Origin of the sequence: Pseudoalteromonas sp. PPB1 (assembly GCF_015356275.1) — a bacterium.
In the GTDB taxonomy this organism is placed as follows: Bacteria; Pseudomonadota; Gammaproteobacteria; order Enterobacterales; family Alteromonadaceae; genus Pseudoalteromonas; species Pseudoalteromonas rubra_D.
In genome coordinates, this window is record NZ_JACEQV010000006.1 from 57672 (window position 1) to 172775 (window position 115104).

Genomic DNA, 115104 nt, shown 5'->3' on the forward strand with positions numbered 1-115104 from the left:
ACGGCGAACCTTACCTGAATTTTGCCAGCAATGATTATCTTGCCTTAGCCGATGAAATGTTTAGCCTGACGGCCCAGCCCGGCAGTCGCAGTTCGGCGCTGGTGACGGGGTTTCAATCAGTCCACTCGGCTTTTGAGGCACAGTTGTGTGATGCTTTTGGTTACGACAGGGCATTATTGTTCGCCAGTGGTTTTGCTGCGAATACCAGCGTGATTCAGGCGCTATTTAACGATCCGGCTGTAGGGCGTGAATCTGAGTTGTTTCAGGACAAGCTTAATCATGCTAGCTTGCTGGATGGCGCATTACACAGTCAGGCTAAGCTAACACGGTTCAATCACAACGATATCACCCATTTGCGTGCGCGGCTGGAAAAGTCTAAAGCAAAAAACAAACTGATCGTGACTGAAGGTGTATTTTCGATGGACGGCGATTGCGCGCCTTTGGTGGATATCGCTCAGCTTGCAAACACGCACAGTGCCTGGCTGATGGTTGACGATGCCCACGCACTGGGCGTGCTGGGTGATAACGGGCTTGGCAGTATTGACAGTGGTGTTAAGCCAGAGTTGTTGGTGATCACTTTTGGTAAAGCGATGGCTTGTCAGGGCGCTGCGGTGTTATGTAGTGAGCGCGTGCAGCAGTATTTATTGCAATTCAGCCGCGAATACATTTACTCCACGGCAATGTCACCAATGCTGACAGAAATTGCAATTAAGCAGTTTGCTAAGTTACGCAGTGCCAGCTCACAAAGAGCAGCATTAAAAGATAATATTGCCTATTTCACCCAAACAGCGGCGCAACTGGGTATTCCGGTTCTGCCATCGGCAACGGCCATACAGCCTGTCGTGCTTGGCTCGGCAGATAACGCACTCGCAGCCCAACAGCAATTGAAAGCGCAGGGAATATGGTTGACTGCCATCCGGCCACCGACAGTACCGCAAAATGCTGCCCGGTTACGTATCACCCTGACTGCGGCGCACACCTCAGCAGACATAGATACCTTGCTCAATGCACTTAAGGAGGCGATATGAGTGTTTCAGTAAAAGCACAGGTTGCCTCGCGTTTTTCGCGTGCATCTCAGGTTTACGTGCAGCATGCGAATGTCCAGCAACAGGCCGCAGAGATCTTACTTAAGAAAATCACTCAGCGATGTAACAGACTTTTAGACTTAGGCGCAGGTCCCATGCAGCATTACGACGCGTTAAGTCAGCGTTGTGCGCAATTAGTAGCATTGGATTTGAGTGCTGGTATGTTAGGGCAAGGTCCTGAAGATGCGCTTAAAATCTGTGCGGATATGGACAACTTACCGCTCGCGGATAACTGCGTTGATGCAATTTTTAGTAATTTTGCGATTCAGTGGAGTCAGGATCATGCCAGGTTATTTGCAGAGCTAAAACGGATTTTGAGGCCCGGGGGGAAAGCCTACCTGAGCATTGTAGCCGACGGCTCTTTGTGCGAAATACAGCAGGCCTGGCAAAGCGTAGACGCACACTGTCATGTTAATCGCTTTACTCCATTTGATGCGCTACTGGCGCATGCTGACGACGCCGGGCTTGTCATTGATGATGCTGAATTGATGTGCCTGAAAGAAACCTTTAGCACGGCTCAGGCGGCCTTTAAATCAGTAAAGGCGATTGGCGCCAACCAATTACAGCATGAAGGCCAGCGTCGCGGCTTGCTGGGAAAAGCACAATATCGTAAATTATTGGCTGGGTACCCGCTTACGAATGGCCGGGCTCAGTTGAGTTATCAGGTCGCCTTAATGGAGCTAACTAAGTTATGAGTGCATTCTTTATCACCGGTACAGACACTGAGGTGGGCAAAACCCACGTGTCTTCATTACTGCTTAAGTTATTGGCGCAAAGAGGCAAGAAAGCGCTCGGTTTTAAACCGCTTGCAGCAGGCGCTGAAGAAGCCTTTGGCCAGCTTGTGAACGAAGATGCGCTGAGTCTCATGGAAGCGGCTTCTGTGCACGGCAAATATGAGCAGATCAATCCATTTTGTTTCGAGCCACCTATTGCACCACATATCGCTGCGCAGCGTGCCGGGGTGACCATTAGCTGTGAGGCATTGAGTGAAAAATATCGTGAGTTAAGTACCTTAGGTGCAGAGTATACGCTTGTTGAAGGCGCCGGTGGCTGGGCGTTACCTATCAACGACACCCAATTCTTATACGACTGGATTAAACAGGAGCAATTGCCCGTGATCCTGGTTGTTGGGATGAAACTGGGTTGTCTGAACCATGCATTTTTGACCGAGCAAGCTATTAGTGCAGCCGGTTTGAACTGCGTAGGGTGGGTGGCCAATCAGGTTGATCCTGCCATGCAGGAATATGAAGCTAACCTGGAGACCTTAAAACAACGATTAAATGCACCTCTGCTTGGGGTAGCGCCGTACAGCGAAGGGACATCTAAATTGCAAATCCACAGTGCTTTGCTCGATTTATTGGGCCTTCAGCACAGCGCAAATGCGTGACCCACTTGCGTCAACAGCACCGTAGCGATAACTCGGTATTTTCTATACTGAGTTACGCGGGTCTGAGTCTGGCCCTGCTGTTACTACTGTTTGTTACTCCTCGAGAAGCACCCATTCAGGTTGTGCCTGTTATTCAAGGAAAGGCAATCAACCATTGCCATTACCGTTGTGCACATGACAGGGCGATTAAAGTGCAATTGTTAGCGAGTGGCCATCTATACTTCATGTATGAAAAGGTCAGCTATCCTCTGGCTGAGCGCCGCAAGCTTGGTGAATTAATAGATAAGTTACGCTTTGAGGACTCAACAGAAAGTGTTTGGTTGTATATATCACCAGACGCGACAGTTGAAGATGTCATTACGGCGTCAAACCTGTTCCGACAGCACTCTGTGAACCGGATCGTCATTGGCAAACTTGAAACAGGAGCATAAGCGCGTGATCAGTTGTAGCGACTACGACTATTTTGAGATTGTTTGCTTGTTTCACTATCCGGTGACTATCAATCTGCGTAGCGGTGAACAGCTCTCGGGCATGGCCCTGGACTTGTGCCGTGATACGCACAAGAATGAGTGTTTAAAGCTGAGTGTGGGGGACCAAGCCAGCCTAGTGCAACTGACCCAAATCACCAAATTGACAATCAATACCGCCAACCCACACTTTAGTGAAAAGCTTTTTAGCTAGCCTGTCGACTTTCCTGGCTAAATAGTAAAAACTGCTTGTTATGCTTTGTTTTATTTTTTAGGAGTACGGATGACATTCAGGTTTAATGTATTTGGCAAACGCATGTCAGTAAGCCGGGTTGAGGCGCAATGGCAGCTGTTTAATGATTCTGACACGGGCATGCGCGCCAGGGTATATGATGTCGTGATCCCACCCGAGCTGGATGAATCTGAACTGGCCCGATATCTCGACGATATTTATCACGAACGCTCTTCAGAAGCCCATCCCAGGGTGATATTGCTCGATTAGTGGGTAAGTCGCCATTTGGGGTGGTGACTAGCTGTACCCTCAAAGCGCAGACATGCCTACGATAGTCGCAGCTCAGATAGTGTCGACTTTGCAGATTTTTGACTATCTTTAATAGCAATAAGGATATCCAGTCATTAAGCAGTTGATTGGGTTCATTAAGTGAATACCGGAGACACCATGAATCTGCTTAAGCGCTTTTCTATTATTCAATTGTCTATTATTAGCTCAGCTGCCTTACTTATTTTTGTGCTTATTTTGCTTAGCAAAGTCGTCTATCAGTATTGGCAAGACATTGAGGCAACCTCAAAAGACATTGCTTACATAGGATTACTGGATGCAATGGAAAAGGTGGCGCATCATCACGCCGTTGAGCGGGGGCTCACGGCTGGCTTTTTGGGCAATCCTAGCGGGCAAACCCGACAAGCGGTTGCCGCGCAACGTATCAAAGCGGATGCTGCCGTTGCTGCGCTGGAAGGTTTGTACAATGGTGCATTTAAAGACGATGACAAAGTGCAAAAGTGGCTACCTAATTTGTTTACACTGCTGAGAGAAAAGAGCGCGTTGCGTCGTCAGGTGGATCAACAGCAGGGCAAAAATGCATTTAATTATTACAGCCATGTCAATCAACTTGCTCTGAATACCGCGATGCGCATGCAGGCTTATGTCACAAACCGGGAGCTGGCGTCCAATTTGTCCATCGCATTTTTGATGGCGCAGAGTAAAGAGCGCAAAGGACAATTACGGGGCAAAGTGAATGGGGTGCTGGCCAGGCAATCTGCTGATGACGCTGTGAAACGGGATCTTGCTTATTATCAGTTGCAACTTACTTTGTTAAAAGAGCAGCTTGAAACGGCGTTGTCCGGAGACACGCTGAGTGCCTATAAACAGCTGATGTCTGATAGCCGTGCTCAGGCGCTTGATAAGGTGATCACTGCCATTGCTAAGGGCGATAATATTGACTATTCACAACTACCGAATAGCGGGCAGTGGTTTTCGCAGGCGACCGGGCAAATTAAGGACGTTAAAGCTTTACTCGACAGCCAGTGGGCACATACGCGTGAAATCAGTGAGGCGTATAAAGCAGAACTGATCAGTCAAATGACCTGGTTGTTTGTGTTGTTCATGATTTTTATGCTTATCATCATAGTGATCAATACGCATTTGTTTACTTCTTTACGCAGTGAGCTGAATGAGCTAACTGGTATTTTGACTAAAGTTGCGAATAACGGTGATTTGACCTTAGATGTGAGGCTAAAAACCAGTGATGAGCTGGGTAAAATCTCCGAGTCGATTCACAATACGGTGTATGCCTTTAAGGATCTGCTGGTGGGGTTATCCAAGTCCATTAACGTAGGGACTAAGCTTGGTAATCAAATGGAAAAAGCTGCCAGTCATGTGACCGAAGATGCGCAGCGCACCCAGAGTCTTGCTACCAATATCGCAGCGGCCATTGAGCAAATGGCGGCAACCAGCGAAGACATCGCAAAAGCGGCGTCAGATACGTTAAACGCCAGTGATCAGCTCAATGATGAATCTAAAAAGTTACTTGAAGACAACCAGCGTAATCTGGATGCCATGCATGTACTGTCGCAGAATATGGAGCAGGTCAATGAAATGGCATTGAACATGGAGCAACAGGTGGAGGAGATCAACACTATCCTGGACTCTATCCGCAGTGTGGCCGATCAGACTAACCTGTTAGCGCTTAATGCGGCTATTGAGGCGGCCAGAGCAGGTGAACATGGTCGGGGCTTCGCGGTGGTTGCTGATGAAGTCAGGGGACTTGCCAATAACAGTAAAGGTTCATCTGAGCAGATCTCGACTTTACTCAGCAACCTGAATGACATTAGTCGCAATGTGGTGAATGCCATCAAAGAAAATACCGGGTTGGCCAGTAATATCATGAGTGAGGTGGAGCAAACCCGGCAGGTCTCCATGCAGGTGAGTGACCATAGTACTCATGTGGAGCAACTCACGACCTCAGTCGCAACGGCAGCGCAGCAGCAGTCTGTTGTTGCACAGGATATTTCCAGTAACACCACAGCAGTATTAGATGCAGCGAATGAGGAACTTAAGACCTCACAGGCATTAAAACGACTCTTTGATGACATGAAACTGAACAGTGATACACTACAGCGTACTATGGACAATTTTAAAATTGATTAAGCGCAGTATTCTCAACACGCTCTGCGCGGGACATCATGTGAGTGCAGGTTATGTGGAAAAAACTATGGCGCTGGGAATCAGGAAGACAAGACTCGGGCTACGATAAAATGCTGTTAGGCGGTGCAATCTGGCCCATTAAATTCGACTGTTACCTGATCCATTTCCCGGCGGGCAGTGAAATCAAACAACACGTGGATCAGGTCACCTCCGGTAAACATTACCGGCTCAATATTATCCTCAAACACGCCAAACAAGGCGGCGAATTCATCTGCCAGAATACCTTGCTGAACTGGTCAAGGGTTAAATTATTCAGACCTGATAAAGAACCTCATGCTGTAAGCAGAATCACTGAGGGAAGTCGCTACGTATTGAGTATTGGTTGGGTCAATACGTGACATAAAGCTTATTTTCTGGTGTTGTAGACGAAAAACAGGCGTGTAATAAAGCCTTCTAAAAAAATCTGTACCCTTAATGTCATTCATACGCATTACTTAGGCATGGTGAGCGTGTGAAATACAAAATATCTGTTGAGAATCTGAGGGGTGAGAAGTACAGGGTTCAATAGGTCCCAACTGACATACTATTTAGGGTGTTCAACTGATGAAAGTAATAGTCCTTCTTTTCTTATTGTTTGTTGCTTTTTTCTCTTCTGCTAAAAACAAAATTGCTAAATACCCCCGTGATATAAGTCCCGATTGCAGAGATGGCGTTGCAAAAATATACGACGAATGTTCGGATCAAAAGAACATCATTAAAATGGCCTTGCTGGAAGCAAACTCAACCAATAAAACGGTATTGCTAGTGTATGGCGCCGAGTGGTGTATCTGGTGCCATGTTTTTGATAAGTACATTGATGGTCAGCGTCGAAAATATGTTTATGAATGGCAATATGATAATGAGCCTCTGAAGTGGAAAATGTATGAAAGGGGTTCAAGAAATATAGACCGTAAGGCACTGGACCTGAATAAATATGTCTCAGACAACTTTGTTGTGGCCTATATAGAAGCCGATTATTCACCCAATGGAGCCGAAGCAATTGAAGGTATAGGGGTAAACTCTGAAGCGATACGAACCTTTCCGTTTTTCTTTTCCATTGATTCGACCGGACAATATGCCGGACATATGCAAGCCTATAACTCAATCAGTGGTCTTGAAAAACGTACGGATAGTGGCAGGGAATATCGAGGTTTTGACAGAGTCATCCTGTTAGGCGAGCTCAAAAAGCTCCGAAGTGCAGCAATGCTTAGTGACAGGCAGCTTCAACAATCTCTCAACCAACAGGGCTAAGCATTCTTATGAAATATCTAAAGGTCTGGGAGGGTATATTCAGCATGGCTCAGGTATTGAGCCAGGAAAACAAATCAAATAAGGATAGTTATGTATTTAATGTGGCTGTTGGCAATACATCTGGTGTTGTGTGTAATTATTGGTACGCGGGTTTGTCTGACCCCGACAATAACACTTAAGACTAAGTTAAAATTGCTGCTAATTGCGCTGCTCTTGCCTGTTTTTGGCTCTATTTTGAGTTTCGCGATAAGTCGCAAGATGGAGTTTGGAAACACCGACAGTGGCTGGTACTTTAGCGGCTCAACAGACTCCCCGGGTGATGGAGGTGGCGATGGAGGTGGTGCTGGAGGTGGTGCTGGAGGTGAATAGGCTCCTGGAAATGCACAGGGTCTTCCTATGCACAAAGGCGTGTAATCCAAGCATTATGTGCTTTGCGCAATGGGTAGCGCATAGGCAATAAAGATCATGTAAGATATATTCCGCCTCAGGGCTTATGTTTATCTAATCAAGGGAAGAACAATGAGAAAAAATCTAGGCCTTGTTATTATTTTAATCGCTGTACTACTGAGTACATTCCCTTCTTACGCCGATGAAGTCTATCGGCTCAGGTTGTTCTTTGGGCTGTCATTGCCAGATGGCGGCGGTGTCTCGCTGGAGCAATGGCAAGCGTTTCAAAATGACGAGATAGTGAAGACCTTTGATGGCTTTAATGTCGTGGACTCGGTGGGCTACTACAAAGGTAAGCCAGAGCGCTCGAAAGTCGTGACCGTGATTGTAGACGAACAGGGCGTTAAAAAGGCCAAAATACTGGCATCTCTGTATGCTAAAAAATTCAAACAGGATTCCGTGATGATAGTGAAAGTGCCGGTTGCTGAATGGAGCTTTATCGGGCCTGATTATGGCAGTACTTCCAAAAGCCAATAGCCTTTTATATTTTAAAAGCATATAAAATAGGTGAGGTTTCATTCCATGAATTCAGAAGTAATGATGAAGCTCTTACTGTTTTTAAGTTTTGTCCTACGGTCGACATTTTTTATGGTTCTTTGGGAAAATTAAAACCCGAGTGTTTTCCTAGCAGTGTTTGAGAGCATTAATGCGTAAATTAATTAGTCTTTTTGTGTTACTGAATGCTTTGACTTTGTGCGCGTCAGCACATGCAAACCCCTGTAAAACTGTCTCAGGTACGTTATCGGTTTGGAACGGACACCCTCCAAGCTTAAGGCTATCGGATACATCGGATGGTAATCTATATGGTGTTGAAGAAGCGGGAGAAGGGCCCAGGAAAGAAGCACTACCGCCGGGGCTTTATGAACGCTTTTTATCGGGTGAAAATCACGTTATAGGCACTTTTTGCTTGGAAATACTGGAAGATAAATATTCTCTTGTATATGACAGCTCTGAAATTAGGTTGGTGAGAATCCGTCTTTATTCAGAGTGAATAACCCCAGCTGACTGAAGCGAGACTTTCAATGTCAACATCGCGGGGTTGAGCAGGGGAAATTACCCTTGCTCCTTTTCTCTTGCCTGATAATTTGGCAGTAGTTCTTCTACAATCTTCTGTGCCGCAATGGTGTAGCGCACGCCGCTGAACATCACTGAGGTGTTTTCTTCAATACCGGTGATCCCGGTCAGTGTCCAGCCTTCGCCTTTTTCCGGGCACCATACTTTAGTGGTAGGGGGAATGACAATATACTCTTCGCTCATCTTAACGACTCCTGACGGCTGTTACTTAAGGTCCGATAGTTTATACTAATTCTGCGTAAAAGAGAGGGCTTTATTGAAAGCTTTTAGATGATGGAATCCCATGCATATTAAAACACCCAGATTACTGCTGAGGCCGGTGAATTATCGTGATGTACCAGCGCTGGTGGCGCTGTTAAATGACCCTCTGGTAAGTCAGTATAATGATTATGGAGCGCAACTGACACAGCAGGAAGTCAGAGCAATGTTACAGGCTGATTTAGATGACTTTTATGAGGGACATGGTGGGCGCTTTGCCATTGAGCATGAAGGCATGTTCATAGGGTCTATTGGATTATATGACTGTGACGTAAAGGCAAAGCATATTCACCTTGGCATCGAACTTGCGCCCAAATTTTGGCGTCAGGGGCTGGCCTCAGAGGCGCTCAGTGCAGCTTTAAACACGCTGGACAAGCTGGTACCTGGTTGCGAAGTTTCTCGGGTGGTTGGCAAGGTACATCAGGCAAATATCGCCTGTCAGCAGTTACTAGTCAGGAATGGGTTTCAGCGAATTAGCAGCGGATACGTATGTTTTTTTGAGCTTTATACTAGCCAGTTGCCTGTTGTATCAAGATCGAGAGCAGCCAGTTAAGCGTTATACGCTTGTACGTCGAGTGTAGTCACATTAAGTGATCTTTAGCTGGCACCTAGAGCAAAAGAAAATACCCGGCTATGATGCCGGGTATTTCAACTGTGTGTTAGTAATAGCGCGGCGCTTATTCCAGCCCTTTTTTGCTATAAAGTGTGACTTTATCCGAAACTAAAGTCACTTTAATGTGTTTGCTGTCGTTGCCCCAGGTGCAGTTGGTGTGCAGGGTTTTTTCTTCGCACTGATCTGCAGATCCCAGAATTTGTTCCAGCTCAGTTTTGTCCATACCCACTTCGATTTTATCGTAGTTTTCCATGCTTACTTTAGAGCAGGCGGCCAGGCCGAGGAGCAGAGTCAGGGTTAAAATTTTTTTCATAGTAGTTTCCGTCAGTGTCTGTATTTTCTGATTTGGAAGATGATCCCCATTTTGGGATGATCTAAATAATGAATGTCGCCGCTGTATACCCGGGTAAACTGAGACATTCTGGCGCTTTGCAGGTCGCCTTCATCACTTTTGTAATGATAGTCAAAGTTACTGGTAACATATAAATAATGCCGTATGTGGATTTTCATCCAACCCTGTAGCTGCCACAGGGTCGGATCTTGTTCCTTTTGCGCAACTTGTTTGGGTTCGCCGAGCAGGCTGATAAAGCCATCGTCCGGGGCACCTAAACGGGCCACATAGCTGGCGGGTTGCTCGAACTTTTGTCCGCCATAAACGAGTATGTTAGGGGCACGCTTTTTACTTTGGTCGGGAAAGCGCCAGCCGGTGTGCAGAATTGGTTCAAGCCCTTTCTTTTTTAACTTATTGAGCACGCTGTCAAACTTAAGCTGCTCTTGGTTGAGCAAGTAGATGCTTTGTTTATGGTCCTGCGGCTCTGCGTGGGGCGTAAGCGGCAGCTGTTGATACTGCGCCATATAGTCTACGCCATCGGCGCAGTGCCAGGATGCATCCTGCTGAACAAAGCGACTGGTAACCGGGCGCGGATCAAAGCGACTGTCACCATTGAGACAAGCCTGCTGGCCGGCACTGTTGTAGCCTTTAGTGAGTAGGTCCAGTGTTCGGTTTAAATCCAGCTCGGGATTTTCAATCGTAAAATCCTCTTGCAGTTGCTCGTTATCCTGCTGAGCGAAGGCGATCAGCTCAACTTCATACCAGCGTTTTGCGCTGGCTGAAGCCGAGGCCAGCAGCGCAGCGCTCAGTAATGTCAGGGAAAGGGCTGTCCTTATCATGCCACCGCCTTTTTCTGAAAGTCGTCAATCATTGCATTTACCAGTTTTAAACGTTCCTGACCATTTTTCTCTTCGATATTAAAGCGCAATTTGCTGGCACCTTCCATGCGGTACACAGTCGGGTTGCTTTGTATCAGAGCAATGATGAATGTCGGGTTAACCGTGGTACTGGCACTGAATTCAAAGTAGCCGCCTTTTTGGTTGGCTTCCACTTTGGTGATCCCCAGTTTAGCCGCTTTTGATTTCAAAAGTTGAATGCTAAAGAGGTTTTTCGCGGCATCCGGCAGTAATCCAAAGCGGTCAATCAGCTCGACCTTTAGCTCGTCCTGCGTGTCTTCATCATTGGCGCTGGCAATACGCTTGTACATGCTCAGGCGCATGTTTACATCATGGATATAGTCATCAGGCAGCAGTGCTGGGATTTTCAGGTCCACATCGCTTTGCTGTTGTAGCAGATTCTCCAGGGTCGGCTCTTTTCCGTCTTTAAGTGCTTGTACAGCCTGCTCAAGCATTTCCATGTAGAGGGTAAAGCCGACGGTTTGGATCTGACCGCTCTGTTCATCACCCAGTAGTTCACCCGCGCCCCGGATCTCCAAATCGTGAGTCGCCAAGGCAAAGCCGGCGCCGAGGTCTTCAAGTGATTCAATGGCCTGAAGTCGTTTTACGGCATCTTTGGTCAGCGTCTGGCTGTTGCGGGTCAGCAGGTAGGCATAAGCCTGATGGTGACTGCGACCAACCCGGCCACGTAACTGGTGCATCTGTGCCAGACCCAGCTTGTCTGCGCGGTCCATGATGATAGTATTAGCTGACGGGATATCGATACCGGTTTCTATGATGGTGGTACACACCAGCACATTGTGTTTCTGATGATAAAAGTCACTCATCAGCTGTTCGAGTTCTTTTTCGCGCATCTGGCCATGGGCGATGGCAATGCTGGCCTCAGGCACCAGTGCGGCAATGTCGGCTGCCGTTTTATCTATGGTTTCGACATTATTGTGTAAGAAGTACACCTGACCGCCGCGTTTAATTTCCCGCAGGATGGCTTCGCGGATCACCTCGTCGTTTCGCTCCTGCACGAAAGTCTTCACTGCCAGGCGTTTTGCGGGGGGTGTTGCAATGATTGACAGGTCACGCATGCCACTCATGGCCATATTCAGGGTTCGTGGAATAGGTGTTGCTGTGAGCGTGAGTATGTCTACGTCGGCGCGTAGCTGTTTGATCTTTTCTTTTTGTCTTACCCCGAAGCGGTGCTCTTCGTCGACAATCAATAAGCCCAGGTCTTTATACTTGATGCTCTGTTGCAGTAGCTTGTGGGTGCCGATCACAATATCAAGCTGGCCGTTTTCAAGCTTCTCGAGGGTGTCTTTTTGCTCTTTCGTGCTGTTAAAGCGGGATAATACACCGACCTCAATGGGCAAGGAGGCAAAGCGGTCGCGGAAGTTCTCATAGTGCTGCTGTGCCAGCAAAGTAGTGGGTACCAGCACGGCAACTTGTTTGTTGTCATTTATCGCTACAAAGGCCGCTCGCATGGCCACTTCCGTTTTACCAAAACCAACGTCACCACAAACCAGGCGGTCCATTGCCAATGGCGTTTGCATATCACCCAAGACGGCGTCAATGGCGTTACGTTGATCGTCAGTTTCTTCAAACGGGAAGGTATCACTGAATTCGCGATAGGCCTGGCCGTCGAGTTTGAATAAATGACCTGGCTTGCTTTGACGTTTAGCGTAGATGTCCAGCAGCTCTGCAGCAACATCTCGGACTTTTTCCGCGGCGCGGCGTTTGGCTTTTTCCCAGACGTCTGAGCCGAGTTTATGCAGCGGGGCTGAGGCTTCTTCTCCGCCGGAGTATCGGCTTAGCATGTGTAGTGCAGATACGGGCACATAGAGCTTGGCCTCATTGGCATAGATGATGGTCACAAACTCTGTGGCAACACCGGCGGCATCAATGGTTTGCAGGCCAAGGTATCGACCGACACCATGGTCCAGGTGGACAATAGGCTGGCCTTCTTTGAGCTCTGCCAGGTTGCGTATAAGTGCATCCTGGCCTTGATCGTATTTGTGTTTACGACGGCGGCGCTGTGAAACTTTAATACCCAGCAATTCTTGCTCAGTCAGAATACTTAAGGGCTTGTTTCCGTCGAGCATGACAGAGCGCTCGAGCGGACTGACAATCAGACCTACATCGTTGCGCGCACTGGCGAAATCAGCAAAATTATCGAACTCTTTGAGCTTCAGGCCACTTGGCTTGAGTAAGGTCATTAGAGATTCACGGCGACCATCCGATTCTACACTGAATAACACCCGGCCTTTATTCTTTTTCTGTACGGTAATGTAATCCAGCAGTGGCTTGTAGGGATCAGGCTGTTTGTGGTCAACACGGACATCAGTCACCAGGTGGGCGCTGAGATTGGTATGCCCGGCTTTGGTGCCCAGGCTAGCTTCACTCAGGCGAATTCTCGGGTAACGCGAAAACCCTTCAAACAGGGTTTCGACGTTCTGATAAAGGCGCCCTGGTTCCAGCAGTGGGCGCAATGGGTCAACCCGTCGGTTCTCATAGCGATTGTTGACGTCTAGCCAGAACTCGGAGGCTGCCTGTTCGATGTCACCCAGGTGCATAAACACGGCTTGTTCTGGCAGGTAATCAAAAATGGTTGCAATTTCTTCGTAAAATAGCGGTAGGTAATACTCAATACCGGCAGGCCAGTTGCCCCGGGTTACCTGCATATAAATGGAATCTTGTTCGCTACTCGCACCAAAGGTTTCCCGATATGCAATGCGAAAACGTTCAATGTCTTCGTCGTTGGTTGGGAATTCGTGTGCGGGTAATAAATCGATGGACTTTATTTGTTCGCTGGAGCGCTGCGTCTCAATATCAAAGAGTCGAATGCTGTCCAGTTCATCATCGAAAAAGTCGAGTCGGAATGGCGTGGTGCTGCCCATTGGGAACAGGTCGATAATAGAGCCTCTGACTGCAAATTCGCCGTGCTCCATCACCTGCTGTACGTTACGGTATCCGGCCTGAGCCAGCGTTTCTTTGAGCTTTTGTGCATCCAGAGAGTCGCCGACCTTGAACTGTAAGGCATTACCATAAATAAATTCAGGTGGTGCAGTCCGCAACATTAACGTGGACACAGGGAGTAATAATACGCCCTGATGCTGATGACGCAGGGAATTCAGGCTGGCAAGGCGCTGCGAAATGATATCCTGATGAGGTGAAAAGTGATCATAGGGTAAGGTTTCCCAGTCGGGGAAAACATGAACTTTGTCTTCACCCAGTAAGTAACCTAACTCAGTCTCAAGGCGTAATGCGCTTGGCGTGTCAGGTGTCACCACCACAACCAGTGCATCATGCTGCCTGACGCCTTCACTGATGGCAATGGACATACTGCTACCGACCAGCTGGCCCCAATGGATTTTATCCTTTTGTGATTTGACCCAGGGAAGTTTGTTCCACTGCGCTGTTGCCATTCATATACTCCTGTTACTGCATGTTGTTTTTATTGCACTTAATGTAATTCGACTCGCGCTTAGCGATAATAGAGCAAAGCGGCCTGACGTTAAGCCGAGGCCGCAATGGGATAGGGTTAATCCCGGTAAATTTTGCACAGATCCTGATAATGGTCGATACGACGATCTCTCAGGTATGGCCAAATTCGTCTGACGGACTCACTGCGGCTCTGATCAAGTTCAACCACCAAAAGTTGTTCTTCAGATTCGCTGCCATGTGCCAGTAGTTCGCCCTGTGGCCCCGCGACAAAGGAGTTACCCCAGAACTGGATACCTTCACTTTGGCCACTTGGGTCGGCTTCGTGGCCAACACGGTTAACACTTAAAACGGGCAGGCCATTTGATACGGCATGGGCGCGCTGTGCGATCATCCAGGCGTCGCGTTGACGAATTTGTTCGTCCTGCTCGTCGCGCGGATCCCAACCTATTGCTGTCGGGTAAATCAGCATATCAGCACCGGCCATGGCCATTAAGCGTGCGCCTTCCGGGAACCATTGATCCCAACATACCAATACACCCAGTTTACCTACTGAGGTTTGGATAGGCGTAAAGCCCATGTCGCCTGGTGTAAAATAGAATTTTTCATAAAAGCCCGGATCGTCAGGAATGTGCATTTTTCGATACTGACCGGCAATGCTGCCATCGGCTTCAAAGACAACAGCTGTATTGTGATATAAGCCGGTTGCGCGTTTTTCGAAAAGTGAAGCGACAATTACCAGGTTCAGTTCTTTGGCAAGCTGACAAAATACATCGGTACTTGGGCCCGGAATAGTCTCAGCCAGGTCAAACAGGTCAGTGTCTTCAGTCTGACAAAAATACAGGCTGCGGTGCAGCTCTTGTAATACCACGAGTTTCGCGCCCTGAGCCGCTGCATCGCGGATCCCGGCAATGGACTTATCCAGGTTGTTTTGTAAATCGGCGCTATTACTGTGCTGAACCAGTGCGACTTTCAACGTGTTGTTACTCATTAAAATTAGTCCTGTTTTAAAAATCCGGCGGGTAGCTGCATAGTGATACAGTGGAGGCTGCCAAACTGATGAATAATAGGCAGGCAGTCAATGCCAATGACGGTACGCTCCGGATGTGCGCTTTGCAATTGAGTCAGTGCGCGGGCGTCGTTGTCATCGCCGTAGAGCGGCATCAAAACGGTATCATTGATGATCAGATAATTTGCATAGGTGGCCGGCAAACGGTCGCCTTCATCATTGAATACGGCTTTAGGCCAGGGTAGGGCGACCAGGTTATATGGCTGGCCTTGCGGTGTACGGAATGACTTCAGTTGTGTCTCCATCGCGCTGAGGGCTTCATAATGCGCATCTTTTGGATCGTCGCAGCTGACGTACACCAGCGTATTATTAGGGGCAAAGCGGACCAGCGTATCAATGTGACTGTCGGTATCATCACCGGCCAGGAAGCCATGGTCTACCCAAAGGAACTGCTTGGCACCTAAAACCTCGCTCAGTTTTTGCTCTAGCTCGGTTTTAGTCAGGTGCGGATTACGATTTGGGTTAAGCAAGCACTCAGACGTGGTTAACAAAGTGCCTGCTTCGTCGATTTCAATCCCACCGCCTTCAAGCACCAGCTCTATAGCTTCATAATGGTTTTGGGGGTTAACCACCTGAGCGTGCAGGTGCGCATTAATCTGATTATCGAGCTCAGCTGCAAACTTATTACCCCAACCATTAAAGGTGAAGTTTTTTACAGAGAGTCGACCTGACGCATCCTGCGTAGTCAGTGGTCCATGATCACGGGCCCATGTATCGTTACAGGGTGCAACCACGAACACGATTTGTGTCATGTCGACATCGGCTGCTGTGAGTTTTTGTTCTATATGTGCTTTTAGCTCGGCATTGTGCGCTACGATGACGACCTTCTCAACTTGAGAGATCTGCTGACACAAAGCGATATAAACGGGTTCAACCTGGGGTAATATGTCTGCCCAGTCAGTATTTTGATGTGGCCAGGTAAGCATCACGGCATCTTGTGTTGCCCACTCGGGTAAAAGTGTAAAACTCATGGTGTAATCAATCAAAAATAGTAGACGACTAGTTTAGCACTGACAGCTTAGCTGTCAGCTATTTTGTTCATTTTCGTCAGGTGACTGACGCTTTTTTAACTGCCGAGTTTGGGCATGCAAGCTGGCGCGGACCAACAGTTCCTGATCATTATCGCGAATTTGAGTGAAGGCCAAGGTATAACGAAAGCCCGAATCAATCGCCTCTTTATCTATAACCTGGGCATAACAAAATATGGCGCTGGCTTCATGTTGCAAGAACACTTTGGTTCTGAAGTCCTGGCCAAGGTTATAGTCTTGCTCTAGTGTGGCTGTGATGCCACCACCACCATAGCTGTCACATCTGAGTAGCTCATCCTCAGGTTGTTCCGTGGCCAGAATATGACTCATGATCAGGTCGATTTTACGTGACTGGGCTTGCAGATACGCAGCCAAATCGCTGGCAACATCACCCAGGTTTCGCAATGGCCTCAGTGCATTTAGGTCCAGTTCATTAATTTCGTTTGCTAGCCTGAACAGAGGCGGAATGGCAGCTTCTAGTTGAGCCTGACTTTTGGGCACCATATTGGCGTCAACAGGGTACAGGTTAATCTGGTTGGATTCGGCAATCTGAAAATATTGCTCGAAAGTGTCTTTAAGGTCGCTATGCATATGCCGAAATGCTACTTATACTGTCTTTATATCCATATACTAGCGAGTTTTAACCTCACTCGCTAGTATTACTCAGTGGCAAGTTTACACCCTGAACTGTTCTAACATGTCTTCCTGCTTAGCAATTTTTTCTACCTGAGACTGCATTGTGTGGTCAACTGCTTTGGCTTCATCAAACACAGTGTCAGACAGGTTACGGATCTGCGAAGCATTATGATTAACTTCTTCCACTACGTGTTTCTGCTCGCTGATCATGTTGGCAATACTGACATTTAAATCGACGATGCTGGCAATAGACTGACGGATTGCATCCAGTGCCTCCCGAGTGTCATTGGCTTTGCTGACCGACTTTTCAACTATGGTCTGACTTTGATTCATAACTCCAACCGCACTTTGAGCGCCGCTTTGCAGCTGATCTATCATGGCTTTAATTTCGGTAGTTGCTTCTTGTGTACGTTGCGCCAGGGTTCTTACTTCATCGGCAACTACCGCAAACCCGCGACCAGATTCGCCGGCCCGTGCGGCTTCAATGGCGGCGTTAAGCGCCAACAGATTGGTTTGCTCGGCAATCCCATTGATGACAGATAATATCTGCTCTATGCCTGAGGACGATACTTCGAGTTCAGCGACAACATCAACAGCACGTTTGATCTGTACTGACAAATCCGTAATGGCGTCGGTTGATTCTGCAACTATGGTTTCACCATTGCTGGCGAGGTTATCGGTATTTTGAATCGCGTCGGCTGCCTGTTGTGCTGTGTTTGCAACTTGTTGTTCAGTGCTTGACATGTTCGCTGTTGCAGTTGTTAAGGTATTGAGCGCATTAAGCTGTTGCTCAATGGCCATGGTGGCCTGATTGGCACCGGTAGACGTTTGCCGGGCATCTTCTAATACTTCATGTCCAAGTTGCTGAATATCAGCAATGAGCGTTTGCAACCGGGAAGTAAAGCGATTGAAGTTTTCAGCCAGTGACGCAAATTCGGGCTCGTTAGATGCCTCAAGGCGAACTGTCAGATCAGCGTGACCCTGGGCAATGTTAGCCATGGCAACATTGATGTCTTCAAGGGGCTTAAGGAGGAAGTTAATGACCAAAGATAATACAACAACGGCTGCAATCACAGCGATGAGTGAAAACAAAGTGGCGTCCTGAGCCATAGTATCAACAGCAGCAAAGACTTTGTCTTTTTCGAGCGCGACCCCCACATACCAATCCAAACCTTCGACGTCCTTAAAGGTGATTAAATAGGTGCGGTTATTCATCATAACTTCTTGCACCGTTTGAGACACCTGGGTCCGGCCTAAAAATTGACTTGCTTGCTGACCGTTTAACTCGGTATCGGGGTGCGAAATAATGGTGCCATCTTTACTCACCATAAACGCAAAACCAGAGTCAAATAATTCGAACGAATTGATCATATTTCCGAGTTTGGCGAGACTGACATCAAAGAAAATCGCGCCATGGAAACGGCCGCCTTTTTTAACAGGTGTGCCGACAGATACCACAATTTCTTTGCTCACTGAATCGGCATAAGGTGCCGTCACAATTAATTGATTAGCTTGTTTAGCGCCTGCAAACCACGGACGCACCCGTGGATCCCAGGTTGGTCCAGGGTCCCATCCTGGATCGCTTGCAACATAGTTTCCGGTCGCGTCTTCACCATAGCCAATCAACAGAAATGTTTCTTTTAATTTGGGCTGTGAGATCAAGGGCAGGGCTTGTTTAAGTGAGTCGCTTTGTTCGACCAGTCCGGTGGTCAGTACTGCCAAATCAATAGCACCTTGCATCTGCGAGGTTACAGTGTTACTGATCCCCTGAATGATTTCTCCCACACTATCATTGACTTGTTGTTGTAAATTATCTTTCAGCAAAAAATACTGTTTAAGTGATAGTAATAACAGGGCCAGAAAGAGCACTGAGGCTGAAACGGCTATTACCTTAAATTTGAACTTCACAGGCATATCTCCTAACTGCTTCCCTTTATAAAGGTAAATCATTGAGGGAAACTTTCAATTATTTAGGCATTTAAATACAGTTTTTATTAGTTATAAGCGGATCTGCAACAGATCTGCCATGGTTAATTATCTCGGCCTATCGTGTTCTTATTTGTAGGTGATGGGTGTGGTTTATCGCTACTCTGAAGATTCACCCCACAACTCGTCGAGCTCTTCGTCAGAAATATCCAGATAATCCATGACATCGTCCTTGATCACTTGCCACTCCGGATTTTGTTCACTTACTGGGGTTGTTGCTAAATAGGATTTATGGCGGGCAATTTTTAAAATCGACAGCAGGTCATTACCAATGTTATCCAATTCCCCAGACGTGAGAATACCGTCTACATCATGTTGGTAGTAAATAACGTTAATCACGATCTTTGGCAGGCGCCATTGCTGAGCGAGCAACGCACCTATGGTGCCATGGCTGGTGTGGTACCGGGCAAACTCAAATTGACTGGCTTCGGTCCAGCCGTCTGTCTGTGCTTTATCCAGTACGTTTTGATAGTCATCAAAGTGCTGGCATAAAATGGGGATCCCAACGCCATGGAATAAACCAAGCATGTAGGCGTGATTTGCCAGTGCAGGCCGGTTAAGGCGGTTACAAATGAGAGAGGCATGTTGACCAATATCGGATTGCGTTTCCCAGAAATCGCTTAATGCAGCAGGTAAATCAACAGAGGACTTCAAAGCTACCGCTTTAACTAACGGAATAAGCCGTTTTAAACCCAGGATCATGACAGCTTGTTCAATGGAGTCAATTTCGCGGCTGCGACGAAAGGCAGCTGAATTCACTACCTGCAAAATAGCCGCACTGATCGCGACATCGCTTTGCAATATCTCTGAAATTTTGGTGATGTTTGGTTCCGGGAGCTTAGCTTCTTCTGAAAACTGCAACAGTGCTTGTGGTCTTGGTGGAATATTGACCGTTTTTAAAATGAGTTTTTCTTGCTGGGTGAGAGATATGGCCATGCAACGCTACCTTTACTACCTGACTATTATAAAAAGATAGACAATAAAAAGCGGTGCAGGCAACTCTCTTCGAGTCTGGCGTATAAAAAGCAAAAAGCCTCGCATGAGCGAAGCTTTGTAAACACCAAAGTGTTTAATTATACGTTGGCAAGCGCTGTACGTGCTTCAACGTATTCCATGTTAAAGCCTTCAGCAACTTCTTTACATGTGATCTGGCCTTTAATAACGTTCAGACCATTCAGGAAGTGCTCGTCAGACAATAGCGCCTCTTTATAGCCCTGGTTTGCAAGCTTGATGATGTAAGGCAGCGTTGCGTTGTTCAAAGCAAACGTAGAAGTGCGTGGTACTGCGCCTGGCATGTTTGCTACGCAGTAGTGAACAACATCGTCAACGATGTAAGTTGGCTCTGCGTGTGTTGTTGCTTTAGAAGTTGCGATACAACCACCCTGGTCGATAGCAACGTCAACGATTGCTGCACCAGGCTTCATTGCTTTGATGTGCTCAGCTGTAACTAGTTTAGGAGCAGCTGCGCCTGGGATTAGTACGCCACCGATCACTAGGTCTGCTTCAACAACGTGCTTCTCCAGCGCATCAACCGTTGAGTAGATAACTTTAGCCTGGCTGCCAAACTGTGCGTTTAGGCTACGCAGAACGTCAATGTTACGATCAAGGATTGTTACGTCAGCACCCATACCAACAGCCATTTGTGCTGCGTTACGGCCAACCATACCACCACCAATCACAACGACTTTCGCTGGTTCAACACCTGGTACGCCACCCAAAAGCATGCCGCGACCCAGGTTTGACTTTTCAAGTGCCTGCGCACCAGCCTGGATTGACATACGACCAGCAACTTCTGACATAGGTGCCAATAGTGGTAAACCACCACGGTTGTCAGTAACAGTTTCGTATGCGATACAGATTGCGCCGCTCTTAACCAGATCTTCTGTCTGAGGCAAATCAGGTGCAAGGTGCAAGTAAGTGAATAGAATTTGGTCTTCACGTAGCATTGCGCGCTCAACAGCCTGTGGCTCTTTTACTTTAACGATCATGTCAGCTTGTTCGAAAACCTGTGCCGCTGTGTCACGGATTTCAGCACCAACCTGAATGTAATCCTCGTCAGTGAAACCAATACCGATACCTGCATTTGTTTCAACTATTACCTGGTGGCCGTGATTAATCAGTTCACGAACACTCGCTGGAACCATACCAACACGGTATTCGTGGTTTTTTATCTCTTTAGGTACACCAATAATCATAACAATTCGCCTCAATTAAGAACGGGGTAAAAATTTTCGACCATTATAGATATGGTTTGCTAGTATGTCCTACCTTTTTTAGTATAATGAATAGTTGATAACACTGTATTAAGTAAATATTCAGGATATAAAACTGATCATGCATACTCAGTTAGACAGAACCGATAGAAAGATTTTAGTTGAACTGCAAAAAGACGGACGAATTTCTAATGTAGAATTGGCAAGACGAATAGGGCTAAGCGCTACGCCTTGTCTGGAGCGGGTAAAAAAACTCGAACGCGAAGGCTATATAAAAGGCTATAAGGCAGTTGTTGACCCGGTGAAACTGGGTCAGGGCTTGTTGGTATTCGTTGAGGTCACAGTTAATAAAAATTCGCCAGACGTGTTCGATCAGTTTAATCAGGCGGTCAAACAACATGATGAAATTATCGAATGTCATCTTGTGTCTGGTAACTTTGATTATCTGTTAAAAACTCGGGTGACGGATATGTCTGAGTATCGCGGCGTTTTGGGTGAGATACTTTTAAAACTCCCCAGTATTAGTGAAAGTCGTACCTATGTTGTAATGGAAGAAGTAAAAGGGGAGCAAGGTGAAGTGATAAAACCTTGTGCACCCTAGGGAAATTCTTGCTAAGGTGTGCAAAAAGTCATGTTAGAATTAACGAAACAGTATTTAGGTATTACATAATGCGCTTAAATGGTATTCAGCGCCTGCTGGAGACTGGCCTGATTGTCAGTACGGCGGCAGCGATATTTACGCTGTGCGCACTTATCAGCTTTGACCCGGCAGACCCCGCCTGGACGCAAACAGGCGAGTTTATCAAGGTTAACAACGTCACAGGTGCTGCTGGTGCCTGGGTTGCTGATATCTTATTACTCAGCTTTGGCTGGCTGGCATTTTTAGTGCCAGCTGTCATTCAGTTGTTTGGCTATCTGTTGTTCAAAAAACCACATAAGCTACTGCAGTTAGACTACACAACTTTGGGACTGAGACTGATAGGCGGCACGTTATTTATCACATCAGCCAGTGCTATCAGTAGCATCAATTTTGATGATATTTATAATTTTTCTTCCGGTGGGGTAGTGGGGGATGTGGTCGCCAGTGCCATGATGCCTGCATTTAACTTTACTGGAACCACAATCTTGTTATTGTGCTTTTTCTTTGCCGGTCTGACCCTGTTAACAGGGGTATCCTGGGTTGAATTTGTCGACTATATTGGCGAAAAAGTGGTTGCGTTCTGTAAATGGTGTTTCGACAAAATAAAACATCGTAGCGAACCCAAGTCGGCGGTCACGCTAAGTGATGGCAAAGAAGACAGCAAAGACGCTGGTCTGCCGAATAATGCTACGCTGGTCGAAAGTGCTGAGCGCAATCAAGCAGCTGTGCAAGTTGAAGCCGAAGCCAGTGAGCAGGTTATAGAAAATGTGGTTGAGGCCACAACCCCTGATCCCGTCGAGCAAATTTCGGATACTGATCAACAGTCCAATAAGAGTAAGCCTCAAAAACTAAAAGATAAGTTGTTTGGCGCAAAACCAGCGTCTCAGCCCGAGCCCGAGATACGTCACTCAGAGGCAAGTGATTTAGCGATAGCCAATGACGATGATATCGCCGTAGCGCCCAGCGTGTTCGATGAGCTGGATGACATTCTTGAGCAGGAAATTAACTTCTCTGCGGTCGACGATGAAGCGTTTGATACGGTAGCGGCACTGAATGCACTGGACGATACTCCTGCGCCTGTTGAAACCAAAGTGGTATCACCTGCACGGCCATTAAAGCCGAAAGAAAAACCTGCATCAGGTTATCAGCCACCACCGAGCGCCAAAGAGCAATTTGAAGCTTTATTGGAAGCTGAACCTCCGAAAGATCCTTTGCCGTCACTCGACTTGCTAGACAGACCAGACAAAGCGAAAAACCCGATCTCAGAAGAAGAGCTCGAAGCGGTATCTCGACTTGTTGAGTCCAAACTATTGGATTTCAATATTCAGGCTAAGGTTATGGGAGTTTATCCGGGACCTGTTGTTACACGTTTTGAGCTGGATCTGGCACCTGGAATTAAAGTTGCTAAGATCACCGGCCTTGCGAAAGATTTGGCGCGTTCTCTGTCAGCCGTCAGTGTGCGTGTGGTTGAAGTTATTCCGGGCAAGACTTTTGTGGGTCTGGAGCTACCAAATAAAAATCGAGAAATCGTGCGTTTATCAGAAGTGATAAACGCCCCTAAGTTTGAGCAAAATGCTTCGCCACTGACCATGGTACTGGGCAAAGATATTGCCGGGCAGCCGGTGGTGGCCGATTTGGCCAAAATGCCTCACTTACTTGTCGCCGGTACAACAGGTTCAGGTAAGTCAGTCGGCGTTAATGTTATGATATTAAGCTTGTTGTACAAATCACCACCTGAAGACGTACGCATGATTATGATTGACCCTAAAATGCTTGAATTGTCGGTGTATGAGGGCATTCCGCATTTGCTGTGTGAGGTGGTCACGGATATGAAAGAAGCAGCCAATGCGTTGCGTTGGTGTGTGGGTGAAATGGAACGTCGTTATAAGCTGATGTCAGCGCTTGGCGTGCGAAATCTGAAGGGCTACAACCAGAAGATCCTGGATGCAAAGGAAGCTGGTCATCCAATTCTGGACCCCTTGTTTAAAGACACGGATGGCATGGCAGACGAGCCCGAAGAGCTGGATAAGCTGCCGAGTATTGTTGTAGTGATCGATGAATTTGCCGACATGATGATGATTGTGGGCAAAAAGGTAGAAGAGTTAATTGCCCGTATCGCGCAAAAAGCGCGTGCAGCAGGGATCCACCTTGTGCTGGCGACGCAGCGACCTTCCGTGGATGTGATCACCGGCCTGATCAAGGCGAATATCCCAACCCGGATGGCGTTTCAGGTATCGAGTAAAATCGACTCGCGTACCATACTGGACCAACAAGGTGCAGAAAACCTGTTGGGTATGGGTGACATGCTATATCTACCACCAGGCACCAGTGTACCGATACGTGTTCATGGCGCATTTGTTGATGACCATGAGGTGCATGCGGTCGTCAGTGACTGGAAAGCCCGCGGTAAACCCAACTATATCGATGACATATTGTGTGGCGAAGCCACAGAAGATATTTTACTGCCAGGCGAGGCAAGTGAGGGGGAAGACGAGGAGTCCGACCCACTCTATGATGAAGCCGTGGCGTTTGTCATTGAAACCGGTAAGGTCTCAGTGTCTAGCGTTCAGCGAAAATTACGCGTTGGTTATAACCGCGCGGCTCGCCTGGTTGAACAAATGGAAATGTCCGGCGTCGTCAGTGCGCCAGGGCACAATGGTGCCAGAGAAGTACTGGTGCCCAAAGGTGGAGCGAATTAATGAAGTTACAACCACTTATTCTGGCTTTATGTATGGTCGGGGCTAATCCGGCAGTATTTGCAACTCAAGCGAACGCAACGCAAACGGTTAGTGTTGCTGCACAGTCTTTGAAAGATAAGTTAAAAGCACTGGAGAGCTTTCGAGCCGAGTTTGAGCAAAGTGTGATTGATCAGGACGGACACCTTATCCAATCCGGTAAGGGCGAAATAGTACTGCAATACCCTGCTAAAATACGCTGGCAACAGAATGAGCCCGATGAAACTTTACTAGTTTCAGATGGGCTTCGTACGGTTTATTTTGACAGCTTTGCTGAGCAAGCAACGATTCTTAATACACTTGGTCTGATAGACACAACGCCCTTTGTATTGCTGACGACACAAGATCCAAAGCAATGGCAGAAATACCAGGTTTCAGAAATTTCTGGTGGCTATCGTATTGAGCCCATTCAGTCCGGTGCTCAGGTGGAGCGGTTGGATGTTTTGTTTGCTGACGGTGGCCTGAAAATTGGCCAGTTGAACGTCACAGATTCTTCAGGTCAGATCTCCAGCTTTAAGTTCAGCGAGGCACAGATCAATGGTCCGGTGGATGCCGAGCAATTTAAGTTTGTGATCCCAGAAGGGGTGGTCGTCGACGACCAGACACAAAGTGACTAACCTGGGTTTTGATTTTGCGCCAGATGTCAGGCCTTTGGCGGCGAGAATGCGACCGTCCAACTTAGACGGTTACATTGGGCAAAGTCATATTCTTGGTGCTGATAGTCCGTTGCGTCGGGCTATTGCTCAGGGACGTTGCCATAGTTTGATTTTGTGGGGGCCTCCAGGGGTAGGTAAAACCACACTTGCAGAGATCATCGCGCATCATGCGAATGCACAATTGTGCAAGTTATCTGCGGTTACAGCAGGCGTGAAGGAGATCCGTGAGCAAGTGCTCGATGCGAAGAATCGCCTAAGCCAAAGTAGTACTCGTACAATCTTGTTTGTTGATGAAGTCCATCGATTCAATAAGTCACAGCAGGATGCCTTTTTGCCACATATTGAAGACGGTACTTTTATCTTTATTGGTGCTACCACTGAAAACCCTTCATTTGCCCTGAACAATGCGATTTTATCCCGCGCACGTGTCTATACCTTAAAGCCGCTTAGTCTCGACGAGCTTACTCAGGTACTGCGTCAGGCACAGACTCAGGACAAAGAGCTTGGCAGCCTGCAAATTACACTGGATGATGCCGTGATAGATGCATTGTCTCGTGCTGCGGATGGCGATGCCAGAAAAGCGCTCAATCTGCTTGAACAAGCCATTGATCTGGGTGCTAATGGTGAAGGGCAAGTGTTAGTAGATGAAGCGGTACTAAAACAAGTCTTACCGTCGCACCTGGCGAAATATGATAAGGGCGGGGATATATATTACGATTTGATCTCAGCATTTCATAAATCTGTGCGGGGTAGCGATCCGGACGCCGCGTTATATTGGTATTGTCGGATCCTTGCTGGTGGTGGCGATCCGCTTTACGTAGCCAGGCGATTACTTGCGATTGCGACTGAAGACATAGGCAATGCCGATCCACGTGCCATGCAAGTGGCACTGAATGCCTGGGATATCTATCACCGGGTTGGTCCTAGTGAAGGAGAGCGGGCCATCGCACAGGCAACTATCTACCTGGCCAGTGCGGCCAAAAGTAATGCCGTCTACATGGCGTTCAATCAGGCTAAGCAGGATGCCGCCAGCGATCCTGACCTTCCGGTGCCAGAGCATCTGCGTAATGCCCCCACCAAGTTGATGAAAGAACTCGGCTTTGGTGAGGAGTATCGATATGCACACAATGAACCGGGGGCGTTTGCCGCTGGTGAATGTTACTTCCCTGCAGATATACAGCAGCGTCGTTACTATGAGCCCAGTGACAGAGGGTTAGAGAAACAAATTTCTGAAAAACTCCGTTACTTGCGTTCTTTGAATGAGCAAAGTGTCCAGAAACGCTATCAAGATGAAGACAATCACTGATGGATTTGATTAAAACTTACCTGATGATTGCGACCGGTGGCGCATTTGGCGCCTGCATGCGCTTTTTTATTAGTGATATCACCTTAAAACTCTTGGGTAAGGGATTCCCTTTTGGTACGTTGACCGTTAATATTCTGGGTTCACTGTTGATGGGCATTCTCTACGGATTAATTGATAAGCAGGTCATTGAAGTATCTCCGGCTAAAAGTTTGGTCGGGATTGGCTTCTTGGGTGCTTTAACGACATTTTCTACCTTTTCTATGGATTCTTTGCTGTTACTTCAGCAAGGCCAGATAATGAAAATGGTACTTAATATAGTGTTGAATGTCGTGATGTGTATTTTCATGGCCTGGATAGGCCTGTGCTTAGTCATGCAAAAAGGTTAAAAGAATAAACTATGTTAGATGCAAAGTATTTACGTCAGGACATTGAGGAAGCAGCAGAGCGTTTGAAAAAACGTGGCTTTGAGCTCGATGTGGCTGCTATTAACGCGCTGGAAGAAAAACGAAAAACACTTCAGACCAAAACGCAGGAACTGCAAAGTGAGCGTAACAGCCGTTCCAAAGCGATAGGCCAGGCTAAAGCAAAAGGTGAAGACGTTCAGCCATTACTGGATGCTGTTGCTGACCTGGGTGATCAGCTAAGTGCCGCAAAAACAGAGCAGGATGAAGTGCTGGCTCAGTTGCAAGATATTGCTGCAACCTTACCAAATTTACCTGCCGAAGATGTTCCAGTTGGCGCAGATGAAAGTGAAAACGTTGAGGTGAGCAAGTGGGGCGAGCCAAAAGCGTTTGACTTTGAAGTTAAAGATCACGTTGACCTGGGTGAGGCGTTAGGTAAAGGTCTGGATTTTGAAACCGGCGTTAAGCTTAGTGGCTCTCGCTTTACGGTAATGCGTGGTGGTATTGCTCGTCTTAACCGTGCATTGTCGCAATTTATGCTGGATACGCATACAGACCAAAACGGTTATACCGAAATGTGTGTGCCTTACCTGGTTAACAAGGCAAGTTTGTACGGCACGGGACAGTTACCTAAGTTTGCTGAAGATTTGTTTCATACGGAAGCATTAAGCGAAGACCAGGACGGCTACAGCCTAATTCCTACTGCCGAAGTACCTCTGACCAATTGCGCACGCGACGAAATTTTCGACGAGAAAGAGCTACCAGTTCGCATGACTGCGTATACGCCATGTTTCAGAAGTGAAGCGGGCAGTTATGGTCGTGACACACGTGGTCTTATCCGTCAGCATCAGTTCGATAAAGTAGAGTTAGTACAGCTGGTTAAGCCTGAAGATTCGATGGCTGCGTTGGAAGAGCTGACAGGCCATGCAGAAGGCATTTTGCAGGCACTGGAGCTGCCTTATCGTAAAGTCGTCTTGTGTACCGGCGACATGGGCTTTGGTGCGGCAAAAACTTATGACCTTGAAGTTTGGTTGCCTGCGCAAAACACTTACCGTGAAATTTCTTCTTGTTCAAACATGCAGGACTTCCAGGCGCGCCGCATGCAAGCGCGTTTCCGCCGTGCTGGTGAGAAAAAGCCTGAGTTACTGCATACACTAAATGGTTCAGGTTTGGCGATTGGCCGTACTTTGGTCGCAATATTGGAAAACTATCAACAAGCAGATGGCTCTATTGTCGTACCAACTGTATTAAGACCATACATGGGTGGTCTTGAGAAAATCCAGTAAAACGCTTAACGCGTTGATCTAAGGCCGCATTCTAGCGGCCTTTTTTATTACAAATTAATGAATGTTTTTTTACGCTGATTTGTTAATGAACAATCTAATATTTCACTAAAATAAGATGACTTTTAAGAGTTATCTTTATTTTCTGCATTAATTTTCTTTTTACCCATATTTGTTACTTGCCAGTCATCGTTCGCTTGTTGCATGTGAAAACGATATATGATTTATTGTTTTTGAAGGTTTGGCCAATCCTGAATTAGTCGACCTGTGTCTGGCGAAAAAGCGCGTTCACAGTCGGCCGTTGTTTAACCATATGCAATAGTAAAAATGTTAGTAGTTAGATGAAATTCGAGCTATCGGCTGTCAGGCAGCCTGCGGCGAAGCACTGAATCAAAGTGTACAGAGGACCCTGTCGTGCTTCGTACGGATTGATATTTACGAATTTATTAACTATTTATTAAATGTGGATGTCGTCAAGACGAAAGCAACTCGAAAAATATGAAAGGTGAGGAATTTACCTATGAAGAGACAGAAAAGAGACCGTTTAGAAAGAGCACATGCCCAGGGATTCAAAGCAGGTTTAGCGGGCCGGTCCAAAGATTTATGTCCATATCAGCAAGTAGAGCACAGATCAGAATGGTTGGGGGGATGGCGAGAGGCCATAGATAACCGCAACATGTACAAAACCTAAATTCCTATAAATATCTAATGACTAAGCAAGGTCAAAAGCCCCTACGATGGGGCTTTGTTTTTTGTATTTAAATCCTCCTACTAATCTTTCTTGTATCGCTGCACCATATTGGCCTCAAAATAGCGCGTGTAGACTCGATTGTTTCGATTAGGTGTTATACCAATTTCACTTAATACCTGGTCTATTTGAAGGAGCAAATAGGACGCTAACAGCGTTAAAAATTTCTCATTTAGAACAACTAAATAGCAAAATTTTTGCCTTGTTATCGACCCTATTTTCTCGCCTCAAAATAGATCACTTAATTTAGCAAATTGGTATTACTCAGCGTTGAACCCGTTGCGCTCTCTACCGTTGCTGCTAATGGGGCAGAGTGCCTAACTGTACAATGCATCAGTAACCTGAAGCTAAATAGTCAAGATCAGTACCAATTAACGTAGTAGCTATGAACCTATTCTTATTATGTGATTATGGAGTCGTCTCGAGCGCGATGAGCTGACGTGTTGAAGGTTTTTCAGGCTGAGCCTCAGGGATAAAGAAACTTGCGCCGAATGCTTATCTGGTGGCGCTGAGATTGCACTTAGTCAAAGTACAGAGCAATGATCTTTGGATGTTTATGTTTGAACAGGCACCACTGGGTGCCTGTCTAGCAAATCTTTCGGACAAAGGGTGAAATTACAGATTGGCAAAGTAATATAGCCCATAACCCACAAACAGTGCCGGTATGGCCGAGTAGAGTGTGGCCACGACCGCAGCGCCGGGGGCGAGTGCCAGGGCCGGAAACAATGCGTCTCCATCGTTTGCCACCGCGTTGGCTGCCAGTGCACTAAAAGGTAAAACTCCCTGAATATATAAGCTGGTTACCACTATCTGAGGGCCACAGCCTGGTAGCATGCCAATGGCTATTGCGATAAGGGGGGCGAAAACGGCGTATTGGGAAAACCAAGCAGCCAGATCTAAGCCAAACAGAGCGACAGACAACTCATAGAGCATAAAACTGGCAACAACCCAGGCCGTGACAAAATGCGTATCGTGGATCACCTTGGCAAGCTTGGAAGGGGGATCTTGCTCATCATCTTCCGCAGTGACTTCCCGATAACTTTGACCTTTAGAAGACAACGCCCAGATTGTGAGTGCAAACAGGGCAAGTGCTGCACCTGCCAGTTCAACGGGCTGTGTCAGTATGCCTAAATCGGTGTTAAATGCGATAAGCAAAGCTATCATCAGGCAAGGGAGAAGTACCCAACGCCATACAGGTTCACTGAAACGGATAGCACTAGACGGCGCTTTACATTCAATCACATTTTTACTCTGCGCATCGGGTTGGCAAAACCCGGGTTTGTGTAACAGGTTAACGACCAAACCACTGACTATGCCTACGGCAATACCCAAAGTGATGATTGTAAGTCCCTCAATTGGCTTTTTAGCCAGAAGCAAAAAAGCTGCATCCCCCATGGTTGCAGTCAGTACGGCGACCACTGACGCAAAGCTTGCCTGGCCTTTCGTAAATTGAGTAACCACTATGATGGCGCCACCGCAGCCAGGCAGAGCGCCAAGTACTGCGGCCATAGAGATTTCCAGTGCCGGGGATTTCGCTTTAAGATAGCTGAGTTCAAGTTGCGGCAGTCGTCGACCAGAAAGTAATAAATAGCGAGTGTGCCGGCAACAAATACGCTTACCTGAAAAAACGCATCTGCAAGTGTGGCGATAGTCAGCTCACGGAGAGGTTCGAATAAAATCGCCAGACTGACTAGCAAGGGAAGCAATAATCGCTTGTTTGCTATAAAGGAAGAGAGCGCTGATTTACCTCTGGTTGTGACAGAGTAGGATTGTGAGAGCATAAAAAGTGCAACCGGTTGAAAACACAGTTGCACTTTAAAATGTTATTAAATGAAAATCAATATCATTTGTATTTATTTGTTGCGCTGGAACTCCGAGGTTGCTTTCCAGGTTGGCCATTCACTTTGTTGTGAAATGTCATAGCCGACCTGGAAGAACAATTGGAGATCTTGTACTGCACCGCTCAAATCCCACTCATCGCGGTAACGGTCACACGGTTGGTGATAACAACCACGTAGAACCAGACTCATGCGCTTACGATATTGTGCTGTGGCCTCATCACGCGCTTCTGTACCACCGCCAGCATACATTGCCGGCACACCCATGTTAGCGAAGGCGAAGTGATCTGAACGGTAGTAGCCGCCAGCAGCCGGGCGCGGATCACCAGAAACAACACGGTTTTGCTCTTTAGCAGCTGTCTCAAGCATCTCATCCAGTGATGACTTGCCGATACCGACGACGCTGATGTCTTTCACTTTACCCAGCAGGTTGAGGCTATCCATATTGATGTTAGCGACCGTTTTGTCCGCAGCAATCACCGGGTTCGCTGCATAGAATTTAGAGCCTAAGAGACCTTGCTCTTCCGCGGTAACCGCCAGGAATGTGATAGAGCGGTCTGGTTTTACGGGTAGTTTGCTGAATGCTTCCGCCACTTCGATCATGCCACCTGTGCCGGTTGCATTATCGTGCGCGCCATTGTAGATCTTATCGCCTTTACGGTTAGGATCGGTACCCAGATGGTCCCAGTGCGCAGAATAGATGATGTGCTCATCACTGTGTTTTGCGCCAGGCAAAGTCGCGATGAAGTTATAAGACGTTGACGTACTGATCTTGCTTTTCACGGTAACAGACGCGGTCAAATCGCCCATATCGACGTGATATGCGCCGGCTGCGGCTTTTTCTTTCGCTTGCGCGAAGTCCAGACCGGCTTTAGCAAATAGCTCTTTGGCAACGTCACTGGTAACCCAGCCTTCTACCGCGACACGATCCATGTTGTTGTTTTCTTTTTGGAAGCCAAACTGAGGACCACTCCAGGAGTTCTCAACAACACTCCAGGGATAAGAGGCAGGTGCTGTTTCGTGAACGATAATTGCACCAGCTGCTCCCTGACGGCTCGCTTCTTCATATTTATAAGTCCAGCGACCGTAGTAGGTCATGGCTTCACCGGTGAACAGCGCAGGATCTTTGCGTGCAAAGCCCGGGTCATTGACCAGCATGACAACCGTTTTTCCGCGCACATCCAGGCCTTCATAATCGTTCCAGCCATACTCCGGAGCGTTCACACCATAGCCGACAAATACCAGCTCAGAGTCTTTAATAGACTCCAGTTTGCTGATACGACCCGTACCCATTACCATGTCTTTCTTGTATTCGTAGTCTTTTCCGCCAATGCTCAGCGTCATGTTTGGATCGGCTTCGATTGAGACCAGAGGTACTTCCTGGAAGAAGCTATCGCCATTACCCGGCTGAAAGCCAAGCTCTGTGAAATGCTTTTTCAGGTAAGCGAGGGTCAGCTCTTCACCTTTTGTAGACGGTGCTCGACCGCCAAATTCATCAGAGGCCAGGGTTTTGATATGTCCGGCCAGTTGCTCTGCATTGATGCTGTTATAAGCGGCATTTACGTCGCCTGGCTGGTTAGTTTGTGTCGCCATACAGCCAGCTAAAACAGCAACAGAAAGTGCGCTTAGCGCTAGTTTTAGTTTCATAGTGTTATTATCTTCGCTTGTTGTTATACGCCGTTAGTATAACGTTATTTGTATTGATATTTCGACTTTTGGCGACAATTGACGGGTTTGTACAATTACTGAACAAAGTCGACTGGGATAAGGCGACTCGCTGAGGTAAAATGGCTGCTTTGATTTATGCCAGAGAAAGATAAACCGGCAATATGAATAAATTTACCGCGCCAGAACACTGGCATGCAGACCTGTTCAGTCAGGCGCCATTTGAGCATTTAGAAGAGTTATTTGCACTCAGTCATCACTCAGACTGGCCATCTTTCACTTGGCTGAATGAACAAAAAGATAGCACGCAAAGTCGCGACATTGTGTTTACACCAAACAGTGAGCTGGAAAGCGAAACTTTGTATTACGAGGAGATCATAGCGCAAACCCATCGCATTCCGACCCGTGAAAACAATTGGCACGACTTTTTTGGTGCCCTGATTTGGTGTCTCTTTCCGCAAACTAAGTCTTTGCTTAACCGTTTGCATATGCAGGAAATCGCAGAGCACGGCCTGAAGCAACGTAGTAAAAAGCGCAATGCCCTGACTCTGTTTGACGAATGTGGTGTCGTGCTCGCGGTACCTGACTTGAGCTGGCAAAGTGCGTTAAGAGCGCATCAGTGGCAGGAGGTTTTCTATGAATACGGTGCGATGTGGCATCATAATCTGTTGCCATTTACCTTTGGTCATGCGAATTATGAAATGCTGACCAAGCCCTTTATCGGTTTAACGGGTAAAGTGGTTTGTATCGAAGTTGATGAAGCCTTTTATCATCTGCCTTTGCAACTTCAGTATCGCCATCTGGACCAGAAACTGGTTAATATGATAGAGCGTCAAGGGCTGTTAGATAATAACCAACAGATGTCGCCATTACCCTTGCTTGGGATCCCACAATGGTATCAGGGGCAACAGGATCTGGCTTTTTACAGTGATACCGACTACTTTCGCCCCAAGCGGCAGCCGGTCAAGAAAAAGGATACTCAGTGATACAGGTTGAAGGTTTAAAAAAACGCTTCAAGCTCAGCAAGGAGCACAACAAAAATAAAACCAGTAGCGATCCGCGAGAACGCGATGGCTACTTTCATTCTGTCGAGTCTGTCTCGTTTCAATGCCAGCAGGCGGAGGTACTGGGGCTACTTGGACCCAACGGAGCGGGTAAAACCACCACGCTCAGGATGCTATCTACTGCGCTCACACCTGACAGCGGCGCAATCTTTGTTGGTGGACAGGATATCGTTAAAAAACCGCTTCACGGCCGGCGTAGTATCGGCTTTCTGTCTGGCACAACAGGTTTATATGGGCGGCTGAGTGCGCAAGAAAATGTTGAGTATTTTGCCCGATTACACGGGCTCAAAGGCAAATCACTGAAAGCACGTTGTGAGTTGTTGTACGAAACACTTGATATGACCTCATTTCTAGATAAGCGGGCAGAGAGCCTGTCCACCGGAATGAAGCAAAAAACCAATATCGCCAGAGCTGTTGTGCATGAACCTCAGGTGGTTATTTTAGACGAGCCGACAACGGGTTTGGACATCATGACCAAACAAACCGTGCTGACATTTATCAGGCAGTTAAAAGAACAGGGCACACCTGTTATTTTTTCTACTCACCATCTGGATGAAGTGGATATGTTGTGCGATCGGGTGTGTGTAATTGATAAAGGTGTCAGTTGCTTTGACGGAGATTTGGCGACATTTCGTGAGCAAGGTAAGAATACGGAACTCAACCAGGCGTTTTTGAACATTGTTCGGGAGGTACAAGATGTTTGAGGTCATGTTCAAGGAGCTTCGAGAGCTGCTTAGAGATAGAAAAACCTTGTTCTTTGTGATTGCGCTGCCCATTGTGATCTTTCCTGTGTTGTTCGCTTTTGTGGCTTTTTTAACTTCTAAGGCAGCACTCGAAGCTGAGCAAAAAGTCCATACCTATTTTGTAGTCAACGAAGACTACGCACCTACTTTTTCCGACACCTTGTTCTATCACCGCAGCTTTAAACGATACGAAGGAGAGGCTCAGCTTGATAGTGTCTCCGCATTGCGTGACGCAGTCAGGCAGGGCATTATCGATGTGGGTATCTATATCCCGGCGGCGCCAGACAAACAGTTAGCTCAAGGCGAACAGAGCCGGTTTCAGGTGGTCTTTAATGATGCGCAGTCGATCAATTACATTTATAGTAGGATAAAAAAGGTTATTGATACCTATTCAGCCAAACTGACGGAGCAAGCGCTCAGTGAGCTCGGTGTGGATACCGATAAGCAAGGCGCGGTGCTTCAGCCTGTGCTGATGGAAAAAGTGGACACCGCTGATCGGCGAGAAAATATTGGCGAGAAAATCGGTGCTTTTATCCCCTATATGCTGATCCCGCTGGTACTAATGGGAGCCAGTTACCCGGCTATCGACCTCGGTGCAGGTGAAAAAGAACGTGGTACTCTGGAGACGTTGCTACTGACACCATTGACTCGTACTCAGCTGGTTTTAGGTAAGTTCCTCACTATATTGATCAGCTCTATAGCCTGCGCTTTGGTGACTGTATCCAGCATGTCTATCTGGATTGGCTTAGCCAGCGGCTTTGGGGCGCTTGATCCTATCCTGAGTGCTTTTGCGAGTGTCACTCAATGGGATTTTTTACTTATTTTTGCATTGCTGTTGCCTGTGGCTATGATGTTGTCATCTTTGGTATTGGCTATCTCGATTTATGCGCGTAGCTTCAAAGAGGCGCAAAATTACATGGGGCCTTTGAGCATGTTGGTGTTTGTGCCCATCGTGGTGTCTGTTTTACCTAACATGGCGTTAAATGCCAAAACCGCCTGGATCCCTATCACAAATGTTGCGCTGGCGATTAAAGAAATCGTCAAAGGAACGGTGGACTACCAGGCCGTGGGTATGATTTTCCTAGCTTCAATCCTGCTCGCAGCCGCGCTACTGGCATGCTGTGTGCGCTGGTTTAGCCGTGAAGAGGTATTATTCAGATAAAGCGACGGGCTAGCATGGATAAACGCAGACTTTATCCATGCTAGTTGCTTAAGCGGCTTTCACATCTTGCGGCGAACTGGCTTCCGGTTCAACGACGGTCAGCACTTTCTTAATGTCTGACCAATGCAGTAGCTCAATGCGGCCTTGCTCATTTTCAACCAGCGCTGTGCAATTCTCAATCCAGTCACCATCGTTACAATATACGATGCCATCCATAACCGAGATTCTTGGTTGGTGGATATGGCCACAAATGATGCCATCGACACCGTGCTTTTTGGCTTCGTGTACGGCGGCTTGTTCAAAGGCATGAATGGCTTCACGGGCTTTATGGACGCGGTTTTTCAGCCAGGAAGCTAAAGACCAGTAATGACCACCGTATAATCTTCGGATCCGGTTAGTCCAGCGATTAAGAAATAGCAAAAAGTCATAGGCCGCGTCGCCGATAATGCTGATTAGTTTGTTATATCGGGTTGCGGAATCAAAGTCATCGCCATGTAAAAGTAAGAACCGCTTACCCGCTGACGTAGTATGTACGTAAGTTTTGTGTACTTCGACGTGAAACAGCGTTTTACCCACATAATTGCGAAAGGTTTCGTCGTGATTGCCAGGGATATAAATAACCCGGGTGCCATTTTCGGCTTTGCGCTGAATACACTCCAGCACCTGATAGTGACTTGGATGCCAAAAGAACTGACGTTTTAAAGACCAAAGGTCAACGATGTCGCCAACCAAATATAAGGTATCGCAGCGAGTACTGTTAAGAAAGTCCAGCAGGAAATCGGCTTTACAGTCTTTGTAGCCAAGGTGGACATCGGAGATCCAAATTGTCGGATAGTAGGTTTGTGTCATAGCCATGTTCTCGAGCGTAATAAGCCCTAAGTTAGAGACGGCGGATGACAAAAGCAGGGCAGTTACGAGAAGCTATTATGACAGCAAAGAGAGAAACAGAGCGCAACTGTGTACGCTCTGTCTGAAGGTTTATTTACCCAGTGCCTTGGCAATTTCTGCAACGGCAGAATCGATGTCCAGCATGAGTTTTTCACCTGTACGGCGGTTTTTCAGTTCAACCTGGTTATTATCCAGGTTGCGCTCACCAATTACGAGCGTGTATGGCACACCAAGTAGCTCCATGTCGTTAAACATCACACCCGGGCGTTCTTTACGGTCGTCGAATAACACCTCAACGCCGGCCGCTTGCAGATCGGTATAGAACTTCTGTGCAATATCCGGAATACGATGTGACTTGTGCATGTTCATTGGCACAATCGCCAGCTCGAATGGGGCGATAGCCTGAGGCCACTTGATCCCGTAATCGTCGTTGTTTTGCTCAATCGCAGCAGCGACAATACGTGATACACCAATACCATAGCAACCCATGGTCATTACCTGGTTTTTACCGCTTTCACCTAATACACCGGCGCTCATGGCTTCTGAGTACTTAGTTCCCAGCTGGAAAATGTGACCCACTTCAATGCCGCGTTTTATTTGTAGCGTGCCTTTGCCACACGGGCTTGGATCGCCTTCAACCACATTGCGAATGTCAGCAACCGTGTAATCTGTGACATCACGATCCCAGTTGATGCCGCTGTAGTGCACGCCATTTTGGTTTGCACCTGCGACGAAATCGGCCATTACCGCAGCGCTGCGATCAACGATAACTGGCATGTTCAGACCAACCGGGCCCAATGAACCTGGCTTGGCGCCAATGGCTGCAACTATGTCTTCTTCTTTGGCCATTTCCAGCGGAGCGTCTATCAGTGGCAGTTTTTCTGCTTTGAGCTCATTCAGCTCATGGTCGCCGCGCAGGATCAGAGCAACCAGACCACGTTGGTCGTCTTCGTCAGGTGCACCATAGACGATCAGTGTTTTAACACCACGGTGTGGTTTAACACCATGCTTTTCTTTGAGCTCGGCAATGGTGTTTGCTTCAGGCGTATCGAAAGTATTCAGTTCTTTCGAAGGCTCAGGGCGAGACTCTGATGGCGCAACAGCTTCTGCCTTTTCGATATTAGCGGCATAATCACTGTCTGTGCTGAATGCAATGGCATCTTCGCCAGACTCAGCAAGCACATGGAATTCATGTGACACGCTGCCACCAATAGAGCCGGTATCTGCGATGACCGGGCGGTAATCCAGGCCCAGACGCTCGAAGATGTTACAGTAAGCCTGATGCATTACCTGATAGGTTTTTTCCAGACATGCATCATCCAGGTGGAAAGAGTAGGCATCTTTCATCGTAAATTCGCGCGCGCGCATCACACCAAAACGAGGGCGTACTTCGTCGCGTACTTTAGTCTGAACCTGGTACAAGGTCAGAGGCAGTTGTTTGTAGCTGCTGACTTCACGGCGTACCAGATCGGTGATCACTTCTTCGTGTGTCGGACCCAGCGCAAATGGACGGTTATGTCTGTCATTGATGCGCAGTAGTTCCGGACCAAATTGTTCCCAGCGGCCAGATTCCTGCCATAGATCCGCAGGCTGAATGATGGGCATAAGCATTTCAATGGCACCGGCTTTGTCCATCTCTTCGCGTACGATGTTCTCTACTTTACGTAGTACTTTCAGGCCGGAGGGTAGCCAGGTGTACAAACCTGAGGCTAACTTGCGGATCATGCCCGCACGTAACATCAGCTGGTGGCTGATCACTTCTGCATCTGCAGGCGTCTCTTTTTGAGTCGCTAAAATATATTGACTGGTACGCATACTTGTTCCGTTCAAATGAAGATTGCTTCGGCCAACCGACCACGCAACCCTAAGTTGTTGTAGTATTTTTGTTGGGTTAGTTTAACAGCGCTAAAACCGCTTAAAAAGCTTTATTTATCGTGAAAAAGCGACTGTTCTGATGGCTGAAGAGTTTTTGCTCAATCCGGCTGGATATGAGTCACTTCCAGCACCTGATTGTGCTCGCCGTCGACCATCCAGCGAATGTTGAAGTCATACAGATTCATACCATAACTTTGCGTATCTGCCTTCTTTTTCTTATACGCCGGGCGTGGGTCCTGCTTGAGCACGTTGGTTATGAAGGCTTTAAGCTCCGGGTAATCGCTTTGGGTATTAATAAAGGCTTCGGCTTGTTCGCTGAAACTGACGGTCATTGCCGTTTCAGGACGGGTATCGGCAAATCCGGCTGCCGCGTCGGTCAGCGCGTCAGAGTAGGGCAGATAAGGTTTTATATCAACAATGGGCGTGCCGTCCAGTAAGTCAATACCAGACAGCAAAAGTGCAAGTTGTCCGTTTTTGTATTCAACGCCTTCGAGTTTCACCGCACTCATACCAATGCCATTGGGACGAAAGGTGGCGCGAGTTGCAAATACGCCTTTACGCTCGTTGCCGCCCAGCCGTGGTGGTCGTACTAACGCAGAATAGCCTTTGTCAGCGGTTTCATGAAAACGGAATAGCAGCCAAAGGTGACTGAATTCTTCTATTCCTCGTACGAATTCTTCGCGGTTAAATGCGTCGCAAAATACCAGTTTGGCCTTTGCCTCTGGCACCAGGCGAGGTTGTCTGGGAATAGCAAACTTTTGTTTATATGGTGAGTGGATCACACCGATTGGCTGTATATCGAATTGCACGCTTTATTCCGGCTAGTAAATTTGCGCGTATTGTAACGATGTAATGCGCATCGAACAAATGCAACAGCAGATCGCTGTAATCGAGTGTAATTCCATAGACTTAGGTTTGTAGCTAGGATCGGGTTATTACATTATGTATTGGTTTGTTAAATGTTTAGTTTAGAAAGTACCCAGGTAGGTGGGCAACACACAGATTTAATCTCAAATATGATGGAGCCGACTTACAGCCGCCTGGTCAGCAATATTTGTCGCAAAGTGTTTTCGGAGCAATCGCCGGTGACGCCCCTGGTGGTTGAGCAGTTGCGTAAGCGGCGGGCATTCTTACAGCCTTTATTCGCTGGTGTGGGCGACGGCAGTGTGCGCGCTACCCAGTTCAATACAGCATTACAATGTGAAATAGAGTTAGTCGTCAATAAGGTGATGTCACAATGCGAGATGCCGCGTCATGAGTTGGTTAAGCACACCAATAAAACGGTATTTGAACTCGCCAGACAGGTCATCTAGCTATTATCAACGATATCCGGTACCACGTTGTTGAGGCGCTTCATCAGTTTGTCGAGGTTCCTCTGAACCTGTTCACTGCATTTTTCTAACTCAAAGCGTACTCCAAGTAAACAATCCTGCTCAGGTCCATCATTTGCTTCTATGCGCACTATGGTGCCATAGAGCGGGGATATGCTCAGTGCCTTAGTCCCGTCAAAATTGTCAAAGCTGAGGTTAAATTCAGTGAGTTTGTATAGCTTCAGAGCATCAACATAATTGGTATAGACCTGCATACCGGTATGACTGATGTTATGTACTTTGGCTTCAAGTAGGGCATCAGAGGCGATGATCCGCATTGCATGTGAGGGCAGAGCCGAGTGTCTGACTGAATCTCGTTTACTGGCACTGTTCCAAGATTTATTGACTGCAGCTTCCAGTTTGTCTGCTCTGAAAGGTTTAACGACAAAATGACTCACTCCATTTTGTATTGCGGTAATAACAAAATCACGCTCGCCATTAGAGGTCATCATGATAAAAGGAATGTCTTTAAACTGGGTGCTGTTACGAACCTCATAAAGCAGCTCTTCGCCGTTTATTTCAGGCATCTGCCAGTCAGAGATAATAATGTCGACAGGCTTTGATTTTAGGATCTGGAGTGCCTGCTTACCATCGGCGGCCATCATCACCTGTTCAGAACCCAGACGTGTCTTAATGATGTTACGTACAACGTTGCGTACAGTGGTACAATCATCGACCACCAAAAATCGGACATTTCTCACTACTGCTTGCTCTATATTTGACCATTATTTAAGCCGGCGGCAATCATACCACAGCTCTTACCAGTAGGTAAGGGTTGGATTCGATAATTTTAAACCGTTCCAAATTGAGTGACTTACTCACAAGAAAATACCGATGAAAGCAGGTTATGTGAATAATTGTTTTGAAATGCCGCACAAAGTAACAGTTGCTCACAAGGTCCTCACTGAGTTTTGCATTATTTCAGCGCATTATGAAGCCGTGAAGTTCAGGGGCAGTCGGCCAGGCATCTTGTATTGGCCTCCAAAGTCCTCTGATTATTTTACCTCAGCGCTAAAGCAAACTTATAGAGACAAAGGAACTCATTATGATCGGGATAACAAAACACAACATGGTACGAGCACTTGGGCTGTGTCTGGCAATGACAAGTGTATGCAGTCTTGCTGAAGAGCAGGCAAACGACGATTGGGACGTAAAAATAGGCGCGGGTGTGCTTGTTGCAGATCTGCCCTGGCAGGGCGGTGAGAATGAGTTTGCACTCATTCCTATGGCAGACATTAAAAAAGGCAATTGGTTTTCTAATGAAGACAGCACCATTGGTTATCAATTTTTGAATATTAACGACGTCTTCAGCGCTTATGCGGGTCTGGGCTACCGTAACGAAGGGTATGACAGTCTGTTTGGAGACAATAGCTCTAACAGCAAAGTGTTTGAAGGCTATGATGCGCCCGATGGCGAGCTGGTACTGAATTACGGGGCAAAGTTTTTATGGTTTGGTTTATCCGGCCACACTGACTTGTCTGATGAATCAGATGCCACCAACTTTGCGCTGAGTGCAGAAGTTCCTTTGTATGAAAGCAGCCACGGGTTTGGTATTTCAGCACAGGCACAGGTACGTTGGCTCGATTCGGACTATGTGAACACCGTTTACGGAATAAGCGGTAAGAATATCAACGCATCAGTCGGCCGCACAGCCTATCAGACTGACGACAATGCGATAAACGTTACCTTTGGACTCGATGCGTATTATCAAATCACGCCTGAGGTAACATTAATTGGCAGTGTGAGCAGAACGGAGTTGGATGATGTTATCAGCAAAAGTCCGCTCGTTGGCGATGATACGATGGACATAGCCTTCATCGGTGCTATGTATCAGTTTTAGTATGTAAGTGGCTTGTGTAAGCGCTGGATCAGTCACCCTGATCCAGCGTATTTTGTAACAAAGATTCTGTTTGAATCGCAATTTCTTTCATCTGAATGGCATATTGCTCCAGCGCTTTTTGTTCTTTCGTTTTTGCCTCAAACTTGGCAACGGGAATAGGGTACCCAGCCTGATCCATAGCGATAAAGCTGATTATGCAGTGATTGGTTTCTACCATGTGTTGCTTTTGTGGATCGCCACATCGTACCTGAATGAATATCTGCATACTGGTTTTGCCGGTGTGTGCAATCCGCGCTGAAACTTCTACGATCTGGCCAACCAAAATAGGGCGATGAAAACGTACACCCGCGACGGATACAGTAACACAGTAGGCACCACTCCAGCCTGCTGCACAGGCATAGCCCGCTTGATCTATCCACTTCATCACCACACCGCCATGTACTTTGCCACCAAAGTTTACATCTGTTGGCTCTGCTAAAAAGCGAAACACGACTTCCGATTGCTGCGCCATGGGGCACCTCATTATCTCAACGTTTGCTTAAGTATAGAAAAAAAGGGGCATTTTGCCCCGGCAATTTAGGATAAAGGGTGTGAGCGGCAGGTAGCTGGCACCTGCCGGGTCGGATTACATATTTGGGTAGTTGGGGCCGCCGGCACCTTCCGGGGTCATCCAGGTGATGTTCTGACTCGGATCTTTGATGTCACAGGTTTTACAGTGGACACAGTTTTGTGCATTGATCACAAACTGTTTATCGCCATTTTGAGTCTCGCTGACTTCGTAGACACCAGCCGGGCAGTAACGTTGAGCGGGCTCTGCATACTGCTCAAGATTAACTTGGATCGGAATGGTCACATCTTTGAGCTGCAGATGACAAGGCTGCTCTTCCTCGTGGTTAGTATTGGATAAAAACACCGATGAAAGCTTGTCAAAACTTAACTTTCCGTCCGGCTTCGGATAGCTAATTTCCTGCGAATCTTTTGCCAGTCGAAGAGACGCGTGGTCCAGCGTGGTATCTTTGAGTGTAAATGGCAATGAACCTGAAAACAGGTTTTGGTCAACCATGTTGTAAGCACCACCTAAGATACGGCCAAACTTGTGCATGGCCGGGCCAAAGTTACGTGACTGATAAAGTTCGTCATATAGCCAGCTGCTTTTAAAATTGTCAGCAAATTCGTTTAACTCAGCACGATGAGCATCTTCTCCCAGCGCCGTCACAATGGTATCTGCGGCAATGATGCCCGATTTCATCGCCGTATGGTTGCCTTTGATTTTAGCGAAGTTCAGCGTACCGGCATCACACCCTATTAGCAGACCCCCCGGAAAGTGCATTTTAGGTAACGCATGAAGGCCGCCTTTTGCAATAGCGCGGGCGCCGTATGCAACGCGCTCGCCACCTTCCAGCGTGTCTTTGAATACTTGCTGATGTTTCATGCGCTGAAACTCGTCAAACGGGCTCAGATACGGGTTTTTGTAGTTTAGATCAATGATCAATCCGATCACGACTTGGTTATTTTCGGCATGATACATGAACGAACCACCATGGGTTTCGCTATCGAGCGGCCAGCCCGTACCATGGACAACTTTACCTTCCTGATGTTTTGCCGGGTCAATTTGCCAGATCTCTTTAAAGCCAATACCGTAGTGCTGAGGGGTGGCGTCTTTATCCAGTGCAAACTGACTGATAAGCTGTTTGCCCAGGTGGCCACGACAGCCCTCTGCAAAGACAGTGTATTTGGCTCTCAGTTCCATACCTGGCATATAACTGTCTTTTGGCTCGCCATCTTTGCCAACACCCATATCACCGGTGATGATGCCTTTCACTTTATCATCTTCAACTATCAGCGAGTGAGCGCTGAATCCGGGGAATACTTCCACGCCCAGTTGTTCAGCCTGTTCAGCCAGCCAGCGGCAGACATTACCCATAGAGACAATATAATTGCCGTCGTTTTTAAACGTTTTGGGGACCGCAAAGTGCGGGATGCTGGTGGCTTTGTCCTGATCTTTAAACAGGTAGATTTCGTCCTCGGTCACTTTTGTTGTGACAGGGGCATTTTTTTCGGCCCAATCCGGGATTAATTCGTCCAGCGCTTTAGTTTCAAAGACAGCACCAGACAATATATGTGCTCCGACCTCAGAGCCTTTTTCAACGACACAGATCATCAGTTCTTGTTGTTTTTCCTGTGCCTGTTGCGCAAGTCGGATCGCACACGACAGGCCCGCAGGGCCCGCGCCTACAATCACAACATCAAATTCCATGGTTTCGCGTTCGACCATTTTTACCTCACATAGATTGACGGTAGTTTAACTAAAACGAGGCTTTAGTTTTGTTAAGGTTAAGCTAAGGTTATTTTAGGTTGACGTTTACGTCAACAGGAAGTAGTCTGGTTTCATCAAATTGTTTTGTTGACGTGTACGTCAGCCAATAGAATAACCAGATGATGGAGTAACCATGAAAGTACTTGTGCCAATCAAACGCGTGATTGACTACAATGTCAAGGCAAGAGTCAAGGCCGACAACAGTGATGTTGATCTGACCAATGTGAAAATGGCAATGAACCCGTTCTGTGAGATCGCAGTAGAAGAAGCCATTCGCTTAAAAGAAGCAGGTAAAGCGAACGAAGTGATCGCTGTTTCAATCGGTGATAAAGCGTGTCAGGAGCAGCTACGCACCGCACTGGCCTTGGGTGCTGATAAAGCAATTCATATTGAAACCGATGCAAAACTTGAATCCCTACATATAGCCAAACTTCTGGCAAAGTTGGTAGAGCAAGAAAGCCCTGAACTGGTTATTTTGGGTAAACAGTCTATCGATTCTGACAACAATCAAACTGGTCAGATGTTAGCTGCATTAACTAAACGTCCTCAGGGTACCTTTGCATCTAACGTTGAAATTGCAGATGGTAAAGCCGTTGTGACTCGAGAAGTAGATGGTGGTCTGCAGACCGTGGCCTTGAACCTGCCTGCGGTTGTAACCACAGATCTTCGTTTGAATGAGCCTCGTTATGCCTCATTGCCAAATATCATGAAAGCAAAACGTAAACCGCTTGATGTTATCGCAGCAGACACGCTGGGCGTTGACCTTGCGCCACGTATTGAACTTGTGCGTGTGGAAGAGCCAGCTAAACGTGAAGCGGGCATCATTGTTGAGAGCGTAGAAGAACTGGTCAATAAACTAAAAACTGAAGCTAAGGTGATCTCATGAGCGTACTAGTCATTGCTGAACACGAAAATGGTGTATTAAAGCCTGAAACGGCAAAAGTCGTTCATGCAGCTAGTCAGCTTGGCGCTGAAATTGATGTTCTGGTTGCGGGTAATAATGTGGGTCCTGTTGCAGAGGCTGCTGCACAAATCGCCGGTGTAAAGGCGGTAAAGCTGGCTGACGACAGTGTGCTAGAACATCAACTAGCAGAAAGTACCGCTGATCTGGTGATTACGCTGGCTGAAGGTTATAGTCATATTCTGGCTGCGGCTTCAACCACGGGTAAAAACATCATGCCGCGCGTTGCTGCTTTACTGGACAAATCACAACTTTCTGAGATTGTCGGGGTTGTTGATGCCGACACCTTTATGCGTCCAATCTATGCAGGTAATGCTATTGCGACAGTTAAGTCACTGGAAGCGCAGAAAATCATTACTGTTCGTGCCAGCGCATTTGATGCGGCTGGTGAGCAGGCACCTGTTGCTGTTGAGACACTGGCTACCTCGGTTGAAAATACCCAAAGTAGTTTTGTTGGTGTTGAACAAACAGAATCAGAGCGCCCTGAGCTGACGGCGGCACCTGTTGTTATCTCAGGTGGTCGAGGTATGCAAAATGGTGAAAACTTCTCATTGCTTAACGGCATTGCTGACAAATTAGGCGCTGCTATTGGTGCATCTCGTGCGGCGGTTGACGCCGGGTTCGTACCTAACGATATGCAGGTAGGTCAGACAGGTAAAATTGTTGCACCAGACTTGTACATTGCTGTTGGTATCAGCGGTGCAATTCAGCACCTTGCAGGCATGAAAGATTCTAAAGTCATTGTTGCCATCAACAAAGATGCCGAAGCGCCAATTTTTCAGGTGGCTGATTACGGCCTGGTCGCAGACCTGTTCGACGTCTTACCTCAGCTTGAACAAGCTTTGTAAAAACAAATTCTGGTTGTTAAAGCCGTGAGTACCTTCGTACCGCGGCTTTTTTCATATTTATTGCTCATCAAACCTGATTGGCCATTCTTATCACGCAATGGCAGCAAAATAAATTTATAAGTTACTAGCTCTCACTTTATTTTCTAAACCCTGCGGTATTTATGAAACTGCAATGATGGGGTGTTGTGCACTGCTTACCCTCAGTCAGTTACTCTAAGCAAAAGTGGCAGGGATCATGTAGTTAGCGAATCATGGTTGCAGCATAGCGAATAACTAAGCAATGTTCTTACCGGGTTAAAATAGCTCATGGAAGTGTTTAGGTGCGCGGAAGAATTCAGCTTTTTTCATAAATGCCAGCAGGTTAAAGCCTGAGGAGGGGACATTTTAGCTCAAATTGGCTTTAAATGGCCCTTTTTGCCGTTAAATAGAGGCTGTACCCACAGGAATTGCAATAATTCGGTCATTGAGCCCGGTTAAGGTCTTCGCGGATTTTATAAACGACTCTTCCTGTGCGAGAAAAAATATGAAAAATAATCTACCTTCCGTGATTTCTAAGGCCTGTGCGGGCGTTGCTTTAGCACTTGGCGTGATGAGTGCACCAGCACTTGCTAATACGTTGCAAGGTGAACTGACGGATCAGCAAAACAAAGCCCGCTTTGAAGGGGCTAAAGTTATTATTAAGGAGCTGGGGCGTGAAGTCAGCTCCGAGCGTAATGGTGAGTTTAGGTTCATCAATCTCCCAGCCGGTACCTACACGCTTGAAGTACGCTATATCGGCGCGCAATCTGTCACAAAGCAAGTGGTGATCAAAGACAATGAAGTGACTAAAACCCGGGTGCAGCTTAGCGCCTACCAGGGAGAAATGGATAACATAATCGTTAAAGGACAACGCGCAGGGCAAGCAGGTGCCTTGAACCGGCAGAAAAATGCGGATGGTATCAAGTCTATCGTCAGTGCAGATAGCATCGGACAGTTACCAGATCAGAATGCGGCCGAGGCATTGCAGCGTCTGCCGGGTTTGTTTATCGACCGGGATCAGGGTGAAGGCCGTTTTGTTGGGATCCGGGGCATTGATCCAAATCTCAACAATGTGACTATCAATGGCGCAGCTGTACCTTCTCCGGAAGGTGGTGTGCGCAGCGTTGCAATGGACGTGCTGCCAAGTGAAATTATTCAGAGTCTGGAGGTGAGCAAAACAGTCACCCCAGATATGGATGCCAATGCGATTGGTGGCAGTATCGAAGTGAAAAGTCTGAGTGCATTTGACCGTGAAGGGGAAAGCTACAGTTTCAATGTTCAGGGCGCTTACAATGAACAGGTTGAAAAAAGCAGCCCCAAACTGTCCGTTAGCTACAGCGATATTTATGACATTGGCAGCCAGACTCAGCTGGGCGTAGCGACGGCGGTATCCTGGTTTGAACGCAAGTTTGGCTCACATAATATGGAAACTGATGGCGGCTGGATGGAGTTGGAAATGGAAGATGCCAATTCCGGCGAAGAAGTGGCTTTTTTTGGTGCAGAGGAAATTGAACAGCGTCACTATACCATCACCCGAGAGCGCCTGGGAGCTGCCCTGAATTTGGATCTGCATCAGGGATTGTTCAATAAGTACTATCTGAGAACCATGTACAGCGAATTCTCAGACGACGAGTTCCGTCTGCGCAATGAATACAAGTTCGATAAAGGCAATTATTTAAGCGGGCAATCAGGCGATACGATGGCGTACTTTAGCGGTGCTGAAATGGACCGGGACAGCAAAGATCGCTACGAGGAACAAAGCATTTTGTCTGTGGTCGCGGGTGGTGAGCATCTGATCAAAGACTGGTTTGTAGAATACAGTCTGGTTTACTCAAAATCAGACGAGCAAGAGCCTGATCGACTGGATATAGCGTTTGCCGGAGAAGATTTGACTCTGGGCTATGCCAGCCTGGGAGACACCCCGGTTTTGTCTCGTAGTGAGGCCGCACATCAATTAAGCCGTTTTGAACTCGACGAAATTGTTCACGAAAATAATCTGAGCGAAGATGAAGCAACCAGCTTTAAATTAGATCTGACTAAAGATCTGGTTATCGCTGGACATAATGCAGAGCTTAAGTTTGGCGCTAAGTATCGCGACCGTGAAAAGCTGAACTCAGTCAACGCTGTGGTATACGACGGCGGGTTTGATGATGTGACGGCAGAACAGTTTAAAACGGGTGCACCAGAATATGACCTGGGCGACTTTGGTCCGGGTTTATCCGAATCCGGATTGCAGGCCTACTTTGCGCAAAACCAGGCATCCTTCGAGCGAAACGATCAGGAAACCGATATCGAGTCAAAGGGTCGTAGCTATCGCTCTGAAGAAACCGTCAGTGCGCTGTATGCCATGGTCAATATTGATTTTGGTAAACTAAACCTGATCACGGGTGTACGTTACGAGGATACTGACTACACCACGCGGGGTTATCAGGTTTCACTGGAAAAAGATAAATTAGCAGACACAGAGCAAGTCAATATCACCCCTTGGGAAGTTGAGAAATCCTACGATCATTTGCTACCCAATCTGACTCTGCGTTACGAGCTGGGCGATGATCTGATTTCACGCTTTGCTTATACCCAAACCATTGCACGTCCGGGATTTGAAGAGGCTGCAGCCTACCAGTTACTCGAAAGTGAAACAGATGAAGACGACGGACAGGTGGTGACAGAGCGAGAAGGTGAAGTTGGCAATCCAAACTTGGACCCGTATGAGTCTCAGAACCTGGATTTGTCCATTGAATACTACACAGGCAGTATTGGCGTTATGTCTGCTGGATTATTCCACAAGCAAATCGATAACTTTATCACTGAGCAGGAAGTGCAGGATCAGGCACAGTGGGCGGGCTATAAAAAGGTCATGCAATTCGTGAATGGTGGCGAGGCAGACTTAACAGGTATTGAGCTGGCTTACAGCAAAAACTTCAAAAATGGTCTGATGCTGTCAGCTAATACCACCTTAATTGACGCAGATGACAAATTGACTCGTCAGTCGGATACAGTGGCAAACCTGATGGTTGGATACGAAGATGACACCTTAAGTGCGCGCCTGAGTGGTAACTATAAAAGCAAAGCCTATCTGAGCACCGAGAGTGATGCACGTGTGTATCAGGATGACCACATGCAGCTAGATTTGAGCGTTAAATACTACTTCAATGAGCAAATGCAGATGTACTTTAACGCCGTCAATCTGACGGATGAACCACTCTACATTTATCACGGTGAGCAAAAATATAACTTTCAGTATGAGCAATATGGTCGCTCATTCGAACTGGGCTTTACCTACACCTCATTCTAATCCTTGTTGGAGCGTGCCGGGCTGATCCGGCACATTTAAAATTATGACTTTTAAATATATTGCACTTTCCTGCCTGAGCGCTTCTGTATTGATATCTAGTCCTGCGATGTCGGCCAATGTTTCTTTCCTGGCGTTTGGTGACGGAGGGTATCACCCGGACTACCCTAAAGAAAAACACATTCAGAAGCCCAAAAATAAAACGCAATTTATTGCGGCTGAAAAAGCAGATTGGCTCGAAGAGCATCGTCCGCTGAATGAGTTTAATCATGCCCCCATATATATTTACCCCGACACGGACATAGCCACCGAGCAGACCGGTGCGATAGCAACTGGTAAGGCGATGGCAACCTTATGCCAGATAAAACGGTGCGATTTTGCCATTCAACTGGGCGACAATATTTACCCGGATGGCGCCGGCGCAAATGATGGTAAAGACGATCAGCAACGTATGAACGATCTGATCTTAAAACCGTTGCAGCCGCTATTTGCGCAGCAACCGGAGTTAGTTGTGTACTCTGCTCTGGGCAACCACGACTGGAAAACGTCACGTAAAGGGGTGAAGTTGCAAACTGAATGGATGGCAAGTCAGCCAAATTTTACCATGTCTGAGCGAGGTTACTACAGCTTTACCATAGGAGAGCCGGGTAATGATGTTGAACTGTTTGTACTCGATACCAATATGCTGCTTTCGGGCCAACACTACTATGAGATCCCGTTACGCCCGGACGGCAGCGAACAGGGGTTAGCCAGTGCTCTGGCTGCCGGGCAGGCAGAGGTTGAAGACATTGAGCGTCATGAAGAGCCGGTTAATGGTGAAGATCACCGGCAATTAGCCTGGCTGGCCGATGGCCTTAAAAATTCCAAAGCAAAGTGGAAACTGGTGTACGGACATCACATATTATGGTCGATAGGTGGTACTAAATATGATGAAGGCCATGTGTTGAGACGGCTGATTTTGCCCGAGTTATGTCAATATGCAGATGCCTACATTGCGGGTCACGAACATGATCTGGAGTTATTAACGGATGATTGTAGCCGCGTAATGCCGGGCAATTCTAAACCTAAACTGCCCCTGATAATCAGCGGTGCAGCTGCAAAAATGCGTGGTACCCATACACCGTTTGCGCAGCAACAGGAAAGGCGCTATCCCGAATACGATCTGGTGTGGTCTAAAAGCTTTATTTGGGGATTTACACACATTGAACTGGATAATGGTCAGGATAAGTTGAATGTGTCTTTTTATACTACTCCCCATGATCAAAGCGGTAAGCTCGAGGCCGAGCAGACATTCAGTTTCGCAAAACGCAGTGACTGATGACAACTGGGGTGGCTCTGACACTTTACACGCGTGTTACCCCAGAAAAATTAATTTGATGTAGTTCAAAAAAATCATGGTATTCGGTAATTTGCACTATAGTTAAACTCACACAATACGATACCTATATCGCTTGCTGTCATTAGTCGTGCAGAGCGTCGTTATGGTCGAATATGAGTTGAGTTGCCAATGAATACCAATGATCCCTCGATGGAAGAAACCCTGTTTTTTGGTCAGTTGTTAGAGAATTCTTCTCCAATTGAATTACTCAAACAAATACTGATGCGCTCACAGCACGCCATTGTCGTCACAGATGCGGATCGTAACCACGGATATCGGATTGTTTATGCAAATCGGGTGTTTTGCCGTCATACAGGCTATGAGCTCGCAGAACTGATAGGTCAGTCAACGGCCATTTTACAGGGACCAAAAAGTAATCGCAGAGTCCTGGCCAGATTGAGTCCGGCACTGGAGGAAAACGGATATTTCTATGGGTCTTCAGTTAATTATCGAAAAGACGGCTCAATGTATCCAGTGGAGTGGAATATCTCGGCAATCACCAATGAGGCAGGAGAGGTCACTCATTATATTTCGTTGCAAAAAGACCTGACGAACATGCGTCGTCTGGTCAGGCAAATACGTGAATCAACCGATGTCTTTAAACAGTTTTATCAGGATTCAGCGCGTCAGGGTAATCGCTTTGGCGATGCTTCTGACTCTGTGCTTCGGGCCTTAAAAAGAAGTGCTAAGTTGTTAAACGGCAGATTGCATCTGAAAGACAATGTTGAGCTATTTCAGGAAGCTTTTCCGTATCAGGAACCTGATGAAAACAGTTTCGATGAGCTGTTTTTTGACCTGGACGAACCATCAGAAGGAGGCGCAGATCAGCGATTGAACAAGCAAGCGCTGACTGCTGAAGATTTTTGGGCGGACAGCCCAATTGAAGAAGATGATGTTGAATCTATCGTCGGAGCGCTTAATGAGCTGGAATCAGAAACAGGCTTGATAGAGCTTAACGGTTACTCTGAGGCCCGGTTTAAAAATGTCGCGCGGCTATACAAAGAGCTCGCAAACACATTGTATTTTTGTATTGAATTTAATGACGGTGCATTAATGATTGATGAGGTTGCAGAGCGTTTGGACAGCCAGGCAACGGATCCGTCTTTTCCTATTGAATTTTTGCTGATGTTTAACAAAGATATCAGTAGTTGGTTGAATGACGTGTTTGTTGAGCGTAAAACCGATAATGTGTTTGCCGGGGAGAGCAATGCCATTATGGCTGGCGAGCAGTTGTTGTCCCTTATCGGCGGTCAATAATTGCTCTACTAGGTATAAAACACTACCCAACTACTGATATTTACCATCCGACGTGCCGCACTGTGATTTTGAATACAGCGGTATAATATTTATTCACTTGCCAATGTGGAAAGTCGCTGCTAGTATTTAGTTTCCATATTGGAAAGTAAAGGAATGACAATGAATAAAGACAATAAGGTAGGGGTGGGATCTGCTGAAGCCCTGTTGGCGATGTCGGCCGAAGGTAAGAGGTTTGCCCTGTTGAAATTCAGACCACCTGTTTGGCTCAACGGGTTAATAAGTGTGTTAGCTGCACTTGCAACTGCGGCGAGTGCCCAGGCAAGTCACAGTAGTATGTGGACTTTCGTAACTTTCGTGTCTGTAGGTACATTAATTGTACTGGTAATGAGTTGGTCTTTTTATCTAAAAGGTGTGGGTATAAAAGCAAAAAGCATGGCTTCCAAGTCTCAAGCCGGAGTCCGCAATATTGCGCTGGCTTTTACGAGTGCACTTATCGTGTTACTGGGCCACTATTTTACTGAACAGGGGGACTGGCACTTTGCATACGCCGCTGGGATTATGATTGGCTTGCTGAGTTTTGTTGTGCTGTATAAGCTTCCCACAGGGGAGTGGATATCGCAGGATAAAGCCAATGACTGAAGCGTGTTTTGATCCGCTGATCCATGCACATAACCGTTTGCAGATCTGCGCATTACTCGAAAGCGTAGCCGAAATGGAGTTTTCTTTAGTAAAGGCACAGCTGGAGGTCAGCGATTCGGTTTTATCTAAGCACGTAAAAGCTCTAGAGCAGGCTGGCTATCTCACAGTCAATAAACGGACCAGCTTTGCTCGTCAGCGCACCTGGCTCTCTTTGAGTGTACAAGGAGAAGCCGCTTATCGAGGGCATGTTGCTGCATTACGAGAGATTGTTGGCCTCTGAGGTTGTTCGAAACAAAGTAAGCCCGCAGCTATTAGAAAGTCGGGGCGTTTTTGTACTTAACTAAAGGGTAAACTGCATGGTGGTTGATCCTGAAAAGCCGAGCAACCAGTTCAGATATGGAAAGTAGTCTGTTTCAACGACAACAAAACCTTTCGCTTCATACAGTTTTTTTGCTCTGGGGTTGCTGTTGATCACATCCAGGCGGATTGATGAATAGTGATGTGACTGGGCATAACTGATAATGCTGTCCAGTAACTGAGTGCCAATGCCTCTGCCGCGATGTGACTCTGTAATTGCTATACCGTCCATCACTAACTCTCGCAATTTTGGCTGGCGCTCATATAAACTAAAAATAACGCAAGCACGTATTCCACCGAGTATGCCAAGGTGTTTGAATAACCCTATAAAATCGATGCCTGATGTGAGTGCACCATTTTGGTCACTAAAGCCTGCGACTCCGACTGGTTGATCATTATCGAAAGCTATGAAGGAATACTCGGGCATAAAGCAATCTGCGAGTATGGCGAGCCGCTTTGCCTTGTCGGGGATTGCACGAGCAAACTTAGCACCAAACGCATCGTCGTAAATTTGCGCAATGGTTTGACTGTGTATGATATCCCAACCGTGTTCAATGTTAATCTGCATTAGGTGAGCATTCATAATTTTTCACAATGTGCTGAACAAGCTGCCAAGTTTATGTTTGAAGGATACTTAAGTATGCTTTTTATCTCAATAGCTTCGAGAGCACAAGTCCATCCAAATTGCACATATCTCCATAAGCCTGAAGTGCTTTGATAGCACCCCTTAGTTCGCATCGGTTAAACTGGATATTGAATTGCTCGAACCAGGCTAGCCCGTTCTCGCCTCCTTTAAAGTTCCAATAAGATCTTCAAGCACAGTGGCCATTGATTCACTGAGTTGTGACACCTAATGACATTCCTGGTTTTTTGTATTCGTTATTGTGTTCAAATAAGGTGGGAAAGTGAAAAGGATAACGAAAGAAATACTGAGAGAGCGTTTGCACCCCCTCAGCGCTTGTCATTGAAAATTACAATTTTTCAAGGATGACTTCTGCTTTACTGACCTCAAAGGTTTTCGGTGCTTCAACCAGAAGCTCTGTCACTACACCATTGTCGATTATCATGGCATAGCGTTGTGAGCGGATCCCGCCAAACCCTTCCGTGTCCATTTCCAGCCCTAGCGCTTTAGTAAAGCTAGCATCGCCGTCACCGAGCATCATTATTTCGCTCGCATTATGCGCTTCTCCCCAGGCTTTCATTACAAATGCATCATTTACAGACACACATGCAATGATATCGACACCTTTGGCTTTGATTTTGTCGGCCAGAGCGACGTAACCAGGTAAATGGGCCGCTGAGCAGGTTGGTGTAAATGCGCCAGGTAGTGCAAACAAGACCACTTTTTTATCTGCAAACAGAGCGTCGCTGTGATGCGTGACCATGCCATCTACAGTCAATTCACTTAATGTCGTCTTAGGTAAGGCTTGCCCTTGTTCAATCATGATTTTCCTCATCGGATATTACTAAGATTACGCTTATTTTAGACTTAAAATTGCAGGTTAAACACAGATAAAATGCAGGGTTAATACATGTTTTTGCAATTATTTTGGTTTGACAGTGATAACCTGATAGACCCAGGTTATCACTGACTTTGGGGCGTTATTTGGTAGAGCCATGTATAGAGTTAAAAATATGGCTAACGCCAGCGTTTTTGGTAGGGCCTGAATACGCATGGCAATCAAAGCAGTTTGTCGCAGGTGTCAAGTTGTGTGGACCCGTATAGACCACTTCATTGAACTTGCGTCCTTGTTGTGCGTTGGTTTCCATGGTGGTGTTGGCTAGCTGAATGGAGCCGCGCTGATTGTTGCGGTTGCTTGAGGGCTGAGTGACATCGTTCAACCAGAGCCCACCCACCAGTTCATACTTTGCGAGTACACGTAGTGAATTGTAGGTAGGCATGCGCTTAAACACTTTATTTAGTTGCTCATTAAGGGAGATAATATTAGCTCTGTTATGCTCGGCCTGGTTGTCGCCCTTAGCTGTACCTTGCGTGTAAACCTGACAGACCTCTGTGGGCGTGCCCGTTAACGGGGAGTCACCTTTTTTGTCGGGATCTAGGGTTTTGTTGAATTCACAGTTTGCATCCGGGGTGGGCAACGAGGCGGTACATTGCTCGCTGGCAAAGCTCCAGCCGGAGATGGGCTGGTTGGCCTTTTGACAATCCGGCGCATTGTATTTGTGCTCAAAGGTAGCCCAGATAAATTCGGGGTGATCTGGGGTGCTAATTACCAAGTGGAAGCCAACCATGCCATATAATTCATCGGCATCCAGCTCTCCATTGTTATTGGTATCTGATCTTACCCAGACATAATTAGGTCTGTCTTTCTCAGTGATTTTGCGCCAGGAGGTTTTAATCTCGGTTGTACCGGCTGGTAGTGTCGGTGAGCCCTTAGCGACATCACACATACCACTGTCAAACCGGGTTTCGTACAATACGATGTTGCCATTCTGGTCGTACAATACAGCATTGTTTAACGCCTGATTCATTTCATGAGGCGCTTTAAAGTCTTCACCTGTAGTATGGGGGTCTTTCCCACCCCTGACAAATAACTTAGATTGCAACGTATTGGGGGCACAAGAATCCTGGCCTCCACCAAGAAATATTCGATAGCGCTCCTCGTTCAAAAAGGTACGTTCATTGCCATCTGGCGCATTCACCAAAGAAATAAACCATTGCCAGGAGAATTGGTAAAACTGACACAAGTTCTGCCCGCCACCTGGAATTTCACTGGGAGGATTATTGGGGTTTGTTACCCAGTTAATATTGGCCGGGCAAAACAGGGGATCCTGACCGGAAGCCGTATTTTCAGAGCCTGTAGGCTCGGTGGAGCAAGCCAGCAATGTTGTGATTGCAGCTGTTATTAGGGAAAGCTTAAGGGGGTGCATAACAATTCCTTTCAATATCAAGACGGTCCTTACTACTGTAGAGCAATCACAAGAAGTTACCATTACTGAGTATTACACAGATCAGATCACTTTGAGTTGAGTATGGGTTATCCGGATGATGTACCTGGTAAGTTCATCCAACCCTTGTTTGATGTGAAAGGGGACGAGAATTGTGATTTCGTGTAAACAAGCAAAGGGCTGTGTCGCAGCCCTTTGCTGTAGCGATAATTATGCTGATTCAGCGTTGTTACAAATTTCTGGCAGTTTTTCCAGAATGCGTGTGATCATATGTTGAGCAGCGTGTTCTGCTGATCCCACAAATTCGCTGTCTCCATTTGCCCAGTTAGAGTCTGAGTTAAACCCTCTGACATGATATTGGCCAGCAGGTTTACCGTTAATAGAGTAGCCCACTGTAGATACCGCCATACCATTAATATTTAACTGTTCGTTATAGGTGTATAGCATGTTCAATTTTGGTGTGACTTCAACAACGATATCTTTAGTTGTTTCTGGGAGCAGGGGGGCCACAACATTCTGATGCACAGTATTAAACCATTGCTGAACCCCTGTTGCGTTCACTTTCCAGCTGATTGCATCCTTGTTTTGGCGGATGTCTGAAACGGGATTTACAACATAGGTGCATTTGGAATCGGCAAGTTTAGCTGCGATTTGTTGATGCGTTTTACTTACCTTTTTTGGGAGTTTGCTCACTTTCATCTCTACGTCGACAACAGCCAGAGCATTCGTTGAAAGTAGTGCAAGAGGAAGTAAAAGAGTCGTTAGTTTTTTCATTGTTTACGCCTTACATTCTTTCGGTAATTCTTTAACAAGTAAGTTGTCGGCCAAATTAACCAGTGAACCATTTTTGTCTCTGATTTGAACCCGCTTTCCCTCTCGCTCTGTAATCTTGCCTGAGCTTTTCATCTCACCTAATGCGTTATATCGGATATATTTGGTACCGGTAATGCATGACTCTTCCTGAGCCACTTTAATATCATGTTCTAGCATTTCTCTAATCTCAGACAATGCTGTACTGACTGTTGTTCTGTATAAATCTGCGTTGTTATCATTCCATAGACGGATTGAATCCATACCACCATTGCCTACATTATCTGAAATATAGGTAAATGAATTTCGGTACGCAGGCTTTGAAACAGAGACCTTGCCTTGCTTAGCCACATAGAGTGTCGCGTTTGTTTCAAACAAAACGACTTTGAAATTATCAAAAAACTGATAGTGGGTGAAAAGGTAAAGCGCAGCCTCACCTTCTTTCAGGGCAGATATTTGTGCTTTGACTTTATCATCATTAAGATATTTTGTTTCTGCGCTGTCTTTGGTGTCTTGCGCGTTAAACTCAGAGATAAGCACCGGATTAAACTCTTCAACGATCAACTTGCGGAAGTTCAAATCAAGCGTATTGTTCAACAAAGGGGCTGCTACGCCAAATGCACCGATCGCTCGGTCTTCATTTATGGATGAATCAATGGCAGAGGTGACTAATGCGCCAACCAGGCCACCTGCAACACCGCCACTGACACTATTAGATAAATTGACTGCGGGTCTGACTTCATCTTGTAGTACCAAATTGTAAGTATTGGTTTGCTTTGCGGCATCCCGTGTTTCTTGTGTCATAGGGATGTTCTTCATTCCCGAACACCCTTGTAAAATCAAGCCTATAGAGCTTATAAGTAGCAGCTTTTTCATATGTTAGTAGGTTTTGGTTGTTTGAAAGCTGTGCATTATATCGGTACCCTTTAGCAGGGTAAAGTATCAATTGACGCCTAGGTTTTCACGGCGGGTTGCCAAGTAACAATGCATGAGTATTGGTTATTGACGTTCCGCAAAGTATGTCGTTACAGTTCCATCACTCTGCTGTAAAGATATTCTTATGTGAAAAACACATTAAGTGCGGCTTAATCCGACTGGTATTGTAGTAGCACTCAATCTTACCTCGACAACTAAATCACATATGAGGAGATAGCCCGATGAACAGGTACTGGCAGAGCGCTAGAAACGCGGCTTTCATCGTGCCTTGTATGGCATTTGTCCTGTCTTATATTACTGAGTTGAGTTTACTTTTCTGTGCTATATGTCTTTGCTTGTTCATAATTCTAAGCCAAATAGTTCATTTACCTGAAGAGCTACCCGGTGGGCCGGACAACCCGGATGGTAATGAATTACATCCTAAATGGGTGGTCCTGGTGGCCGCTCTTTCGTCACTCTTTTTAGTTTCACTGGGCTGGATTTATCCCGGTTTGTGGCATTACGTTGCGTTTATCAGCTAGCGTCTGGACCAGATGAGTACTCATGTTTAGCTTCTGTCCGTATTGATAATGGAAGGCTAACAGCGCTAGTCGGACTTCACTTTCCCACCCAGAAGTTTATAGTGCTGGTACACTGTCATGTCGGCATCGCTGTACACAAGGAGCAAGCGCTATGAATAAAGAGTATACAATTCGTACTATGACCCGTGATGAGGTGAATTTAGCAATCGACTGGGCGGCACAAGAAGGCTGGAACCCGGGACTTGAAGATGCACATTGTTACTATCAGGCCGATCCTCAGGGGTTTCTCATTGGGCTACTGAATGATGAGCCGGTCGCTGTGATTTCTGCCATAAAATATGGCTGTTCGTTTGGTTTTATCGGGTTTTATATTGTTAAACCTGAATATCGGGGCCAGGGGCTTGGGTTAAAAATCTGGCAGGCGGCCATAGCCAGACTGGAAGGATGTAATATTGGTCTGGATGGTGTGGTTGAGCAGCAAGAAAATTACAAAAAATCTGGCTTTGCGTTGGCGTATGCCAATCGTCGCTACCAGGGCATGAGCCATATGCTGGCGGATCAAGGATCAGAGAACCTCGTAGATCTTAGTTCCTTGTCTATCGAAGCCATAGAGCAGTTTATAATGCCATTTTTTCCTGTGCAAAGAGCTGAATTTTGGCGTGCATGGTTAGCGCAGAAAAACGCATCATCGGTTGGGGTGTTGATAGATGGCACACTTCATGGAGTAGGGGTGATCAGGCAATGCCGGGAAGGCTACAAAATAGGCCCATTATTTACCAATGAACACGCGCAGGCTCACACTATGATTGGGGCTTTGTGTTCTAGGGTTGCACAGGGGGAGCCTGTTTTCCTGGATGTACCAGCGTGCAATGCAGAGGCTGTTGACCTAGCTGAAAAGCTCAATATGATACCGGTTTTTGATACTGCGCGTATGTATACACAAACGTTCCCTGATATTCAAATTGAAAGAACATTTGGCGTGACGTCTTTTGAGATAGGGTAAGTGCATCATAAATGGCGCACTGAATGGGCGCCATTTATGTGAACGGTCAAAAACGAGATTATTTTTTTGGCTTAATCAAAGAGATGGATGTCGCTTCAATTTGGATTTTTTCCTGCTTGAACAGACCACCGATGGCTTTTTTAAAGTTGGCTTTGCTGGTGGAGAAAGTTTTCTTAATCAGCTCAGGGTCTGATTTGTCACCAAGTGGTAGAAACCCATTGTTATCTTCCAACTTTTTAAGGATCTGTTCGCCCAGATCTGAGATTTTATCCATGCCCGGTTTTTCGAGTAAGATATCAATCTTATCATCTTCCTGAACTTGTTTTACATAACCCGTCATGCGTTGACCGATATACATGCGTTTAAATACGGTATTGAAAAATACCATGCCAAAGTGTTGTTCGTTGACAATGACTTTGTAGCCGAGATCAGTTTTAGCGGCGACAATTAAGTCAACCTGCTCAAATTTCTTATACTGCGCAGGCGTCTTATTTAAAAATTTCCCAAGATTACTTGAGGCACACAGACGTTTACTGGCGTTATCCAGGTAGAGCTTTACCAGATAGCTGTATCCTTCGCGCATTTTTGGTTTTTGCTCGTTGTATGGTGCTAATACATCTTTACTGATCCCAAGATCTAAGAAGGCACCCACTTTATTAATCTGCTTGGCGCGCAGCAGGGCGAACTCGCCCAGTTGCGCAAGCGGCTTTTGCGTGGTGGCGCAAGGGTTGCCCTGGTTGTCACTGAACACAAATACTTCAACGTTGTCACCCGCTTCGAGGTGGTCTGGTAGTTCTTTAAGCGGCAAAAAAACATCGCCTTGTTCTTTGCCATCCAGGTATGCGCCTTCGGCACAGATCTCTTCGATCATTAAAAACTGTGTGGTACCTAGCATGTTTATTCCTCGGTTGGCTTCTTAGGCTTTCTTCTTAGTGGTGCGTGTCCATCGACATCAAACGGTGCCGGGATCGCCTTTTTCGGTTGTTGTGGTTTGCGCTTAAGGACGCGCTTTGCCTTAGCTTTGGTGTCAGCTGGCTTACGCTTGATATTCTGTTTAGGCTTAGTTACCTTGGGCTTAAAGCCTTTAAACTTGGCTTCTAACCCTTCGATAGACTGAAACTGGACTGTTTCTTTAAGATAAGCAGCAATGGCTTCGTAACTTTTCCAATCTTTAGGGCCTACTAAGGAAATCGCGTCTCCCTTGAAACCAGCACGCCCGGTACGACCAATTCGGTGAACGTATTCTTCTGCCTGCTTGGGTAAATCAAAATTGATTACGTGAGATACATTTAACAGATCGAGGCCTCGCGATGCCACGTCTGTGGTAACCAGCACTTTAAACAAGCCTCGGCTAAATGCATCCATAATATCCAGACGCTTGCTCTGTGCCAGGTCGCCGGCCAGCGCAACGGCCTTTATTCCCAGTTCATTGAGCATGTCGCTGAAGCGATTAGTATCTTGTCGAGTCGCAGTAAAGATAATGCACTGTTTTACGTCGCTTTGTTGTACAAAATGTTTAAGCAGTGCTTCTTTATGATCCAGGTGGTCAGCAAAGTACATTGCCTGGCGAATATCGTCATGCTTTTCGTTACTGCCACTGAGCAGGATCCGTTTTGGCGATTTTAGTAGATCTCTTGATGTGATCTCGACCTGAGCATGCTCAAGCGTTGCAGAGAATAATAACGTCTGACGTAAGCGGTGATCAGCTGCGTTGTTAATTGTAGACAGTTGCTTTTCAAAGCCTAAATCAAGCATCCGATCGGCTTCATCAAAGATTAACAATTCAAGGCCATGAAGCTGTAAACTGCGTTGCTCGATATGGTCGGTAATACGACCCGGCGTACCAATAACAAAGTGTGGGTCTTTACGAAGTGCTTTTACCTGGTCGTTAAAGTTCTCACCACCGAGAACTTTAGTACAAGACATGGCGGTACCCGCAATTAACAAACGGCATTGGTTGAATACCTGTGTGGCGAGCTCTCGGGTTGGTGCAACGATAAGCACTCTTGGATCTCGTTTACTGAGCGCCTTTTGTTTCATCACGCGTTGTACGGCAGGTAGTAAAAATGCCAGAGTTTTTCCGGAGCCCGTTTTTGACTGAGCAAAGGTGTCATGTCCGGCAAGGGCTGTAGGGATGGCCTGAGCCTGGATCTCGGTCGGGGTTGTGATCCCCTGGTGTTCTAATTGTTTTTCAAAGCGCAGGTCAAGACCCAGTTCGGAAAATCTCAAGGTACTTTTCTCCAGTAATTATTTTCTAAAACGCAGCATTATAACAAACTAACTTCCACTACCACCATAACTTTGCAGCGCTTTGTGTGAGTTCTTTGACCACCGGGGGCAAACGGTTTTGCAATTATCCTTAAAATCCGTAAAATATCGCGCCTGGCGCCGGATTTGCGATTCGGTTAAGTGCTTACACGTCGTGCTTAAGTGTAGGCTGTTATAAAGCTTATTAAAGAGAAAGTTATGAATAACCATTTTGTTGTATGTGCTTTGTACAAGTTTGTGTCTTTGCCAAATTATCAGGCGATCCGTCAGCCCTTGCTGGATGTTATGGAAGCCAATGAAGTGCGTGGCACTTTATTACTGGCAGAAGAGGGGATCAACGGTACCGTTGCCGCAAAGCGCGAAGGCATTGATGCTTTACTAGCGTGGCTGAATGAGCAACCGGGTCTGGATAATATTGTTTTCAAAGAATCATACGACGAAACCTGCCCATTTTATCGCACTAAGGTCAAGCTGAAAAAAGAAATCGTGACAATGGGTGTTCAGGGCATCGATCCTAAAGAAGTGGTTGGAACCTATGTTAAGCCACAGGATTGGAACGCATTGATTTCTGACCCTGACGTGGTTTTGGTTGATACGCGTAATGATTATGAGATTGAAATCGGTACGTTCAAAAATGCCATCGACCCGAATACAAAAACGTTTCGCGAATTCCCAGAGTGGGCCGAGAAGAACCTGGATCCCGCAAAACATAAAAAAGTAGCCATGTTCTGTACAGGTGGCATACGCTGTGAAAAGTCCACTGCCTATATGAAGGAGCAGGGATTTGATGAAGTTTACCACCTCGAAGGCGGTATTCTTAAATATCTGGAAGATGTGCCTAAAGAAGAAACGATGTGGGAGGGCGAGTGCTTTGTATTTGATAACCGCGTTGCCGTTGACCACGATTTGAACAAAGGCTCATATGATCAGTGCCACGCATGTCGTATGCCGATCACTGCAGAAGAAATGCAGCGTCCGGAATATATGGAAGGTGTATCCTGTCATCACTGTCATGATAATGTGACCGAAGAGCAAAAAGCCCGTTTTGCAGAGCGTCAAAGACAAATGGAGCTGGCAAAGCAACGTGGTGAAGGCCATATCGGCCATGAGGCACAGGAAACTTTACGTGCCCGTAAAGAGCAAAAACAAGCGAAGAAAGACGCGCAGCGCGCTAAATCAGCTTAAAATTATTTATTAAGATCATAAAAGCCAGCACATTGCTGGCTTTTTTAGTTTATAAATCAAGTGAATTTGGTTTGTGTATGGCTATGAAAACTGCCAAATCTTGTCAATTATTCAATGAGGTCACTACAGTCAGTGTGGGCTTCGCGACAATAACAAGATTCGTAAGCACACGTGACGCTATCAGCGCGACAGTTTAAAGAGTCGTTGCCTATCTAAAATGTCATTGCAGAATTAAGTGATTAAGATGACTTTAAGTTGCTTTATTTTCATTTCTAAACTTTTTTGCTTACAGACTATCTACTTAAAGGTGGTATCTGAGCAAGGGGAAACGATTACGCCCATTTTTTAACTGATTAATTTTACCTCTTCAGCCAGTGCTTTTATCCAGACAGGCGCATGTTGCCGGTAAATCAAACACACCTGTTCAGTATCGTTCTTCAGGTTTGAATCCACTTCAAGCTGAGTGAGTTGCCAGGCCTCAATCATGTAATCAGGCAAAAAAGCAACGGCCAGCCCGCATTTCACAAGTTCGCACAGCGCGGCGTAATCGTTAACAATCCACTTTATTTCTCTTTTTAAATTGCTGTGTGGCCAGCCATCACAACTAAATCCACGTAATTCCCCACAGAATGGAGACGTATTTGGCACGGCGAATGGGTAGTTCGCAAGCTCAGCTGAGGTGACTGAATGTTTGCCGGCCAATGGATGGGTTTTACCAACCGCTAACTTCAAGGTCAGTTCTCCAATAGTGACCACTTCGAGATCCTCATTCAAACGGGATTGGATTAGCTGAGTTGTCAGTGCTATATCAACCAGGCCTCTTTTAACTTTTTCGAGCGCAGTGAGTTCGAAGTCGGTTTCATATTCTATTTGGATATCGCAAGCCTTGGCGCCGATACTGCCTACCCAGCGATATTGGAGGATAGCTGGCGCTGAGACACGGCAATTAAAAACAGGGGTTGTCGGAGTCAACATGGCTTTTGCGTTATCTTTAAGGTCTAAAATCTTAAGTGCCTCAGGTAACAGGCGTTTACCATTTTCATTAAGGAACAGCTGCTTTCCAACTCGGTCGAATAGCAATACACCTAGTGAAGACTCCAATTTTTTCAATGACTTGGATAATGCACCAGGTGTAGTGTGCAAGTTGGCTGCCGCACTCTGAAGCGTCTTTGCATTCGCAATCTCGACAAATCGAGTTAATTCTATTATTTCCATTTTGGAATCATAAAAGCCTACTTGGTAACGATGTGGAACTAAATATACCTTAAACTTGTCAGGAATTTGATAAAAAAGAGGATCTTTCATTGCTTAGATGGCTATTGGTATTATTTACGCCGGTTGTGTTCTCTCATCAGCACAGCAGTTTTGGTGTGCATGGACTTGCGCTGGTATATGTAGAGCACAAAATTATCGCTTCACATTTGCCACTTCCGAGGGGAATGCATGCTCGGCAACTTATCTTTGAAGTGCAAGCTGAAGAGCAACACCAAGAATCTTTGGTGCAGTTAATTAATTCAAACTCTTTAGTGACGTTTGCACCGAGAGCCTTCGAACTAGACAAGTTACGCAGTGGGGAGTTAGTTCGGGTGAAAGGCCATGTCTATCAGGGGCATTTTGAACGAGGTGGTGTTCAAGCGCTAACCGGGCTGACACTCAAAGTAAAAGAGATATTGCTCGATGAGCCTGTGGCGCTGGCTGATAATGGCCAGTACTACACCTTACCACTCACCATGAACGATTGTTTGCTAGTGCATAAAATCGGCCATCTTCCTAGTTTCGATCAGCTTATTCAAGTGAGGTGTCGTGACCATGCAAGTTTACCGCGGTTGCTGGATAGTATGACTGATAAACCGTTAGATAAAACTACTCCCTTAAAATTGCAATTTGTTCGTTCCTTATATCAGGAAATGCAAGACTTTATTGAACCTTAAACCCAGGCTCCTTGTTAGTGCAAAAAGAGCGTGCCTGAAACCAGGCTGGTGTGATTTTTGTAGTTCGGGCCGAGCGCTTGCCTGGCGTGACTGCAACCTGTACTTTGGGCGCCAGGTGGCGTTGAATCAGCTGCTGCACTTTGACGCTCTCAAGTTGCTCAAACGCTGAGATCAGGTTTTCTTTCATGTTTTGCGGGAGTGCCACGCCCAGGTTGGCATCATTCGCGCTTATCAGCCATAGTAACAGCGCTTTTTTTGACGCATCTGGGTAAGCGTCTATCAAGGCAGAAATAGGGCTGATCAGGCGCTGGAAATTGAGAGTGTGCCCTTGAATTGCAAATACGAGTAACAGGTTGGTGCCTGCTGTAATATTGCCTGAGCGTTTGTCACTGGACTGATAACCAACCAAGGCTTCACGAAAGTATGCTTCAGCTAAGTCTATTTTACCTTCATCCAGTGCCAGAGTTCCCAAATTATTATTAACGTTTGCCAGCGCACGTTCGTGATGAAGTCTGAGTGCAATGTTTTTTGCGGATTTGTAAGATTGTCTGGCAAGCGGATAGTCATTCATATGCCGTGATAAAACGGCAAGATTGATGAGTAATGCCATTCTTTTTTTGTCTGTCACATCAAGTGACAATGCGCAGGTATATAAAGATTTAGCTTCTGCCTGATAACCAAGGCGTCTTAGCGCGATGCCCATTGCACTGAGCATACTGGGAAGATGGTTTTTAAAGTAGGCGTGTTGCTGTAACTTAATCAGGGCAGCTAGCTCTGCTTCTATGTCGCTTAAATTATTTGTGGCAATAGCTGAGCGTACCTTAATTAAGTGCCAGCGGATCCGCTGTGAGGGAGTGAGTGTGGTTATTGACTCAACTTGCCTGAGCAGTTGGTAAGAGTGTGAAGGCTCTACAATAATATAGTCTTCGGCCTCTCTTAGGATATCCGCGGTGGAGCGGTGTATGGGTTGCAATTGAGGTGTGGCTGAAACAGGTAAGCCATATAGTAAACCAATGAGTAGTAACAACTTATATTGCAACGCATACTCCTAAAAAAGTGAGTGAACGACGAAACACTTTTTAAGATAGCGCAATAAAGGTGAGGCGTCTACGTATTAGGTATACGCCTTGAAAGGGCCAACCTTAGAGAAAAGCTTGTTCTTGTAATGCTTTTTCCACCACACTCAGGTTTGTACCTGTAATGACTTTATTGCCAATGATGATCTGCGGTATGTCAGCGCGTTTAAGGCTGTCAAACAGAGATTTTATCTTTTGATCATTGGATTCTATGTCTCTGCTCAGGTAATCAATATTGTGCTTTTTAAAGTAATCTTGAACCTGTTTACAGTATTGGCACCAGAGAGTGGTGTATAAAATCACAGGTTTGTCAGTTCCCTCGTAATGGGCAGATGTATCTTGAGTCATTATATTCGGATGATGATATAGTTTTAGATAGCCATATTTGAGCATGACGCCCAAGCTTAAACCCAGTAACAACATCAGAATAAACACCGCACTTCGCTTAGCTCGTTGCGCCATAATTTTCCTTATTATTTTTATTTGATCCAGTCTGCAAACTAGCAGGTAAGTTAAAATTACAAAAGGGTACAGATTGTGTCAATTATTTTAATAAATAATCGATGACAGCCGTTAAATTAGCGATGACCTGACTGGGCCGACCGAATAGTCGCATTGGAATAGGGTGGTTTTCTGCATAGCATGAACGTACTCCAGGTCAGTAATGAGGCTACACAGAGCGCAATGCAAGTTGCAATTGCCGCCCCAGTAATTCCATGTGTTGGAATAAGCAGCCAATTTAGTACTGCATCCGTAACAAGTGTTAACAGGCCGATGACTACCACGTATTTTCCTTTACCCGTGTATTGTAGCCAGGTTGAAATAAACGCTGTCATCGCCCAAAAGCATGATCCCAAAATTAGATATTTTAATGCGTCATGGGCGGTAAAAAAATCTCTCCCGAATAGCTGCAATAAATGTGCGCCTGATATCAATAGTCCAACAGTTAGTACTAAAATAATGATAAACATAACCTTTTGACCTTGCCATAACACGCGTTCGGCGTGTTCTTCACCTTTTTCCAAGGCTTGACCCAATAGGGGGACGAAAAGCGCGATCACACTCACTTGTGCAACTGGGATCATATGCGAAGTCGTAACAGCACCCGCATAATGTCCAACTTCATGCTCCAGTGCCAATAATTCAAGCATATATAAATCTAGCTGGGATATGGCAATGGTAACCAACATGGCCAGCATCATTGGGATAGAGGTTGTCAAAAGTTGTGACTGGTTGCGAATTGGCACAGTGTGGGTCAATGTAATGAGGTTTTTTCGATAGAGGATGAATAGCTGCCATGTCGTGATAAGCGCCAAGATGGCGATGCCAGCAACGATTACCTGCCAAAGCCGAACTTGGTTTAACAAAGAGGCTAATACCAAGATTGCCAGTGTTTTCCCGAGGGGCAGCACGATGCGCCATGGCAAGTTGGCGTAGGTCAGTAACTTTGCGCTTTGTAGCACGCGACTCAATATTGCACCTGCCGCTATAAGGGGAATTGCCGCCGAAATCCAAAGTAGCGCATGATGTTCATCTGGCGACCAACTCCCTAAATGAAGATAGCCACTCAAATAGGCGAATAAAAAGAGCAGTACAGAAATACAGGCAGCAATTTTGCAGAAGAAGATGACGAACCCACCCACTTCACTCGATGCTTTTTTGGCCAGTGGGTTAGCTAAGAACTTAGGGGCGACGCGATCACCGCCAAGCAGAACCAAAACACCGCAGATAGTGGCATAGGCATAAGCAACTTTATAATCGCCATATTCGTGTGCGCTTAGCGTGCGGCTCAAGCTTAGATTAAAGGTATAATCAGCCAAAAAACCGATAATAACGGATGCACAAAGTGTCAGGGCACCCTGTTTTAGGTATTTTTCTTGCTGCACTGTTCAGGCCGTCATTGAATACAAAGGGACTTACGCAATTATAGATTAACGAGTTGTCTGGTTAAATTTCACGGCATTACACCGGAAAAGGCGCTTGTGTGTCATATGCCAGAGCGATATCTATGCAGCGCAAAGCGGCTTGTTTATCACCTTGTACAAACGCAGATACCGTGGCACCTTCTTTTAGTAAACACAGCGCGTCGACGAGCCGATCGTTAGGTTGGGGCAGGCTATTAGTGATGAGCTGTCTGACCGCAACTTTATGACTGGCACAGCGGTCCTGAATTTGCCGGTCTAGTGTTACAGACTCACTGGCTGTATTAATAAAAAAGCAACCCCGGAAGCCGCCAAGTTCAGCAACACGATCATTAAACCAGTCATTGAGCGCGTAGAAAAGTTGCTTGACCAGCTCTTCATTATTTTGGGCATCAGTCAGTTTTGCTTCGAGCCACTGCAAATATTTCTGATCGCGAAGTGCTAAAGCTGCAAGGATCAAATCGTCTTTTGAACTGAAGTGATGATAGAGGGTTTTTTTTGCAATCCCGCTATAGGTAATGATCTCGTTGATCCCAACCGAACTTGTGCCTTTTTGGTAAAACAACTCTAATGCGCTGTTGAGTAGTAACGCTCGCTTGTCTGACATATCGTGCCTCCTTACGTTTGAGCCTATCTTGACATGGGTAGACAAACTTGTCTACATTGATGATGTAGAACGATTTGTCTACTTAAATTAAGGAGGAGAGTGTGCTCAATTGGACTGTATCTTTATCAGCTGGATTAGGCTCTATGTTGGCTATTATGGTGCTCGCATTGCTCGGGCGTAATGATCAGGGGTATTGGCTTCTGATGGCTGCTTTTGGCGCTTCTTGTGTGCTTATTTTTGCTGTGCCTGACAGCCCGCTTGCTAAGGCGCGTAATGTGATTGCCGGTCATAGTCTGACTGCCTTGATCGGGGTTGTATTTGTCTTCTGTTTACCTGTTAATCCGTTTACTTTGGGTCTGGCAACAGGCCTGGCTGTAGCGCTTATGGTCCTAACTAAAACCGTGCATCCGCCAGCTGGTGCAAACCCGCTATTTATTATGATGAGCGGACAGGGCTGGACATTTTTGCTATTTCCAGTGTTAACTGGCGCCGTTAGCTTGGTCATACTCGGCCGCAGTTATCATTTGTTGAAAACACGTTGGCCCAAATTAACTTTAAAAAAATAAGCGGTCACAATTGAATTTATCAATAAAGTAAATGGTAGTGATTATCAATACCGTTTGTGTATAATGGACAGGATGGTCTTCACGTTATGACAGGGAGTGAAAAGTGCTTACTTCTATATTGGTCTTTGCGCTCATCGCAGGGGCCTCAGTTATTTATCTTAGCAACAAGAATCAGCGCTGGTTAAAAAAACAGATTAGCAGTCGCTGGCGTATTCTGGCTTACTTTTTATTTTCAGCCGCATTGATTGGTTTTTATAGCGGTATGAGTTTATCTGTAAGCCTGTTTATCTCTTTAATGGTAATTATGCTGTCACTTATGTTTATCCCGTTTTTGGTTTTGATGGTGAGAGATAAATAATGAAAAACTATACACCGATACAGCCTGATTGGTTGAGTAAAACGCTTGCCGGAATCATTGGTGGCGGATTATTAAGTTTCTCCATTGTTGGACTGTTTGCCTGGTTTGGTCCGTCTGGGCTGGCGTCTTCCATTAGCGACACAGAGTTACTGTGGAGAACTCAGTTTAACATGTGGCTGAGTGTACCTATTTGGTTGCTGGCCCTGAGTTTTACTTACATGTTCAGAAGTGGTGCTCGGGCTTGGTTTTACCTGTTGTCAGTCAGTGCCGCGTGCTTTGCCGTATTAGCGATATTAAGGGGAGTGTCATGAAGGTAAGAGCGGATATTCTGAGAGCCTATCAGAGTTTACACACCTGGACGGGGATCACTTCTAGTTTACTGCTGTTTATCGGCTTCTTTGCTGGCGCTTTGGTGATGTTTGCGCCCGAGATTGACCGCTGGGCGACGCCAACAAAACACCAGATGACTGCAATCGAGCCTGAACGTTACGATGTGCTATTGGATACGGTTTTACAAACACACCCAAAAGCGAGCAACAGTGTGAGTCTGCATTTTGATGAGGCTATGTCGCCAGTGAGCTGGTATGAGCAGGGGTCGACACGGGGATTGCGGCTGGATGATATTCGCTGGCATGGCACCTTGGATGAGAATAACCAGCTGATCACTGAACTGGTGCCCGTTAATACTTTATCTGCACTACTGGATATGTTGCATCGAACTGCCGGCATCGGGGGGGAGATTGGCCATACTCAGGCAGGCGTCTTCGTAATGGGGGTTGCTGCGGGTTTGTACTTCCTTGCACTGGTGTCGGGCGTCATCTTTCTATTGCCTACTCTGGTAAAACGATTCCTGGCCGTTCGAAACCAGGGAGAGCGAAAGCGATTCTGGCTGGATGGTCATAATTTGCTGGGTATTGCGAGTTTACCTTTTCATGTTGTGATTGCGTTTACGGTGTGCGTGTTTGCATTTCATGATGTGCTGTACGGTGGACTTGCTCAATTGTATGGCGATAAGCCTCTTTTTCCTCGCAATGCCCCCTCACAAATTGAGCGTAACATCGCTGACCTACCTAAGGTGAGCGAGTTGATTGCAGCAGCAGAATCTCATGCTCCTGGTTATCGGGTCGTACAGATAAAACTTAACAATCTTAATAAGCCAACCGCTTTTGCGACGATTGATGTGGTTAATGAAGCAGAAATAGCCAGAGGGGCATTACACGACTTTATCTTTATTAATCCTTATACACTTAATGTGGTGTCTTCCAGCGTTGCGAACTCACAGCAAACTATCTGGGCAAGGCTTGTATCAAGTTTCTTTGGTTTGCATTTTGGTAGCTATGGTGGTGACCTCGTACGTTGGGCGTATTTTTTCATGGGATTGGCAGGCGCCTGTTTATTCTACTCAGGCAATATTCTCTGGTTAGAGAAAAGACGTCAAAAGGGCACGGTACAGCGACGCTCTTATCGTGTTATGGGAGCACTTACCCTAGGCGTGAGCCTGGGAGCTATAATTGGTATCGCGGCCGTATTTGCTAGCAACAAGTGGCTGACACTGGCTCCGGTGAATATTAATCAGGCCTATATGTTTGTTTATTATGCATGTTTTGCATGTGTGCTGGTAAGTGCGTTTGTTTATGGTCCTGCCAAAACGGCGACTAACGGTCTGAAAGGCTTGGCTCTTCTGTGTGTTTTGATACCCATAACTTCAGTACTCGCTGCAATTGTACCTGCGTTGAATCTTTGGACGCCAAATGATCTGGGCACTTTGATGGTAGAGTGCATTGCATTTTTGTTTGGGAGTGTATTTTGGTATATGTCTGAATATGTTGAACGCAGAGCCGCAAATAATGAGCCCGGTAGTATCTGGTATCAGCCAAAAAGTAGTGCTAATGCGCCTGAACTGACAGTGAAACACAGTTAACTGATAAAGGCAGGGCATGGTTTGCTCTGCCTTTAATATATCTTAAGTTAGGAACACATCATACATAAAATTCAATAAAGCAAAGTCAGCTTATTGGTAAGAATCCTTAGCATACTATCTTCACAAGAAGCAGGGTCAGACAAACCCTGGATCAGTGTCATAAAGTAACAGTCCATCATGACTGTCGCTTTTATTTCATCGTACTCTTGCTCCGCAAAAAGGAGCGCCTTAAAGGCCGATATCTGATCGGCAAAGTAGGCTTGATGCCAAAGCAAATCAGTAAGTAGTGCCTGACTGAATTCACGATGCTGCAAATAAAAAGCGAACAGGTGGCTGGCATAGTGGCGTAACTTCAGCCTGGCAGAGTGATGTTGATCCGTGTTGATGGCATTTTCGATAACTGCATCGATACGCTGATGCATTGCAGTTTTCAGAATATCCACTTTACTCGGGAAGTGGCTAAAAACAGTTCCCACGGCAATACCCGCAGCTTTGGCTATTTGACGGGTGGAGGTCTCCTGATAGCCATGTGCAATAAACAGTTGCCAGCTTTCATCCAGGATTTGCTGTTTTGTTTTTTCACTTTTCTTCATTGCAGTTCGACACCATTTTTTTCGTCATTATACCATGAAAATTGGCCACCCATACATAAACTACCAGATATTAATCAGCACCTTAGACGTTACCTCAGAAGTTTTGAATTGATTCACTTTGGCACGACAGAGCTGTTTCATATTGTGAGACAGCAGCACAGTCAGACCGTTACATATTGACAATTGAGTGCGCTCAATTAAAAATGTGAGCGCGCTCAATAATTATGAAGGAGGTTTTATGTTGCAGCGGATTATTGGTTATGTTTTGTTTATCCCGTTTATCGTGTTTTACAGCTATGTACTTGGCCCAGTGCTCAAAGCTGTGCTGGTGCCTGGTGGATTAGCTTTATTATTTTTAATTTTAGGTCCTGACGGATTTATCTACCATTGGCGCCAAGCGCGAGCTGGACAACCTAAAATTGAAGTGCGAGAGGGTTAGCCTGGCAAATCTATTTAGTATGGAAATGTCGATTCGCTTTGCTGCGCCACTTGGGTATAATACGCTTGAAGTTGGCGCATACCCCAAAAAACTGCGTCTAAATCGTTCAATTTAAACTGAGGAATAATTATGACGGTTGGCATCATTATGGGCTCCAAGTCCGATTGGCCTACAATGCAACATGCAGCAGATATGCTGGATAAGTTCGGTATTGAATACGAAACAAAAGTTGTTTCTGCGCACCGTACACCACAGTTGTTAGCTGACTATGCTTCCTCAGCGGCAGATCGAGGCATTAAAGTTATTATTGCTGGCGCCGGTGGAGCTGCACATTTGCCTGGAATGGCTGCCGCATTTACCAGCCTGCCAGTACTAGGTGTGCCTGTGAAATCTAAAACGCTTAATGGTGTTGATTCATTGTTGTCTATCTGCCAAATGCCTAAAGGCGTAGCTGTTGGCACGCTTGCTATCGGTGATGCTGGCGCGGCAAATGCTGGCTTGCTCGCTGCGCAGATATTGGGTTGTCAACAACCAGAGATTTTCGACAAGGTAGAAGCGTTCCGTAAGGCACAAACTGAAACCGTTCTGGCTAACCCTAACCCAGCAGAGTAGTAATGAAAGTATTAGTTTTAGGTGCAGGCCAGTTAGCTCGTATGATGAGCTTGTCTGCCACTCACTTAGATATTCAGGTTTCTGCATACGATGTTTCTACTCAGCAAATCATTAACCCGGTAACGTTTGAAGCGCACAGTGCAACACTTGACCAAGCGATAGCGGACGTCGATGCTATTACCGCAGAGTTTGAACATATTCCGGCGGACGTTTTGGCGGTATGCCAGCAAACGGGCAAGTTTTATCCAGGAGCTGAAGCCATTTTGACCGGTGGTGATCGGGCTAAAGAAAAAGCCTTGCTAGAAAAAGCGCAGGTGGCCTGTGCTCCATATGCATTGATCACCGAAAAATCACATTTTCTGGCTGCAGTTGAAAAACTGGGTAAGCCGCTTGTCGTTAAAACATGCCAGGCCGGCTATGACGGCAAGGGTCAATGGCGCGTGAAGCATGACGATGAAATTGAGGCTATCTGGCAGGAAATGTCTGAGTTTTTGGCTGCCGGTACCGAAGCGGTTCCTCATGCCATTATTGCAGAGCAAATGATCCCATTCGACCGTGAAGTGTCAATTATTGGTGTGCGAGATCGTAATGGCCAATGTCGTATCTATCCGTTGACAGAAAATCAGCACACTAATGGCGTGCTAACATTATCTATCGCAGGAAAAGAGAAGTCTGCAATTCAAGCTCAGGCTGAATCGGCATTCTCAGCGGTAGCCAGCGAACTTGATTATGTTGGCGTGCTGGCAATTGAGTTTTTTGATGTTGATGGCACGTTATTGGTTAATGAAATTGCACCACGTGTGCACAATTCAGGTCACTGGACACAACAAGGGTGTCACGTTAGCCAATTTGAAAACCATATTCGCGCTATCGCTGGATTGCCCATTGGTGATACCAGTCTTATCAGGCCTACTGCCATGATCAATGTATTGGGACAGGAAAACATTCCAACTAACGTATTGCAGACGCTCGGTGTGACCAGCCATTGGTATGGTAAAACGGCCAAACCCGGAAGAAAAATGGGGCATATTAACGTCTCAGCGAACAGCTTACACGAGTTGGGTGAGCGGCTTGCTGATCTGGCTGAGATACTCCCTGAAGCGGCTTATCCTGGTATAGCCGAGACTAGCCATGCTCTAATTCTCAACTAGGGCATAATCGCGTCGGGGTTTATGATTACCCGACGCAGTTTCATCTGGTGACTGCGTGCGAGCGTACATATTTTGTTAGAACGACCAGGCTTCCATAAAGCTTTATTTTTATTAGCATTCTTATTCGCGTTATCACCTTTTGCCAGCGCGTCTTCAGCACTGTTCATCGGTCTTGGATTTGCACTTGTATTAGGTAACCCCTTACCGGATTTATCCAACAACGCATCAAAATGGTTATTAAAACTGGCCGTTATTGGATTGGGTTTTAACGTCAATATCGAAGAAGTACTGGCCGTTGGGCGTAGCTCCCTGGTGTTAACCATCGTCAGTATCACGGCAACGATAGGCCTGGGTGAAATTCTCACCCAAGTGTTTCGCCTTAATCGCAACACGGGGACTTTGATCTCATTTGGCACAGCAATTTGTGGTGGCAGTGCGATTGCGGCAATGGCGCCGGTGATCAAGGCCAGACAGGACGAAATCGCTATTTCACTCAGTGTAATTTTCGCTTTAAATGCGCTTGGCTTGCTTGTTTTTCCTTGGCTCGGACATTATTTTTCGCTCTCGGAGAGTCAGTTTGCTTTATGGAGTGCGCTGGCGATTCATGACACCAGCAGTGTTGTTGCTGCGGCCTCGGTGTATGGGCCTGTTGCTCTGACGATGGCAACTACGATTAAACTTACCCGGGCGATGTGGATTGTGCCGTATGCTGCTATGGCAGGTGTGTTCTGGCGCTCTTCTGAAAAAGCCAGTATTCCTTTGTTCATCATCGGCTTTGTTGCTGCGGCTATGATTAACACCTGGCTGCCAGATTACCAGCCTGTGTGGTCTGTACTTTATAGTGGTGCCAAGTCAGTATTGGTTGCGAGCTTATTTCTGATAGGCAGCGGTGTTTCGATGGCAATGTTACGCCAAAGTGGCTGGCGTCCTTTTGCTATGGCATCTGTACTTTGGTTTATCGTCAGTGGCGTTATGTTGTTACTGATTTTGGATGGTCTGGTTACACTGTAAAAGGCAACTGGTCTCTTCATTGAATCAATACATGGTTCGATTCGCACAGCAGAACAAGGTATTACAAAAAAAATAAAAAAAATGAATTTTTTTGGAACTTATTCTATCACTCGCAGGTCTACTTTTATGAGGCGTGGATAGGCCTCATTTCATACTCGTTGTCCATCAACGACTATGTGAGCGCAGAGAGTATTTGGCCAGTAGCTTTACTGGCCTTTTTTTTGCAATAAACGCTCTGTCTGGTTGTTTATCTAAAATTGTTCGAATTATCCGGTTTCATTTGCTTAAATTAGGCTTCAATTGCAAATTTAGATAATTCATAAAATGAAACAATCTCTTACTTCTCTCGCCGTGGCATCCGCTTTATTTTTGGCTGGTTGTCAGGTCACACAAAACAGTAATAACAATCAAGCTTCCCAAAATACGCCTCCAGCAGCTGTAGCTACGACTGCCGAAACAACAGGCTCTGATGTAATTACCCTTGAACAGGCAATGGCAGACCCAGATTGGCTCGGCAGAAAGCCTGAAGACGGTTTTTGGAGTGCAGATAGCCAATCTGTTTTGTTTAAACAAAAACAATCAGGGAGCAAACTAAGAGACACGTTTAAGTATGATGGACAGGGAATTGAACAGGTTGCCTTATCTGACAAACATCAGGTAGGTTCGGAAAATGCTGTTTATTCACATGACGGTGAGCTTCAGGCTTATGTATTTGCAGGAAATGTGTTCGTTAAAGATATCAGCGGCAACCAGGTAACACAGCTAACCAGATCAAGCCAAAAAGCCGAGCGACTTCAGTTTTTGACCTCAGGGCAACTAGCGTATCTTGCGGACAATACGTTTTATGCGATTGATCTTACCACTGGCCTGACAACAGAGCTGGCTAAATTGATAGTCGAGGATGCGCCGCCGGGCGTCACTGAGCCAGCCAGTTATATCGCACAAGAGCAGCATCAATTAATCGGCTACGTGGCACTACAGCATAAGAATGCCAAAGACGCACAGAGCCGCAAAAAAGCGTTAGTAGATCAAAATAGCACCTTAGATAACAATCTCTTTTACCTGGGCAAAGACCAGCGCATCGTAGAAAGCAGCTTGTCTCCGGCAGGTGACAAACTCATTGTAGCCATTACCAAAGACATCCCCGAACAAAGTGCTCAGGATATCATGCCAAACTATGTGACACAGGATGGTAATATCGACCCGGTTAAGGCTCGTAGTCGTGTCGCAGACAACAAACCGGTCGAACACACACTGGTATATATTGACCTAAACACTAAACAGCAACAATCACTGGGATACGAGACATTACCTGGTTTTGATGAAGATGTGTTAGCACAGGTCAGGAGAGAAAACGCTGAGGTACAAGGTAAAACCTATAGCAGTAAAAAAGCCCCACGTCATATCTCATTGATGCTCGATTGGGGTTGGGAGCAATCAGCCATTCAATGGAATACGCAGGGAAATGAAGTTGCATTGATGCTAGAGTCCTGGGACAACAAAGACCGTTGGATTGCTACGGTTGACTTTAGCAACAATAAACTTGTCTCTCAGCATCGCTTGTATGATGAAGCCTGGGTGAACTATACACACAATGATTTTGGCTGGCTTAATAACAAAAACACGCTGTACTATCTGTCTGAAGAGTCAGGTTACAGCCATTTGTACACCAAGCCTCTAAATGGAAAAGCGACCCAATTAACATCAGGAAAGTTCGAAGTTTCAGAGTTGACGCTAACTAAAGACAACGCTGCTATCTATTTTAAAGCGAATAAAAAGCACCCAGGTATTTACGAAATATACCGTGTAAATTTGCAATCTGGTGAGTTGGAAACATTAACCAATCTCGATGGTATGACAGATTATGTATTGAGTCCGGATGAGAGCAAACTCTTGTTGACGCATTCAAAAATTGTCATGCCTCCAGAGTTGTTTATTGCAGATGCTCAACCTGGAAGTGAAATAAAGCAAATTACTAATACAGTCTCTGAGGCGTTTTTAAGTAAAAAACTCATTGCACCTAAAGTCGTTGCAGTACCATCTAGCCATACCGACCAACCTATTTATGCGAAAGTTTACTATCCTGCAGATTATCAGGAAGGAGAACAAGGCAATACCCGTAAAGCAGTGATTTTCAACCATGGCGCTGGGTATTTGCAAAACTCTCACCTCGGCTGGTCAGTGTACTTCCGCGAGTTTATGTTTCACTCTTTACTTGCCAGCGAAGGGTATGTGGTAATGGACATGGACTACCGGGCATCAAAGGGATACGGACGAGACTGGCGTACGGCTATCTATCGTCATATGGGTAAGCCAGAAATCGAAGATTTGGCTGATGGCGTAAACTGGATGGTTGAGAACGTCAATGTTGATAAGGGCGCAGTCGGCACCTATGGCGGATCGTATGGTGGATTTATGACCTTTATGGCTTTGTTCACGCAGCCTGAATTATTCCAGGCTGGGGCAGCGCTTAGACCGGTCACAGATTGGGCTTACTATAATGACCCTTACACGTCTAATATTCTGAATCGTCCGGTGGATGATCCTATTGCTTATCGCCGTAGCTCACCGATTTATTTTGCTGAAGGCCTTAACAAGCCTATGTTGATCAATGCTCCCATGATTGATGACAATGTGTTTTTCCAGGATGTCGTTCGGTTGGTACAAAGATTGATTGAACTGGAGAAAGAAAACTATGAAACGGCAATTTATCCGGTAGAACCGCATGGCTTTGTGCAGCCTTCGAGCTGGCTGGACGAATATCGTCGTATCTATAAGTTGTTTAAAGAAAACTTATAATTAATGCGTGGCGCAGTTTATTCGAGCTGCGCCACAATCGTGTTATTTTTTTTGCCATAGCAAAGGCAAAGCCAGCACCATACCACCAACAGCACCAATCAGGTGTGACTCAATGGCAACGCGTGACGAAATGAGCTCTCCAACTTCAGCGCTGGGCCCGGCGTACTGCTCCCAAGCAAGCTTACCTAGAATACCTAAAAACAACAGAATACCAGTTCTTTCACCGATTTTGATGTCTTTTATCGCTCCCCAGACGATCACACCATGAAGCAGTCCGCTTAGCCCAGTATAAATACGAATATCCGGACAAAATAGCCAAATACCAATTCCAGTCCAAAGACCGAGTAACAGTAGATGTATCATATAAGTTTTGGGCGTGCGGTATTCTGCATGTAATACCCAGATAAACACGATACCAATGACATTCAGCAGCCAGTGCATCCAATTGGTGTGAACATACTGACTGGTCCAGATCCGCCACAACTCACCTTGGCCGATCAGCTCACGGTTAAACAGTAATAACTCCTGAACGGGTGGCAACATAAGTAATGTACAAAAGGCAATCAAAATCGCTGGCGGTAAGACGTAACGGGGCGCTAATGGCAGATCAAACATAATATTTCTTAGAATTTTTTTGCATATTGTGCCTGTTTACTTTTATGATGCCAATCATCTATCAGAAGAATTTCCAGACTCTATGAAACATCGCCTATCACTAGCCGCTCTGGCGCTTGGCGCCGTATTGCCATTCACTTGTTCAGCATTAGACAATAACACCAGAGAAGTCAGAGAACCCGAGGCTGCGACTGGACTGCAGCTTAAAAAAGAAAAAATCGCCAAAAAGTATATGGTTGTTGCAGCCAATGCGCATGCCAGTAAAGCAGGGCAGTTAATGTTGCAACAAGGTGGTAGTGCTATTGATGCCGCCATTGCAGCTCAGCTGGTATTGACGTTGGTAGAACCTCAATCTTCGGGTATCGGCGGTGGTGCATTTATTCTTCACTATGATAAAGAAAATGAATACTTGACAACTTTTGATGGTCGAGAAACGGCACCGAAAGGGGCAAACCCATCGCTATTCTTAGACAAAGAAGGCAAACCTGTGCGATGGATTGAAGCCGTTGTGGGTGGCCGCTCTGTTGGTACCCCAGGTATTTTGCATGCTTTAAAACAAGCACATGACAAGTATGGCAAACTTAAGTGGCGTCACTTGTTCAAGCCGGCAATCGCGTTGGCTGAAAATGGCTTTAAGGTATCACCTCGGTTGCACATGCTATTAAAGAAGGAACTAAACCCGGGGCTAACTAAATTGTCTCCCGCCAAAGAGTATTTTTATCCTGACGGTAAACCACTTGAAGCAGGCACTGTGTTACGTAACCCCCAGTTGGCAAAGTTATACCGGGAGGTGGCTGAATTTGGCCTCAAAGGCTTCTACGAAGGTAAAAATGCCGATGACATAGTACGTGCTGTGCAAAAAGCAGAAATTGCCCCGGGCACCTTGTCGTTGACGGATCTAAAAAACTATCACAGCAAGGAGCGAGCCCCGATTTGTACTAGCTACCACAGCTACCGGGTGTGTTCGATGGCACCGCCCAGCAGCGGTGGCATTGCTGTTTTACAGATCCTAAAGCTATTGGAGGGTAAGAAGCTAAGTCAGTATAAACCGAACGACCCGGAGGCCATTCATCTGTTTACACAAGCCTCTCGATTGGCGTTTGTCGACCGAAACTACTATATCGCAGACCCTGACTTTGTTGAGGTGCCAACACAAGGCTTGTTAAACCCAGCTTATCTTAAGCAACGCGCCTCGTTAATTGGTGACAAAGACAATAACGATTTCCCAATTGGCGATCCTAGTATGGGCTCGTTGGCTTATGCTCAGGATGACAGTTACGAACTGCCATCAACCACACATTTGTCCATCGTTGACGCTCAAGGGAATGCCGTTTCAATGACCTCATCGATTGAGATGGCTTTTGGTTCAACTGTTATGGTGAATGGTTATCTGCTGAATAATCAACTAACAGATTTTTCTTTATCACCGAAAGTAGGAGAATTATGGGTTGCTAATCGGGTAGAAGCGAATAAACGGCCACGCAGTTCGATGTCGCCTGTCATGGTGTTTAATAAAGATGGCTCGCTCAAACTGGTTGTTGGTTCTCCAGGTGGCAGTCGAATTATAAATTACGTCGCTCAAACGGTGATTGGCGTACTCGATTGGGGATTGTCTGCGCAACAGGCGATAGACTTACCCCGGGTAACCAATCGCAACCGATACACAACACTTGAGAAAGGCACTAACGTAACAAAGTTGAAGCCAATTTTAGAGGAAAAAGGACACGTTGTGCGCGTCAGAGACCTTAATTCTGGTATTCACGCCATAGAAGTCACTGATGATCAATTAATCGGGGGAGCTGATCCTCGCAGAGAAGGGGCGGCTATGGGAGAATCCAGCGAGTAACCTTGGCGATTATTTGGGATTTATCGTATAATGTACGGCTCTGTTTACGCATTGACCATGTTTAATCAGAGCCGTTTTTTATTGGTCTGACATGCTTAAAATTCATTGAATTTTAATGCATTTGCGCAATAATAATTCCTTGTACTTAAATTAACGAGTCACAGCTTGTAAATATGACTAAACAATCCGATCCCAATTATCTCTACATTCCATACTCTGGCCCAACGCTTTTAGAAACTCCGCTATTAAATAAGGGCAGTGCATTTAGTCAGCGCGAACGAGAAAACTTTAACCTCACAGGTCTCGTGCCGCCACGCTTCGAAACCATTGAAGAGCAGGTGGAACGTTGTTACCAGCAGTTTTCTAGTTTCAGCGACAACCTTAACAAGCACATTTATCTGCGCGCCATCCAGGATAACAACGAAACCTTATATTACCGTTTGGTCCGTGATCACCTTGAAGAAATGATGCCCATCATTTACACCCCGACTGTAGGGGATGCTTGTGAAAAGTTTTCAGACATTTATCGTAGCTCTCGAGGGTTATTTATTTCGTACGAAGAGCGACACCAAATCGATGATATCCTGCGCAACGCAACTAAAAATAAGGTAAAAGTCATAGTTGTAACTGACGGTGAGCGCATTCTGGGCCTGGGAGATCAGGGGATTGGTGGAATGGGGATCCCGATCGGTAAGCTTGCGCTCTATACCGTTTGTGGTGGGATCAGCCCGGCTTACACTTTGCCAGTCATGCTTGATGTAGGTACAAATAACGAAAAGCTACTTAATGACCCGATGTACATGGGAGCGCGCCATAAACGTATTTCTCAGGAAGAATACGACGAATTCCTCGATTTGTTTATCAAAGCTGTAAAACGCCGTTGGCCCAATGTTTTGCTTCAGTTCGAAGATTTTGCTCAACCGAATGCAATGCCTTTACTGAGCCGCTATCGTGATGAGATCTGTTGTTTTAACGACGATATTCAGGGAACAGCCTCTGTTACCGTTGGTTCATTGTTAGCTGCTTGCCGTGTTAAAGGCACTAAGCTGTCTGAACAAAAAGTCGTTTTTGTCGGTGCCGGCTCTGCTGGTTGTGGTATTGCAGAGCAAATCATTGCGCAAATGGTGTCGGAAGGTATTTCTGATGAACAAGCACGTAGTCAAATATTTATGGTTGACCGTTATGGCCTGCTAACGGAAGGCATGGAAGGGTTACGTGACTTCCAGGCAGCTTTGGTTCAGTCGAAATCAGCACTTGAGGCATGGAACTTCAGTGGCGAATATGCCTCATTGCTGGATGTTATGCATTGTGCGCAACCTGACATTTTGATCGGTGTATCCGGTCAGCCAGGGTTGTTCACCGAACAGGTGATTAAGGCAATGCACACAGGGTGTGAACGTCCTATTATTTTCCCACTGAGCAATCCGTCTCGTCAGGTAGAAGCCCATCCAAAAGACGTGATTGAATGGACCCAAGGCCAGGCGATAGTGGCGACTGGTAGTCCGTTCGAGCCAGTAGAGTTTAATGGTGAAACATTCACTATCCCACAGTGTAACAACAGCTATATTTTCCCAGGTATTGGTTTGGGTGTTTTGGCTGCAAAAGCATCACGTATCACAGAATCTATGCTGATGATTGCCAGTGAGATGCTGGCTGAGTCTTCTCCTTGGGCTAATACAGGTAAGGGCAGTCTGCTCCCTTCACTTGTTGAGATCGAACCATTGAGCAAACGCATTGCTTTTGCTGTGGCTAAAAAAGCAATGGAAGAGGGCGTGGCGCTGGAAATGCCGGAAGACCTTATCTGGGCCGCAATCGAGAAAAATTACTGGTTACCTGAGTACCGTAACTACAAACGTTGCAGTGTCTAAGCCAGTAAAATAAAGGGTGTGGCGCATTTACTAATTTTGCGCCACACTTATTATCAGTATGAAGCGCTATAAAGATAGCGTTGGGCTGTGCATGGAGCACTGATAGAAAGTCTGTGCAATCCGACCCCATTTTGCTCTGTAGTAGGATCCCAGCAAAACCGGCTTTGCATTGATGTTCGATGTAGGTGAACTAAATGCGCTATGCCTTCATGATAGCACTGTTGTTTTTTTCTCTCGGGTTACGCAGTGAGCCTATTCACATAGACATTGTGTCTGATTATTCCCCTGATTCAAATAAAGCCCCAGCCGATTTGGCTACACAGCTTTTGCTTAAACTCGAAGAAACACTCGAGGGTAAATTAATTCTGACTTTCATGCCGGCCAGCCGAAAAAGAGAGTGGCGTGAGTTGGTGCGTAACCCTAAAGCCTGTTTGTATAACAAAGTAAAAACGCCAGAAAGGGAAGCCATGGCATTGTTTACGCCTTATCCGCTGATGTCTTTTCCTGCCAACCGATTGATACTAAAAGATCAACCGAACATTCCAGATACAGTGTCACTGGGCACCATTGTCAGAATGGGGCTTAATATAGGTGTCTCAGAGGGGCGCTCTTATGGTCTGGATATCGACAATTTTATTTTAGATAACCGACGGGCCTTTTGGTTATCGCAAGGAAATCAAAGTGCTTTTCGACTGAGAACTATGTTAAGTCAGGGCAAGCTGGATGGCATTATTGAATATAGTTCTGTGTTTATTAATGAACACCCATCGGCTCAGGCTCTTAACGGCTATAGTTTTCATGCAATTGAAGAAGCTGGCCTGACCATTTTTGGTTATATCGCTTGTGCGAAATCGAATGAGGGTAAGCGCGCTGTCGACTTTTTACAATCCGCGCTGGAAAGACCAGACTTACAGCAAGCGATTATTTCAGCCCACACCGGCTTGTTTTTTGCGCAGGAAGAACCCTTTATTCTGCGCTCTTTACACAAAGCGTATAACATTCAGCATTGATTAACAAACTTGTGCTTTAATTGGCGCAAAGCATGTGGTTTTATAAACCACACATTTTGTTGAATCAAAGTAAGGAGGCGTTCATGCGCTCACTTTTAGCAGCCGCAGCATTCGCAATCAGTGCCTGTGCAAACGCAGGCAGTTTACCAGAAGGCCCACATTTGTATGTTAAAGGGATGTCGTCTATGGAAGTGCAGCCTGATGCCGCCATCATTCGCGTCGCGATAACAGAAAAGCATAAGTCGTTGCCTGACGCCAAGTCAAATGTTGACCAAATCATGGCAAAGGCTATCCAGATAGCGAAAGACTTCGGTATTAAGAGTAAGGATATCCATGCGCAACAACTCAATGTTCATCGTCAAACACGCTACAACCGCAAATCTAATGAAGAAGAATTCGAAGGTTTTAGAGTCAATCGCAGCCTGACTGTTAAGCTTAAAGATCTCGCTGAATATCCCAACCTGCTTCAGGCTTTTGTGGATAGCGGCATCAACCAGTTTAATAACACAGAATTTGTTGTTGAAGATAAAGCCGAATATATGAAAAAGCTTAAGAAATCAGCTATTGAAGAGGCCAAGGCCGCAGCCAGAGAGCTGGCCGATGACTTTGATGTTGATCTGGGCCGTTTGTATTCTGTGTCATTTTCACCGATGAATGTGCCGGTACAACCTTACGCCCGAGGTAAAATGATGGCCGCTGAGTCTATGGATGTCAGCCAGGCTTACAATACCGGTGATACGACGTTATCTGCTGAGGTATATGCGGTATATTTTATTGAATAAACTCCCTATACTGGACCTACTTATAATACTTACAAGTAGGTCTGCGTCATGATAACAGGATTTTTTGCTGCATTATTTACACTTTTTTATATCAAACTCAGTTTTGATATCATAGGGTTACGTCATAAGAACCAAGTTTCTCTCGGGGATGGCGGTCACCCTGAACTAGAGCGTGCGATCCGTGCACATGGCAACTTCATGGAATATACGCCATTACTATTAATCTTGTTATTTGCTCTGGAATTTCAGGGAGGGCAGGCAATTTGGTTGTACGTCACAGGCGGCACCTATTTAGTTGGCCGGGTTTTACACTCGATTGCGCTTAACAAGGTGAAGCTTAAGATGCGCGTAATTAGTATGGCACTGAGTTTTCTGTCACTGCTGGCACTGTCAATTATTAATCTCTATTGTTATTTTGTTTAATGAAAAAAGTCTTTATTGCCGGTTTGCCAAGAACCGGCACTACCAGCGTTTGTGCTGCATTTCTCGAACTTGGGTTTAAAACAGCACATACAGCCTACACCCGTGATGCGCTAAATCAGGCGCAGGTCATAGCAGATACCCCCGTCTTTAACGACTATAAAAAGCTCGCAGTTATATACCCAGACAGCCGCTTTGTTTATCTTGAAAGAGCAATGACGTGCTGGATACCTTCTGTCAGGCAATTGCTTACCCGTATGCTACCCAGATTAGAGACCCAGCAAGGGGGGTTCAATGACACACTTAAGCGTTGTTATTTTGATACCTTTAAGAACTTAAGTGCTGAAAATATCTCATGTGATAAGTATCTTATTGATATTTATCATCAGCATCGCTACGAATTACTGAGCTTTCTAGAGGCGAAGCAGATAGAGCATTTAATATTAGATGTTTCCCAGCCGGATAGCTTACAACAACTCTCGGGCTTTCTCGGAGTGCACACTAATACCAATATTCGCATGCCGAACCTTAATCAGCACGGTAAAGTGACTGCCTGGAAGCAAATTGTTCATCCACTAAAAATTGAGTCAACCAGAAACGGCAAAGCAGACAGAGATAGTATTTTGTACAGCTCAACTATATAGTGGATTAAAATAATCTCCGATACTAGCTTTGTGTATCAAAGTTAGCTCAGGGCAGCGTTGTAATACGATGCCCTACTTGGGTAAAATGCCCGAAACAGGTAACTGAACAAGTAATATATGTTTGAATTAAAATTCCATACTCCATTTGAATGGACCCATAAAGTTATGGCTGAGTTTGATACTTTTTTGCAAGATCACGCAGCCGCAGAGAAAAAAGCCTCGGGCATGGCGATGTCAATGTTGAGTCATTATCCGGATCGAATAAAGCTGGTAAAGGCGATGGCAGATCTTGCGATTGAAGAGATGATTCATTTTAAGCAGGTTCTGAAGTTATTGACCGATCGCAGCGTGACGTTAGGCAATGACAAAGCCGACCCTTACATTAAAAAAATGCGAGCCTTATTTCGCCAGGGTTCAGATGAGTTTCTAATTGATCGTCTGCTAGTTGCTGCGGTAATAGAGGCGAGGGGGCATGAGCGTTTCTCTCTGGTTGCAGAAGCCTTACCTGAAGGCAAAGAAAAAGACTTTTACGTGACCATTGCTAAGTCAGAGGAAAAGCATAAAAATCTGTTTGTTGAGCTTGGTTACGAATATTTTGACAAGGCCATCATCGATGCTCGTCTCGAAGAAATACTGATTGCCGAATCCGAGATCTGCGAAAGCATTCCATTTACCGCTGCATTGCATTAATAGGTTATAGCGACCTAAAAACAGGTAATTCCTGTTATGTTAAATTGAATGCGAAATATAAAAGGGGCGACAACTCTGCTCCTTTTTTTGACACATAGAGTATGCTAACGACACGTAAGAACAATGAGTCAATAAATTAGGCACGAACAGCAGGGCGCTTTAGTTTTTCTTATATCGAAACTGAACATAAATGCTATTTACAGCTTTTGGCTGTATTGTATTTTATCTCATCCAGGACGCCATGTTGTTTAAACTCAGCGATAGCCTGGTTAAGCTCATACAGTAGCATTTTTCCGTGTTTATTACGCTTGGACACCGCAAAGAACAGCCCGTTCATTTGTAATATGGGCTCAACCATGACTAAGTTTTGCATCTGAGATGAATTGCTATGCTCTTGAGACAATGCTTCGAGCTCCATCTTAATGACTTCCGGGTCTCCGATAATTAGGTTCACGCGCCCAGCCATTAGCAGCCTGATATTGTGGGCGTCATCAACTGCCTCAATAACGTCAAATTTACCAGCATCCATTAAACGGTCAAACTCGGGGGTATTCTGATAGCCCCGGACAACACCAATTCGTTCATCTGTCAGTGCTACAAGGCTTGTAAAGTGGTCAGTGTTGTAGTTCTTTCGTTTATAAAGCGCAATGGGACCCCAGCCAAATGGATCAGTGAGCGCGAGATGATCCAAACGCCGCGTGCCTGGAAAAGTATCCGATGGTGCCTCCGGCTCGATATAGTATTCTGGGACAAGCACATCTACTTTGCCATTCTCCGCATAGGCTACGGCGCGTGCCCAGGGGTAGAAGGTAACCGTTGCACCATAATTCTGACTGTGCAATAAAGCAATTACAGCTTGCATAACCCAGCCTTGCTTACATAAGCTCTGACCAATGTAGGGTTGCCACTCCAGGGTCGTCACCTGGATCTGCTTGGAGGCATTCATATTGTAATGAAATGAATGGTCACCGATTTTTCGGCCCGTAACAATATGAGTACCTTTATAATCACGATAGGTTACACTGATCTGGTTACCGTTTGTATCAAAGGCAAAGGCGTAGCTAGTAATCAAACTGTATAACAGAAACAAGGCAATTAGCATTGCTGAAAGCTCATAGTAAAACTGATTTAAGCTTAGTCCAGATTCGAAGGAGTTGTTTAAATACCTTATTTAACATAACGTAAATTATGGGATGTTAATTGTGCTAGTCACAAGCGCTCTTCAGATTGCTTAATAAATATAGTAATGTCCTATACTAGACGGTATCGGACATTTTCAGTTTGTAGCATGACAATATTTTCAAGTTCGCTTATTCGGCAAAACCCGACATCAACCTACAGAATCAGCAACGTTGGCCTCGAGCTTGTGATAATTATGATGGGCTCAGATCATGACTCTCGGACTTTGATAGAACAATTGATGATTTAGCCTTATGCCTGTCCACTGTGCTTCTATGTAACGCGTAAAGATTTCTATTTACTCGCTGCTCATCGCTATGATGAATTTACAGTTAATTTATAAATTGCCATTGAGCTCACATTGCGCTTGTCTTAGTATTAGCCTTGTCGTTCAAAAGAAGTAAATACAATATGGAACTTGTCAGACCCCTAGAACCAATTTTGATCATCGATGACGTTGAGGATGTACGCAGTTACCTGATAGATATTCTTGAAAACCTGGGTTTTGAAGAAGTCTATGAATCAGAGGACTTTAAATCTGCAATGCCATTGATGGCAGAAAAATCCCCTAATGTTATTTTCCTGGATATAGAGTTACCCGATACCGATGGCACACAAATCCTTGAGTACATCAATGAAAATTACCCCAATGTTCATGTCATTATGTGTTCAGGGCATAACAGCCTGGAAAATGTGCAAAATACCTGGGAATTGGGTGCGAAAGGTTTTATTGCTAAGCCCTTTAACGCGAAAAAAGTCGATTCAGTAATGAAAAGACTTGAAATGATTGCATGAATAAAACCACCGAAGCAATAATTGATCAGCTATCAGAGCTGATATTAGGCAAAGAAGAACAGATCCGGTTGGCTGTTGTTTGTTTGTTATGTAAAGGGCATCTGCTCATTGAAGATTTACCCGGAATGGGTAAAACCACCCTCTCCCATGGTCTTGCCAATGTACTTGGGTTGAGTTATCAGCGTGTTCAATTCACCAGTGATCTGTTGCCCGCCGATATTACCGGTTCAAGTGTTTTTAATACCCAGCAACAGAGTTTCGACTTTCACCCCGGGCCTATTTTTAGTCAGGTATTACTGGCAGACGAAATCAATCGTGCCAGCCCCAAGACGCAAAGCGCTTTGCTAGAGGCAATGGAAGAGCGTCAGGTGACAGTAGATGGTAAGACTCACCCGTTGCCGGAACCATTTTTTGTCATTGCCACGCAAAACCCCTTGCATCAGTCAGGCACACATCCTTTGCCTGAGTCTCAGCTAGACCGTTTTTTCCTGAGGATAAGTCTGGGCTACCCAGATGAGAATGCTGAGAAAAGCCTGATATTGGGCAATAATCTGCAAAGGCAATCCCTGAGCGAGCTGTCATGCGTCTTAGATTTAACTGCACTGGCGGCCCTGCAGCAGGCCGTGGTCACCGTTAATCTGTCAGATTCGATAGTACAATATATCATTAACCTGGTGAATTTTACGCGCTATAGTGGCCAGTTTAGTGATCCCCTGTCACCACGAGCGAGCATTGCATTAGGCCTTGCAACACGTGCTTATGCACTCACTCAAGGGCGTGACTACGCATTACCTGATGATGTACAAGCCGTGTTTTCAGCCGTTGCAGGGCATCGCCTGAACATTTCCGCCAACGAACTAGAAGATGTAGTAAAAGGGATCTTTGATAACGTGGCGGTTGTATTGTAATCATGGGCAGTGACTGGTTGCAGTCCTGGCTGGCTGACATGATCAAGCGCAAGCATAGTGCTGCGCAGCTAACCCTCTCACACCATAATATCTATATTGTTCCTTCCAAACAGGGCGCATTTTTTTTGTGTATGGTGATCCTGAACTTTATTTTAGGTAGTAACTACCAGAATAACCTGATCCTTGGGGTCGCTTATGTCATGCTGCTTATTTTGGTTTTGGCATTGATATACGGCTACCTTAATTTGCATGGTCTGACACTTCAGTTACTGGATATTAAGAACAACTATGCTTCTAAACCAGTAGAAGTATTGATAAAGCTCAATACACCACATGACTGCTACTCACTCGATATTACCAGCCAGGACTTCGACTTTAGTGATTGTAGTGGTAATCATGAGCAAGGTAATCAAGTAGTGTCTTTGTTTTTACACCCAGAATTACGAGGGCGCTACCAGCTCGGTAGGCTCAAACTATCGAGTTGCTATCCTTTTGGGCTAGTACGTGTCTGGACTTATTTAAATGCAGACAAGACATTTTGTGTCTACCCTGCTCCACTGCCATGCCAATTTACATATAGTGAACAGGAAGAGACGTCCGGGCAAGGGCAATACGTGCATCAAAGCACCCAAAGTCATGAGAACTTCGATGGCTTAGAGCGCTTTAGGCCTGGAATCAGTAAAAGCCGCATTTCCTGGCGACATTTTGCTAAGAGTCAGCAGCTTTTGGTGAAGCAATACAGTGGCGATAGCTATTATTCTCAGCATACTTTTGATTATGCAGATCATGATGGCAACAAGGAAAATCGTCTGTCGAAGCTGTGTTATCAGGTGCTTGAGGCTGATAAACAAGGCGATATTTTTGCCCTGCGGTTGAACAATGCCACACAGGTAAACGCTGATCGGGGAGATAAACATAGGGAAAAGTGTCTGGAGGCATTGAGTGACTTCTGACAAACTCATAAGCTCCCAAACCTTAATGACAACACTGCTCTATGGTTTAGTCAGTACCTTGCTTTTCAACAGTTTTGGCCTGGTGTTTACCTGTGCCATGTTGCTAATAGTGCTGTTTAAGCTCGCTATTTACAAGAGCTTGGTTAAAGGGCCATCCGAAAAGATGATAAATCTATTGGCTTTTACCATTATTCTGGTGGTATTTGTCGCAATCGGTTTTTCTAATCTGGTGGAAATGTTCGTTTCATTATTATTAGGGGCATGTGCACTAAAAACCATACAGGCAAAAACAAAAAAACAAGCCATGTCAGTGCAGCTGCTCAACTTTTTTGTTTATCCTTGCTTTTTTATCTTCTCTCAGAATGTTCTGTCTTTACTATTCGTGCTTGCACTTCTGGTGATCAATCTGGCGCAAATGCTCTGGATTGAACATGAAATTGAATTACGCAGCGCAATCAGACAAGCGACAAAGCACCTGTTATTAGCACTCCCTCTGGCCGCAATCATGGTTGTGCTTCTGCCGAAAGTTTCTCCGTTTTGGCAGCTCCCCGGCGCGAAGAAAACGCAAACAGGGCTCTCTGAGGACATAGACCCGTTTGAAATATCAGAGTTATCTCGCTCAGACGAATTGGTATTCAGGGCAATTCTTCCTGACAACGCTCAGATGAAACCGCCTTTTTACTGGCGGACCTTAGTCCATGACAAGTTTGACGGTAAACGTTGGCGGATTTCAGCACATCATGACGTTCCCTTGCAAGCACCATATCGTGCGGTCGGTGAAAGCTATACAATCATCGCAAGGCCATCAGGAAAAACCTGGTTATACAACCTTGGTCAGGCTAAGTCAGTTACACGGGGTGTGAATACCAATCACTTTGGTACTTTGTTTATGCAAAACCACCTGAGTAGTAGTATGGAATATCAGGTGACGCCTATTCATGTTACAGGGGCAGGTATGGTCAACTGGCAGTACCGACTCAATACCGCTTTACCTGAAGAAATCAATCCGCTGGCCACGGCAATGGCAATACGATGGGATAACGCGACTGACAATACTGCGGACTTTATAGAGCAGATGAAACAGTATTTTATCGAACATAGATTTCGTTACTCACTTAAGCCCGCAAGGATAAGTGACCGAGATAGTATTGACACCTTCTTAACTGAGACGCGTGAAGGATTTTGTGGTCATTATGCTGCTAGTGCTGCCTTTATGTTACGCGCAGCTGGCATCCCTGCCCGACTTGTTTCAGGGTATCTTGGCGGAGAATATAATGAAGAGCGCGGATATTACAGTGTTTATCAATATGACGCGCATGCCTGGGTTGAGTATTATGTCCCTCAGCAAGGTTGGTATCGTTTGGATCCCACCGCTTGGGTAGCGCCGGACAGGCTGATCGGGTCTTTATCTGAATTAACAGAGCTGGAAGATGAATTTAAGGACAATCTTGGACTGAGTTTGATGACTTATTCCAATCTGGCGTTGGTAAATTGGGTCAGACTTCAGATTGAACAACTTGATTATCAATGGACTCGTTGGGTACTAAACTTTGATCATCAAAAACAGTCCAGATTATTGCGAGATTTATTTGGGCAGTATCACAGGGTATTACCAGCGCTTAGTGTATTTTTATTGCTAATAGCCATGTTTGTTGCTCGGTTTTGGTACCTGCAACGCAAGCAATTGGTTAAATTACCTGAGGCAGTCAGGCTTCATCATGCTATTTGCAAATTAGCAGGAAAAGAGTTACACAAACTGACGCCCTCACAGGCGCTTTTGACTTTGAAATCACAGTATCCTGGCTTGTCTCGGGAGCTGGAAGAATTTAACCAATATTTTATAAAATCAAGATTTTCCCAAGCGCAATTAACCAAAGCAGAGGCTACAAGGATGAAAGCGCTTGGCCGTTTAATAATAAAAAAGGCGAAAAAATAACATTATGAATGCTGTTATTATTGGTGTTTTGCTGATGCTCGGCCTGACACTATTTAGAGTGAACGTGATTGTCGCAATGACAATTAGTGCTATGGTTGCGGGTTTAAGTGCGGGTTTAGGTCTATCTGATACGCTGAATGCATTTAACTCCGGGTTATCTGGTGGTGCAGAGATTGCGCTCAGCTATGCGATGTTAGGCGCTTTTGCAGTCGCGATATCTAAGTCCGGCTTAACCCAAATCCTGGCAGATAAATTACTGTCTCTGGTTCATGGTAATCAGCAAAACTCAAGCCAGTTGCTAAGCATGCTCATTATGGTCATTATTTTGGGCTGCTCGGTTGCCTCACAAAACCTCATTCCCGTACACATTGCATTTATTCCAATTCTTATACCTCCATTGTTGGTGATATTCAATCAGCTAAATATCGATCGCCGTGCTATTGCATGTATTTTAACTTTCGGTTTAGCAACATCTTACATGGTCTTGCCATATGGTTTCGGAGGTATTTATTTATACTCCATTTTGCATAAAAACCTGGTTGATAACGGCCTTGAGATTGTCAATACACAAGTACCTTACGCAATGGTTATTCCAGCTTTGGGTATGCTGGCAGGTCTGATTGTTGCTGTGTTTGTGAGTTACCGGAAAAAGCGCAACTATAGTTACAACGAGTCGTCTCAGGCAAACGAGCTGACTGACAAACCTCGGCTGAATGATGCTGAAAAACGTAAAGTCATAGTGGCAGGCACCCTTGCGATTGTTTGTTCACTTCTTGCACAAAACGTCAGTGGCTCAATGATATTGGGTGGCCTTGTTGGAGTGATGATGTTCAGCCTGTTCGGAATTGTTAAATGGGATCAAAGCTCAGACGTCTTCAGTAAAGGTGTGGCCATGATGGCCATGATTGGTTTTATTATGATCTCGGCACAAGGTTTTGCTTCTGTTATGAAAGAAACTGGTGATGTAGCTAGTCTGGTAAGTGCCTGTGCTGAGTTTGTTGGAGAGAATAAACCGCTGGCAGCAGCTATGATCTTGCTGGTAGGCTTGTTGATTACCATGGGCATCGGTAGTTCTTTTTCGACGGTGCCAATCATAGCGACTCTGTTCGTTCCTTTATCTATGGAAGTCGGGTTTTCAGCAATGGCTACGGTTGCGCTCGTTGGCACGGCTGGTGCATTAGGAGACGCAGGGTCACCAGCTTCTGATTCTACATTGGGCCCAACTTCGGGTTTGAATGCAGATGGTCAACATGATCATATTTGGGATTCAGTGGTGCCTACATTTATTCATTTCAACATTCCCCTGTTAATCTTTGGCTGGATAGCTGCAATGGTGCTTTAGAACCGAAAAAAGTCGACCTAAGGTCGACTTTTTTGATCATAGTTTCAATTAAAACTGCACATAGGCTCTGTTGATATAACACTTGTCGCTTGTGCTATCATAGAAAAAACTCATGCTTTTATTAGACGCTGCAGCCATCAGAGCAAGTGAATAGATCTTATTTGCTCCTTCCATAGTCATACTATGTTTATTTACTTCAACATAGTGATATTTATGTGCCGAGTTAACTGTTTGAGAGCAATCTGGCGCATTAGTTTTAAAAGTTAGTACAAAGCCGCCTTGAGACGTTGGATATACAGTATGAAGTTTTGAAGTATGCCATTTTCCACTGGCCTGCGCGCCAAAACTGCTAATTGCAAGGGCACAGCTCAAAGATAGTAATATTTTTTTTATCATGAATTATCCTAAACTCTTATTATTTAGTTTTAATAATTGCAAAACAGTTATGTGGCACTGCTTTGCAGGTTAGGAGCAACCCGTAATTATGGGTTAGTCTCTTTTAAGGAACGAGATTGTACCCGAGAAAAATGAAAACTTATATAACTTCAGCAAGAAGGTTCACAATTCTGCAAGTAAGTCCGATAAAGGCACATCAAACGTGGTGCTGCATTGAACTCAGATTTACTCGAATAACATTCGATAAGTGAGGCTCCTGTACGTTTTGCTATTTTGATACTCGCCTTGTTATTTTCCAGGCAGTGAAATTCTACAGAATGTACTTGTCGAACGTTTTTAAGATAAGGCAAGATTACACCTAATATCCGACTGATTACCGCCTTACCCCTTGCCTTATCAATGAGCCAATAGCCTATTTCACAAGTACTCTGGGAGTTAGCTGGTTTAATCGCAAATACCCCGATAAAATGACCCCGTTTCATAATGGCAAAATATTCTGCGTTTAATAACTGAATCCGCTCTGCAATATAAGTTTCCGCATCCCGGATCTCTGTTAGCTTTTTCACCCACGGCAAGTATTTTTGTAAGCTTTCACGACTCGCTTCAACTGCATTAAACAATGTGCCAGCATGTTTAGTGTCTAACGGAGTGAGGTGTAGATGTGCTGAAATACGGTGTTCCATAACTCCCTTCTGGATAATATGCCTTACTGCACTTGGCTATTTGTTAATTTAAACCAATCAGTTGTCCCGATTATCTCCTTAAGTCTATTCTCTCATAAAACCTGTGAAAGATGTTTGGAATCAAGATCTAAAGAGTAAAGTTGAAGGTCCTCTGTTCTGGAGAATTTATTTAAACACCATCTCTCATGAAAAGATACTTATTAACCATAAACAAGTATGATGTGTTCTATTTAAAATAAAGGAGTCAAAAACTCCTGTTAGTTGTTATTATTTAAAAATTTTGAAATTGATTAGCTAAACCCATTTAGCATCTGATCACATACCACAGGTGTTGGTCTATGGTTGTCATCGACAGCAACAAACGTGAAGCTACCCGAGATCGCTAGGTGCTTATCGTCTTTATGCATGGTTTCTAGATAGATATGGACTTCGACTTTCAAGCTGGTATTACCTACATGCACTACATTAGCAACCAATTCTGCAAATGTACCGGCCGGGATTGCTTCTTTAAAGTCGACCCTGTCTGATGAAATGGTAACCAGAGGTTTGCGGCAAAAACGCGTCGCTGCGATGAAAGCAACCTCATCCATCCATGCCAGTGCATCACCACCAAACAGTGTATTGTGGTGGTTCGTCCGACCTGGAAATACAGTTTTGGTTACTGAGGTTTGCGAGTCTTTAATTCTTTGTGCAATTACTGCGTCTTTATCTGTTTGTGTCATTCTTTACTGCTTTTTGTTGCGAGTTTATCAATCATAAGAAGTTGAGGATCTAAACGTTCATTAAACCAATTAAAACGCCAATCCAAGTGTGGGCCAGTTACCCTGCCAGTGGCACCTATATCGGCAATATGGTCGCCCAGCTCAACTATTTGCCCGACTTCGACATGGAGTTTGTTGAGATGTATATAGGTAGAGGTAATGCCATATCCATGGTCAAGGATCAGCGTACCACCACTGTAGTAGAGATCCGGGTTAGCAAATACAACTTTTCCTGCTACGGGCGCAAGTACTGGCGTGCCCGTTTTATTAGCAATATCCAACCCAAAGTGAGGCCTTCTGGGTTGACCATTAAAATAACGTTGGCTGCCGTAGACTCCCGATATTCTGCCTTTTGCTGGCCTATAAACCGGGTCATCGAAATAAGATAAGGTGCTTAGTTTACTTCTAGCGGCACTAACTTGTGCACCTTCTTTGCGGATCCGAGCTAACACTTCCTTTGGCGGCGATACATACTTTTTCTCTACACCGGTAATACGGTCGATATCATAGTCACGCGCGGTGATCATCAAGTTTTTGGAGTGTGCTTTGCCGTTTTGGTCAACCCAACTTAGGGTATGCTCTGTATCAGCATCCCGGCCAAAGCCAAAAACAAATTTTCCATCAGGTGAGATAGCTAACTCTTTGTCGTTAAATCTGGCAGATTTTACGCCGGCCAACTCAGCAATCACCATACCACCCTGGGTCAGTGAGCCTTTCAGTTCAATAGTATGACCCGTACTTATATTCACTAACAAGCCAGCTAGTATAATGCCGGTCTTTTTCGCTCTAATCAGCCAATCAGGCATAAGCGATTGCTCCTTTTCCGACGCCTTCAAACGCCTTAACTTTAACTTTTCTGTCAGGATACTGAGCCTTGATCTCTCCGGCAAGATAGTCGGCTAAACACTCCACTGTACTGTCACATGGGATCAGATCACACCGAGCCTTACTGATAGCCAATTCAAAATAGCCCTGAGAAGCTGTGTAGGCAAATGCATAATCATCATCATGTGGTTTAATGTATTGCAAGTCACTCACATCGATAAGATCTTCCTGACTGCCCAGGTAGATATCCTGCCAACGCTCTGCCCACTCTTTTTGTAGACGTGGCATGCTGATATCATCAAGGTAAATGCCAATATCAGAACGGTGGCCATGAATGATACGCTGGCAATTTCCATCGTGTTTTTTCAAACCATGACTGTAGTGGTAATAGAAACTACGGCTCGGCTCAGGACGCAGTTCAATCTCCAAGTCTTTCACGTTGTCTGGCATTTTTGGCAAAATCTGTTGTTTAAGAAAAGCAATAACACTGGCTTCATTGATTTGCGCGCCTTCTACGATGCAAACAGCTTCGTCAGGTGCACTCATTGCAAGGTGATGCCCGCCAAACAAACCGTCAAAACTCACCCTACCGTCTTGTGATTCATAATTGCATGAAAGCTGGCTGGGAATAGCCAACTTATGATCAATCGTGTCATCTATAATGGCCTTGATCTGCTTCTTTACTTTGGCAAAGTCCAATACCATAGACTCTTCATTTAACTGGCCATGCAGTGTCATATCAACAATCCAGCTCTCGCCTACCGCGCCTCGTTTACCACACAAGTAAGAAAAATCAATTACCGTCAAGGCATCTACAAAAAGGATCATAAACTTCCGCTAACATTAAAAATGACTGTCTCAATTATAAAGATTTTTAAAGCAAAAATCGCCTTGAAAGGTCCTGAAACAAAGAAATAATCTAATCAAGGCCATTCTTTGAATGATTTTCATTCACTTTTGAGTATCCCAGTGTAAAGTAAGCCATAATTACGGCGTTATACTATAAAACCCACACTAGCTGATGCACAACGAACGACCTCGTGATTAAAAAACAGGCAGCCCGGTAAAGTTGGGTGAATGAAAATACATCACCTGACGGGTAAAGCGCTCATAGAGCAGGCAAATTTTAACTGTTCAGAGTTGTTTAGCGTACAAGTGTAAGCTAAAGTAGCGACAATTTAAGACTAAGACTGATGATTATGGAACCAAAAAATAGCTATACAAAAGAAGAACTGATCCTATGTGCTGAAGGCAAAATGTTTGGCGAGAACAACTGTCGTCTGCCAATCGATAACATGCTCATGATGGATCGTATCATCGAGATTAATGAAGATGGTGGCGAGTTTGGCAAAGGTCAGATCGTCGCTGAGCTAGATATTAACCCTGATCTATGGTTTTTTGACTGCCATTTCCGTGGCGACCCGGTAATGCCTGGTTGTTTAGGTCTGGATGCCATGTGGCAGATCGTTGGCTTCTTCCTTGGCTGGTCTGGTGGACCGGGCCTTGGCCGTGCTTTGGGTGTAGGTGAAGTTAAGTTCACAGGCCAGATCTTACCAACAGCTAAGAAAGTAACATATCGCGTAGACATGAAACGCGTTATCAAGCGTAAACTGTTTATGGGTCTTGCAGACGGCACAGTAGAAGTTGACGGCCGCGTTATATACGAAGCGAAAGATCTAAAAGTAGGCCTGTTCCAGGATACGAGTGCGTTTTAATCTATTTCAATCGCATTGATGTAAAAGCCCGTCTGAATTTGACGGGCTTTTATTATTTCACGGCACTTGCACCAGCCTCAATCCAAAACGATGCCCTTGATTTCGTTTTTGGAGTCACACGCAATGTACTGCATTCCATCAGCTAACAAAAAAGCCACTAAGTGACTTGTTTCTTTCTGCCACAAAGCAATCATGACGCTATTAAAGCCGTAGATAAAAAGCACGTTTTCACGATGTAAGGGACTGGTAAGCATAAATTTGGAAGGGAACCCGCTAGGTTTCACTCATACGCTGATAACAACAAAGGCCTGATTTACAGGCCTTTGTTTGTGAACACGACAAATGTCTTCAACTGTCATGTTTTTCTATGATTAGAATAACCTCGCCGACTTTGAAGCCCCATTTTATAATCTCAGTGCGGTTAAACAAGCGCTTTTCATTCACAAGATACATCCAGTCGTCCAGAGTAACTTCCAATGGGGAGCCCTGGTATTGGATCTCCAATTGGTAGCGCCAGTACAACGCTGAACCTGCTGTTTCACCCTGCGCCACGCCAATGACGTCCCCTGCGGTGCCTTTATAAAAATTATCGGCCGTTTTTTCCAGTTGCCAGATTCTGGTTGACTTTTCTCCGTCGTCAAATCGAAACCATTCTTTTAACTCGCCTTTGTTGCCCTCCCAGGTGCCTATCAGATCGGCTTCAAAACGTCGTGTGAGATTGCCGCTTCGGTCAAGGACAATACCATATGCGGTCAACTCTCCACTAAAAAACTGCTCCAGTGCCAGGTCCGGCTTTGTTTCGCTATAGTCAGCAATGGTTTTGCTGGTACAGCCACTGAGTGTAAAAATCAGCAGCAACGCCAAATATACTTTCATCTTGTTTTACCTTTTTCCAATGAGCTGCTCTCTCAGCTTTGGCTCTGTGGTTTTTTCTGATAGCCATATGGCCAAGAACGCAGGACCAAAAGCTTGGTCATTAATCGCACCGAGAAAGCTCGCAGACGTTTTCAGCTCGTCTTCTGACAAAGCACTTTTAACCTCTGCCCCCGGGTCAGGACGAAAATAAAAGCGGCTTTGCTTGTCACGGTCGACCACCAGAATAAGTTGGTTGCCCTTTTGTATGTTAGGCCAGAGTTGTACTAGTTGTCTCAGCCACTGCTCAGCGTTGTCCAGTTCCAGTTTTTGCTTTTGCCACTGTTCTCGCGTGGCATCAACCAGCTCCTGTGCTTCTATGTCGCGTTTGTAAGTTAAACTCAACACCTGTGGAAACTGGTCTGCCTGATATGCTTCTCCACCGGTATACAGTGCTGCTGAATAGACATCCCAAAACAGATAGCGTAAATCGGCCGTACCTCGTAGTTCTAAAGTAGACAATTGTGTTGCCGTCGAGGCACTTGCCTGTAATGGCGCGACTAAAGGTACTGAAAACATCGCTAACGCGACTAGCGTTTTGCACAATTCTTTAAACATGTTGTACTCCCAGGCGCTGTCCCATTCGACCGTTGAGGTGCACTACCAAAGGTAAAATGACGGCCCAAACAACAGCAAAAATTAAAAACACATTTGTCAGTGAGAGTGCACTGTTCAGAGCACCGAGCTTTATCCCACCGATATAACTGAGTGCGCCAAATACCGCACCAAGCGCACCCTGTATGCCAAAATGATAGCGACTCATCCAACTCAGACTATGGTTAAGCGTCAGCGTAAAATGACCCCAAAGTAGAGCAAGCCACAGAGGTAGTAATTGATAGCCGTCCGCAAAACTTATTACCCCAAAAAGTGAGAGCGATTGGTCGACAATCAACCCAAGCGGTAAAATCAACAAGCTCCGGGCGTCAGCTTTTCTGCTTGGTGAAAGGGCAAAATGCAGTAAAAACAAAAGCCCAACCAAAGGCACAGCCTGATCTGTGAATAAGGCGCACAACCACCACACAGATTGAAAGATTATGAGATTAATCAGCCAAAAATTGCGCATCATTCACCCCAATATGTCGTGGCTTACGAGCTACCAGGTGATGCGTGCTTATAACACGTTCTAAGAAAGCACCTTCACAGTACTGTAGATAAAACAGCCACAGACGTCGAAATCGCTCATCAAAACCAAAAGCACGGATCTGTTGCCAATTCTGCTCAAATTGCTCACGCCAACGCTTGAGTGTTTGTGCGTAATGCAGGCCGATGTCGTCTATGTCACGCACAACCATGTCTGTTTGAGTGGCGAGATGATCAGACATCACCGCTATGGATGGCAAACAGCCACCGGGAAATATGTAGCGTTGAATAAAGTCCACATTGTTTCTGTAGTGGTCATAGCGTTTATCTGCGATGGTGATGGCCTGTAATAGCATCAGGCCATTATCCTTCAGCAAGCTGCTACACTTTGCAAAAAAACCAGCCATGTAACTGTGTCCCACCGCTTCTATCATTTCGATAGACACCAGCTTATCGTACTTGCCTTCCAACAACCGATAATCCTGTTTTAACAAAGTGATTTGGCCCTCTAAACCAGCTGATTTAATTCGCTGCGCTGTAAACTCATGCTGAGCATCTGAGATCGTCGTGGTAGTCACTTTACAACCGTAATTTTGAGCTGCAAATAATGCCAATGCGCCCCACCCTGTACCAATCTCTAACAGGTGATCCCGCTCACTCAGCTCAAGTTTATCGCATATGATCTTGAGTTTATTATTTTGTGCTTGCTCAAGTGGCTGGTCGAGCGTGTCAAAGACCGCACTGGAATACATCATAGTAGGATCAAGAAACGACTGATATAAATCATTACTCAGGTCATAATGTGCCAGTATATTCTGTTTTGAGCCGGATTCACTGTTACGGTTGCCAAAATGAAAAACGCGGTTTTTGAGTGAAGCCAACCAAGACATCTTGCCTTCCAGCTCGTCCAGTTGTGACTGAGCACAAGCAAAGATGCGTATGACCTTCGTTAACTCGGAACTTCCCCATTTGCCATCGATAAATGCTTCGGCGGCGCCAATCCCACCGCCTTTCAATACGTCCAGATAAAAGCTAGGATCGGACACAAATATAGTGGCATAGATCCTGGGCTGCATCGCGCCTAACACAACCTTCTCACTTCCTTCGATGATTTCGAGACGATCATGCTCCAGATTTTCCAACAGCTTAAAGATAAATCCTCTGGCTTTATTGATCATTAAACTATGCCACCATGATGCCGTGGCAGGCTTGGGGATGGTTTGGCTATTTTGTTCCATGTATCACTTCGCTTTATTACAGTTAGAGTGAGTTTCGGGGTGCGGTATGAACGGCACACGCTTCACCCAAAGTTTTAAGGCCTGCCAGTAAATTGCCAGGCATATCTTCAATGTCATAGAGGGCACACACAACCCAAGACCAAGCAAGTTTCTCAACGAGAGCGGCTTTGACTTGAGCGCCATAGTGGCGTCAAAGAGTTTACTGTTCACCAAAGTCCCCTGTTGTTTATAGTCGTGGTCTGCCGTGGCATGATTTTCTATATGTAACAACAGTTGCCCGGGGCCATGTTCAGGGGGCGCCTTAACGCGCCAAAGATATTGCATGTCCAGTGACATAAACGGTGACACATGAAATGCCTTATCTGTTCTTTGCGACTCACTAATATCCACCAGATAGTAGTGTCGCTGATTCCATGGTGTGTTGCTCACCTCGGCCAGCATTAGGTTGCAGTTTCCCTGCGCATCGTAGCAGAAGTAAACATTGAGTGGACTAAAGTACAAACCCAAACAACGTCCCTGAACCAGCGCTTTGATACGCCCGCCCGGCCACTGCCCACCAAGCTCTATGACTTTGTTTTTTATACGTTGTTGTAATGTTCCGCGATCACCTTTGAGGTAGTCTTTTTGGCAAAAGCGAATTGGCCGATACCATTGTGGGCCAATTAAACCCTGACCGGCTTGGGTGAAAGCGTCGCTTTCAACATCCAGACAAAGCATATACAAGCGATACGAAAAACCATGATATACAGGTGCAAAGCGTCGATGTCTTACCTGACCAACATATAAAGGTGAGGTTTGCGTCGCATTATCACTCATTACAAATCGTCCAGACTAATACCGAATCTTGCAGCCACATCGACGGCGCTGCGTACACCATCTTCGTGAAAGCCGTTGTACCAATAGGCACCGGCAAAATGCGTTTGTGTCTTCCCGCAAATTTCCTTTCGACGTAGCTGCGCTGCCATACTTTGTGTATTAAATACAGGATGCGCATATTGATAGTGGCCGAGTACCTTGTCCTGCTCAATTTCCTGGTTCAGGGTGACACAGAATGTGCAGGGTGCTTCAATGCCCTGCAATATATTCATATTGTAGGTAACCGCCGCTGGCCGAGATTCGTTATTATCGAGCAAGTAATTCCAGGCAGCCCAGGCAAGGCGGCGTTTTGGCAATAATTGCGTGTCTGTATGCAGTATCACACTATTTTGAGCATAGGGAATTGCTGAAAGCACGCTCGTTTCATCGGAACTCGGGTCGCCAAGTAAACTAAGCGCCTGATCACTATGACACGCAAATACCACTTCATCGAATTCACGGACATCGTCTGCAAAGTGAAGCTGCACACGGCCATTTTCACGCGTGACTTTGGATATAGCGGCACTGAGATGAATATTGCCTTCAAGACCTCTTAATAGTGGGGCAATGTATTGTTTCGAGCCACCAGGGATCACATACCATTGCGGCCTGTCACTGATATTAAGCAAACCGTGATGATAGAAGAATCGCACAAAAAACTTCAGTTCAAACTCTTTCATTTTCTGTAGACTAGTAGACCAGATAGCTGCGCCCATCGGCAAAATGTAATGCTCTGCAAAAAAGTCGCTGAAGTTATTCGCTTCAAGAAAAGTGCCTAGCGTTTCCTGACTAGAAAAATTGTCGTCGGCATAGCGCTGTTTTGCTGATGTATTAAAACGCACAATCTCCCGAATGAGACGCCAGAATCGAGGTCGGAAGAGGTTACGTCTTTGTGCGAACAAGGTATTTAGGTCGTGACCATTGTACTCTAGGCCGGAGTCCTTGTTATGAACACTGAAACTCATTTCCGTCGGTTTCCCCTGGATCCCAAGCTTGTCCATCAGTTTGATGAAGTTTGGATAAGTTCTGTCGTTATACACTATAAAGCCAGTATCAACCTGATAGGTTTGCCCCTGATACTCTACTTCTTTTGTTGCGGTGTGCCCCCCAAGGCGATCTCTTTTTTCAAACAAGTGTACTTCGTGCCTGGTACTGAGCAATCTCGCACAGACCATACCTGAAACGCCACTGCCAATGACGGCTATTTTTTTCATCTTTTTATCCATTTTGCGGCAAGGCGGCGCCAGACGGTATGTGGCAACCAACCAAAGAATTTGAGCAGATAGGTAAACCTGCGTGGAAAGTGAATATCAAACTGCTTGTTCTCCACACCCCTAAAAATGCGTTCAGCAGCCTGTTCACTGGTAATTTGACAAGGCATCGGAAAATCATTCTTTTGCGTCAAGGGCGTATCCACAAAACCTGGGTGAACAACGCTTATCTGAATGCCACTGCCCAACAAATCTACATCCAGAGTTTTAGCCAGGTAAGTTAGGCCAGCTTTCGACGCACCATAAGCTTCTGCCCGAGGTAATGGCAAGTAGCTGGCTGATGAGCTGACAAACACTAAAAACGCACCTCGAGACAGTTTGCTAAGCCAGGCCTCTAGGCAATACCCAACTGAAATTAGATTGACGCTGATGATGCGTTCAAACAATTCAGAGTCAAAGTGACGTGCATCGTTTATGTACTCACAGCCTCCGGCATTGAGAATGATGCCGTCTAAAGGCGGCAAACGTTCAGCTAGGTCAAATATCGCTGCTTTATCACTTACATCGAAACACCAGTGACGGATATATTCTGACTCAGGTAACACAGATTCGAGTTTCTCTTTGCTACGGCCACAGACGTGAACTTTATATCCGGCTTCAAGATAACGCCTGGCCAGAGCCAGTCCTATTCCGGAACTTGCGCCAGTGATTAAAACTTCGGGCATGCCTGCGCTCCCTTGTTCGCCACAGCACCACTTTGCTCGCCAGACACGCGGCCTTTTAACCAACGTATCCCCATTCCCATTAGTGGAATGTGTTCATAGAGCAAACTACCTGCATCAAAATAATCCCGATGCATTATTACTTTACCGTCCTGAACTTTAAGGTAAGAGTGACCTTCAACGCTTATTTCCTGGCCTTTGCCAAGGCGATTGTGACGATAGCGCATAGTCCAGTACAAAGCGGCCTGATCGCCCTGCGACAAACTGTGATGAATATCAAACTGGCAGCTGATCACATTACTGTACATATCACTGAAGTATGTGCTTAGATTAGTTAGCCCATTGATCCCATGGAGCGGGTCGCTGAACTGAATCTCAGGATGATAGATCTCGTCCAATAAATGTAAGGTTTCTCTATCCAGCTTATTGTAAATCCTTACAAAATTGTCGAGCCAGTCTGGTTGTTCGGTCATTACTTTATCCTTTCTGTCACTATGTCCTGTAATACGTGTTCAAACCGGCATAAGATCAATCTGCCTCAGGTTCCTGTCATCATTTCACTGACTGACACAAAGGTAAGTAGCAGCTGTTCACTGTATATAGACGCTCTAGTTAGTACATTAGCAGATTTTTTGATAAAGCGCCTGAAATCAGTACCCTAGAAACGAAAAAAGCACAAAGGCTGGCTTTGTGCTCAAGTCGAAGGAGGAATTAAGTCAGACTTAATTCTGGGTTAGTAGATCAACTTACCAATGGGATTGAATAACTGGCTCAGGCCCTGGCTGAAGTGCAATGCATCGTCAGCTAAAGTAAAACACAAACACGATTCAGTGGCGACAGGCGAATGCTCGTGCTCACCATCAAGCATAATAAAATCCCCGGGCACATAGCTGTCCATTTCATCTTTAAACTCACCGGACAGGAGCAATGTTAGCTCAAATCCTTTATGTGTGTGCTGAGGAACACTCCCGCCCTTTTCAATGTGCAAAAGGCTTGCGTGTAATTTGCCATCGCCCAGATTCAGCCTCGACCGAGACAGCTTACCCAGTTTCAGCCACCCACTGAGGCCGACGTTATGTAAGCTGGAAGGCAGTACGAATTGCTCGCCTTTCACCTCGATCTCAAGGGGTGCAGGTGATGGCCTTTCATCAAACAGAGTATCCTCAGTGATCTGCGCGATGAGGTCATCCCAGTTGTCTTCACTCTGCGGCTCAAATTCTTCACCAATAAAACTGTGGGCACAGCTTGTTTCAAACTGATGTGCCAACCTCTGACACTGCGGGCACATATCTATGTGCATACTCACGGCTACGCTCAACGAAGCACACAGTTCTCCCTGAACATAAGATTGCAGGATTTGTTCGGATGGGTGGTATTTAATCATGATGCTCCCCCATGTGTGCCTTTAATTTACCTAATGCCAACCTGAGCCGAGACTTAACTGTGCCCAAAGGTATCCCCAGTTGATTTGCCAGCTCTTCCTGACTCAGTTCCTGGAAGTAAATGCCCTTAACGACATTTTTTTGTTCTTCAGGCAGCTTTTCTACGTACTCAACAAGCTGTCTATCGAGGAGGTGGTCAGAAAACTCGGCACTGTCATCACGCTCGTTGCTGTGTTGCTGCCAAATGTCTTCACTCAGATTGTCTTCGCGGTTAGTCTGCATTTTTCTCAGCATATCGAAAGACTGGTTACGAACCAAAGTGTATATCCACGTGGTTACAGCGCCCTTTTCAGAATTAAACAAATGTGCTTTTCGCCACACGTTTGCCATGCTTTCCTGCAAAAGCTCCTGCGCCTGACTTGCATCACCAAAACGTTGACGACCCAAATGCAATACTTTAGGTGCAAACCACTTGAATAAACAGGCAAACGCCTTTCTGTCCCTTTGGTTTGCAATACGATCCATCCAATCGCACAACTGCGCCTGTTGCTCAGCGCTGAGCAAACGTTGCTCCGATGTTTGTGTAGCAGCAACGTCTTTCATAACTGACCCCTGTGGCGTTTCGGTACTTTGCTGTCGGCTCTTTTCTATCATTAGCTCACATCCATAGATAATGGAAGTATAAAAACGGTTTTATTGCTTCTCGACCTATCATACGCCAGACCAAAGAAGTTAGATCACTAAGTCAGCGAATTTATCAGTCATCTTGTCCTGTTATAATGGTATCGAGAAATTTTAGCGCCTGAGGTAGAGTGTCTGGTTCACAAAATCCCTCTTTATGCTCTGGAGAAAAAGGTAAGACTTCCAGAAAACGTCCCGCCACCCAGGCTGCATCCTCAAATCTGGGCTCAGGGTAAAGTGCAGCCAATTCGAGGTTCTGATTAAAGATACGAGCCAGTTCGTCGCTAATATGCTGATACCTGGGCAGCAGTTCAGTCGTCGCCCAATGCGCTCTTGTAGTAAAACATGCCTGGCGCAATCCGTCGGATTCCATCCAAACCTCATCAATGTCCAATAATCCTTTAGATCTTACGTCTATCGTCAGAATATCATCTTCTGCTGAGCCAAAATCAATGATTTCGACCCAACTTGCCCATGGCGCAGTTTGATATTCAGTAGCAGACTTGTACAAGCCAATAGCAAAATGACGATCATCGCCAGCTTCTTTGACCATACGCAAGTATTTTTGCTCAAAAATCCGTAACCGGGTTACACCACCAGGTAGCAGGAATACAGGTAATGGAAAAAGTGCCATTTGCACGCTTTGGATCATAAAATAAGGCCAAACAGTTAAATCTGTCTGTCAATACGAGTGAGGTGGTAGCACGGATCAAACGAAATTCATGTAGCTATCGTGAGTACATTTTTTAATTTTTTACACGAGAAGCCATTAAAAAAGGGCCGTAAAGGCCCTTTACAACAAGTAAGAAACTAGCAAAATCGACGATTAGCGCATGGCCATCATCATTTTAGCCGGCTCCTCTAAGTAAGACTTCCACAAATTGTTAAATCTTGCAATGGTTCCGCCATCAATTACGCGGTGGTCACCAGACCAGCTGACTTGCATAATCGAGCGTGAGACCACATTGCCCTGCGCATCAAAACGTGGCAAATGCTGTAATTTACCTAACGCCACAATAGCAACTTCGGGTTTATTAATGATTGGGGTCGCTGTGGTGCCACCAATTGCACCGATATTCGAAATTGAAATCGTACCACCTTTAAGGTCATTTGGTGATACTCGCCCTTCGCGCGCTGCATCTGTTAACTGCGTTACTGCTTCAGCCACATCCACAATTGACTTATTCTGACATTGCTTAATGTTAGGAACTAGCAAGCCAAGCTTACTATCAACAGCCATACCTATATTGTGATCATCAAAATAAGTGATCTCTGTACAGTCATCATTGACCTGCGAATTAAGGATTGGAAACTCTTTAATTGCGAGAGACAGAGCTTTGATAAAGAATGGCATCATTGTCAGCTTTATACCTTGCTTTGCATACTGCTCTTTAAGAGACTTGCGCAGTGCAATCAGCTCTGTCAGATCAATTTCGTCACTGTAGGTAAAGTGTGGAATGGTAGAAACAGACGCGACCATTTGCTTAGCCATCGCGGCTTTCATACCTCGGATAGCCTCAACCCGGATTGTTCCTTCACTAACCGGCGCAGTCGCTGAAGGTTCAACTTGAGCCGGTGTTGCCAGAGCAACAGCCGTATTACCGCCTTGCGCAAAACGTTCCAGGTCTTCTTTGAACACTCGACCATTTTTGCCTGAGCCAGGTACCAGGGTAATATCGATGTCCATTTCACGGGCGCGGCGTCTGACTGCTGGAGATGCGACCGCTTTGCCATTCACTTTCGCTGACGCGGAAGGCTGTGCAGATGGTGCTTTACTCTCTTTCACTGGTTGTGGTTTATGTACGGCCAGTTCATCTTGTTTCGGGCTATGGTCAGCACCGAGGCGCATCTGAAATAGCGGGCTGTGAACCTGAGCAATATCGCCTTTCTGATAATATAGTTTTTCAACGACACCATCATACTTAGCCGGAATTTGAACCAGCGCTTTATCTGTCATTACATCACAAACAGCCTGATCTTCTTTAATCTCGTCGCCTTCTGAGACCAACCACTCTACGATCTCGCACTCAACAATTCCTTCACCAATGTCTGGCAATATAAAGTCTTCTAAATGCGCTGCTGATGTCGGGGCCACAGAATCACCGTCACTCACACTACTAACAGGTGCAGGCGCTTCGCCAGCAACATCCATAGCAAACAGTGGCTCATGCACTTTAGCAATATCACCCTTAGCATAATGTAACTGGGTGATCACACCATCATGCACGGCTGGGATCTGAACCAGTGCCTTATCTGTCATCACATCACAAATTGGCTGATCTTCTTTCACTTCATCACCGACATTAACTAGCCACTCGACCAGTTCACATTCGACGATCCCTTCGCCAATATCAGGTAAAATAAATTCTTTAGACATGACCCGTCCCTTAAAACTCTACTGACTTCTTAATTGCAGCGAATACTTTAAGTGCATCCGGTACATACTCTTTTTCCAGTGCCAGTGGATAAGGCGTATCCAGACCACAAACACGCTCAATGGGCGACTCCAGGTGCAAGAAACACTCTTTTTGGATCGTGGCTGCAATCTCAGCGCCAAATCCATTTGTGATCGGCGCTTCATGGCTGATAACCAGACGACCAGTTTTAGTCACAGACTTCGCAATGGTTTCAGCGTCCCACGGCAAAATGGAGCGCAGATCAATGATCTCACAGCTGATCCCGGCTTCTTCAGCCTTAGCAGCTGCTTGCTCAATGATTTCCATCTGGGCACCCCAGGCTAGCACGGTCACATCTTTACCTTCTTTGACCACTTCAGCTTTACCAATTTCGATGGTGTAATCGCCCTCAGGCACTTCACCTGTTGAGGCGCGGTACAGACGCTTAGGTTCAAAGAAAATCACTGGATTATCATCTTTGATACAGGCGCGCAGCAGGCCTTTTGCCTGATATGGGTTACGCGGCACGACCAGTTTCAGGCCTGGTGTATGAGCAAAATAAGCCTCAGGTGATTGTGAGTGATACAAACCACCCGCAATACCACCGCCGTAAGGTGTACGAATAGTCAGGTTACCCACATTAAACTCATTACCTGAACGATAGCGGAATTTTGCAGACTCGTTCACTATCTGGTCGAATGCAGGGAAGATATAATCAGCGAATTGGATTTCAGCGAGTGCAGGTGCGCCAAACGCAGCAAGGCCATTCGCAAAACCCAAAATACCCTGCTCTGTCAGCGGCGTATTAAACACACGATGTTTACCGTATTTTTCTTGTAAGCCGGAAGTAGCACGGAATACGCCACCAAAATAACCCACGTCTTCACCAAAAATACACGCCTGCGGGTGCTCTGCCATGGTAATGTCTAGCGCCGAGTTAATGGCGTGTAGCATGTTCATTTTAGCCATTATTTGATCCTCCCAGCCGTAATTGGATACGCGTCCGGATGCTGTTTAATATGTTCTTTTAATTCTTCGTATTGTTTTTGTAGTGCCGGAATTGGCGTATCGTAAACGTCTGAAACCAATTCTTCCAGTGCAGGTTTTTGTATTTTCTCAGCGACTTTCAGAGCAGCCAGGATCTCTTCACGGATCTTGTCTTTTTGTGCTTCATCTTCTTCTTCGTTCAACCAGCCTTGTTTCAGCAACCAGGCCTTGAAACGCGCCACCGGACAATTTGACTTGAATTCGGCTTCTTCATCTTTTGTACGATAACCAGAAGGATCATCAGATGTAGAGTGCGCACCGAGACGGTAAGCAATAGATTCAATCAGAACGGGTTCGCCGGTAGTCACCGCGATTTCCCGGGCCTTTTGTGTAGCAGCATACACTGCCAGAGTGTCTGCACCATCAACACGAATGGTTTTAATGCCATAACCGACACCACGAGACGCAATACCGTCACCTTTAAACTGCTCGTCAGCTGGGGTCGAGATAGCATAACCATTGTTACGCGCGAAAAATAGCACAGGCGCTTTGTGCACTGCGGCCATGTTTAAACCAGCATGGAAGTCGCCTTCTGACGCGGCGCCCTCACCGAAGTAACAGATGGTTACATTGTCAATCTCGCTGCTGAGCTCACCACTTTGTGCATCAATGTGCTTAAGCTTTTGACCATAGGCATAGCCCGTCGCTTGTGGGATCTGTGTGCCAAGTGGCGATGAAATGGTCAGGTAATGTAATTCATTTGAGCCATAGTGAACCGGCATCTGACGGCCTTTACCCAAATCTTTTTCGTTTGAGAAAAGCTGGTTCATAAACTGCTCAAGTGAGAATCCACGATAATGTAGCGCTGCTTGCTCTCGATACTGCGCCATAATCATATCTTCTTGCTTAAGCGCAGCCGCACTGGCCGTAATCGCGGCCTCTTCTCCTAAACATTGCATGTAGAAGCTAATCCGGCCCTGACGCTGTGCCGCCTGCATACGCTCATCTAACAAGCGGATAAAGCGCATGGTTGAGTAAATTCGCAGCGCCGTCTCTTTATCTAAGTCAGGTGCAGTGGCGCCATCTAAAATGTCACCGTCTTCGCTGAGTATCTTCAGCGTCGGGATGTTAAGCGCATGGCCATCGATAAATTCGAGCGCATGGCTGATATTCAACGATATGTTATTGGGGTTAGTCATAACCTACCTTCTCTTGTTGTCATAACTAATTTGCAACGCCAAAGCCGCTTAAAATGGGCCGGATCCGCGATTAGAGATTTGAATAATTAGTGCGGTAAATGCAAATTAATTAAATTAAAGCTTTTGCCACTTTACGTTAACGTAAACGTTATTCAACTAATCCTAGATGAATAACCGTTAATTTGCACATTTTGATCTGGAAAGTTTTTGATACGCTTTAATAAGCGCTTTACTTACATAGGGTTATACAAAGTTTTCGTCGACTTCGAGCGGCACAACTGTTAATAATGCACGTTGACCCAACGCAACTTTAGCATTCGGGAAAATGATTGCTTCACCCTCAACCTCTGCAAAATAATCCGTATCACCATCTGTCGCAAGCAACTCCCCCTTAGCAAAACCGGTGAAATTTACCGCAGAATCAGGGAATGGGAATGAAAACGCATCGCAAGTTCTGTTAATCGTGCGGTGGACCTGGAATAACTCGAAGTCCTCTGCATTAAATTCATCATATTCAACACTTTCTTGACTAATTAATGCTTTCAAGGTTTGTTTTACTGCACTAAAGCGTGACATGTCATTTTGTCCAAAAGGCTTGACCTGTCCCAGTTCCACAGTAAAGGCATCAGCCCCGAATTGAAATGACGAAAAATAACTGAATGTCGTGGCTGCTGAGCGCATCATTAATATGGTATTGACGCCACAGGCCAACATGAATTGAAGCTGTGATTTCTTCCAGGGTTTTCCATGCAAGAATGGATAAACTGCGAACTTTTCATTTTTTGAACCACGAATCGCGGTATGCAGGTCATAATGACAGCGATAGCGCCCTTCTGGCACGCTGGTGAAAAAGTCACTTACATAGCTTTCGAGTTTCGAAGCACGGATCTGCTCCGGGTTATCTGTGCGGTTCTCGTGGGCACCATTAAACAGGCGATTGAGGTTTTCATCGACAAAACGTTCAGCAATATTGATGGATTTTGGGTTACCAAATATAAACAAAACACGATGAGCCAGTTCAATTCGCTCCAGAATGACATCCTGAATAAACGCATCGCATATTTCGATTGGGGCAGTTTCGTTACCATGGACTGCACTGGACAGAACAATGTCTTTATCGCCATAAGTGGCAGGTGTGAACTGGATCACGCCGGTATCTTTTACTTCAACCAAAGTGCCGTTGCTTAGCGTAAATTGCTCAGCGGCAAGGGAAAACTCATTATTACGAGTTAAAGTCAGGAAGTCTCCAGTTTGTTTTAACGTATCAAGGTACATACGAACATCACCTTTTGTGAGAGAAATGAGAGTAGCCGGGAAGCCATACTTCCACAACTAAGATAGTAGGTATAAAAAAGGCCATCACTTATGTATGGCCTTGTCTATAATTTTAATTAGCAGATCACGCCATCCACCAATGCCTTGGCCGCCTGTTCCAGCTCTGCGAGGTGCGCTTCGCCTTTAAACGACTCAAGGTAGATTTTATAAATGTCTTCTGTTCCTGAAGGGCGTGCAGCGAACCAACCCGATTCAGTGACAACTTTCAACCCGCCAATGGCCGCGCCGTTGCCCGGCGCGTCAGTTAAAATATCTGTAATCGCATCACCTGCGAGCGTGCTTGCCGTAACGTCTTGCGGGCTAAGTGCTTTCAATCTGGCTTTTTGCTCAGGCGTGGCTGGTGCATCAATGCGTTTATAAACCGGTGCGCCGTACTGCGCTTCAAGTTCACGATAATATTGAGACGGCGTTTTACCTGTAACAGCCAGGATTTCCGCAGCCAACAAGCCAAGAATAAAACCGTCTTTATCCGTGTTCCAGACTTCACCATTCAACCGCAAGAAAGAGGCACCAGCACTTTCTTCACCACCAAATGCCAACCACTGCTCACTCAGGCCTTCGACAAACCACTTAAAGCCAACCGGCACCTCGTATACTTCACGCTGGTTGCCTTTGACCACTTTGTCGATCATTGCGCTAGATACCAACGTCTTACCGATTTTGATATCACTACGCCAGCCTCGGTGCTTAAGTAAGTAATCAATAGATACCGCCAGGAAATGATTTGGGTTCATCAACCCGTCTTTCGTGACGATGCCATGGCGGTCATAATCCGGATCATTACCAATGCCAATGTCATAGTCGTCTTTGATGTCTACCAAGTTAGCCATTGCAAATGGCGAGGAGCAATCCATACGGATTTTTCCATCTTTGTCCAACGGCATAAAAGCAAAACGCGGGTCAACCTGCTCATTGACAACGGTTAGGTCCAGTCCATATTGTTCGGCAATGACCGGCCAGAAATTAATGCCAGAACCGCCTAAAGGATCAACACCAATGCGCACACCCGCTTTGGCGATAGCATCCAAATCAACAATATTTGCCAGGTCTTCAACATAAGGTGTGATCAAATCGACGTATTTTACAAAACCTGACCGGCTTGCTTTAGCAAACGGAAACAGTTCCACTTCAACTAAATCTTCAGTCAGTAACTGGTTGGCACGATCTTCTATCCACTTAGTTACATCTGTGTCGGCTGGACCACCATTAGGTGGATTATACTTAAAGCCACCATCTTCAGGTGGATTATGTGATGGTGTCACGACAATGCCATCGGCTAGTTCATGCGGATGCGTCTGGTTATGGCATACAATGGCATGACTGATCACAGGGGTTGGCGTGAAATCGTCGTTTTCCTGTGTCACTACGTGGACTTCATTGGCAACCAGCACTTCAATGGCAGAGTTAAACGCTGCTTCCGATAAAGCATGGGTATCTTTGCCCAAAAATAACGGACCAAAAATGTTGTTCGCTTTTCTGTAATCACAGATAGCCTGGGTAATGGCCAGAATGTGAGATTCATTGAATTTCACATTGTACGAACAGCCTCTGTGACCTGACGTACCAAAAGCAACGCACTGCTCCGGATTTTGCTCAAGATCAGGCTCATTCAAATAGTAAGCCGATACCAGTTTGGGAATATTCGCCAGCTGACTTAATGGTGCTGGTTTGCCTGCATTGGGGTGATTTGCCATCACATTTCCTTATAGGTAGTCTCGGATAGTTTCTGCATGTTGCGCCGAATAACCAAGTATGAGCGCAACTTCATGCAACATCATTTTCTTGCGTGTCGTGTTTGAGTTTGTCATGACCCAATACTGACTGTCCGCGATGTTTTTCGGGTTTGTACTACTACCGCTTTCGAGCAGCGCAGCTTTGCTGGTCGAAAAATAAATGCGATCTCGCCCTTTGATCTCCAACACTTTGTGGAAATCTGCTTTGTGGCTACGATGAAACGCCGCCAGAATAAACAAGAAGCGCCCTACTACGCCTTTTTGCATAGCCAGCTCTTCTTTATTGAGAATATCAAATACGTTACCTGAAGTTTCATTTGAAACCACGGTTTGCTGCGGCTCAACTTCTGGTTCCGCAGCGGGCTCTGCTGCTTGTACGGGCTCCTCAGCCGGCTGTGCTACTGAGTTCAGGTTTAATAAACGACGCAGGATCTGGGAAGCGCTTTCACCAATACTTTGCGTGTTACTGGCAATGTACTGATATAGCTCGTCATCTATTTCTATTTTTTTCATGCTTGTCCTGTCATTTTATACATCTACTGCATCTCCACGGGATTATATCTAAATTTAACTTATTCCTCTACGGCTATGATTTTGCTTTCAACACTGGCAAACTATGCGCCGTATCCGGAGGTATTATGTTGCTTAACTACAAATTATCGGGACAGCCACTAGGCAGTGCCGAGCCTGTTGTGTTACTTCACGGCCTGTTTGGCTCGCTGGAGAACCTAAATATTATAGCCCGCGCACTAAGTGAATCATTTACTGTAATTAACCTGGACTTGCGCAATCATGGCCAGTCGTTTAAGAGCGACGTGATGGATTACACCAGTATGGCTCAAGACGTCATTGCCTTGCTTGAACACCTGAAAATTAATCAAGCACATCTGGTCGGTCATTCCATGGGTGGCAAAGTAGCAATGCAAGTTGCCATGCTTGACGAAAGTAAAATCAAAAAATTGGTTGTCCTTGACATCGCCCCGGTGGATTACCACCCTCGCCATGACACCATTATTCGTGCCTTAAATGCAGTTGCATCGGCTGACGTTACGAGTCGCAGTGAAGCCGATACGATTATGCAAAACTACATAGAAGAGCAAGGTGTACGTGGATTTCTGCTTAAGAGCCTGGCTAAAAACGATCAAGATCAACTTGAGTGGCGTTTTAACCTCAGCGTCATAGAAGCTAATTACACTAAGATCATTTCAAATATTAATGCAACTCATTCTTGTTTGTGTGATACGCTGTTCCTGAAAGGAAACAACTCAGATTATATTGAGGCCCAGCACAGAGACGCCATTATGCAGTCTTTTAGCAACGCCAGAGCAAAAATCATCCAAGGTGCCGGGCATTGGCTGCACGCAGAAAAACCGCAGGCCGTCAATCGTTCAATTATTGATTTTATTCAATAATTACCGCAGTTTTTTCGCTGCAAACTTAATTTATCGGTTATAGGTATGGTATAGTAGCCGCCGTTTATATTTTGAGTAGTGCAAAGATGATCAACGAATTTATAAATGAGTTTGAAACCCTTGGTCTTTACTTTGCTCTCGCCGGGATATTCTTTTTTATAGGTATGGCCATTCAGGACGTCCTAAAGAAAGGGGACGTGCCCAAGTTTGGTCGATACATAGTCTGGTTAGTGCTATTTTTAGGGTGCTCAGGCTTTATCGCCAAGGGCCTGATACAGGTATTTTGGCAAGGTGCGGGTGTTGGTTAATGGCCAAGTCTGAATTAGATAGAACCACTATCGACTTGTTTGAAAATGAAAAGCGCCCTGGTCGGCCTAAGACAAATCCTCTCCCCAGAGAGATGCAGCTAAAGATCAACAAGCGCAATCAGATTAAAAGAGACAGGGCAAGAGGGTTAAAGCGCGTTGAGTTTAAGATTTCCTCTGAGTTATATCAGGCGTTAAGCGATATGGCGGAAGAGCAAAACATCAGTCGTAGCGCGCTGATAGAAACCATTTTGCAAGAAAAATTAGCGATTAATAGATAAAAGGTAAGTAGTTAATGGCAAGCGTAGGTATTTTTTTCGGCAGTGACACGGGTAACACCGAACACGTTGCAAAAATGATCCAAAAAGAATTGGGCAAAAAATTAGTCGATGTGAAAGACATTGCCAAGAGTAGCAAAGCAGATATCGAAGAATTCGATTTACTTCTTTTTGGTATCCCTACTTGGTACTACGGTGAAGCTCAGTGTGACTGGGATGATTTTTTCCCTGAGCTGGAAGAGATAAACTTTGAAGGTAAGCTAGTAGCTATCTTTGGCTGTGGTGACCAGGAAGACTATGCCGAGTACTTCTTAGATGCAATGGGTATGGTAAACGACATTGTGACTGAGCGCGGTGCAATCGTTATTGGTAACTGGTCTACTGAGGGCTACGACTTTGAAGCATCAAAAGGTCTTGTAGACGATAGCCACTTTGTTGGCCTGGGCATTGATGAAGACCGTCAGCCAGAGTTGACTGAAGAGCGCGTTAAGAAGTGGTCTGCTCAGGTATATGAAGAAATGTGCCTAAGCGAGCTGGAAGACTAATTCCACGTTAACCCGGGGTAAGTATCCCAAGCGCACTATTTTTAAGTCTGTGTCGTGCTAGACTTATGTAGTAACTGAAATTAGACAAATTGAGACAGATTAATGACTGATCACAACTTAGAGCTAAAAAAAGCGGGTTTAAAGGTTACCCTGCCACGCATTAAGATCTTAGAGATCTTGCAGTGTCCTGATAACCAGCATATCAGTGCCGAAGACGTATACAAAATCCTACTGGACAAAGGCGAAGAAATTGGCCTGGCCACCGTTTACCGAGTGTTAAACCAGTTTGATGACGCTGGCATTGTGACCCGTCACCACTTTGAAGGTGGTAAGTCTGTATTTGAATTGTCAGGCAGTACACACCATGACCACCTGGTTTGCCTCAAGTGTGGTAAGGTAATCGAGTTTGAAGACGAACTAATCGAACGACGTCAGGAAGAAATTGCTAAAGAAAACGGCATTAAACTGACCAACCACTCACTGTATTTGTACGGCGAGTGTAACGATGAAGAAGCGTGTAAAAACTACGCGGATGAAAACGGTAACTAATAAATTGCTGTTTTAAAAAAAAGGCCGACTATTGTCGGCCTTTTTTGTGCCTGATGAGTCATTACTTAAATTGGCCTTTCATTGTATAACTTGAAGTACCCTAGTAATAACTCAAACAGGACAATTTGTATTCAGTTGCTACTTC

116 protein-coding genes and 1 pseudogene (1 of these 117 cut by a window edge) are annotated in these 115104 nt (G+C 45.7%); 62 read left to right on the forward strand and 55 right to left on the reverse strand.

Annotation, left to right across the window (positions count from 1 at the left end):
* From IY568_RS07805 to IY568_RS07860, 12 genes are all read left to right on the forward strand, one after another.
* Positions 1 to 1028, forward strand: partial view of an aminotransferase class I/II-fold pyridoxal phosphate-dependent enzyme gene (locus IY568_RS07805; RefSeq protein ID WP_194867234.1) — the 3' portion only. Its footprint begins 106 nt before the window's first position; 1028 of the gene's 1134 nt are visible here — the last part of the coding sequence; the start codon falls outside the window, past its left edge; the stop codon is at positions 1026 to 1028.
* Positions 1025 to 1780 carry a methyltransferase domain-containing protein gene (locus tag IY568_RS07810; RefSeq protein WP_194867235.1) on the forward strand — a complete coding sequence of 252 codons (756 nt, stop codon included), beginning with the start codon at positions 1025 to 1027 and terminating at the stop codon, positions 1778 to 1780. The genes IY568_RS07805 and IY568_RS07810 overlap by 4 nt, the downstream gene beginning before the upstream one ends.
* Positions 1777 to 2472 (forward strand): dethiobiotin synthase, encoded by a 696-nt coding sequence (bioD, locus tag IY568_RS07815; protein WP_194867236.1) that lies wholly within the window; start codon positions 1777 to 1779, stop codon positions 2470 to 2472. The genes IY568_RS07810 and bioD overlap by 4 nt, the downstream gene beginning before the upstream one ends.
* A 5-nt stretch (positions 2473 to 2477) precedes the next feature.
* Positions 2478 to 2903, forward strand: a complete 426-nt coding sequence (locus IY568_RS07820; RefSeq protein ID WP_125559671.1) for a hypothetical protein — start codon at positions 2478 to 2480, stop codon at positions 2901 to 2903.
* Complete coding sequence (locus tag IY568_RS07825) at positions 2878 to 3153, forward strand: Rho-binding antiterminator (RefSeq protein ID WP_228553210.1); 276 nt, start codon at positions 2878 to 2880, stop codon at positions 3151 to 3153. The genes IY568_RS07820 and IY568_RS07825 overlap by 26 nt, the downstream gene beginning before the upstream one ends.
* 69 nt (positions 3154 to 3222) lie before the next feature.
* Positions 3223 to 3441: a hypothetical protein gene (locus IY568_RS07830; RefSeq protein ID WP_194867237.1), complete on the forward strand. Its 219-nt coding sequence runs from the start codon at positions 3223 to 3225 to the stop codon at positions 3439 to 3441.
* Between the two features lie 177 nt (positions 3442 to 3618).
* Entirely contained in the window at positions 3619 to 5607 is a 1989-nt protein-coding gene (locus IY568_RS07835) for a methyl-accepting chemotaxis protein (RefSeq protein WP_194867238.1), read from the forward strand.
* Positions 5608 to 5657: 50 nt separating this feature from the next.
* Positions 5658 to 6002 (forward strand): 2OG-Fe(II) oxygenase, encoded by a 345-nt coding sequence (locus IY568_RS07840; RefSeq protein WP_194867239.1) that lies wholly within the window; start codon positions 5658 to 5660, stop codon positions 6000 to 6002.
* Positions 6003 to 6207: 205 nt separating this feature from the next.
* On the forward strand, positions 6208 to 6894 hold the full coding sequence (locus IY568_RS07845; RefSeq protein WP_125559665.1) for a hypothetical protein: 687 nt from the start codon (positions 6208 to 6210) through the stop codon (positions 6892 to 6894).
* A 90-nt stretch (positions 6895 to 6984) separates the two neighbouring features.
* Positions 6985 to 7263 (forward strand): hypothetical protein, encoded by a 279-nt coding sequence (locus IY568_RS07850; RefSeq protein ID WP_194867240.1) that lies wholly within the window; start codon positions 6985 to 6987, stop codon positions 7261 to 7263.
* A 150-nt stretch (positions 7264 to 7413) separates the two neighbouring features.
* On the forward strand, positions 7414 to 7818 hold the full coding sequence (locus tag IY568_RS07855; protein WP_194867241.1) for a DUF3574 domain-containing protein: 405 nt from the start codon (positions 7414 to 7416) through the stop codon (positions 7816 to 7818).
* Between the two features lie 169 nt (positions 7819 to 7987).
* On the forward strand, positions 7988 to 8332 hold the full coding sequence (locus IY568_RS07860) for a hypothetical protein (RefSeq protein ID WP_194867242.1): 345 nt from the start codon (positions 7988 to 7990) through the stop codon (positions 8330 to 8332).
* Positions 8333 to 8394: 62 nt separating this feature from the next.
* Here IY568_RS07860 and IY568_RS07865 read toward each other — a convergent pair whose 3' ends face one another.
* A complete protein-coding gene (locus IY568_RS07865) occupies positions 8395 to 8598 on the reverse strand; it encodes a hypothetical protein (protein ID WP_010384575.1) in 204 nt (67 codons plus the stop codon).
* 100 nt (positions 8599 to 8698) lie between these two features.
* On the opposite strand from IY568_RS07865, the gene IY568_RS07870 reads away from it, so the two are divergent.
* On the forward strand, positions 8699 to 9226 hold the full coding sequence (locus IY568_RS07870) for a GNAT family N-acetyltransferase (protein ID WP_194867243.1): 528 nt from the start codon (positions 8699 to 8701) through the stop codon (positions 9224 to 9226).
* Positions 9227 to 9350: 124 nt separating this feature from the next.
* On the opposite strand, the gene IY568_RS07875 is transcribed toward IY568_RS07870, so the two are convergent.
* The 9 genes from IY568_RS07875 to ald all read right to left on the reverse strand — a co-directional run bounded on the left by IY568_RS07875 (position 9351) and on the right by ald (position 20856).
* Entirely contained in the window at positions 9351 to 9599 is a 249-nt protein-coding gene (locus IY568_RS07875; protein ID WP_010384588.1) for a hypothetical protein, read from the reverse strand.
* Between the two features lie 11 nt (positions 9600 to 9610).
* On the reverse strand, positions 9611 to 10456 hold the full coding sequence (locus IY568_RS07880; RefSeq protein WP_125559641.1) for a CsiV family protein: 846 nt from the start codon (positions 10454 to 10456) through the stop codon (positions 9611 to 9613).
* Positions 10453 to 13926, reverse strand: a complete 3474-nt coding sequence (gene mfd / locus IY568_RS07885; protein WP_194867244.1) for a transcription-repair coupling factor — start codon at positions 13924 to 13926, stop codon at positions 10453 to 10455. The genes IY568_RS07880 and mfd overlap by 4 nt, the downstream gene beginning before the upstream one ends.
* Positions 13927 to 14042: 116 nt before the next feature.
* Positions 14043 to 14933: a carbon-nitrogen hydrolase gene (locus IY568_RS07890; protein WP_049866211.1), complete on the reverse strand. Its 891-nt coding sequence runs from the start codon at positions 14931 to 14933 to the stop codon at positions 14043 to 14045.
* Positions 14934 to 14938: 5 nt separating this feature from the next.
* Positions 14939 to 15982, reverse strand: coding sequence for an agmatine deiminase family protein (locus IY568_RS07895; RefSeq protein ID WP_194867245.1), 1044 nt, complete (start codon positions 15980 to 15982; stop codon positions 14939 to 14941).
* 54 nt (positions 15983 to 16036) lie between these two features.
* The gene (locus tag IY568_RS07900; protein ID WP_125559633.1) at positions 16037 to 16630 is read right to left on the reverse strand and encodes a PilZ domain-containing protein; all 594 of its coding nucleotides are present in this window, start codon (positions 16628 to 16630) and stop codon (positions 16037 to 16039) included.
* 84 nt (positions 16631 to 16714) lie between these two features.
* Positions 16715 to 18589 (reverse strand): methyl-accepting chemotaxis protein, encoded by a 1875-nt coding sequence (locus IY568_RS07905; RefSeq protein WP_194867335.1) that lies wholly within the window; start codon positions 18587 to 18589, stop codon positions 16715 to 16717.
* Positions 18590 to 18760: 171 nt separating this feature from the next.
* Positions 18761 to 19597, reverse strand: a complete 837-nt coding sequence (locus IY568_RS07910; protein WP_194867246.1) for an HDOD domain-containing protein — start codon at positions 19595 to 19597, stop codon at positions 18761 to 18763.
* 137 nt (positions 19598 to 19734) lie between these two features.
* On the reverse strand, positions 19735 to 20856 hold the full coding sequence (gene ald / locus IY568_RS07915; RefSeq protein WP_125559630.1) for an alanine dehydrogenase: 1122 nt from the start codon (positions 20854 to 20856) through the stop codon (positions 19735 to 19737).
* A gap of 139 nt (positions 20857 to 20995) precedes the next feature.
* Here ald and lrp point away from each other — a divergent pair, with 139 nt between their 5' ends.
* From lrp to rmf, 7 genes are all read left to right on the forward strand, one after another.
* The gene (gene lrp / locus IY568_RS07920) at positions 20996 to 21475 is read left to right on the forward strand and encodes a leucine-responsive transcriptional regulator Lrp (protein ID WP_010384600.1); all 480 of its coding nucleotides are present in this window, start codon (positions 20996 to 20998) and stop codon (positions 21473 to 21475) included.
* Between the two features lie 68 nt (positions 21476 to 21543).
* The gene (locus IY568_RS07925; RefSeq protein ID WP_194867247.1) at positions 21544 to 24213 is read left to right on the forward strand and encodes a DNA translocase FtsK; all 2670 of its coding nucleotides are present in this window, start codon (positions 21544 to 21546) and stop codon (positions 24211 to 24213) included.
* Positions 24213 to 24866, forward strand: a complete 654-nt coding sequence (gene lolA, locus IY568_RS07930) for an outer membrane lipoprotein chaperone LolA (RefSeq protein ID WP_125559626.1) — start codon at positions 24213 to 24215, stop codon at positions 24864 to 24866. The genes IY568_RS07925 and lolA overlap by 1 nt, the downstream gene beginning before the upstream one ends.
* A complete protein-coding gene (locus IY568_RS07935; protein ID WP_125559624.1) occupies positions 24859 to 26211 on the forward strand; it encodes a replication-associated recombination protein A in 1353 nt (450 codons plus the stop codon). Before lolA ends, IY568_RS07935 begins: the two co-directional genes overlap by 8 nt.
* A complete protein-coding gene (gene crcB, locus IY568_RS07940) occupies positions 26211 to 26597 on the forward strand; it encodes a fluoride efflux transporter CrcB (RefSeq protein WP_416365161.1) in 387 nt (128 codons plus the stop codon). Before IY568_RS07935 ends, crcB begins: the two co-directional genes overlap by 1 nt.
* An 11-nt stretch (positions 26598 to 26608) precedes the next feature.
* On the forward strand, positions 26609 to 27898 hold the full coding sequence (gene serS, locus IY568_RS07945) for a serine--tRNA ligase (RefSeq protein ID WP_010384605.1): 1290 nt from the start codon (positions 26609 to 26611) through the stop codon (positions 27896 to 27898).
* Positions 27899 to 28415: 517 nt separating this feature from the next.
* Positions 28416 to 28586 (forward strand): ribosome modulation factor, encoded by a 171-nt coding sequence (gene rmf, locus IY568_RS07950; RefSeq protein WP_010384607.1) that lies wholly within the window; start codon positions 28416 to 28418, stop codon positions 28584 to 28586.
* 672 nt (positions 28587 to 29258) lie between these two features.
* On the opposite strand, the pseudogene IY568_RS07955 reads toward rmf, so the two are convergent.
* A pseudogene (locus IY568_RS07955) lies at positions 29259 to 30424 on the reverse strand (putative manganese transporter).
* 72 nt (positions 30425 to 30496) lie between these two features.
* Positions 30497 to 32128 carry a M28 family metallopeptidase gene (locus IY568_RS07960; protein WP_125559620.1) on the reverse strand — a complete coding sequence of 544 codons (1632 nt, stop codon included), beginning with the start codon at positions 32126 to 32128 and terminating at the stop codon, positions 30497 to 30499.
* A gap of 182 nt (positions 32129 to 32310) precedes the next feature.
* Here IY568_RS07960 and IY568_RS07965 point away from each other — a divergent pair, with 182 nt between their 5' ends.
* Genes IY568_RS07965 through IY568_RS07975 form a run of 3 tightly spaced genes read left to right on the forward strand, consistent with a single transcriptional unit; the run spans position 32311 to position 35115 of the window.
* Positions 32311 to 33132, forward strand: a complete 822-nt coding sequence (locus tag IY568_RS07965; RefSeq protein WP_194867248.1) for a DUF3025 domain-containing protein — start codon at positions 32311 to 32313, stop codon at positions 33130 to 33132.
* Entirely contained in the window at positions 33129 to 33914 is a 786-nt protein-coding gene (locus IY568_RS07970; RefSeq protein WP_125559616.1) for an ATP-binding cassette domain-containing protein, read from the forward strand. Before IY568_RS07965 ends, IY568_RS07970 begins: the two co-directional genes overlap by 4 nt.
* Positions 33907 to 35115 (forward strand): ABC transporter permease, encoded by a 1209-nt coding sequence (locus IY568_RS07975; RefSeq protein WP_125559614.1) that lies wholly within the window; start codon positions 33907 to 33909, stop codon positions 35113 to 35115. The genes IY568_RS07970 and IY568_RS07975 overlap by 8 nt, the downstream gene beginning before the upstream one ends.
* A 48-nt stretch (positions 35116 to 35163) precedes the next feature.
* On the opposite strand, the gene IY568_RS07980 is transcribed toward IY568_RS07975, so the two are convergent.
* The 3 genes from IY568_RS07980 to tsaA all read right to left on the reverse strand — a co-directional run bounded on the left by IY568_RS07980 (position 35164) and on the right by tsaA (position 38687).
* Positions 35164 to 35964, reverse strand: coding sequence for a UDP-2,3-diacylglucosamine diphosphatase (locus IY568_RS07980; protein WP_010384619.1), 801 nt, complete (start codon positions 35962 to 35964; stop codon positions 35164 to 35166).
* A 129-nt stretch (positions 35965 to 36093) separates the two neighbouring features.
* Entirely contained in the window at positions 36094 to 37818 is a 1725-nt protein-coding gene (locus IY568_RS07985; protein ID WP_194867249.1) for a proline--tRNA ligase, read from the reverse strand.
* A gap of 158 nt (positions 37819 to 37976) precedes the next feature.
* Positions 37977 to 38687, reverse strand: coding sequence for a tRNA (N6-threonylcarbamoyladenosine(37)-N6)-methyltransferase TrmO (gene tsaA, locus IY568_RS07990; RefSeq protein WP_125559607.1), 711 nt, complete (start codon positions 38685 to 38687; stop codon positions 37977 to 37979).
* Between the two features lie 150 nt (positions 38688 to 38837).
* Between tsaA and IY568_RS07995 the strand changes: the two genes are divergently transcribed.
* Positions 38838 to 39191 (forward strand): hypothetical protein, encoded by a 354-nt coding sequence (locus IY568_RS07995; RefSeq protein ID WP_138538215.1) that lies wholly within the window; start codon positions 38838 to 38840, stop codon positions 39189 to 39191.
* Here the strand turns inward: IY568_RS07995 and IY568_RS08000 are convergent.
* Positions 39188 to 39949, reverse strand: coding sequence for a response regulator (locus IY568_RS08000; protein WP_194867250.1), 762 nt, complete (start codon positions 39947 to 39949; stop codon positions 39188 to 39190). The genes IY568_RS07995 and IY568_RS08000 overlap by 4 nt on opposite strands.
* 344 nt (positions 39950 to 40293) lie before the next feature.
* Here IY568_RS08000 and IY568_RS08005 point away from each other — a divergent pair, with 344 nt between their 5' ends.
* Positions 40294 to 41088, forward strand: a complete 795-nt coding sequence (locus IY568_RS08005; protein WP_194867251.1) for a MipA/OmpV family protein — start codon at positions 40294 to 40296, stop codon at positions 41086 to 41088.
* 28 nt (positions 41089 to 41116) lie between these two features.
* Here the strand turns inward: IY568_RS08005 and IY568_RS08010 are convergent, their stop codons facing one another.
* Both IY568_RS08010 and IY568_RS08015 read right to left on the reverse strand, forming a co-directional pair.
* Complete coding sequence (locus tag IY568_RS08010) at positions 41117 to 41599, reverse strand: acyl-CoA thioesterase (protein WP_010384630.1); 483 nt, start codon at positions 41597 to 41599, stop codon at positions 41117 to 41119.
* A 114-nt stretch (positions 41600 to 41713) separates the two neighbouring features.
* Positions 41714 to 43363 (reverse strand): electron transfer flavoprotein-ubiquinone oxidoreductase, encoded by a 1650-nt coding sequence (locus tag IY568_RS08015; protein ID WP_194867252.1) that lies wholly within the window; start codon positions 43361 to 43363, stop codon positions 41714 to 41716.
* 175 nt (positions 43364 to 43538) lie between these two features.
* On the opposite strand from IY568_RS08015, the gene IY568_RS08020 reads away from it, so the two are divergent.
* From IY568_RS08020 to IY568_RS08050, 7 genes are all read left to right on the forward strand, one after another.
* Entirely contained in the window at positions 43539 to 44291 is a 753-nt protein-coding gene (locus tag IY568_RS08020) for an electron transfer flavoprotein subunit beta/FixA family protein (protein ID WP_058795437.1), read from the forward strand.
* Positions 44288 to 45214 carry an electron transfer flavoprotein subunit alpha/FixB family protein gene (locus IY568_RS08025; protein WP_125559598.1) on the forward strand — a complete coding sequence of 309 codons (927 nt, stop codon included), beginning with the start codon at positions 44288 to 44290 and terminating at the stop codon, positions 45212 to 45214. Before IY568_RS08020 ends, IY568_RS08025 begins: the two co-directional genes overlap by 4 nt.
* A gap of 523 nt (positions 45215 to 45737) precedes the next feature.
* Positions 45738 to 48527 (forward strand): TonB-dependent receptor, encoded by a 2790-nt coding sequence (locus tag IY568_RS08030; protein ID WP_194867253.1) that lies wholly within the window; start codon positions 45738 to 45740, stop codon positions 48525 to 48527.
* Positions 48528 to 48570: 43 nt separating this feature from the next.
* The gene (locus IY568_RS08035; protein WP_194867254.1) at positions 48571 to 49842 is read left to right on the forward strand and encodes a metallophosphoesterase; all 1272 of its coding nucleotides are present in this window, start codon (positions 48571 to 48573) and stop codon (positions 49840 to 49842) included.
* Positions 49843 to 50031: 189 nt separating this feature from the next.
* Positions 50032 to 51159: a PAS domain-containing protein gene (locus tag IY568_RS08040; protein ID WP_228553214.1), complete on the forward strand. Its 1128-nt coding sequence runs from the start codon at positions 50032 to 50034 to the stop codon at positions 51157 to 51159.
* Positions 51160 to 51318: 159 nt separating this feature from the next.
* A complete protein-coding gene (locus tag IY568_RS08045) occupies positions 51319 to 51798 on the forward strand; it encodes a hypothetical protein (protein WP_194867255.1) in 480 nt (159 codons plus the stop codon).
* A complete protein-coding gene (locus IY568_RS08050; RefSeq protein ID WP_125559589.1) occupies positions 51791 to 52078 on the forward strand; it encodes a transcriptional regulator in 288 nt (95 codons plus the stop codon). The genes IY568_RS08045 and IY568_RS08050 overlap by 8 nt, the downstream gene beginning before the upstream one ends.
* 60 nt (positions 52079 to 52138) lie before the next feature.
* Here IY568_RS08050 and IY568_RS08055 read toward each other — a convergent pair whose 3' ends face one another.
* The 5 genes from IY568_RS08055 to IY568_RS08075 form a co-directional block, all read right to left on the reverse strand.
* Entirely contained in the window at positions 52139 to 52738 is a 600-nt protein-coding gene (locus IY568_RS08055; RefSeq protein WP_228553216.1) for a GNAT family N-acetyltransferase, read from the reverse strand.
* 388 nt (positions 52739 to 53126) lie between these two features.
* The gene (locus tag IY568_RS08060; protein ID WP_125559587.1) at positions 53127 to 53600 is read right to left on the reverse strand and encodes a peroxiredoxin; all 474 of its coding nucleotides are present in this window, start codon (positions 53598 to 53600) and stop codon (positions 53127 to 53129) included.
* A gap of 157 nt (positions 53601 to 53757) precedes the next feature.
* Positions 53758 to 55044: a hypothetical protein gene (locus IY568_RS08065; protein ID WP_194867256.1), complete on the reverse strand. Its 1287-nt coding sequence runs from the start codon at positions 55042 to 55044 to the stop codon at positions 53758 to 53760.
* 228 nt (positions 55045 to 55272) lie between these two features.
* Entirely contained in the window at positions 55273 to 55836 is a 564-nt protein-coding gene (locus IY568_RS08070; protein ID WP_164517511.1) for a hypothetical protein, read from the reverse strand.
* Between the two features lie 3 nt (positions 55837 to 55839).
* Positions 55840 to 56691: a hypothetical protein gene (locus tag IY568_RS08075; RefSeq protein ID WP_125559583.1), complete on the reverse strand. Its 852-nt coding sequence runs from the start codon at positions 56689 to 56691 to the stop codon at positions 55840 to 55842.
* Between the two features lie 789 nt (positions 56692 to 57480).
* Here IY568_RS08075 and IY568_RS08080 point away from each other — a divergent pair.
* Positions 57481 to 58332 carry a GNAT family N-acetyltransferase gene (locus IY568_RS08080; RefSeq protein ID WP_194867257.1) on the forward strand — a complete coding sequence of 284 codons (852 nt, stop codon included), beginning with the start codon at positions 57481 to 57483 and terminating at the stop codon, positions 58330 to 58332.
* A gap of 58 nt (positions 58333 to 58390) precedes the next feature.
* Here the strand turns inward: IY568_RS08080 and IY568_RS08085 are convergent, their stop codons facing one another.
* A complete protein-coding gene (locus IY568_RS08085; protein ID WP_194867258.1) occupies positions 58391 to 59227 on the reverse strand; it encodes a S1 RNA-binding domain-containing protein in 837 nt (278 codons plus the stop codon).
* 2 nt (positions 59228 to 59229) lie between these two features.
* Positions 59230 to 60561, reverse strand: a complete 1332-nt coding sequence (locus tag IY568_RS08090; protein ID WP_194867259.1) for a DEAD/DEAH box helicase — start codon at positions 60559 to 60561, stop codon at positions 59230 to 59232.
* 237 nt (positions 60562 to 60798) lie between these two features.
* Here IY568_RS08090 and IY568_RS08095 point away from each other — a divergent pair, with 237 nt between their 5' ends.
* Positions 60799 to 61785, forward strand: a complete 987-nt coding sequence (locus IY568_RS08095) for a rhodanese-related sulfurtransferase (protein ID WP_138538228.1) — start codon at positions 60799 to 60801, stop codon at positions 61783 to 61785.
* Positions 61786 to 62130: 345 nt separating this feature from the next.
* On the opposite strand, the gene IY568_RS08100 is transcribed toward IY568_RS08095, so the two are convergent.
* Complete coding sequence (locus IY568_RS08100) at positions 62131 to 63000, reverse strand: LysR family transcriptional regulator (RefSeq protein WP_194867260.1); 870 nt, start codon at positions 62998 to 63000, stop codon at positions 62131 to 62133.
* A gap of 89 nt (positions 63001 to 63089) precedes the next feature.
* On the opposite strand from IY568_RS08100, the gene IY568_RS08105 reads away from it, so the two are divergent.
* Positions 63090 to 63716, forward strand: a complete 627-nt coding sequence (locus IY568_RS08105; protein ID WP_194867261.1) for a hypothetical protein — start codon at positions 63090 to 63092, stop codon at positions 63714 to 63716.
* Here the strand turns inward: IY568_RS08105 and IY568_RS08110 are convergent.
* The 4 genes from IY568_RS08110 to IY568_RS08125 all read right to left on the reverse strand — a co-directional run bounded on the left by IY568_RS08110 (position 63703) and on the right by IY568_RS08125 (position 67321).
* A complete protein-coding gene (locus IY568_RS08110) occupies positions 63703 to 64755 on the reverse strand; it encodes a tetratricopeptide repeat protein (RefSeq protein ID WP_194867262.1) in 1053 nt (350 codons plus the stop codon). The two genes, IY568_RS08105 and IY568_RS08110, sit on opposite strands and share 14 nt — an antisense overlap.
* Positions 64756 to 64858: 103 nt before the next feature.
* Positions 64859 to 65254: a glutaredoxin family protein gene (locus IY568_RS08115; RefSeq protein ID WP_125559567.1), complete on the reverse strand. Its 396-nt coding sequence runs from the start codon at positions 65252 to 65254 to the stop codon at positions 64859 to 64861.
* A gap of 116 nt (positions 65255 to 65370) precedes the next feature.
* The gene (locus IY568_RS08120) at positions 65371 to 66678 is read right to left on the reverse strand and encodes an oligosaccharide flippase family protein (RefSeq protein ID WP_194867263.1); all 1308 of its coding nucleotides are present in this window, start codon (positions 66676 to 66678) and stop codon (positions 65371 to 65373) included.
* Between the two features lie 76 nt (positions 66679 to 66754).
* The gene (locus IY568_RS08125) at positions 66755 to 67321 is read right to left on the reverse strand and encodes a TetR/AcrR family transcriptional regulator (protein WP_125559563.1); all 567 of its coding nucleotides are present in this window, start codon (positions 67319 to 67321) and stop codon (positions 66755 to 66757) included.
* Between the two features lie 101 nt (positions 67322 to 67422).
* On the opposite strand from IY568_RS08125, the gene IY568_RS08130 reads away from it, so the two are divergent.
* From IY568_RS08130 to IY568_RS08145, 4 genes are all read left to right on the forward strand, one after another.
* Positions 67423 to 67887 carry an HPP family protein gene (locus IY568_RS08130; protein ID WP_323744735.1) on the forward strand — a complete coding sequence of 155 codons (465 nt, stop codon included), beginning with the start codon at positions 67423 to 67425 and terminating at the stop codon, positions 67885 to 67887.
* A gap of 103 nt (positions 67888 to 67990) precedes the next feature.
* Complete coding sequence (locus IY568_RS08135; protein ID WP_138538233.1) at positions 67991 to 68245, forward strand: hypothetical protein; 255 nt, start codon at positions 67991 to 67993, stop codon at positions 68243 to 68245.
* Positions 68245 to 68556, forward strand: a complete 312-nt coding sequence (locus IY568_RS08140; protein ID WP_125559559.1) for a hypothetical protein — start codon at positions 68245 to 68247, stop codon at positions 68554 to 68556. The genes IY568_RS08135 and IY568_RS08140 overlap by 1 nt, the downstream gene beginning before the upstream one ends.
* Entirely contained in the window at positions 68553 to 70166 is a 1614-nt protein-coding gene (locus IY568_RS08145; protein ID WP_194867264.1) for a PepSY-associated TM helix domain-containing protein, read from the forward strand. The genes IY568_RS08140 and IY568_RS08145 overlap by 4 nt, the downstream gene beginning before the upstream one ends.
* A 71-nt stretch (positions 70167 to 70237) precedes the next feature.
* Here IY568_RS08145 and IY568_RS08150 read toward each other — a convergent pair whose 3' ends face one another.
* Positions 70238 to 70759, reverse strand: coding sequence for a TetR/AcrR family transcriptional regulator (locus IY568_RS08150; protein ID WP_125559555.1), 522 nt, complete (start codon positions 70757 to 70759; stop codon positions 70238 to 70240).
* 238 nt (positions 70760 to 70997) lie between these two features.
* Here IY568_RS08150 and IY568_RS08155 point away from each other — a divergent pair, with 238 nt between their 5' ends.
* From IY568_RS08155 to IY568_RS08175, 5 genes are all read left to right on the forward strand, one after another.
* Complete coding sequence (locus IY568_RS08155; protein WP_138538235.1) at positions 70998 to 71198, forward strand: hypothetical protein; 201 nt, start codon at positions 70998 to 71000, stop codon at positions 71196 to 71198.
* A 129-nt stretch (positions 71199 to 71327) separates the two neighbouring features.
* The gene (purE, locus tag IY568_RS08160; protein WP_194867265.1) at positions 71328 to 71810 is read left to right on the forward strand and encodes a 5-(carboxyamino)imidazole ribonucleotide mutase; all 483 of its coding nucleotides are present in this window, start codon (positions 71328 to 71330) and stop codon (positions 71808 to 71810) included.
* Positions 71811 to 71812: 2 nt separating this feature from the next.
* Complete coding sequence (locus IY568_RS08165) at positions 71813 to 72961, forward strand: 5-(carboxyamino)imidazole ribonucleotide synthase (RefSeq protein ID WP_194867266.1); 1149 nt, start codon at positions 71813 to 71815, stop codon at positions 72959 to 72961.
* Between the two features lie 69 nt (positions 72962 to 73030).
* Complete coding sequence (locus IY568_RS08170; protein ID WP_138538237.1) at positions 73031 to 73972, forward strand: YeiH family protein; 942 nt, start codon at positions 73031 to 73033, stop codon at positions 73970 to 73972.
* Between the two features lie 324 nt (positions 73973 to 74296).
* A complete protein-coding gene (locus tag IY568_RS08175) occupies positions 74297 to 76771 on the forward strand; it encodes a S9 family peptidase (RefSeq protein WP_194867267.1) in 2475 nt (824 codons plus the stop codon).
* 42 nt (positions 76772 to 76813) lie between these two features.
* Here the strand turns inward: IY568_RS08175 and rrtA are convergent, their stop codons facing one another.
* On the reverse strand, positions 76814 to 77386 hold the full coding sequence (gene rrtA / locus IY568_RS08180; RefSeq protein WP_138538239.1) for a rhombosortase: 573 nt from the start codon (positions 77384 to 77386) through the stop codon (positions 76814 to 76816).
* Positions 77387 to 77468: 82 nt separating this feature from the next.
* Between rrtA and ggt the strand changes: the two genes are divergently transcribed.
* The 7 genes from ggt (at position 77469) to IY568_RS08215 (ending at position 84646) form a co-directional block, all read left to right on the forward strand.
* Positions 77469 to 79232 (forward strand): gamma-glutamyltransferase, encoded by a 1764-nt coding sequence (ggt, locus tag IY568_RS08185; protein WP_194867268.1) that lies wholly within the window; start codon positions 77469 to 77471, stop codon positions 79230 to 79232.
* 173 nt (positions 79233 to 79405) lie between these two features.
* Positions 79406 to 81100 carry an NAD-dependent malic enzyme gene (locus IY568_RS08190; RefSeq protein WP_125559539.1) on the forward strand — a complete coding sequence of 565 codons (1695 nt, stop codon included), beginning with the start codon at positions 79406 to 79408 and terminating at the stop codon, positions 81098 to 81100.
* Between the two features lie 194 nt (positions 81101 to 81294).
* Positions 81295 to 82110, forward strand: a complete 816-nt coding sequence (locus IY568_RS08195) for an ABC transporter substrate-binding protein (RefSeq protein ID WP_125559537.1) — start codon at positions 81295 to 81297, stop codon at positions 82108 to 82110.
* 83 nt (positions 82111 to 82193) lie between these two features.
* On the forward strand, positions 82194 to 82892 hold the full coding sequence (locus IY568_RS08200; RefSeq protein ID WP_194867269.1) for an SIMPL domain-containing protein: 699 nt from the start codon (positions 82194 to 82196) through the stop codon (positions 82890 to 82892).
* A gap of 48 nt (positions 82893 to 82940) precedes the next feature.
* The gene (locus tag IY568_RS08205) at positions 82941 to 83315 is read left to right on the forward strand and encodes an MAPEG family protein (protein WP_138538243.1); all 375 of its coding nucleotides are present in this window, start codon (positions 82941 to 82943) and stop codon (positions 83313 to 83315) included.
* Positions 83315 to 83956, forward strand: coding sequence for a sulfotransferase (locus tag IY568_RS08210; protein ID WP_194867270.1), 642 nt, complete (start codon positions 83315 to 83317; stop codon positions 83954 to 83956). The genes IY568_RS08205 and IY568_RS08210 overlap by 1 nt, the downstream gene beginning before the upstream one ends.
* Positions 83957 to 84073: 117 nt before the next feature.
* Positions 84074 to 84646 carry a tRNA-(ms[2]io[6]A)-hydroxylase gene (locus IY568_RS08215; protein WP_125559529.1) on the forward strand — a complete coding sequence of 191 codons (573 nt, stop codon included), beginning with the start codon at positions 84074 to 84076 and terminating at the stop codon, positions 84644 to 84646.
* Between the two features lie 193 nt (positions 84647 to 84839).
* Here the strand turns inward: IY568_RS08215 and IY568_RS08220 are convergent, their stop codons facing one another.
* Entirely contained in the window at positions 84840 to 85748 is a 909-nt protein-coding gene (locus IY568_RS08220) for a substrate-binding periplasmic protein (protein WP_194867271.1), read from the reverse strand.
* A gap of 488 nt (positions 85749 to 86236) precedes the next feature.
* On the opposite strand from IY568_RS08220, the gene IY568_RS08225 reads away from it, so the two are divergent.
* The 5 genes from IY568_RS08225 to IY568_RS08245 are packed head-to-tail and all read left to right on the forward strand — an operon-like array spanning position 86237 to position 91759.
* Entirely contained in the window at positions 86237 to 86620 is a 384-nt protein-coding gene (locus IY568_RS08225) for a response regulator (protein WP_010384695.1), read from the forward strand.
* The gene (locus IY568_RS08230) at positions 86617 to 87528 is read left to right on the forward strand and encodes an AAA family ATPase (protein ID WP_138538245.1); all 912 of its coding nucleotides are present in this window, start codon (positions 86617 to 86619) and stop codon (positions 87526 to 87528) included. The genes IY568_RS08225 and IY568_RS08230 overlap by 4 nt, the downstream gene beginning before the upstream one ends.
* Positions 87529 to 87530: 2 nt before the next feature.
* The gene (locus tag IY568_RS08235; RefSeq protein ID WP_194867272.1) at positions 87531 to 88481 is read left to right on the forward strand and encodes a DUF58 domain-containing protein; all 951 of its coding nucleotides are present in this window, start codon (positions 87531 to 87533) and stop codon (positions 88479 to 88481) included.
* Positions 88482 to 88506: 25 nt separating this feature from the next.
* On the forward strand, positions 88507 to 90417 hold the full coding sequence (locus IY568_RS08240; protein WP_194867273.1) for a transglutaminaseTgpA domain-containing protein: 1911 nt from the start codon (positions 88507 to 88509) through the stop codon (positions 90415 to 90417).
* A 4-nt stretch (positions 90418 to 90421) separates the two neighbouring features.
* Positions 90422 to 91759: a Na+/H+ antiporter family protein gene (locus tag IY568_RS08245; RefSeq protein WP_194867274.1), complete on the forward strand. Its 1338-nt coding sequence runs from the start codon at positions 90422 to 90424 to the stop codon at positions 91757 to 91759.
* Positions 91760 to 91807: 48 nt separating this feature from the next.
* On the opposite strand, the gene IY568_RS08250 is transcribed toward IY568_RS08245, so the two are convergent.
* The 5 genes from IY568_RS08250 to IY568_RS08270 form a co-directional block, all read right to left on the reverse strand.
* Positions 91808 to 92155 carry a response regulator receiver protein gene (locus IY568_RS08250; protein WP_125559517.1) on the reverse strand — a complete coding sequence of 116 codons (348 nt, stop codon included), beginning with the start codon at positions 92153 to 92155 and terminating at the stop codon, positions 91808 to 91810.
* A 149-nt stretch (positions 92156 to 92304) separates the two neighbouring features.
* The gene (locus IY568_RS08255) at positions 92305 to 92838 is read right to left on the reverse strand and encodes a GNAT family N-acetyltransferase (protein WP_194867275.1); all 534 of its coding nucleotides are present in this window, start codon (positions 92836 to 92838) and stop codon (positions 92305 to 92307) included.
* A 290-nt stretch (positions 92839 to 93128) separates the two neighbouring features.
* Entirely contained in the window at positions 93129 to 93560 is a 432-nt protein-coding gene (locus IY568_RS08260; RefSeq protein ID WP_046004424.1) for an acyl-CoA thioesterase, read from the reverse strand.
* Positions 93557 to 94405 carry a M23 family metallopeptidase gene (locus IY568_RS08265; protein WP_194867276.1) on the reverse strand — a complete coding sequence of 283 codons (849 nt, stop codon included), beginning with the start codon at positions 94403 to 94405 and terminating at the stop codon, positions 93557 to 93559. Before IY568_RS08265 ends, IY568_RS08260 begins: the two co-directional genes overlap by 4 nt.
* On the reverse strand, positions 94398 to 95252 hold the full coding sequence (locus IY568_RS08270; protein WP_125559511.1) for a 6-carboxytetrahydropterin synthase: 855 nt from the start codon (positions 95250 to 95252) through the stop codon (positions 94398 to 94400). The genes IY568_RS08265 and IY568_RS08270 overlap by 8 nt, the downstream gene beginning before the upstream one ends.
* 371 nt (positions 95253 to 95623) lie before the next feature.
* On the opposite strand from IY568_RS08270, the gene fabA reads away from it, so the two are divergent.
* Complete coding sequence (fabA, locus tag IY568_RS08275) at positions 95624 to 96139, forward strand: bifunctional 3-hydroxydecanoyl-ACP dehydratase/trans-2-decenoyl-ACP isomerase (protein WP_010384707.1); 516 nt, start codon at positions 95624 to 95626, stop codon at positions 96137 to 96139.
* A gap of 348 nt (positions 96140 to 96487) precedes the next feature.
* On the opposite strand, the gene IY568_RS08280 is transcribed toward fabA, so the two are convergent.
* The 17 genes from IY568_RS08280 to seqA all read right to left on the reverse strand — a co-directional run bounded on the left by IY568_RS08280 (position 96488) and on the right by seqA (position 112383).
* A complete protein-coding gene (locus tag IY568_RS08280; protein WP_194867277.1) occupies positions 96488 to 97015 on the reverse strand; it encodes a DUF3833 domain-containing protein in 528 nt (175 codons plus the stop codon).
* 6 nt (positions 97016 to 97021) lie between these two features.
* On the reverse strand, positions 97022 to 97609 hold the full coding sequence (locus IY568_RS08285) for a chalcone isomerase family protein (protein WP_194867278.1): 588 nt from the start codon (positions 97607 to 97609) through the stop codon (positions 97022 to 97024).
* Complete coding sequence (locus tag IY568_RS08290; RefSeq protein WP_194867279.1) at positions 97602 to 98117, reverse strand: DUF2878 domain-containing protein; 516 nt, start codon at positions 98115 to 98117, stop codon at positions 97602 to 97604. Before IY568_RS08290 ends, IY568_RS08285 begins: the two co-directional genes overlap by 8 nt.
* A complete protein-coding gene (locus IY568_RS08295) occupies positions 98092 to 99369 on the reverse strand; it encodes an SAM-dependent methyltransferase (RefSeq protein ID WP_194867280.1) in 1278 nt (425 codons plus the stop codon). The genes IY568_RS08290 and IY568_RS08295 overlap by 26 nt, the downstream gene beginning before the upstream one ends.
* A gap of 3 nt (positions 99370 to 99372) precedes the next feature.
* A complete protein-coding gene (locus IY568_RS08300) occupies positions 99373 to 100185 on the reverse strand; it encodes a DUF1365 domain-containing protein (protein ID WP_194867281.1) in 813 nt (270 codons plus the stop codon).
* Complete coding sequence (locus IY568_RS08305) at positions 100185 to 101438, reverse strand: NAD(P)/FAD-dependent oxidoreductase (RefSeq protein ID WP_194867282.1); 1254 nt, start codon at positions 101436 to 101438, stop codon at positions 100185 to 100187. The genes IY568_RS08300 and IY568_RS08305 overlap by 1 nt, the downstream gene beginning before the upstream one ends.
* Complete coding sequence (locus tag IY568_RS08310; protein ID WP_194867283.1) at positions 101435 to 102160, reverse strand: SDR family NAD(P)-dependent oxidoreductase; 726 nt, start codon at positions 102158 to 102160, stop codon at positions 101435 to 101437. The genes IY568_RS08305 and IY568_RS08310 overlap by 4 nt, the downstream gene beginning before the upstream one ends.
* The gene (locus IY568_RS08315; protein WP_194867284.1) at positions 102145 to 102630 is read right to left on the reverse strand and encodes a nuclear transport factor 2 family protein; all 486 of its coding nucleotides are present in this window, start codon (positions 102628 to 102630) and stop codon (positions 102145 to 102147) included. Before IY568_RS08315 ends, IY568_RS08310 begins: the two co-directional genes overlap by 16 nt.
* Before the next feature lie 260 nt (positions 102631 to 102890).
* A complete protein-coding gene (locus tag IY568_RS08320; RefSeq protein ID WP_194867285.1) occupies positions 102891 to 103541 on the reverse strand; it encodes a ChrR family anti-sigma-E factor in 651 nt (216 codons plus the stop codon).
* A complete protein-coding gene (locus IY568_RS08325; RefSeq protein ID WP_010384719.1) occupies positions 103534 to 104193 on the reverse strand; it encodes a sigma-70 family RNA polymerase sigma factor in 660 nt (219 codons plus the stop codon). Before IY568_RS08325 ends, IY568_RS08320 begins: the two co-directional genes overlap by 8 nt.
* Positions 104194 to 104296: 103 nt before the next feature.
* On the reverse strand, positions 104297 to 104854 hold the full coding sequence (locus IY568_RS08330) for an LON peptidase substrate-binding domain-containing protein (protein ID WP_194867286.1): 558 nt from the start codon (positions 104852 to 104854) through the stop codon (positions 104297 to 104299).
* A 192-nt stretch (positions 104855 to 105046) separates the two neighbouring features.
* Positions 105047 to 106597, reverse strand: a complete 1551-nt coding sequence (locus IY568_RS08335) for a dihydrolipoyllysine-residue acetyltransferase (protein WP_194867287.1) — start codon at positions 106595 to 106597, stop codon at positions 105047 to 105049.
* Between the two features lie 10 nt (positions 106598 to 106607).
* Positions 106608 to 107585: an alpha-ketoacid dehydrogenase subunit beta gene (locus IY568_RS08340; protein WP_010384723.1), complete on the reverse strand. Its 978-nt coding sequence runs from the start codon at positions 107583 to 107585 to the stop codon at positions 106608 to 106610.
* Positions 107585 to 108802, reverse strand: a complete 1218-nt coding sequence (locus IY568_RS08345; protein WP_010384724.1) for a thiamine pyrophosphate-dependent dehydrogenase E1 component subunit alpha — start codon at positions 108800 to 108802, stop codon at positions 107585 to 107587. Before IY568_RS08345 ends, IY568_RS08340 begins: the two co-directional genes overlap by 1 nt.
* A gap of 243 nt (positions 108803 to 109045) precedes the next feature.
* Positions 109046 to 110077 carry a succinylglutamate desuccinylase gene (gene astE / locus IY568_RS08350; RefSeq protein ID WP_125559483.1) on the reverse strand — a complete coding sequence of 344 codons (1032 nt, stop codon included), beginning with the start codon at positions 110075 to 110077 and terminating at the stop codon, positions 109046 to 109048.
* Between the two features lie 116 nt (positions 110078 to 110193).
* Complete coding sequence (gene pgm / locus IY568_RS08355; protein ID WP_194867288.1) at positions 110194 to 111831, reverse strand: phosphoglucomutase (alpha-D-glucose-1,6-bisphosphate-dependent); 1638 nt, start codon at positions 111829 to 111831, stop codon at positions 110194 to 110196.
* Between the two features lie 9 nt (positions 111832 to 111840).
* Positions 111841 to 112383 carry a replication initiation negative regulator SeqA gene (gene seqA, locus IY568_RS08360; protein WP_194867289.1) on the reverse strand — a complete coding sequence of 181 codons (543 nt, stop codon included), beginning with the start codon at positions 112381 to 112383 and terminating at the stop codon, positions 111841 to 111843.
* Positions 112384 to 112508: 125 nt separating this feature from the next.
* Here seqA and IY568_RS08365 point away from each other — a divergent pair, with 125 nt between their 5' ends.
* From IY568_RS08365 to fur, 5 genes are all read left to right on the forward strand, one after another.
* Positions 112509 to 113282 (forward strand): alpha/beta fold hydrolase, encoded by a 774-nt coding sequence (locus IY568_RS08365; RefSeq protein ID WP_125559477.1) that lies wholly within the window; start codon positions 112509 to 112511, stop codon positions 113280 to 113282.
* An 86-nt stretch (positions 113283 to 113368) separates the two neighbouring features.
* The gene (locus IY568_RS08370) at positions 113369 to 113590 is read left to right on the forward strand and encodes a DUF2788 domain-containing protein (protein WP_125559476.1); all 222 of its coding nucleotides are present in this window, start codon (positions 113369 to 113371) and stop codon (positions 113588 to 113590) included.
* Positions 113590 to 113868: a LexA regulated protein gene (ybfE, locus tag IY568_RS08375; RefSeq protein WP_010384731.1), complete on the forward strand. Its 279-nt coding sequence runs from the start codon at positions 113590 to 113592 to the stop codon at positions 113866 to 113868. Before IY568_RS08370 ends, ybfE begins: the two co-directional genes overlap by 1 nt.
* A 14-nt stretch (positions 113869 to 113882) precedes the next feature.
* Positions 113883 to 114410, forward strand: coding sequence for a flavodoxin FldA (gene fldA, locus IY568_RS08380; RefSeq protein WP_125559473.1), 528 nt, complete (start codon positions 113883 to 113885; stop codon positions 114408 to 114410).
* A 102-nt stretch (positions 114411 to 114512) separates the two neighbouring features.
* Complete coding sequence (gene fur, locus IY568_RS08385; protein WP_049866190.1) at positions 114513 to 114959, forward strand: ferric iron uptake transcriptional regulator; 447 nt, start codon at positions 114513 to 114515, stop codon at positions 114957 to 114959.
* The last annotated feature ends 145 nt before the right edge of the window (positions 114960 to 115104 follow it).

Excerpts from the sequence above, each read along its gene's own strand:
- IY568_RS08345 (WP_010384724.1), bottom strand. The coding sequence starts at position 108,802 with ATGACTAACCCCAATAACATATCGTTGAATATCAGCCATGCGCTCGAA.
- IY568_RS08095 (WP_138538228.1), top strand. The coding sequence starts at position 60,799 with ATGAATAACCATTTTGTTGTATGTGCTTTGTACAAGTTTGTGTCTTTG.
- IY568_RS08265 (WP_194867276.1), bottom strand. The coding sequence starts at position 94,405 with ATGCCTGATTGGCTGATTAGAGCGAAAAAGACCGGCATTATACTAGCT.
- IY568_RS07985 (WP_194867249.1), bottom strand. The coding sequence starts at position 37,818 with ATGCGTACCAGTCAATATATTTTAGCGACTCAAAAAGAGACGCCTGCA.
- crcB (WP_416365161.1), top strand. The coding sequence starts at position 26,211 with ATGGATTTGATTAAAACTTACCTGATGATTGCGACCGGTGGCGCATTT.
- IY568_RS08310 (WP_194867283.1), bottom strand. The coding sequence starts at position 102,160 with ATGCCCGAAGTTTTAATCACTGGCGCAAGTTCCGGAATAGGACTGGCT.
- IY568_RS07810 (WP_194867235.1), top strand. The coding sequence starts at position 1,025 with ATGAGTGTTTCAGTAAAAGCACAGGTTGCCTCGCGTTTTTCGCGTGCA.
- IY568_RS07830 (WP_194867237.1), top strand. The coding sequence starts at position 3,223 with ATGACATTCAGGTTTAATGTATTTGGCAAACGCATGTCAGTAAGCCGG.
- IY568_RS08030 (WP_194867253.1), top strand. The coding sequence starts at position 45,738 with ATGAAAAATAATCTACCTTCCGTGATTTCTAAGGCCTGTGCGGGCGTT.
- IY568_RS08340 (WP_010384723.1), bottom strand. The coding sequence starts at position 107,585 with ATGGCTAAAATGAACATGCTACACGCCATTAACTCGGCGCTAGACATT.
- IY568_RS08115 (WP_125559567.1), bottom strand. The coding sequence starts at position 65,254 with ATGGCGCAACGAGCTAAGCGAAGTGCGGTGTTTATTCTGATGTTGTTA.
- IY568_RS08325 (WP_010384719.1), bottom strand. The coding sequence starts at position 104,193 with ATGATAGAAAAGAGCCGACAGCAAAGTACCGAAACGCCACAGGGGTCA.
- IY568_RS08065 (WP_194867256.1), bottom strand. The coding sequence starts at position 55,044 with ATGCACCCCCTTAAGCTTTCCCTAATAACAGCTGCAATCACAACATTG.
- IY568_RS08010 (WP_010384630.1), bottom strand. The coding sequence starts at position 41,599 with ATGGCGCAGCAATCGGAAGTCGTGTTTCGCTTTTTAGCAGAGCCAACA.
- IY568_RS08300 (WP_194867281.1), bottom strand. The coding sequence starts at position 100,185 with ATGAGTGATAATGCGACGCAAACCTCACCTTTATATGTTGGTCAGGTA.
- lrp (WP_010384600.1), top strand. The coding sequence starts at position 20,996 with ATGCATACTCAGTTAGACAGAACCGATAGAAAGATTTTAGTTGAACTG.
- IY568_RS07995 (WP_138538215.1), top strand. The coding sequence starts at position 38,838 with ATGTTTAGTTTAGAAAGTACCCAGGTAGGTGGGCAACACACAGATTTA.
- IY568_RS07850 (WP_194867240.1), top strand. The coding sequence starts at position 6,985 with ATGTATTTAATGTGGCTGTTGGCAATACATCTGGTGTTGTGTGTAATT.
- mfd (WP_194867244.1), bottom strand. The coding sequence starts at position 13,926 with ATGGCAACAGCGCAGTGGAACAAACTTCCCTGGGTCAAATCACAAAAG.
- IY568_RS07860 (WP_194867242.1), top strand. The coding sequence starts at position 7,988 with ATGCGTAAATTAATTAGTCTTTTTGTGTTACTGAATGCTTTGACTTTG.
- rmf (WP_010384607.1), top strand. The coding sequence starts at position 28,416 with ATGAAGAGACAGAAAAGAGACCGTTTAGAAAGAGCACATGCCCAGGGA.
- ggt (WP_194867268.1), top strand. The coding sequence starts at position 77,469 with ATGAAACATCGCCTATCACTAGCCGCTCTGGCGCTTGGCGCCGTATTG.
- IY568_RS07835 (WP_194867238.1), top strand. The coding sequence starts at position 3,619 with ATGAATCTGCTTAAGCGCTTTTCTATTATTCAATTGTCTATTATTAGC.
- IY568_RS08285 (WP_194867278.1), bottom strand. The coding sequence starts at position 97,609 with ATGTTTAAAGAATTGTGCAAAACGCTAGTCGCGTTAGCGATGTTTTCA.
- IY568_RS08140 (WP_125559559.1), top strand. The coding sequence starts at position 68,245 with ATGAAAAACTATACACCGATACAGCCTGATTGGTTGAGTAAAACGCTT.
- fldA (WP_125559473.1), top strand. The coding sequence starts at position 113,883 with ATGGCAAGCGTAGGTATTTTTTTCGGCAGTGACACGGGTAACACCGAA.
- IY568_RS08175 (WP_194867267.1), top strand. The coding sequence starts at position 74,297 with ATGAAACAATCTCTTACTTCTCTCGCCGTGGCATCCGCTTTATTTTTG.
- IY568_RS08370 (WP_125559476.1), top strand. The coding sequence starts at position 113,369 with ATGATCAACGAATTTATAAATGAGTTTGAAACCCTTGGTCTTTACTTT.
- IY568_RS07975 (WP_125559614.1), top strand. The coding sequence starts at position 33,907 with ATGTTTGAGGTCATGTTCAAGGAGCTTCGAGAGCTGCTTAGAGATAGA.
- IY568_RS08225 (WP_010384695.1), top strand. The coding sequence starts at position 86,237 with ATGGAACTTGTCAGACCCCTAGAACCAATTTTGATCATCGATGACGTT.
- IY568_RS07960 (WP_125559620.1), bottom strand. The coding sequence starts at position 32,128 with ATGAAACTAAAACTAGCGCTAAGCGCACTTTCTGTTGCTGTTTTAGCT.
- IY568_RS08295 (WP_194867280.1), bottom strand. The coding sequence starts at position 99,369 with ATGGAACAAAATAGCCAAACCATCCCCAAGCCTGCCACGGCATCATGG.
- IY568_RS08270 (WP_125559511.1), bottom strand. The coding sequence starts at position 95,252 with ATGATCCTTTTTGTAGATGCCTTGACGGTAATTGATTTTTCTTACTTG.
- IY568_RS08145 (WP_194867264.1), top strand. The coding sequence starts at position 68,553 with ATGAAGGTAAGAGCGGATATTCTGAGAGCCTATCAGAGTTTACACACC.
- IY568_RS08015 (WP_194867252.1), bottom strand. The coding sequence starts at position 43,363 with ATGGTCGAACGCGAAACCATGGAATTTGATGTTGTGATTGTAGGCGCG.
- IY568_RS08205 (WP_138538243.1), top strand. The coding sequence starts at position 82,941 with ATGATAACAGGATTTTTTGCTGCATTATTTACACTTTTTTATATCAAA.
- fabA (WP_010384707.1), top strand. The coding sequence starts at position 95,624 with ATGGAACCAAAAAATAGCTATACAAAAGAAGAACTGATCCTATGTGCT.
- IY568_RS08055 (WP_228553216.1), bottom strand. The coding sequence starts at position 52,738 with ATGAATGCTCACCTAATGCAGATTAACATTGAACACGGTTGGGATATC.
- IY568_RS08085 (WP_194867258.1), bottom strand. The coding sequence starts at position 59,227 with ATGCTAGGTACCACACAGTTTTTAATGATCGAAGAGATCTGTGCCGAA.
- IY568_RS08315 (WP_194867284.1), bottom strand. The coding sequence starts at position 102,630 with ATGACCGAACAACCAGACTGGCTCGACAATTTTGTAAGGATTTACAAT.
- IY568_RS07875 (WP_010384588.1), bottom strand. The coding sequence starts at position 9,599 with ATGAAAAAAATTTTAACCCTGACTCTGCTCCTCGGCCTGGCCGCCTGC.
- IY568_RS07880 (WP_125559641.1), bottom strand. The coding sequence starts at position 10,456 with ATGATAAGGACAGCCCTTTCCCTGACATTACTGAGCGCTGCGCTGCTG.
- IY568_RS08075 (WP_125559583.1), bottom strand. The coding sequence starts at position 56,691 with ATGAAGAACATCCCTATGACACAAGAAACACGGGATGCCGCAAAGCAA.
- IY568_RS08025 (WP_125559598.1), top strand. The coding sequence starts at position 44,288 with ATGAGCGTACTAGTCATTGCTGAACACGAAAATGGTGTATTAAAGCCT.
- IY568_RS08320 (WP_194867285.1), bottom strand. The coding sequence starts at position 103,541 with ATGATTAAATACCACCCATCCGAACAAATCCTGCAATCTTATGTTCAG.
- IY568_RS08060 (WP_125559587.1), bottom strand. The coding sequence starts at position 53,600 with ATGATTGAACAAGGGCAAGCCTTACCTAAGACGACATTAAGTGAATTG.
- IY568_RS07905 (WP_194867335.1), bottom strand. The coding sequence starts at position 18,589 with ATGCCTGTGAAGTTCAAATTTAAGGTAATAGCCGTTTCAGCCTCAGTG.
- IY568_RS08220 (WP_194867271.1), bottom strand. The coding sequence starts at position 85,748 with ATGCTAATTGCCTTGTTTCTGTTATACAGTTTGATTACTAGCTACGCC.
- IY568_RS07845 (WP_125559665.1), top strand. The coding sequence starts at position 6,208 with ATGAAAGTAATAGTCCTTCTTTTCTTATTGTTTGTTGCTTTTTTCTCT.
- IY568_RS07870 (WP_194867243.1), top strand. The coding sequence starts at position 8,699 with ATGCATATTAAAACACCCAGATTACTGCTGAGGCCGGTGAATTATCGT.
- IY568_RS07910 (WP_194867246.1), bottom strand. The coding sequence starts at position 19,597 with ATGGCCATATCTCTCACCCAGCAAGAAAAACTCATTTTAAAAACGGTC.
- IY568_RS08035 (WP_194867254.1), top strand. The coding sequence starts at position 48,571 with ATGACTTTTAAATATATTGCACTTTCCTGCCTGAGCGCTTCTGTATTG.
- IY568_RS08125 (WP_125559563.1), bottom strand. The coding sequence starts at position 67,321 with ATGTCAGACAAGCGAGCGTTACTACTCAACAGCGCATTAGAGTTGTTT.
- IY568_RS08365 (WP_125559477.1), top strand. The coding sequence starts at position 112,509 with ATGTTGCTTAACTACAAATTATCGGGACAGCCACTAGGCAGTGCCGAG.
- IY568_RS08215 (WP_125559529.1), top strand. The coding sequence starts at position 84,074 with ATGTTTGAATTAAAATTCCATACTCCATTTGAATGGACCCATAAAGTT.
- IY568_RS08305 (WP_194867282.1), bottom strand. The coding sequence starts at position 101,438 with ATGAAAAAAATAGCCGTCATTGGCAGTGGCGTTTCAGGTATGGTCTGT.
- IY568_RS08250 (WP_125559517.1), bottom strand. The coding sequence starts at position 92,155 with ATGATAAAAAAAATATTACTATCTTTGAGCTGTGCCCTTGCAATTAGC.
- IY568_RS08210 (WP_194867270.1), top strand. The coding sequence starts at position 83,315 with ATGAAAAAAGTCTTTATTGCCGGTTTGCCAAGAACCGGCACTACCAGC.
- purE (WP_194867265.1), top strand. The coding sequence starts at position 71,328 with ATGACGGTTGGCATCATTATGGGCTCCAAGTCCGATTGGCCTACAATG.
- IY568_RS08080 (WP_194867257.1), top strand. The coding sequence starts at position 57,481 with ATGAATAAAGAGTATACAATTCGTACTATGACCCGTGATGAGGTGAAT.
- IY568_RS07840 (WP_194867239.1), top strand. The coding sequence starts at position 5,658 with ATGTGGAAAAAACTATGGCGCTGGGAATCAGGAAGACAAGACTCGGGC.
- seqA (WP_194867289.1), bottom strand. The coding sequence starts at position 112,383 with ATGAAAAAAATAGAAATAGATGACGAGCTATATCAGTACATTGCCAGT.
- IY568_RS08045 (WP_194867255.1), top strand. The coding sequence starts at position 51,319 with ATGAATAAAGACAATAAGGTAGGGGTGGGATCTGCTGAAGCCCTGTTG.
- IY568_RS08280 (WP_194867277.1), bottom strand. The coding sequence starts at position 97,015 with ATGAAAGTATATTTGGCGTTGCTGCTGATTTTTACACTCAGTGGCTGT.
- IY568_RS08050 (WP_125559589.1), top strand. The coding sequence starts at position 51,791 with ATGACTGAAGCGTGTTTTGATCCGCTGATCCATGCACATAACCGTTTG.
- IY568_RS08235 (WP_194867272.1), top strand. The coding sequence starts at position 87,531 with ATGGGCAGTGACTGGTTGCAGTCCTGGCTGGCTGACATGATCAAGCGC.
- IY568_RS08240 (WP_194867273.1), top strand. The coding sequence starts at position 88,507 with ATGACAACACTGCTCTATGGTTTAGTCAGTACCTTGCTTTTCAACAGT.
- lolA (WP_125559626.1), top strand. The coding sequence starts at position 24,213 with ATGAAGTTACAACCACTTATTCTGGCTTTATGTATGGTCGGGGCTAAT.
- astE (WP_125559483.1), bottom strand. The coding sequence starts at position 110,077 with ATGTACCTTGATACGTTAAAACAAACTGGAGACTTCCTGACTTTAACT.
- IY568_RS08100 (WP_194867260.1), bottom strand. The coding sequence starts at position 63,000 with ATGGAAATAATAGAATTAACTCGATTTGTCGAGATTGCGAATGCAAAG.
- IY568_RS08040 (WP_228553214.1), top strand. The coding sequence starts at position 50,032 with ATGAATACCAATGATCCCTCGATGGAAGAAACCCTGTTTTTTGGTCAG.
- ald (WP_125559630.1), bottom strand. The coding sequence starts at position 20,856 with ATGATTATTGGTGTACCTAAAGAGATAAAAAACCACGAATACCGTGTT.
- IY568_RS07855 (WP_194867241.1), top strand. The coding sequence starts at position 7,414 with ATGAGAAAAAATCTAGGCCTTGTTATTATTTTAATCGCTGTACTACTG.
- IY568_RS08155 (WP_138538235.1), top strand. The coding sequence starts at position 70,998 with ATGTTGCAGCGGATTATTGGTTATGTTTTGTTTATCCCGTTTATCGTG.
- IY568_RS08005 (WP_194867251.1), top strand. The coding sequence starts at position 40,294 with ATGATCGGGATAACAAAACACAACATGGTACGAGCACTTGGGCTGTGT.
- IY568_RS08290 (WP_194867279.1), bottom strand. The coding sequence starts at position 98,117 with ATGATGCGCAATTTTTGGCTGATTAATCTCATAATCTTTCAATCTGTG.
- IY568_RS08190 (WP_125559539.1), top strand. The coding sequence starts at position 79,406 with ATGACTAAACAATCCGATCCCAATTATCTCTACATTCCATACTCTGGC.
- IY568_RS07980 (WP_010384619.1), bottom strand. The coding sequence starts at position 35,964 with ATGACACAAACCTACTATCCGACAATTTGGATCTCCGATGTCCACCTT.
- pgm (WP_194867288.1), bottom strand. The coding sequence starts at position 111,831 with ATGGCAAATCACCCCAATGCAGGCAAACCAGCACCATTAAGTCAGCTG.
- bioD (WP_194867236.1), top strand. The coding sequence starts at position 1,777 with ATGAGTGCATTCTTTATCACCGGTACAGACACTGAGGTGGGCAAAACC.
- IY568_RS07865 (WP_010384575.1), bottom strand. The coding sequence starts at position 8,598 with ATGAGCGAAGAGTATATTGTCATTCCCCCTACCACTAAAGTATGGTGC.
- serS (WP_010384605.1), top strand. The coding sequence starts at position 26,609 with ATGTTAGATGCAAAGTATTTACGTCAGGACATTGAGGAAGCAGCAGAG.
- IY568_RS08330 (WP_194867286.1), bottom strand. The coding sequence starts at position 104,854 with ATGGCACTTTTTCCATTACCTGTATTCCTGCTACCTGGTGGTGTAACC.
- IY568_RS08200 (WP_194867269.1), top strand. The coding sequence starts at position 82,194 with ATGCGCTCACTTTTAGCAGCCGCAGCATTCGCAATCAGTGCCTGTGCA.
- IY568_RS07890 (WP_049866211.1), bottom strand. The coding sequence starts at position 14,933 with ATGAGTAACAACACGTTGAAAGTCGCACTGGTTCAGCACAGTAATAGC.
- IY568_RS08070 (WP_164517511.1), bottom strand. The coding sequence starts at position 55,836 with ATGAAAAAACTAACGACTCTTTTACTTCCTCTTGCACTACTTTCAACG.
- IY568_RS08150 (WP_125559555.1), bottom strand. The coding sequence starts at position 70,759 with ATGAAGAAAAGTGAAAAAACAAAACAGCAAATCCTGGATGAAAGCTGG.
- IY568_RS08165 (WP_194867266.1), top strand. The coding sequence starts at position 71,813 with ATGAAAGTATTAGTTTTAGGTGCAGGCCAGTTAGCTCGTATGATGAGC.
- IY568_RS07965 (WP_194867248.1), top strand. The coding sequence starts at position 32,311 with ATGAATAAATTTACCGCGCCAGAACACTGGCATGCAGACCTGTTCAGT.
- IY568_RS08195 (WP_125559537.1), top strand. The coding sequence starts at position 81,295 with ATGCGCTATGCCTTCATGATAGCACTGTTGTTTTTTTCTCTCGGGTTA.
- IY568_RS08020 (WP_058795437.1), top strand. The coding sequence starts at position 43,539 with ATGAAAGTACTTGTGCCAATCAAACGCGTGATTGACTACAATGTCAAG.
- ybfE (WP_010384731.1), top strand. The coding sequence starts at position 113,590 with ATGGCCAAGTCTGAATTAGATAGAACCACTATCGACTTGTTTGAAAAT.
- rrtA (WP_138538239.1), bottom strand. The coding sequence starts at position 77,386 with ATGTTTGATCTGCCATTAGCGCCCCGTTACGTCTTACCGCCAGCGATT.
- IY568_RS08260 (WP_046004424.1), bottom strand. The coding sequence starts at position 93,560 with ATGACACAAACAGATAAAGACGCAGTAATTGCACAAAGAATTAAAGAC.
- IY568_RS08245 (WP_194867274.1), top strand. The coding sequence starts at position 90,422 with ATGAATGCTGTTATTATTGGTGTTTTGCTGATGCTCGGCCTGACACTA.
- IY568_RS07925 (WP_194867247.1), top strand. The coding sequence starts at position 21,544 with ATGCGCTTAAATGGTATTCAGCGCCTGCTGGAGACTGGCCTGATTGTC.
- IY568_RS07900 (WP_125559633.1), bottom strand. The coding sequence starts at position 16,630 with ATGCATAGCGACCTTAAAGACACTTTCGAGCAATATTTTCAGATTGCC.
- IY568_RS08230 (WP_138538245.1), top strand. The coding sequence starts at position 86,617 with ATGAATAAAACCACCGAAGCAATAATTGATCAGCTATCAGAGCTGATA.
- IY568_RS07895 (WP_194867245.1), bottom strand. The coding sequence starts at position 15,982 with ATGAGTTTTACACTTTTACCCGAGTGGGCAACACAAGATGCCGTGATG.
- fur (WP_049866190.1), top strand. The coding sequence starts at position 114,513 with ATGACTGATCACAACTTAGAGCTAAAAAAAGCGGGTTTAAAGGTTACC.
- IY568_RS08335 (WP_194867287.1), bottom strand. The coding sequence starts at position 106,597 with ATGTCTAAAGAATTTATTTTACCTGATATTGGCGAAGGGATCGTCGAA.
- IY568_RS08255 (WP_194867275.1), bottom strand. The coding sequence starts at position 92,838 with ATGGAACACCGTATTTCAGCACATCTACACCTCACTCCGTTAGACACT.